Origin of the sequence: Streptomyces sp. NRRL F-2580 (assembly GCF_000720115.1) — a bacterium.
Classification (GTDB): Bacteria; Actinomycetota; Actinomycetes; order Streptomycetales; family Streptomycetaceae; genus Streptomyces.
In genome coordinates this window covers 345,035-449,572 of sequence record NZ_JOIR01000011.1, presented here as the reverse complement: position 1 = coordinate 449,572, position 104,538 = coordinate 345,035, and the positions used below count along the sequence as shown (strand labels likewise).

Sequence of the window (104,538 nt, the reverse complement as noted above, 5' to 3'; positions counted from 1 at the left end):
GCCACCCAGATCAAGTGGGGCCTGGACTACATGAACGAGCGCTACGGCAGCCCCGTCGGCGCCTGGAACTTCTGGTCCGCCAACCACTGGTACTAAACCGGCAGCACCCAGCAGCACCCAGCAGACACACGAAGGCCCCGGTGGCCGGCCTCCCCAGGTCCGGCCTCCGGGGCCTTCTGCATCCCATCCCACGGGGTTCAGAGGCGCCTGCGTTCAGGCTTCGCGGACGGTCACAGGCGCTGGATGATCGTGCCGGTCGCGAGCGCGCCGCCCGCACACATGGTGATCAGCGCGAATTCCTTGTCCCGGCGCTCCAGCTCGTGCAGGGCGGTGGTGATCAGCCGGGCGCCGGTGGCGCCGACGGGGTGGCCGAGGGCGATGGCCCCGCCGTTGACGTTGACCTTCTCCAGGTCCTGGTCGAAGACCTGGGCCCAGCTGAGGACGACGGAGGCGAAGGCCTCGTTGATCTCGACGAGGTCGATGTCCTTGAGGGACATGCCGGCCTTGCCGAGCACGGCCCGGGTCGCATCGATCGGTCCGTCGAGGTGGTAGTGGGGGTCGGCGCCGACGAGGGTCTGGGCGACGATCCGGGCGCGCGGCTTGAGCTTGAGCGCGCGGGCCATCTTGCGGGAGGCCCACATCACGGCGGCGGCCCCGTCGGATATCTGCGAGGAGTTCCCGGCGGTGTGCACGGCGGTGGGCATGACCGGCTTGAGCCGGGCCAGCCCCTCCATGCTGGTGTCCCGCAGGCCCTCGTCCCGGTCGACCAGGCGCCACATGCCCTGCCCCGCGGCCTGCTCCTCCTCGGTCGTCGGCACCTGCACGGCGAAGGTCTCGCGCTTGAACCGCTCCTCGGCCCAGGCGACCCCGGCGCGCTCCTGGGAGAGCACACCGAGCCGGTCCACGTCCTCGCGGCCGAGGCCCCGGTGGCGGGCGATGCGTTCGGCGGCCTCGAACTGGTTCGGGAGGTCGACGTTCCACTCGTCCGGGAAGGGCTTGCCCGGGCCGTGCTTGGAGCCGGAGCCCAGGGGCACCCGGCTCATGGCCTCGACGCCGCAGGCGATGCCGATGTCCATGACGCCGCCGGAGATCATGTTGGCGACCATGTGGTTGGCCTGCTGCGAACTGCCGCACTGACAGTCCACCGTCGTCGCGGCGGTCTCGTACGGCAGGCCCATGGCGAGCCATGCGTTGCGGGCGGGGTTCATCGACTGCTCGCCGGCGTGGGTGACGGTGCCGCCGACGATCTGCTCGACGCAGTCGGGCTGGATTCCGGTACGGGCCAGCAGCTCCCGGTAGGTCTCGCCGAGCAGGTAGGCGGGATGGAGGTTGGCGAGCGCGCCCCCGCGCTTGCCGATGGGGGTGCGTACGGCTTCGACGATGACGGGTTCCGCGGCCATGAGCTCGTCCTCTCCTGCACAGCGCCAGCGCGGCGGGCCGTCCCGGCGCCCCGCCCGAACTAGTACGCGTTCTAGTTCTCCCCGCAGTCTTATGACCTGGAGCCCCGGCACGCAAGGGTCTTGCACGTGCCCTGCACGGATTCCACACGCAACAGTTGGCGCCGCGACCCTTGTCACTTCTAGAACTCGTTACTACCTTCAAGCCAACTTCTGATGGGCCGTCAGACTTTGGAGTTGCCCCGATGTCCTGTCCCGCGCTGCCCGAAGGCTTCGACGCCACCGACCCCGACCTGCTCCAGAGCCGGGTCCCCCTCCCGGAGTTCGCGCAGCTGCGGCAGACCGCACCCGTGTGGTGGTGCCCACAGCGGCGGGGCGTCACCGGCTTCGACGACGAGGGCTACTGGGTCGTGACCCGGCACGCGGACGTCAAGTACGTCTCCACGCACCCGGAGCTCTTCTCCTCCACCACCAACACGGCGATCATCCGCTTCAACGAACACATCCAGCGTGATGCGATAGATGCCCAGCGACTGATCATGCTGAACATGGATCCGCCGGAACACACCCGCGTACGCCAGATCGTGCAGCGCGGCTTCACCCCGCGGGCCATCCGCGGACTGGAGGACGCGCTCCGGGACCGCGCCCGGAAGATCGCCGAGGAGGCCCTGGCCGTCTCCGCCGACGGCAGCTTCGACTTCGTCACCCAGGTGGCGTGCGAGCTCCCGCTGCAGGCCATCGCCGAACTGATCGGCGTACCGCAGAAGGACCGCGCCAAGATCTTCGACTGGTCGAACAAGATGATCGCGTACGACGACCCGGAGTACGCGATCACCGAGGAGGTCGGCTCGAACGCGGCGATGGAGCTCATCGGCTATGCGATGAACCTCTCGGCCCAGCGCAAGGAGTGCCCGGCCAAGGACATCGTCACCCAGCTCGTCGCGGCGGAGGGCCAGGGCAACCTCGGCTCGGACGAGTTCGGCTTCTTCGTCCTCCTCCTGGCGGTCGCGGGGAACGAGACCACGCGCAACGCCATCAGCCACGGCATGCACGCCTTCCTCACCCACCCCGACCAGTGGGAGCTCTACAAGGCGACCCGGCCGTCCACCGCCGCGGAGGAGATCGTGCGCTGGGCCACCCCGGTGGTGTCCTTCCAGCGCACGGCCACGCAGGACACCGAACTCGGCGGCCAGAAGATCAAGGCGGGCGACCGGGTGGGGATGTTCTACTCCTCCGCCAACCACGACCCCGAGGTCTTCGAGAACCCGGACGCCTTCGACATCACCCGCGACCCGAACCCCCACCTGGGCTTCGGCGGCGGCGGCCCGCACTTCTGCCTCGGCAAGTCCCTCGCGGTCATGGAGATCGACCTGATCTTCAACGCGCTGGCCGACGCCCTGCCGGACCTCCGTCTGACGGGCGAGGACCCGCGCCGCCTGCGCGCGGCCTGGCTCAACGGCATCAAGGAACTCCGGGTCACCCACGGCTGACCCGGCCCCAGGACGGCAGGGCCCCCTCCACCCACGCCCCGGCCCCTGCCGCCCTGGCTTTCCGGCCTCGCCGCACCACATCCAGCCCCGCCGGCGCTTGAGGCGCGGGGTCCGGGGCGGAGCCCCGATCTTTGAGCCGCGCCGGCGTGTGAAGCGCGGAATGCCCGCGCCCGTCCGAGTGGCGGCCCGCCCCGAACCGGGCGATCCTGACAGACAGCGGCGATCCAGCCGAAGGGGCGCCGGGGCCACGCGTGCCCCGGCGCCCCTTCGGCCCCAAACCCGGCCGGGCCAAGCGCACGGGCGATGGCGACTCCCCGGTGCCAGACTGGACACATGGCCATGCTCAGCCAGTCCTTCCGGGGACGGCAGGTGCGGCCCGGAGACCCTTCCTACGACGAGGACCGTCGGATCTGGAACGGCTCCGTCGACCGCTCCCCCGCCCTGATCGCCTACTGCACGGGCGTCGCCGACGTCATCGACGCCGTGCGCTTCGCCGCCGCCTCCGGTCTCTCCCTCGCCGTGCGCTCCGGCGGCCACAGCTTCCCCGGCCAGTCGGTGTGCGACGACGGCATCGTCATCGACCTCTCCCCGATGCGCGGGATCCGGGTGGACCCCGAGGCCCGTACCGTCAGGGCCCAGGCGGGGGTGCTCCTCGGCGAGCTGGACCGCGAGACGCAGGCGTTCGGCCTGGCCGTCCCGGCCGGGATCGTCACGCACACCGGCCTGGCGGGGCTCACGCTCGGCGGCGGGATCGGCTGGCTGATGCGCAAGTACGGGCTCACCATCGACCAGCTGCTGTCCGTGGACCTGGTGACCGCCGACGGAACGTTCCTGAAGGCGAGCGGGGACGAGAACCCCGATCTCTTCTGGGGGATCCGCGGTGGCGGCGGGAACTTCGGGATCGTCACGGAGTTCGAGTTCCGCCTCAATCCGCTGGGGCCGGTGGTGCTGGCCGGGCCCGTCGTCTGGCCGATGGCCGAGTCGGCGCGGCTGCTGCGCTTCTACCGCGAGTGGATCACCGACGTACCGGACGAGCTGACCACGGCGGTCGTCCACCGCAAGGCGCCCTCCGTCGACTACGTGCCGTCCGAGCTGCGGGGGAAGCCCGTCGTGATGGTGGTCTGCTGCTACGCGGGGCCCGTCGAGGAGGGGCAGGAGGTGCTGCGGCCGCTGCGCGAGTCCGGCACCGGCTCCGCGCCCGTTCTGGACCTGTGCGCGCCGAAGCCGTTCACCGAGCACCAGGCGATGTTCGACCCGTCGTTCCCGCACGGCCGCTGGTACTACTTCAAGTCCTGCGACGTCGACCGGCTCACCGACGAGGTCATCGACCGCACGGCCGAGCACGCGGCCCGGATCGTGTCGCCGCTCACCGCGTTCCCGATCTTCCAGCTCGGCGGGGCCATCGCCCGCGTCGGGGAGGACGAGACGGCCTTCGGCGGGCGCGGCGCCGGGCACACGTTCAACATCAACGGGACGACGGAGGGCGCCGACGGCTTCGAGGCCGAACGGACGTGGGCGCGCGGCCTGTGGTCGGCCCTCGCCCCCCACCACACCGGGGTCTACTCGAACTTCCTGATGGAGGAGGGCGAGGAGCGCGTCGAGCAGGCGTACGGCGCGCAGAAGTACCGGCGCCTGCGCGAACTGAAACGGCGCTACGACCCGGGCAACCTCTTCCGCCTCAACCAGAACATCCCGCCGGCACCCTGACCGTCGCGGCGCACCCCGACGGCTGAGGGACCGGCACACGACGTCCGCCTACGCGCTCCGCGCCCCGGCCCCTACCGGCTGTTCCTCGTCGCTCCGACGCTGCCCCGGGAGGCTCACCTGCAGTTTCCGCGGCCCGGACAGTACGTACACGAGCCCGAAGCCGGCGGTCACGACGACCGCGCCGCCCACCGCGTCCAGCACCCAGTGGTTGGCGGTGGCGACGATCGCGCACACCGTGATCAGCGGGTGCAGCGCCCCGAGCAGCTTCTGCCAGCCCTTCGGCGCCAGCACGACGATCACGATCCCGCACCACAGCGACCAGCCGAAGTGCAGCGAGGGCATCGCCGCGTACTGGTTGGAGATCGCGGTCATGGCCCCGTACGAGGGGTTGGCCAGGTCCTGCGGTCCGTGCACGGTGTCGATGAAGTCGAGTCCGGGCATCAGGCGCGGCGGCGCGAGCGGGTACAGCCAGAAGCCGACGAGCGCGAGGACGGTGGCCAGGCCCAGGGAGGCGCGGGCCCACCGGTAGTCGCCGGGGCGCCGCCAGTACAGGACCGCCAGGATCGTCAGCGGGACCACGAAGTGGAAGGAGGTGTAGTAGAAGTTGAAGAACGCCTCCAGCCAGGGCGTGTTCACGACGGCGTGGTTCACGGCGTGCTCGATGTCGATGCCGAGCGCCCGCTCGATGCCGTGGATCTGGCTGCCGTTGCCCTCGGCGAGGGTGCGGCTGGTGGGCGCGGCGGCCCGGATGTGCGAGTAGAGCGAGTACCCGACCCGTATCAGCAGGAGTTCCAGCAGCAGGTTCGGGCGGGACAGCACGCGCCGCCAGAACGGCAGCAGCGGCACCCGCTGCCAGCGGGCGGCGGCCGGCTGCCCGTAGGCGGTCGGTACGGGCTCGCGCCAGTACGGCGACGAGCGCGGCAGGAACGGCACCGCGCAGGCCGCGGCGAGCGCGGCGAGCAGCAGCACGTTGTCCCGTACGGGGGCCAGTGCGGCCAGGTTCGGCAGCAGCACCGAGCTCGGCAGCGTCATGGCGAGGACCACGGCCACCGGCCACACGCGCCGGTCGGCGGCGCGCCGGCCCACCTTGCCGGCGACGGCGAGCAGCACCCACAGCAGCTGGTGGCGCCAGCCGGTCGGGGCCACGGCGACGGCCACGCAGCCGGTGACGGCGACGGCGAGCAGCAGCTGGCCGTCGCGGGCGTAGCGGACCGCGCGGCGCAGACCGAACCAGACGACGGCGCCCGCGAGGGCCACGTAGAGCAGGATCTCGGCGGGGCCGCTCAGACCGAGGCGCAGCAGCGCGCCGTGCAGCGACTGGTTGGAGAGGCTGTCGGGGGCGCCGCCGAGGCCGGTGCCGGCCAGGTGCTCGGCCCAGTACGTCCAGGAGTCGCGCGGCATGGCCGCCCAGGACAGCGCGGTGGCTCCGGCGAAGGTCACGGCGGCGGTGCGGGCGGCGGGCCGGCGCCCGGACAGCCACAGCAGCGGGGCAAAGAGCAGCAGCGCCGGCTGGAGCGCGGCCGCGAGGCCGACGAGGAAGCCCGCGGGCCGGTCTCCGGGCACCCGGAAGACCGCCAGGAGCACCAGCAGCACCGGCAGGACGGCGGTCTGGCCCGGTGAGGCGGCCTCGCGGACGGGCAGCGAGACCATCATCAGGGCCGTCAGCACGGGCGCGGCGAGCAGCGCGGTGCGCCGCGGCACGGGGTCGGGCAGGCCGCGCGCGGCGACGAGCCCGATCGCGGCGACGAACAGCAGCGTCACGCAGGTCCAGGCCACCTCCAGGGAGGGGGCGGCGAAACCGACGAGCGGCTTCAGGACCAGCCCGGCGAAGGGGGTGCCGGCGAACTGGCCGGAGTCGTAGAGCGAGCCGGGGAGGGCCGCGGGAAGGTGCAGGCCGCTGAGCCACTCGCCGGGTGGCACCCGCAGCACCGCGGCCGCCTGTCTGACGGCGAGGGCGCCCGCCAGCGCCCACAGGAGGAGGCGTGCCGCCCCGAGCCTGCCGCTATCGCCTATGACCCCGGCATGTCCGTTCGCACCGCTGTGCTCTGCCGCGTTAGCCACGCCTCGCCGGCCTCCCGCCCTGTTGACCGCAACCCTGACTTCGCCTGGCTGCCGCGCTCCATTACCCGCACGACGATATCTCCCGCGGATACCTAGGATGGCCCCCATGAGCATCGTGAAGATCAACGCACTGACGGTCCCCGCCGAGCAGCGGGAAGTTCTGGAGCGGCGCTTCGCCTCTCGGGCCGGGGCGGTGGAGGGTTCGGACGGGTTCGAATGGTTCGAGCTGCTGCGCCCGGTGGAGGGCACCGACCAGTACCTCGTCTACACGCGCTGGCGTTCGGAGGAGGACTTCCAGGCGTGGATGGAGGGGCCGATGAAGGCCGCTCACCAGGGTGGCGGCGCGGGCGGCGCGGGCGGCGGTGCGGGCTCCGAGGGCGGCGAGGGTGGCGGCGAGCGGCCGAAGCCGGCGGCTTCGGCGTCGACGGTGTGGTCGTTCGAGGTCGTGCAGCAGGCGGCGCCGAAGAAGGCTTGACCCGTAAGGGGTGCGGGGTCCGGGCCCCGCACCCCTTACGGTGCGGGGTCCGGGCCCCGCACCCCGCACCGCTGGCGGACGTGCGGGGGGCGTCAGCTCCAGAAGGTGTCTTCCTCGTCGATGTCCGCGGTGCACTGGTCGATGTCGGTGATCTTGTGGCCGACGATCGTGAAGAAGAGCCCTTGGCGGATCTCGATGCCGCGGTCGCCGCGGTCACCGCGTGCCGTGTGGAAACTCATCACGTGCCCCCGCCCGTCCGCCAGCACCGATTCCAGGTGGACCTGGAAGGTGCCCTTCGACTCCTCGCCGAGCCGGCGGTAGAAGTCGAGCACGTTCTCGCGGCCCTTGTGGTGCCCGGACATGGGGTGGCTGCCGGGCACGTGGTGGATGACGTCGGCCGTCAGCAGCGTGCCAAGCGTCTCCAGGTCGCCCTTGCCGAAGGCCTCGTAGCCGCGGCGGATCAAGGCACAGTCGGGATGCTCTGACATGGCGTTTCACACCCTCCGGGTACGCGCGAAATATCCTTTTCCTATCATCGGCCCGGCATTGTGGATATTCCACGCGGGAGTTCCGCCGCGAACTCCACAATGACTCCATGAACACGATCAACACGCACAGTGAACAGCGCGGCAGGCGCGGCAGGCACGGCAGGCACGGCAGGCACGATGACGAGCTCGGCGGCGAGCACCTCACGGCGACCGCGCCCGCGGCCTCCGCGGCCTCCGCCTCGGCCTCGGCCTCGGCCTCGTGGACCGTCGTCCCCGAACCCGTCACCTCCCCCGACGCCGTCCTTCTGCGCCGCGCGTACTACGCCGAGGTCGCCGGCCGGTACTGGAAACGGCAGGTCACCGAGGCCGAGATCGACCAGGGACTGCTGGACTTCCCCGACGACGGGCTGCTCCCGCCCACGGGCGGGTTCGTCGTGGGGCGGCGCGGCGGCGAGCCCCTCGCCTGCGGCGGTCTGCGCCTGCTCGACCACGCCACCGCCGAGCTCACCAAGGTGTACGTCGACCCGCGCGCCCGCGGTACCGGCGGCGGGGCGGCGCTGCTCGAGGCGCTGGAGGCGCAAGGACGTGCGCTGGGCGCGGAGCGGGTCCGGCTGGACACCCGGTCGGATCTCGTCGAGGCCCGCGCGTTGTACGCGCGTCACGGGTACGCGGAGATACCCGCGTACAAGTCGGGCCCGTATGCGGAGCACTGGTTCGAGAAGCGCCTGGCCTGAGCCCGCACGGTCCCGCACACCCGGCACCGCTCGCCGCGCGGCACCGGTCTAGTGCGCGGCGTGGTCCCGTCGCGGCGCGGCGTCGTAGGGCTCCTCGGCGTCGGATCCGCACAGCTCCGCGTTGATCTCCTGGACCAGCTTGATCAGGTCGGTCGGGCGGTCCGGGCCCCACCAGTCACCGAGCAGTTCGGCGAGGGACTCCTCCCGGGCCTCGGCGAGCTTCTCGGCGGTCGCGCGCCCCTTGTCGGTCAGGATCAGCGCCAGCCCGTCCCGGGTGGCGAGCCCGCGCCCCTCGACCTGCCGGGCGGCGTCCGTGACGGCCTTCAGCGGCACGTGGGTGCGCTCGGCGAGCAGCGCGGGCTCGGTGGAGCCGTACTTCTTGATCCGCAGCAGCAGCCAGCTGGCGGCGGGCAGCAGGTCGTAGCCGGCCTTCGCGGTGATCTTCTCGTAGACGTGGCGGCGGCCCTCGCGGGTGCCGAGGACCGTCAGTGCGCGGGCGACCTCGTCGTGGGAGGAGCGATGGACCGGGTTGGACGCCAGGGTCTCGGTCACATCGGGTGCGGTGACCGAGGTGCGGAGCTTGTCCTCCTTCAGGAAGCAGGCGATCACGAAGGCGACCAGGACGATCGGCACGGCGTAGAGGAACACGTCCGTGATGGCTTCGGCGTAGGCGTCGAGCACGCGGGGACGGATACCGGACGGAAGCGCGGTGATGGCCCGCGGGTCGGCCTCCAGCTGCGCGACGCCCGCCCCGGCGGGCAGCTGTACACCCGCGAGGGAGGCGGCGAGCTTGTTCTCGAGCCCGTTGGTGAAGACCGTGCCGAAGATGGCGACGCCGAAGGAGGCGCCGATGGAGCGGAAGAAGGTGGCACCGGAGGTGGCGACGCCGAGGTCGGCGTAGCTGACGGCGTTCTGCACCACCAGGACGAGTACCTGCATGACCAGGCCGAGACCGGCGCCGAAGACGAAGAAGTAGATGCTCATCTCCCAGGTGGAGCTGGTGCGGTGCAGCTGGTGCAGGAGGAGCAGGCCGATGGCGGTGACGCCGGTGCCGGCGATCGGGAACACCTTCCAGCGGCCGGTGCGGCTGACGATCTGGCCGGAGGCGGTGGAGGAGATCAGCATGCCGAGGACCATCGGCAGCATGTGGACGCCCGACATCGTCGGTGAGACGCCCTGGACGACCTGGAGGAAGGTCGGCAGGTAGACCATCGCGCCGAACATCGCGAAGCCGACGACGAAGCTGATCGCCGAGCAGAGGGTGAAGGTGCGGATGTGGAACAGACCCAGCGGGAGCACGGGTTCGGCGGCCTTGCGTTCCACGAAGACGAAGACGGCGAGCAGCGCGGCGCCGAGGACGGCGAGGCCGATGATCCGGGCCGAGCCCCAGCCCCAGGTGCCGCCGAGGGAGGCGACGAGGACGAGGCAGGTGGCGACGCAGGCGATGAGGAAGGTGCCGACGTAGTCGATGGTGTGCTTGGCGGAGCGTGTCGGGATGTGCAGGACGGCGGCGATGACGACGAGCGCGACGAGACCGATGGGGAGGTTGATGTAGAAGACCCAGCGCCAGGACAGGTGGTCCACGAAGAGGCCGCCCAGCAGCGGGCCCAGCACGCTGGTCGCGCCGAAGACGGCGCCGAAGAGACCCTGGTACTTGCCGCGTTCGCGGGGCGGGACGATGTCGCCGACGATCGCCATCGACAGCACGATCAGTCCGCCGCCGCCCAGGCCCTGCAGGGCACGGAAGCCGATGAGCTGGGGCATGTCCTGGGCGAGCCCGCACAGCGCCGACCCGATCAGGAAGATGACGATGGCGTACTGGAAGAGCTTCTTGCGTCCGTACTGGTCGCCGAGCTTCCCCCACAGGGGGGTGGCCGCGGTGGAGGCGAGCATGTAGGCGGTGACGACCCAGGACAGGTGCGCCATGCCGCCGAGTTCGCTGACGATGGTCGGCAGGGCCGTGGAGACGATGGTCTGGTCGAGCGCGGCGATCAGCAGGCCCAGCAGCAGGGCGCCGATGGAGACGAGGACCTCACGGGAGGTGTGTTCGGAGGCGGGGCCGGACTTCGGCGGGCCGTGACCGGGGCCCACGGCATCCGTGGTCACATCCTGAGCCATCGATTCCTCCTCAGGCCGGATCAACATCTCCATCCTGAGCGGTGTGTCCGGTTATGGCCTCTCGAGCCGATGGGGAGTACTCCGGTGGGTCTGCATAATCGCAGGCAACGGCCAGGGAAGGAGTCCAGTGAGCAGTGAGCACTGTCCAGATTGCGGCGCTGTCGGCGCCGGCTGCGGGTGTGCGCCGGGTGTGGGTTTCAACCCCTTGCGCATCCGTCCGTACGTGACTCTGAGTCGCCGTACCGCAGGATCGGGGCCTGCGAGGGCGGCGGGGCGGACGAGCGGCTCGCGCTGGGCGACGGGCTCGCGGGCGGGGGCCCAGAGAAGCGGAACGGTTCCGGTTCACGCCGCCCGCTGGCGCTGCTCCTCGGGGCCGCGGCAGTGGTCGCCCTCAGCGGGACGGCCGTGGCGGTCTGGGTGCTCCCGAGCGATGAGGGGAGTGAGGTCACCCTGCTCGACGCGAAGGCGCCGTCGCCCGCGGTGAGTGCCGCCCCGGCCGCGCCGTCCACGACTCCGACCCACACCCAGGCCTCGGGCAGCCCGTCCGCCTCGGCCTCACCGTCGCCGTCCGCCTCGAAGTCGGCGTCGCCGTCCCCGTCACCGAGCGCGTCCCGTTCGTCCGCGCCCCCGTCCGCGAGCCCGTCGCCCAGCGCGAGCCGCTCGTCCGCCCCGCCGCCCTCGCAGGCCCCGATCCTGCGGTACGGCGACTCGGGTCCGGAGGTGGAGAAGCTGCAGCGTCTGCTGTCGGCGCAGGGCCTGTACCGGGGCAAGTTCCACGGGAAGTTCGACGGGCGGGTGGAGGACGCGCTGTCGGAGTTCCAGTACTCCCACGGCATCGACGACCAGGAGTGGGGCATCTACGGTCCGGTGACCCGCAAGGCGCTGGAGGGATAGGCGCGCGCTGGGGGATCGGATCCGTCGGCGGATCGGAGCCGTGGGAAACACACCGTATGGACAGGGGTCACACCCCGCCGGTGGCGCGGACGGCCCTTTGTTTTGTATCGTGTAGGAACAAAGTGGTTCCGTCCTCATTCCCTGACCGGTGGACGGAACCACTTGTTCTCTTTTCCCGCCCGTCTGGAGCCCCGCCGATGCCGGCCAGCACCACCACCGCCCCCGTCGTCCTCACCGCCAAGGCCCTGCTCCTGGACATGGACGGCACGATCGTCAACTCCGACGCGGTGGTCGAGCGCTGCTGGCGTGACTGGGCTCTGTCCCACGGTCTGGACCCAGAGGCGGCCCTGAAGGTGGTGCACGGCCGCCAGGGCTACGCCACCATGGCCGTCCTCCTGCCGGACCGTCCGATGGAGATCAACCACGCCGAGAACGCCGTGATGCTGGCCCGCGAGACCGCCGACACCGACGGCGTGGTCCCGGTCGCGGGCGCCCCGGCGTTCATGGCGGCGATCACCGCCCTGCCGCATGCCCTCGTCACCTCCGCGGACGCCGCCCTGGCCACGGCCCGGATGACGGCCGCCGCCCTGCCGATGCCCGCGATACGGGTCACGGCCGAGTCCGTTCAGGCCAGCAAGCCCGATCCCGAGGGCTTCCTCAAGGGTGCCGCCGCACTGGGCGTGGACCCGGCCGACTGCATCGTCTTCGAGGACTCGGCCGCAGGCATCGCGGCCGGCCGCGCGGCAGGCATGCGGGTGATCGGCGTCGGCCCCCGAGCAGCCGCCCACGCCCCGACGACCCACGTCCCGGACCTGACGACCCTCACGGTGACGACCGCCAAGGACGGCTCGATCCAGCTCACGGTGGGCGCGGCGGCCTGAGGCTGGGCTTCGGGGGGAGCCGGGTCCCGGCTGGGCGGAATCAGAGAAGGACTGGGGGTTTCCCGTCAGTCTCATCGTCCTTCCGTGTCGGGCCGGCCCCTCAAGGGCGCTCCTTCGTCGCGTCGCTACGCGATGGCCTCCGGCCACCCTTGACCGACCGACCCGCCACGGAAACACGAAGACAGCCGGGAAACCCCCAAAAGAACGGGCCGGGTCCTTCTTTCAGGGACGGCCCCATCACAGATATCCGGGCGAGGTCCCGGTGCGCGCCACATCGCTAAGCCCTCCCCACGTCACAGCGTCTACCAGCCGTCTTGGGCCGGACATAAGCCGCCATCGATCGCTACGCGCTCCCCACGTCACAGCGTCTACCAGCTGTCTTGGGCCGGACATAAGCCGCGATCAATCGCTACGCGCTCCCCACGTCTCAGCGTCTGCGAGCCGTCCCGGGCTGGACATAAGCCGCCATCGATCGCTACGCGCTCCGCACGTCTCAGCGTCTGCGATCCGTCCCGGGCTGGCCATAAGCCGCCATCGATCGCTACGCGCTCCGCACGTCTCAGCCTCTGCGATCCGTCCCGGGCTGGACATAGGCACGATGGCGGCAGCCATCGCGATCTGGCTCGGGACCTGATGAGGGCTAGGGGCCGTCGGGCGCCCACCCGATCAGGCGCTTGTGAGCTGTCTCGAAGGAACTACCCACAGACCGGCTCCGGCCGGGCACCTGACTCGTCCACCGCCCGGACCACAGCGGGCGTCCCGGTCAACAGTCGAAGACCGACCAGCAGATGTCGTTTCGCAACCGCTGGTCATCGAGGACTAGTTCACGAATCGCATCCGGGAGCTGTTCGCGCTGCCAACGGCACTCGAGCCTGCCGGCGTTCTCACCCTCCCCTCTGGGGGCCGCCGCGCGCACAGCCTTGATCGCGTAGGCCGCAGCGCCGAGCTCGTGTGCGGCGACGTGCGCCACCACCGCCGCCTGACCGGCAGCGAATGCGGCGTGCCGAGCGGCTCCGCTCAGTTCTCTTGCCGCAGCCATGGCATGGCCGCCCGCCGCTCGGGACTGAGACATCCTGATCTCGCCGCGCGCCCATGCGCGAATCTGCTCGATCGCCTCGCGGGGCCGTGGGTCCGAGGGTTGCACCGACTCGAAGAGGTGCAGAACGTGCTCCGCGCACGCGGCAGCCCACAAGGCCAGCAGCCGATGGTCGGAGTCCGTAAGAGTCCCCCCACGGCGGATGGTGATGAAGCGGGCATCGCGGTCTTTAGGTAGGATCATGACGTTCCAAAGGGTCGGCTGCGCTCATAAGGCGAGTGCGCCCAACACCCGTGTAAGAAAACAGAGTTGGACACCCTGGCGACCGCACTCTATGTGAGACCGACGCACCTCGCTGATCGCTTGGAATGGATCCTCTAGTCGTCAGTGACGGGGTACATGGAGGCATAGGGATTGGGCTCGCCGGTCTGGGGGTCCAGCCCGGCCAGCTCCCGTCGGCGTTGCTCGCGCCAGCTCACGAAGGTGTCCGTCTGCGTCCAGAGAGACGCATCGCCGAGTGGGCAGGCTTCGAACTGGCCCAGCATCATGCGGGTGATGAACTGGACCATGCCGCAGTCGAACAAAGCCCAAGGCGACTCGCTCCACAAGTGGTGCCGACGCCAGGCCACGACAGGCCACTTGTCCGGGTCGGGGTCGTTCATGAGCCAGGCCATCTCGTTGGCGTTCATCCCAGAACCCCAGGGCAGAACGGCATCTGCACCAAGCGTCACGCCCGGGACTCCTGAGTCGTCATCCCAAAGTCCACGCAGCCCTGCCGTCATGCTTCCGACGTGACACCTCTCGTACCCGCGCACGTCGCTCGGGAGCGGGGGCAGAATGACGAGCTCTCCGATATCACCGACGCCGTACGTGTCCAGTAGAGCCTTGTAGTCACTCGGCAGCTTGGTGCCCAGCGCCGCTTCGGCAGCGTCCCAGTCGATCCGCTCGCCACCGGCGAAGTCTGGCGGCACGAGATCGAGCAATGTGGCCACGTCAGGATGAATGCCCATGGCGGAGTCCCCCCTTGAGTAGATGATCAGCAAGCCTAGACGCTCGGCCTGACACTGCCCCTCGCCATCAGATGGCAGCTGTCAAGCCACGACATTCAGCGACATGACGCAGTCCGCCCGATCGGGCTCAATGGGGACACGGGCTAGCCCGCCCACATCACCATTCACCAGCCGCCCTGCCATTCCTCATCGAGGAGGATCCCCATGGCTCGCGCCCGGCGTCTCGTCCTGTTCACGGCGGTGACCGCGCTGGCCGTGGGCGGCCTCACTATCCTCTGGCGCCTTCACCACCCGCACGATCGCCGTATCCGAAAAGGGGCCGACCAGCAAACCCGGCGATCGCGATGACAGCGCTGGCTTCAGCTTTCTGGAAACAGTGAATCCTTGGCGGAACAGCATGTTCAACGACGTGTCGGAATAGAATTAATCGCCCCAGACGGCCGGCAGTCGCCGAGACCAGCGAAGCGCGTAGCGATTGTTGGCGGCTTATGTCCAGCCCAGGACGGTTGGCAGACGCTGAGACGTCGGGAGCGCGTAGCGATGTGGCGCGCACCGGGACCTCGCCCGGATATCTGTGATGGGGCCGTCCCTGAAAGAAGGACCCGGCCCGTTCTTTTGGGGTTTCCCGGCTGTCTTCGTGTTTCCGTGTCGGGTCGGTCGGTCAAGGGTGGCCGGAGGCCATCGCGTAGCGACGCGACGAAGGAGCGCCCTTGAGGGGCCGGCCCGACACGGAAACACGAAGACAGCCGGGAAACCCCCGACCCTTCTCTGATTCCGCCCCGCTAGGACCCGGCTCTCTCTTTCCTCCCCCGAAGCCCCGCCCTACTGGCCGACTCGCCCGTCGATGCGTTCCCGTAGGAAGTCCGCGTGGCCGTTGTGGCGGGCGTATTCCTCGATCATGTGGACCAGGACCTCGCGGAGCTCCATCGGCTCGTCGCCCGCGTCCCCCGCACCTCCCGCGTCGCCCGTGACATCCAGGCTGGGGGCCTGCGCGACGAGTTGTTCCGCGAAGGTGACTTCGGCTCGCCAGGTCGCCCACGCGTCCGCGACCACGGCCGGGTCGGCCACCGCGCCGGTGAACTCGCCCGCGGGTTCGTCCTCCGAGCGGTAGTGGCGCCGTACGGCCTGGCCCGCCATGACCTGCCGGAACCAGTACTGCTCGACCCCCGCGAGGTGGCGTACGAGACCCAGCAGGGACAGGTTGGACGGTTCCACCGAGCGGCGCGCGAGGGCCTCCGCGTCGAGGCCCGCGCACTTGAGCTCCAGCGTCAGCCGCTGATCGCGCAGGTAGCCGGTAAGCACGGCCCGTTCACCCTGGAACCCTCCGTCGGTGCGGGTGTCCTCGTCGGGGTGGACGAACATGTTGGACCATCCGAACCGACGCTCCGAGGAGGACGCGGGTACACCCTGGGGCGCAGGACGACTGGAAGGGCCCGTGGGGGCGGTGGGGTCGGTCACGCGCACGAGCGTGACCTGTACACGCACTTCCCGCAACGGGATATCCCACCACCACTACCACCTCACCCACCCCGTCAGCCCGCATCAGCCCACGTCAGCCACGTCAGCCCGCGATCGCCTCGTACAGCGAGAAGACGGCCAGCGCCGCCATCACCGCGGCCGCGATCTTGGTGATGAGTCGCAGCGGCACGTACTTCATCAGGGTGCGCCCGCCCAGGATGCCGATGCCCGCGACCGCCCACAGGGCCAGTACGGCGCCGATGCCGACGGAGACGGGGTCGTCGTACCGTGCGGCGAGGTTGGCGGTCATGATCTGGGTCAGGTCACCGAATTCCGCCACCAGGATCAGCATGAACCCGGCCCCCGAGACCTTCCAGAAGGACTGGTCGGCGGGCGGCTTGACCTCCTCCTCCCCGTCGTCCTTCTTCAGGAGCAGCATGGCCGCGCCCAGAAGGAAGAGGATGCCGACGACGGCCTGGACGAGGCGGTGCGGGAGCAGGGTGAGCACGCTGCCGGCGGCGATCGCGAGGGCGACGTGTACGGCGAAGGCGGCGGCGACGCCCGCGAAGACGTAGGAGGCGCGGTAGCGCGTGCCGAGCATCAGGCCGGCGAGGGCCGTCTTGTCGGGGAGTTCGGCAAGGAAGACGACGCCGAAGGCGATCGCCGTGATGCTGAAGCTGAACACGGGGGTGGAACCTCAATCGGTCGGGCAGGACGCCATCGGTACCGAGAGACCTGGGTGTTTCAGGGGTCGCTTCGGCTCGGCGGCGCCCTGGTGTGCGTATGCGCGTACGGAACGCGCCCACGCATGGACAGGACACTGCGGCCGAAGGTCTCGCTGGCCGGCCGCTGTACGTGGCCTGCCTCCGGGCGCCGGCTGGGGTGACCCAGCAGTATGTCGACGGTCCGGCGAAGAGCTACTCCCCTTCTGCTCGAACAGACTACGCGACGCCCGCGGCCGGCCGGAATAGGCCTTTGGTCCCGCCCTGCCCCACTCCGGCGCGCCCCGAGGCGCCCCGCCCACCCTCCACCAGGTGCGGAATCTCAACTTCCATTTAAATCGGGGCCATTGCCGGACTTGATGTGACGTGCTCATGTCGCCACGCTGTCACCTGGCGCCCATCCCCTCGAAACCCGGCGCCGTCAGCATGGCCACGCCCCGCCGGGGCCGCACGGCCACACCCCCCGCACACAGGGAGCCCCTCATGGCACTCATACCCAACGTCTACGCGCGTCGAATTGGCGTGCTCGCGTCAGCGGCAGCCCTCGCCGCGCTCACCTCCCTCCTCAACGCCCCGACCGCCCAGGCCGCCCCGCCCACCCCCATCACCGCCTCGGCCGCCCGCGCGTACCTGGCCACGGTCACGCCGAAGGCCGAAGGGTCCACCAGCGGCTACAGCCGCGACCTCTTCCCGCACTGGAGCACCGTCTCCGGCACCTGCAACACCCGCGAGACCGTCCTCAAGCGGGACGGCGTGAACGTCGTCCAGGACTCGGCCTGCGCCGCGGTGAGCGGAAGCTGGTACTCGGAGTACGACGGAGCCACCTGGACCGCCGCCTCCGACCTCGACATCGACCACGTCGTCCCGCTCGCCGAGGCCTGGCGTTCCGGTGCCAACTCCTGGACCACCAGCACGCGTCAGCAGTTCGCCAACGACCGCACCCGCCCGCAGCTCATCGCGGTCACCGACAACGTCAACCAGGCCAAGGGCGACCTCGACCCCGGCAAGTGGCTGCCCCCGCGGACGGCCTACCGTTGTACGTACGCACGGATGTGGGTCCAGGTGAAGCAGTACTGGGCCCTGAGCATGGACTCCGGTGAGAAGACGGCCCTGGTCAACATCCTCAACGGCTGCTGACCCGAGTCCGCCGATCTCTCCCCCGCCAGGGGGAGGCGTGGCTCCCCCTCCCCGTCGTACCGTGATCGAAGGGGCTACGGAGGAGGGGGAGTTGCATGGCCGGACTGCGTCTGGGGCCGCTGCTGCGTCACGTCGACTGGGACACGGGCGGATCGGCCACCATATGGGTCGAGGCGGACCGCCCGTGCACGGCCGAGGTGCGGTGCGCCGACGGGGCGGGCGGCAGTGCGCGCACCTTCCAGATAGCCGGTCACCACTACGCGCTGGTGCCGGTGACCGGTCTGACCCCGGGCGCGACCACGGCGTATGAGGTGCTGCTCGACGACCGGCCGGTCTGGCCCCTGCCCGACAGCGGCTTCCCGCCGAGCACGATCACCACCCCCGCGGTGGCCGGTCCCGGCCGTGCGGCCCCCGGGCTGCGCGTCACCTTCGGCTCCTGCCGGCAGGCCGCACCGCCCGCCGGCCGGCACGGGCCGCACGGCGCGGACGCCCTCGACACCCTCGCGGCGCGGCTGGCAGCGGACCCGGAGGCGGTGCGTCCGGACGTCCTGCTGCTGCTCGGCGACCAGGTGTACGCGGACGCGCTGTCCAAGGAGACCCGGCAGTGGCTCGCGGCCCGGCGGGATCTGCGGGAGGCGCCCGGCGCCCAGGTCGCGGACTACGAGGAGTACACGCGGCTCTACTACGAGTCGTGGCTCGATCCGGAGATCCGCTGGCTGCTGTCGACCGTGTCGAGCCTGCACATCTTCGACGACCACGACGTGATCGACGACTGGAACACGAGCGCGGCGTGGCTGGCGGAGATGCGGGCGACGCCGTGGTGGCGGGAGCGCGTGCTCAGCGGGCTGATGTCGTACTGGGTGTACCAGCACCTGGGGAATCTCTCGCCGGCCGAGCTGGCGGCGGACGAGCTGTACGGGGCGGTCCGGGACACCCCCGACGGTACGGACGTGCTACGGGCCTTCGTGTCCGCGGCGGACGCCGATCCGGGCACGGCGCGCTGGAGCTACCGGCGCGACTTCGGCCGGACCCGGCTGCTGATGGTGGACACCCGCGCCGCGCGGGTGCTGGCCGAGGACGGGCGGGCGATGCTCGATCCGGTGGAGCAGCAGTGGCTCCGGGAGAACGCCCTGGCCGGGCACGGGGGTTATGACCATCTGCTGATCGGGTCCTCGCTGCCCTGGCTGATGCCGCCGCTGATCCACGATGCCGAGACGTGGAATGCCGCGCTGTGCCGTGGGGATCGGGGGCCGCGGTGGGCCCGCATCGGGGAGGATCTGCGTCGGCGCAGCGATCTGGAGCACTGGGCGGCGTTCCCGGCCTCGTTCGCAGCGCTGACCGACCTGATCGAGGAGGTGGGCACGGGGCCGCGGGCCCCGGCGACGGTGTGCGTGCTCTCGGGGGACGTTCATCACGCGTATGTGGCCGAGCCTCGAATACCGAGTACCGCGCGGGTGTTCCAGCTGACGTGCTCGCCGGTTCACAATTCCATCCATACGGCGGTGAAGTGGGGATTCCGGCTGGGCTGGTCGCGGACGGGCCGGTGGCTGGGGCGCGGCTTCTCGCTGCACGGGCGGACGGGACGGCCGCCGCTGAACTGGCGGCGTACGGGTGGGCCGTGGTTCGGGAACCAGCTGATGACGCTGGCGCTGTCGGGGCGGTCGGCGCGGCTGCGGCTGGACCAGGCGCGGAAGAAGCGCGAGGGGGCCCGGCTGGTGACGGTGCTGGACCGGGACCTCACGGCGGCGGAGTAGCCGGAGCACCGGAGTAGCCGAGTACCAGTGCAGCCGGGGTGGGGGCTGCTCGGGCAGCGGGCCACGGTGGTGGCGGAGTTGACGTGGCGACGGTGTGGCTACCGCCCCGGGCTCCCGGGGGACGGGGGCCGGGCGTACGCTGTATGGCTGTCAAGCCGCTCCTGCCGCTCCCCCGCGACGTCGCGGCGCTTCATGCCGCAGCACGTCAACCGGACTGGGGAGTCCCGTTTTGCTTGAGACGCTGGGGTCGCTGACCGCGAGCCCATGGATCTACGCCCTGGTGGCGGTGTCCGTCGTGCTCGACGTCTTCCTTCCGGTGCTGCCGAGCGGGGTGCTGGTGATCACCGCGGCGGCGGCCGCAGCGGCCGCAGGTGCGGCGGGACCGGTGCCGGTACCCGCGCAGGTGCCGGACATCCTGCTGCTGCTGGTCATCGCGACGACGGCCTCGGTGCTGGGTGACATGGCCGCGTACCGGCTGGGCCGGCGCGGCGGAGCCCGCCTGGACCGGGCCATCGCCCGCTCCCGCCGACTGACCCGGGCCCACGAGCGCCTCGGCACGGCCCTGGCACGTGGCGGCGGCGCCTTGGTGGTGATCGCGCGGTTCGCGCCGGCCGGGCGTTCCGTGGTGTCCCTGGGCGCGGGCAAGACGCAGCGCAAGGTGGTGGAGTTCCTGCCCTGGTCGGTGCTGGCGGGCATGGCCTGGGCCGGCTACAGCGTCGCCCTCGGCTACTTCGGCACCCAGTGGCTGGGCACCCAGTGGCTCGGCACCGCGCTCTCGCTCGTCGCCCTTTTCGCCGCGGGCGCCCTGGCGGCCTTCCTCGTCCGCCGCCCGCCCACGACGGCGGCTCCCGCGGCGTAGGCGCAGTCCTCGGGCCGGCCCGCCGACGGAGGCGACGTCCGCGAGACCCGATGTCCGCGGGCAGGGGGCCGGCGGACAGCACATCAGCGGACACGCCCTCCGGGGGCGCGACGTCCGCACGCGACACCCGGCAGACCGGCGTTCCGCGGCCACGACACCCCCGAGCGGGACGTCCGCGGGCAGGACGATTGCCGGCTCTCCCAGGCGTCTGTCGGCTCCCTCGGACGTCTGTCGGCTCCCCTCGGGCGTCTGTCGGCTCCCTCGGGTGGAGCAGTGGCTCACCCGTTCACCCGGCCCCGATCGCCGCCCCAGGCCCGGGCTCCTAGCGTCCACAGCACGGTGCGCAACCGAATCCGCGTCACACCCGTGCCCTGGCCGCGCCGTTTCGAGGAGCCGAGGAGTTCTCTCCATGCCCGCCAAGCCGCCCGCCACGTCATCCGTCACGTCCCGAGGCCTCGTGGCCATCGCGGCCGCGACCCTCATCGTCGCCGCCGCCGCTCCCGCCACGTTCGCGTACGCCGCCCCCTCCGCCGGCGTCTCCCCCACCACCGTCGCCCCCGGCGGCCGCGTCGCCCTCAACCTCGACGGCTGCGGGACCCGGACCGGCCGGGCCACGTCGACCGCGTTCAGCGAGGTCCGGCTGACCCCCCGCAATTCGGAGGCCACGTACCTCTTCGGCAGCGCCACCGTCTTCCGCGACGCCAACCCGGGCACGCACCGCGTCACCTTCGAGTGCGGCGGCCCCGGTGGCGAGCGCGTCACCGTCTCGCTGCAGGTCGCCTCGGGCGCGGCCCGCGGTGGTACGGGCGGCAGCATCGGCTCGATGAGCCCGGGGCAGGTCGCTGTCGGCGGCGCGCTCGCCGCGGGCGCGCTCGGCGCCGGGATCTGGGTGCTGCGTCGCCGCGCCGCGGGGACCGGGGCGGCGTAGGCGGCGCAGGCCGGGAGGGAAGGCTGGGGTCGGCGTTACGCCGGGGCGGCGGCCTGTCCCCGTACGTGCACACCGTCGAGCAGCGCCGCGGTGGCCTCGGCGACGGCGTCCACGGCCGCCTCGAACACCTCGCGGTTGTGCGCGGCCGGCACCCGGAAGCCGGACACCTTCCGTACGTACTGCAGGGCGGCGGCCCGAATCTCCTCCTCCGTGGCCTTCTCGGGGATGGCGGGCTGGCGCAGGGTCTTAATGGAACGGCACATACCCCCACTATCCCGCTGTCGGGGCGGCTCGACCCCGTATGGGGCAGAGCTGATGCGGAGGTACGGGGCCGAATCTAGACTGACGACGTCATGAAAAGTCACCAATTGAGGGAGACTCGCACCATGGCCAAACGAGGCAACAAGCGTCGGGCCCGCAAGAAGAAGAAGGCCAATCACGGCAAGCGCCCCAACGCCTGAAACCGCTCGAACGAAAGACCCCCGACCAGCACCGGCCGGGGGTCTTCGCACGTACGGGCCCCTGCTGCGCACCCCGCGCCCCGCGCCCGCTCATGTCTGGGTATCGGCCTGTTCCAAAAGGTCGAGGGATCTTGCCAGTCGTGCGCGCCACGTAGAGGCCGCGGGGGGGCCAGTGGGGTCTGTCAAGCCCCGAAATGGGGTGACATGACGCGCCAGGTACTCAGCGGGCTTACTGAATCTTCCCGCTCGACCTTTCTCACAGAAGGAGAACTCTTGTGATCCGCACTTCCCGGAAGCGCCGTCTCACCATGCTCGCCGTTTCGGCCGCGCTGGTCGGAGGAGGCGCACTGCTGCCCACCAGCGCATTCGCCGCCCCGGCAGCGCACACCACCGATGTGACCAGCGCGGCGGCCGGCCATGTCGACCACGCAAAGGCCGACCACGGGGGCAAGGGCAAGAACGACAAACGAGGGAAAAAGAAGAACAAGGGCAACAGGGTCCGCGACGTGGAGAACATGCCGGGCTGCAAGTTCTTCCAGAACAAGGTGTACTGCGAGCACAAGCCCGAGCCCAACCCGGCCCCGGAACCTCACCCGGCCCCGGGCACCCCGCCGGCTCCCGGCAAGGAGACTCCGCCTGCGACGGACACCCCGCCCGCCACGGACGCGGGCATGGGAGCGGCCGAGGTCCTGCACTAGGGACTGTGTGATGTCGTGATCAGTCGGCGGGTTTGAGGAGGTCGTCGATCCAGATCATTGCGGCGCGGAGGTGGAGGCCCGCGAGGTAGCTTTCGGGTGTCTTGTCGTAGCGGGTGGCGATGCCGCGCCAGGCCTTCAGCTTGTTGATCAGTCGTTCGACGGTGTTCCGTTCCTTGTAGAGATCGGTGTCGTGGCTGACGGGCCGGCCGCCTCTCGCCCCTTTCCTCTTCCGGGTGGCGCCCTGGTCCTTCTTCTCCGGGATGACCGCTTTGATGCCGCGTTTGCGCAGGTAGGCGCGGTTGCCGCGGGATGAGTAAGCCTTGTCCGCAGCAACCGCGCCGGGCTTCGTGCGGGGACGGCCGACCGGCAGACGGACCCGCACCCGGCCCAGCACAGGGATGAATTGCGGGCTGTCCGCGGCCTGTCCGGCGGTCAGGATGAACGCGAGCGGACGGCATTTGCGGTCCGAGGCGAGGTGAATCTTGCTGGTGAGTCCGCCCCGGGACCTGCCGAGCAGGGCTTCCTTCAGGCGGAGCTTGCGTCGGCGCCGGACTCGTCGGCGCTCGTCCTGTCCGTTCTGTTCCTGCGGGCCGCCCCTTTTTTCCGGGCCTCTTCCTGCTCCCGCGCAGCCTCCTCCAGGGCTCCCATGAGGCCCTTGCCGACGCGCATCCCGGCAGCGTCGTGGTGGGCGCGGACTGTTGTGGAATCCACGCTGACCAGCGACAAGTCGGTTCTCCCCGCGCGAGCTGCCCCGGCGACCATGCCTTCCAGCAGTGCGGAGAAGACACCGGCGTCCCGCCAGATGCGGAAGCGGCCGTAGACGGTGGGCCAGGGACCGAACTCGGCAGGCATCTCCCGCCACTGGCCGCTGGAGCGGAACCGCCAGATCACCCCCTCGAACTGCTCCCGCAACCGCTCCGGGTACGGGCCGTATCTGCCGATCGGCAGGTACGGCTCGATGAACTTCCACTGAGCATGGGTGAGTTGCCTACGCGTCACAAGCAAAGTCCTACCGGGTCCCACCTCACGAAGAAGGCAGAACCCAGCAACTGATCACGACAACACACAGTCCCTAGTACCGGCTTCCCAGGCGAAGGCCCCCGACCGCTCATGGTCGGGGGCCTTCCCATGTGATGGGCTCGGTCACGACCGTGACCACAACCATCGCCGTCGACCACCGGCATCCAGCAGCCAGCATTCGACAGGACACGACGAGAGCCCCCGACCGCGAAAGCGGTGGGGGCTCCGCACACGTGAGCGCGAACGGCTATCCGCTGCCGGCCGGCTCCACGACTCCTGCCACGGGCTCACTTCCTCCCATGTCCAACCGGAACGGCGGGTACTTGTCGGTCATCAGGTACACGTACACCAGCACGCGCAGCGTCCAGCGCACCAGGCCCATCAGGAGGTCGAACAGACCTCTCGGATAGCGCCCGGTGCACGTCAGGATCCCCATCGCGACCAGGGTGAGCAGGCCGATGAGACCGGAGGAGAACGGACTGTAGTCGTCGACGTACCGGTACGCCTTCCAGCCGCTGGTGAGCAGCAGGACCACCACCAGCAGCTGCGGTACGACCAGCAGCCACTTGACCAGGACCAGTCCGCGGGAGAGTTTCTCGGGATAGGCGATGTCGACGCGGATCGGGTAGCCGGGCGCGTCCTTGAGGGTGAACGGCGGGTACTGGTCGGTCCCCATCACCGCGTTGGCGTAGTAGTTGACGCGCGTACTCCACCGCATGACGCCGACATTGAAATCAAAGAGTGGTCGAGGATAGCGGCCGGTGATGAGGATGTTGAAGAACACGACGATGCTCAGCAGCAGGGACGCGACCTGCAGGAAGAACAGAACGATGTAGTGCGGTATGGCGAGGATCCATTTGACCAGCCACTTCCATCGGGTGAGCCGGGGATCCAGCGTGGCTTCGACACACAGAGGGTGGGCGGGAGCGGGAATCATGCTGCCACGGCCTTTCTTGCCTGGGGAGTGGGATACGTGTCCCGTACATCGCATCGCCAGGGCTGTTCCGGACGGCGCACACGGGCCACTGGCTCTGCCTGAGCCATATCGCCATTAGCCCCCGACGCCCGAATCCCGTCATGCCCCGAAACCCCGTGGCAGGAGAACCCGTGACTTGACACATGGCAGCCACCGGCACGTGTGCTGGAGGTTCTCGTGGGCTACCGTGCCGGCCCGTTGGCCAGGCGGGCTCGGGCCGCTTCCGCGATCACCGGCCAGGGGTCGTCGACGAGCCGCTCGACTGCGGACCGCGGCGAACGCGAGTGGGTGGCCACGGTGTTGCGGACCGCGTCATGGGGATCGTCCGCCAACTGCTCCAGGAGCTCCGGCGGGCAGGAGCGCCTGCCCAGAACACGCTCCCGCACCCGCCAGTCGTCGTCCTTGACCAGCTCAGCCAGGACCTCCGGCGGACAAGTCCGGTTGTGGGCCGCCCAGAACCGCATCTCCGGATGTTCCCGCACCAGTTGCCACCACACGCTCAGCGGCATGCTCGCCCACGCCGAGCGTTCGCACTCCGCGGGATCCTCGCTCAGGCGCAGACGTACGAACTCCTCGACGGAGGTGATCTCGGGATAGCGGGCCGCCATGCCGGGACGGTAACCCACGCCACCAAGCCCCCTGCACCCGGCCGTCCCACAGAGGCCCGTTGCCGTCGGGTGGACATGCGAAAGGCCCCCGACCGTGACCGGTCGGGGGCCTTTTCGCTGGTGGGCGCGGACGGTTTCGAACCGCCGACATCTGCTTTGTAAGAGCAGCGCTCTACCCCTGAGCTACGCACCCGTGGATGAGTGGACAGCCTACATGGCGTGCATGCCCCCCACGCAAACCCGTTGCCGTGGGGGAGAATGGATCAGGGCATGGCGGACACGGTACGGGAGAGGGATTGTGACGACGGCATCCCGGCGGTGGTTCGGTGGGCGGGACGAGAGTCGGCGGGCGGATGCGCAGGCGGCGAAGGATGCCGCCGCAGCCGCGTTCTACGAGCTGGATACGGCACAGCGGGATCTGCGGATCTCGATCGAGACGATCGCCGCGGCGGACGGGTCGCCCGCCGCGCGGCAGGCGACCGAGGGTTTCGCCGCGCTCGGGCAGCGGATCGACGAGGTCAGCCATGTCTACATCGAGGCCGTCGACGCGCATGATCTGGACCGGCCCGAGCTGGAGGGTTCCGTGGCGACGCGGGCCCGGGAGCAGCTGACGCGGGCGCGGGACGAGCTGGTGCGGGTCAAGGGCGAGCTGGACCGGTTCGCGCAGGGGTTGCAGCCGCTGCTGGACAAGGCCGAGACGCAGCTCGCACGGGTCGCACCGGCCCGGGAGCGGGCACGGGCCGCGCTGATCGGGGCGAGCGACGCGCTGGACGCCGTACGGGCCAAAGGCATGCGGGCCGATGATCTGGCGGCGCGGCTGGCGGCGCTCGGTCCGGAGCTGACCAAGCTGAACCAGGGCGCGGCGCAGCACGGCGTGCAGGAGACGGTGCAGCGCGCGGACCGGATCCTGCGTGACGCGGAGGCGATACGGGCCGAGGTGGCGCGGTTGCCGGAGCGGGCGGCGGAGATCGACCGGCGGCTGGTGAGCCTGCGGACGCGGGCGCAGGCCCTGCGCAACCGGGCGGACCGGGTGGATCCGGTGCTGAGCGAGTTGCGCCGGCGGTTCAGTGCCGCGTGCTGGCAGGACCTGCAGCACGTGCCGGATCAGGCGGTACGGGACGTCGCGGAGGCGGAGGACCGGCTGAGGGAGGCCGGCCGGGCGCGGGACGAGCAGCGCTGGGCGGACGTGGGGGCGCTGATCGAGGCGGTCCGGGGTTCGCTGGACGCGACGGACGAGGCGGTGTCGGCGGCGCAGGACCGGCTGACGCGGTTGGAGGCGGTGGCGCGGGATCCGCAGGCGGAGGTTGACCGGACGCGGTTCGCGATCCGGGACGCGCAGCGGCTGGCGATGGCGGGCCGCAGTGTGCCGGATCCCCGGCATGCGGGGCCGCTGGACGATGCGGTGGCGCGGGTGGGCCGGGCGGTGGAGGGGCTGGAGGGCCGGCACCCCGACTACTGGGCGTTCCTCCATGAGATGGAGGACGTGCGGGCCGCAGTGAACCGGGTGGTGAGCGGGATCCGGGCCGAGCGCGGGCACGGATAGGCCGAGCGCCGGCACGGACAGGCCGAACGCCGGCACGGACAGGCCGAGCGCCGGCACGGACGGGCCGAACGCGGGCACGGACAGGCCGTCTCGTTCGGATCCGGGCTGCCGGAGGTCCGCGGTCTCCGGGGCCGTCGTGGCTCGCCAGGCTCCTACGGAAAGGTCCGGATTCGGCCCCGTTTGTTTCGTGGCGTTCGGCGACGGATGCTGGGATGTGCCGGGAACGGACCAGAGGAGGGCACCATGGCTGCCCGCACCTTTCACAAGCCTCCTGCGACGAACGAGGAGCCAGGACCGTACGTGGCCCACGCGGCGTACGGGTGCACCGAGCCGCATGAGCACTACGCGCCCTACGTGGCCCACGAGCCCGATCCTGATGCCCCCGCGCCACCGCGCTTCGCCGACACGGTGTCCCGGCGCATGGGGCGCGCGCTGCATCCGGTCAACGCGCGGCTCGACGACCATCTGCCGACGGACCACAAGCTGAGCCGGGTGTACCGGGTCGGGGCGGGGCTGACGGGGCTGCTCCTCGTGGCGTTCGGGATCCTGGGGCTGATCGATCAGATCGGGTTCTTCGACACCGGCGGGGACACGGTGCTCGCGCTCAACACCAACGGGGCGCTGAGCGTCCTGTCGATCTGCATCGGTGCGCTGCTGTTCTTCGGGATGGTGGTGGGCGGCACCTTCGCCTCGAGCCTGAACATCGTGCTGGGCGTGCTGTTCATCGCGAGCGGGTTCGTGAATCTGGCGCTGCTGGACACGGGGCTGAACTTCCTGGCCTTCCGGATCCAGAACGTGCTGTTCAGCTTCGTCGTCGGCGTGATGCTGATGTGGTTCGGGATGTACGGGCGGGTGGGCAGCGCGCTGCCGCACGACAATCCGTACTGGCGTGCCCGCCACCCCGAGCGGGCCGCGCGGGAGGACCGGGCGCGGCGCGTTCAGGGGCGTCCCCCCGTCATGCACGGCCGCTGCCCGTAGCAGCGCTCGTAGCGGTACCTGTCTGTACCCGTAGCCGTACCCGTAGCGGCGCCGTACGCGGCCGTGCCGTACGCGGCCGTGCCGTACGCGGCCGTGCCGTACGCGGCCGTGCCGTACGTAGCGCCCGGACGCCGGGCGCGCTTAGCCTGTGCGCATGCCTCGATACGAATACCGCTGCCGGACCTGCGACGACACCTTTGAGGTCAGCCGGCCCATGGCGGAGTCCTCCGCGCCCGCCGACTGCCCCGCCGGACACGCGGACACCGTCAAGCTGCTGTCCGCCGTGGCCGTGGGCGGGACGAGCAGTGCCCCCGCGCCCGCGATGGGCGGCGGCGGGGGCGGCTGCTGCGGTGGTGGCGGCTGCGGCTGAGCCCGCACAAGGGGGGAAGGTCAGCGCTTGCGCGAGAGGGTGAGTCCGTCCGAGATCGCCAGCAGGACGGACTCCATGCGCGGGTCGGCCGCGACGTGCTCGTTGTAGGCGCGGACGCCCGCGGCCGCGCCGGTGGCCGACTCGTCGAGGACGGCGCCGTGGTAAAGCGTGTTGTCCGTGATGATCAGGCCGCCCGGACGCAGCCGCGGCACCAGCTCCTCCCAGTAGTCGATCTGGCTCTCCTTGTCGGCGTCCACGTAGGCCATGTCGATGTGGGGTTCGGCCGGCATGGCCCGCAGGGTCTCCAGTGCGGGTGCGATCCGCAGCTCGATGCGGTCCGCGACGCCCGCCCGCTCCCAGGCCTCCCTGCCGTACGCCGTCCACTCCTCGGAGACGTCACAGGCGATGAGGCGGCCGTCGGCGGGCAGTGCCTGCGCCATCGACAGGGCCGAGAAGCCGGTGAAGGTGCCGACCTCGACGATGTGGCGGGCGCCCGTCAGCCGGACCAGGAAGGCCAGCAGCGGCCCCTGCTCCTCCGCCGACTGCATTCCGGCGACGTCGGGGAACTTCGCGTAGGTCGTCGCCACCAGTCCCCGCTGGACCGCGTCCAGCGGAGGGTTGTGGCCGAGCACGTACTGGTAGAGCTCGTCCGTGATCTTGGTGCTGTTGCCCTTGGTCATGCGCCCAGTCTGCCGAGCCGGCCCGCCTCACGCGTGAACGCGCGGAGTATTTCCTCCCCGGCCAGGACGCCCGCCGTGGTCAGGGCCGTCACCGACGGCGCCGTCCAGGCCGCGTCGGCCAGTTCGCCGTGGCCCGGCCGCCAGGCGGCGTCCGCCGCCAGCAGCAGGTCCGCGTCGAGCAGCGAGTCGCCGGCGGCGAGGGACGTGGTCGCTCCCGTACGGCGGGCGACCTCGTGCATCGCGGCGCTCTTGGTGAGCGGGCGCGGGACGGCGTAGATCTTCCGGCCCTGGAGCGAGACCGTCCAGCCGCGGCTCTCGGCCCACTCCGTGAGGGCCTTGAGCCATTCGTCGGGGACCAGGGCCCGCTCGACGACGAGGTACGCGAAGAGGTCCTCCGCCACGCGCGTCTTGCGCAGCCACACCGGGTCGGCCGCGGACAGCAAGTGCTGGTGGACCTCCTCCAGCGGGGCGCACTCGCGCGCCAGGCGCGCCGCGACCTGTCGGCGCCAGTCCCGGTCCGGCACCCCGTCGACGAGCAGCTGCCCGCCGTTGGCGCAGATCGCGTAGGCGGCCGGGCGGCCGGGGAAGCGGATGCGCTGGTACTGCTTGCGGGTGCGGGTGGTCGTCGGCACGAAGACCACCGAAGGGTCGGCCGTCAGCTCCGCCAGCAGCCCCGCCGCCGTCTCGGTCATGTACGACAGCGGCTTGCTCTCGTGGACCTCGACGCACAGCAGCCGCGGGGCCACCGGGTCGGGCATGGTCAGGCCGAGGGCGGCCGTGGAGTAGATGAGCGTACGGTCGAGATCACTGGCTACGAGGACAGTCACTTCGAGGCCACAGCCTTTCCGTCGGCGCCGGTGGCGCCGCGCGTGAATCGGGGGTGGATGAGTCCCACGCACGTGTAGGGGAGCCCGTCGACCTCTTCCACCGGGACCCCGCGCTGCTCGGCGAGCAGCCGTACGTGGTCCAGGTCGGGCCCGGCGCCGCGCTGCGCCAGGATCTTCCACGGCACCCGGCGCAGGAGCACGCGGGTGGTCTCGCCGACGCCGGGCTTGACGAGGTTCACGTCGTGGATGCCGTGCTCCTCGCTGATCCGCTCGACCGCCGCCCAGCCTTCCCAGGTGGGGGTGCGGTCGGCCGCGAGCAGCTCCTTGACCTCCTCGTCGACGGCGTCGGCCACCTCGTCGAAGTGGGCGGCGACGGTGTCGACGAAGGCGACGGAGACGTCGGCTCCGGCGAGCTCCCGGTAGAACTTCGCGCCGTGGAAGTCCGCGGGACCGACCAGGTCGGACCTCAGAACCGTACGCGATATGAGACCTGAGACGGTGGAATTGAGACAGGCGGAGGGGATCAGGAAGTCCTCGCGGGTGCCGTACGTGTCCACGCACGAGCCCGGGTCGGCGAGCACGACGATCTCCGGGTTGAAGCCCTCGAACTCGGCGAGGGCGTCGCGCAGCTCGCGGGTGATGGCGCCCTTGCCCGTCCAGCCGTCCACGAAGACGACGTCGGCGGGGTCGTGGTGGGCGGCGAGCCAGCGCAGGGCGTTGGCGTCGATGCCGCGGCCGCGCACGATGGAGACGGCGTAGTGCGGCAGGTCGAGGCCGTACCGGGTCTGGGCCCAGCGGCGCATCAGTACGCCCACGGGCGTGCCGGCGCGGGCCAGGGAGACCAGGACCGGGGAGGGGGAGCGCTCGGCGAGGACGGTCTCGGTGACGGTCCCGACGGCGCGGGCGATGCGGGCGGCGGAGGCCGTGAGGGCGCTCTGGTAGAGCTCCTGGTACTGGGGGGACGGCTGGTACTCGACGGGCAGGGATTCGGCGTAGTGGGCGCCGCCGGCCTGGATGGCCTCCTCGCGCTCCTCGGTCGGGGCCTCCAGCTCGACGTCTGAGAAGTCCTGGAGCAGCCAGCCGACGTCCTCGGGGGCGTACGAGGAGAAGGCGGGGCCGCGCAGGGGCTCGGGCATGATCGGCTCCTGCCGGTCGGGTGTGGCGGGTGGGTCGGGCACGTACGAGGGGACCACGGCCAGCACGACGCGTCCGGTGTGCGGGGCGAGGGCCGTGAGCAGCCCGGCGTGCAGTTCGGGGGTGTCGCCGGCCGAGTCGACGACGGCGATGACGGCGTCGAAGCCGGCGCCCGCGACGTTGTAGGCGTAGCGGTCGCCGGGGCCGTCGGCGGGGGCGTCGTGGGCCGGGAAGACCAGCCGGGTGCGGATGGCGTAGCCGGGGTCGTCCACGGCGAGCACCGGCGAGCGGGTGGTGGTGGAGAAGCGGACCTCGCGGGCCGCGCCCGCCTCTTCCAGGGCTTTGGCGAGGCGCAGCGGGGCGTACATCAGCTCTTCGTTGCCGAGGACGAGGATCCGGCCGGGGCCGGGCTCGGTGCCGGGGCCGGGCTCGGTGCCGGGGCCGGTGCCGAGCGCGGCGGTGAGCCGGTCGGCGAGTTCCGGCAGGGCCGCCTCCAGGCGGGCGCGGTGGGCGGGGGTGAAGCCGTGGCGGCCGCCGTCGGGGACGCCGGAGGGCCAGTTCAGCTCGACGCGCGTGACCGGCTGCGGGCCGTCCGCCGGGGCTCCGCCCCGGACCCCGCTCCTCAAACGCCGGAGCGGCTGATTTTGCCCGGCTGCGCTGATGTCTTGAGCCGGAGCCACGGGCTCCGATTCAGCCCAGGGTGCGGGCTGGATTTGCCCGGCTGCGGTGACGTCTTCGGCCGGAGCCACGGCCCGCGATTCGGCCCAGGGTGCGGCCTGATTTTGTCCGGCTGCGGTGACGCCTTCGGCCGGAGCCACGGCCCCCGATTCGGCCCAGGGTGCGGGCTGGATCTGCCCGGCCGGAGCCACGGGCCCCGCTTCCGCCGGGGACGCGGGCTCCGCATCGGCCGGGGGTGCGGGCTGGATTTGCGCGGCGGCGGGGAGGGCCTCGGTCAGAGCCTCGTGTTCCTCCACCAGGGCCTGGCCCTTGGTCAGGACGTCGTCCGGGAGGGAGACCGTGCCCGAGGCGAGGGCGATGAGGTCCACCCGCGCGCCCAGCTCGGCGGCGAAGGCGGTGAGCCGGTCGCGGTCGGCCGGGGAGCGCATGTCGACGAGGGCGACGACCACGTAGTGCGGGCGGGGATGGCGGGCGTGCAGGTCGCGGATGGTGTTCAGGACCGTGTTGCCGGTGGAGAACTCGTCGTCGACGAGGACGAGCGGACCGCTGCCCGCCAGCAGCTGCGGGTCCTCGGGCAGCAGCAGGTGCGAGGTGGCGTGCGAGTGCGCCTCCTCGAAGCCGCCCGCGGGCTCCACGCCCGGGACGGGCCGGCGGGTGGAGTGCAGGTAGGGGGCGCTGCCCAGGCCGTCGGCCACGCAGTGGCCGAGACCTGTGGCGGTCTCGGCGTAGCCGAGGACCACGGCCGCGGCGGCCCCGTCCTCGCCGAGCAGGGCCCGGACGCGTTCGCCGAGCCCGTACCCGGCGGCGTACACCGTCCGCGGGGACTGCGGGACGTGCTTGCCCAGCACCTGCGAGACCAGCAGGTGCGCCCGCTTGGGGTTGCGGCGCAGGGCCAGTCCGAGCAGCTCCGTCAGCCGCGGACCGCCTTCGGAGTCCTCCAGGCTGACGCCCAGCCGCTCCGCGACCCAGGTACCCGACCACACTGCTTCGATCGTCTTGCCTTTCCTCGTCGTCCGCACGTCCGTCGGCGGCCGCGCGTCCCGCTCCCGGGGCCTGCTCACACCTGGAGTCCGGCCGTGAGGAGGTCGACGAAGCCGACCTCCTCCTTCGCCACGCCGAAGACCTCGGCGCGGAGCATGGTGCGCTCGGCCCAGGCCCGGTGGGGCTTCACCTCGTTCATCTTGTTCGTGTAGGCGGAACGCATGACTCCGCCGCCGCCGCGCTCCGGGCGCAGGATGTCCTGGGCGTCGCAGAACTCCTCGTGCGAGACCACCGACAGCGCGTGCACGGGGGTGACGTGGGCGGGGTGGATGCAGGTCTTGCCGAGCAGTCCGTTGGCCCGGTCGAGTTCGATCTCGCGCAGCAGCCCGTCCAGGTCGTGCTCGATGAGGGCGGTGCGCAGTTCCTCCACGCCCTCCTCCAGGAAGGGGCTGCGGCGCAGCTGGGGCTTGAAGAGGCGCTGCTGGCTGCGGAAGTACTCCCAGACGGGGCCGGTGACGGTGAAGCCGGTGCCGTCGGCTCGGCTGAGGACGTTCACGACGTCCGCGATCACGCCGGCCACGATCTGGACGTCGTAGGCGGTCATGTCGGGGGTGCGGCGCAGGCCGTAGGCGGAGCAGAAGTCGGTCACGCCGAGCCGCAGCGCCAGGACCCGCTCGCGGTGGCTGTTGACCGTGCGGGAGATGCCGGCGAGGGCTTCGACGCGGGTTTCCAGGTGCAGGAGGTCGGGGGTCTCCAGGACGGGCATGGCATACAGGCGGTGCTGTCCGCCGGCGGCCTCCGCCTGGGCGACGGCTTCGAGGAAGGCGACGCCCCGGCTCTCGTTGAATTTGGGGAGTACGAATCCGGCCAAACGCTGTACGGAGCCGCCCAGGCGGCGCACCAGGTCGGGTATCTGCTCGGGCGTGCGGACGCGGATGAAGAGGAGCGGGAGCTCCGCTTCGTCGGCGTCGAGATCGGCGAACTGTCGTACGAGGTTGTCCTCGGCTCCGCAGACGTCGGTGTCGCTGATGGAATCCTCCAGGCAGAGGACCATGGAGACGACTCCGCGGCCGGCCTGCTTGCGGATGTCCGCGGCGAGTGCGGGGCGGGTGGCCGGGCTGTAGAGCGTGGCTCCGAGCGCGGCGGCGAGGACACGGGAGGGCGAGGCTCCGGTGAATTCCGCCGGTTCCTGGTGGAAGAGGTCCTTACGGACGGTGGGCGATATGTGCCCAAAGTGACGCATGTGCTTCCCCCGTACTGCCTCGGCGGCCCAACTGGCATGGCCGGTAATAGTACGTACGAACGTGAGTCAAGAGTTCCTCAAGCACATGAAGTTCAGGTAACCCTCTTGCACCATGCCCAGGTTCTCGCGTTCGAGACAAGGCCCTACGGGGGGCCGCATTGTCCCGCTCCACCCCGGGAGGGCAGGATGACGTGCATGACGCACGCGATGCAGAAGGGCTCGAACATCCCGGTGGCCGCCGTGGCGGTCCGGGCGGTGCTGCGCTGGACCAGCGGCCCCGAGGTGCCGGACGTGGACGCCTCCGCGCTGCTCGTGGGCCCGGACGGCCGGGTGCGTTCGGACGAGGACTTCGTCTTCTACAACCAGCCCCGGCACCCGTCGGGGGCCGTGTGGCGGCTGGGCAAGAAGCAGCTCGGCGACGCGATCACCGACGCCGTCCAGGCGGACCTGCGGACGGTGACGCCGACGGTGGACCGGATCCTGGTGGTCGCCTCCGCCGAGGACGTCCCCTTCGAGCGGGTCCACGACCTGCGGATCCTCCTCTACGACGCCACCGCGACCGGCGGCTCCGAACCGCTGGCCTACTTCGACGTACGGCCCGAGACCGGCGCCGAGACGGCGCTGATCTGCGGGGAGCTGTACCGCCGGGGCGAGGGGTGGAAGTTCCGCGCCCTGGGCGAGGGCTACTCCGACGGACTGGTGGGCCTGGCCACCGACCACGGGATCTCGGTCGACGAGAACGCCGCCGAGCCCGCCGCGAGCCCGACGGCGGGCCCCACCTCCGAGCAGACGACGGCGATGGCCCCGCCGGCCCCGCTCACGCAGGCCCCGCCGGCCGCCCAGCCCGCCTACGGGTACCCGCAGCCGGTGTCCCCGGTGCCGGTGCCGGGCGGCGACCCGTCCTTCCGGCTGCCGGTGCAGGGTCCGCAGTTCATCCGCCGCTGAGCCAGCGCCCCGGCGGTGACGCCGCCGGGGCTCCGGTCAGCTCTTGGTGCTCTTGTAGCCCCGCCCCCACTGGAGCCCCCAGCCGTAGAGCCGGTCCAGCTCGGCCTGGAACCCGTACACGAACTTCACCTCGCGCCGCACGACCAGCTCGCCCTTGACCTTCTCCAGGGAGACCACCGCGCAGGAGCGGGCCTGCGGGTGCCGCTCGTCCAGCGGGATCTCGATCCGCGGCCCCGTCACGGGGAAGAGCGTCACCATCGCGTGCGTCCGGTCGAAGGCCGGGGTCTGGTCGTAGATGTAGACGAAGACCAGCAGCCGCTTGATCTCGTCGGCGTGGTCGAGGTTGACGTAGAGGGTCTCCCCCGAGGCCGAACCGAACCGGTCGTCCCCGCTGAGCTTGACGAACGGCGGGTCGTTGAGGTCGCCCAGCAGGTTCCCCAGCGGCTGTACGGCGCCGCGGGTGCCGTCGGTCAGCTCGTACAGGCAGCCCATGTCGAGGTCGACGTTGACCATGCCCTGGGTGTGCGCCTGCACCATGTCCGGCTTGAACAGCTTGAACGGGTGCCGGAAGAGCTGGCCGCTCTGGCCCGAGCGGCCGCCGATGTCCGAGGTGCGCATGCGCCAGGACAGATTGACGCGCAGGTTGCCGTGGACGGCCCCCTGTTTGGTGAGCGACACCGTCGAGTGCCGCTTGGTCAGCTCGATCGCGTTCGACGAGGCGCTGCCCGACTGGAACTGCACGGCGCGGCTGCCCAAGATGCCGTCGAAGAAGCCCATCCCCTACCCCCCTGATCCCCTGGTCCCCTGGTTGCTGTGGAGCCTACGGAAGCGGGGCGGCCCGCCGGGTCCGTGGACCCGGTGGACCGCCCCGCAGTTGAGCGTTCCGCATTACCGCCGCCGTCATGCCTCGGCGGTGGAACCCTCCAGTTCCAGGCGCTTGTTGCGGCGCACCGAGGACCAGAAGGACCATCCGATGAGCAGCACGCCGACGAGACCGGTGATGATCTCGTTGATCTCGTACTGGATGGTGACGAGCAGGATCACGGCGAGGGCGCCGATGGCGTAGTGCGCGCCGTGCTCCAGGTAGACGTAGTCGTCGAGGGTGCCCTGGCGGACCAGGTAGACCGTCAGCGAACGGACGTACATGGCACCGATGCCGAGGCCGAGGGCCATGAGCACGATGTCGTTGGTGATGGCGAAGGCGCCGATGACCCCGTCGAAGGAGAACGAGGCGTCGAGGACTTCGAGGTAGAGGAACATGAAGAAGGCGGCCTTGCCGGCCATGGCGACGGCCGTGACGGGCTTGCCGGTCCGCTTGGCCTCTTCCTCCGCCTCGTGTTCGGCCTCCTCCTCTTCCTCCAGTTTGTTCTCGAAGTAGCCGGAGAGGCCGCCGACGACCATGTAGGTGATGAGGCCGAGGATGCCGGAGATCAGGACGGTCTGCGCCTTGTCCACGTGGACGCCACCGTGCTGGTGGGCGTGGGCCCCGACGGTCATCGAGGCGATGAGCAGGACGATCAGCGCGATGCAGGCGGACAGCATGTCGACCTTGCCGAGCTTGGCGAGGGGACGCTCCAGCCAGGCGAGCCACTTGATGTCACGGTCCTCGAAGATGAAGTCGAGGAAGATCATCAGCAGGAACATGCCACCGAACGCGGCGATGGACGGGTGAGCGTCCGTGACGAGCTGCTCGTACATCTCCTTGTCGTTGAGGGCCAGTTGCACGGCCTCAATGGGCCCGATCTTGGCGCTGATCGCGACGATCACAACGGGGAAGACCAGTCGCATACCGAAGACCGCGATGAGTACGCCGACGGTGAGGAAGATCTTCTGCCAGAAGGCATTCATCTTCTTCAGGATTCCGGCGTTGACCACCGCGTTGTCGAAAGACAGCGAGATCTCGAGGACCGACAGGATCGCCACGATCCCGAAGGCTTGCCACCCCCCGTAGAACACCGCTGCGACCAGACCGAGCGCAGTGATTGCGAACGACCAGCCGAAGGTTTTGAGAAGCACTGGCACCCCATCGTCTTGTACGGCTTTACGAAACGTTGACCCCGAAGTCTAGAGCGATGCCCCTGAGCCCTGACGCGTACCCCTGCCCCACCGCACGGAACTTCCATTCGCCCCCGTACCGATAGACCTCGCCGAAGATCATCGCGGTCTCGCTGGAGGCGTCCTCGGAGAGGTCGTAGCGGGCCAGTTCCTGGCCGTCGGCCTGGTTCACCACGCGGATGAAGGCGTTGCTCACCTGGCCGAAGCTCTGCCGGCGGCTGTCCGCCTCGTGGATGGAGACCGGGAAGACGATCTTGTCCACCTGGGCCGGCACCTTGGTGAGGTCGATGAGGATCGACTCGTCGTCGCCTTCACCCTCGCCGGTGAGGTTGTCGCCCGTGTGTTCGACGGAGCCGTCGGGGCTCTTCAGGTTGTTGTAGAAGACGAAGTACTCGTCCCCCAGCACCCGGCCGCTGTTGCACAGCAGCGCGCTGGCGTCGAGGTCGAAGTCGGCTCCCGTGGTCGAGCGCGCGTCCCATCCGAGACCGATCAGCACCCTGGTGAGGTTCGGTGCGGCCTTGGACAGGGAGACATTGCCCCCCTTGGCGAGTGTGACGCCCATGTTGTGGTCCTCCCCGGACGACGGTGTGGCGGTGTTCCGGTGTGGCGAAGCGGCGGTGAAGCCGCCGTGCGCTGCGGCGGTGGAGCGGTGGTGCGCTGCGGCGGTGAAGCGGCCGTGCGATGCGGCTGAAGCGCTGGTGCGGGTGGTGCGGTGAACCGCGTCCGGCGCCGTACACACAGTGCACGGCGCCGGACGGATGGACTGCTCGGGCTCAGACGTTGACGCCGAAGTCCTGCGCGATGCCGCGCAGGCCGGAGGCGTAGCCCTGGCCGATGGCGCGGAACTTCCACTCCGCACCGTTGCGGTAGAGCTCGCCGAAGACCATGGCGGTCTCGGTCGAGGCGTCCTCGGAGAGGTCGTAGCGGGCGAGCTCGCTGTTGTCGGCCTGGTTCACGACGCGGATGTAGGCGTTGCGGACCTGGCCGAAGCTCTGCTGGCGGCTCTCGGCCTCGTAGATCGAGACCGGGAAGACGATCTTGGCCACATCGGCCGGGACGCCGGCGAGGTTGACCTTGATCGCCTCGTCGTCGCCCTCGCCCTCACCGGTGGTGTTGTCACCGGTGTGCTCCACCGAGCCGTCGGGGCTCTTCAGGTTGTTGAAGAACACGAAGTTCGCGTCGCTGGCGACCTTGCCCTGGTCGTTGGTCAGGATCGCGCTGGCGTCGAGGTCGAAGTCGACACCGGTGGTGGTGCGAGCATCCCAGCCCAGACCGACGATGACCGCCGTCAGGTTAGGCGCGGCCTTGGTCAGCGAGACGTTGCCGCCCTTGCTGAGGCTGACTCCCACGGGTCCTCCATAGGGTTCTGTGTGGGGCGGTGCCCCGTCTTGCGGTTGCTACCGGATCAACGTTTCGATCCTAGTGACGGGTTCCCGCCCGTAAGCGGTTTTCGCAGGGAACTGCGCATACGGCCCGTGCAGACTCGCTCAGAGGCTGTCGAGCGCCTTGATGTACTCGTTCAGGTCACGTGCGTCGGGCAGTCCGTTGATCACGCTCCAGCGCACCACGCCGTCCTTGTCGATGACGAAGGTGCCGCGGACCGCGCAGCCCTTCGCCTCGTCGAAGACGCCGTACGCGCGGGAGGTCTCCCCGTGCGGCCAGAAGTCCGACAGCAGCGGGTACTCCAGGCTCTCCTGCTCCCCGAAGACCCGCAGGGTCGGCACGGAGTCGTTGGAGACGGCGAGGAGCTGGACGTCGTCGTTCTGGAAGCGCGGCAGCTGGTCGCGCAGCTCGCAGAGTTCGCCGGTGCAGACGCCGGTGAAGGCGAACGGGTAGAAGAGCAGCACCACGGCCTTCTCCCCGCGGAAGTCGGAGAGCCGCACGGTGGCGCCGTGGTTGTCCTTGAGCTCGAAGTCCGGGGCCTTGTCGCCGACCTCGATCGCCATCTGTCGCATCCCTTCGTTCCCGCATCCCTGCGTTGGGCTGTTCGGGTGAGGCAAAGCCTAGGGCCTCCGGTGGCCCCGGGCCGTGAACGCACACACCCCGCCGACCGGGGTCACCTGGCAGGCGGGGTGTGGAAGCGTGTCCGCTCGGCAGCGGGCGCGGCTCAGCGCTTGGACTTGGCGGCGGTCTTGGGCGTCACCAGCTTGGTGGCGGCCCACTCCTTGCCGACACTGATGCTCCTGGTCTGCGAAAGGCCGGCGGTCTCGGCGGCCTCGCTGATGTCGCTGGCCTCGACGTAGCCGGGGCGGCCCGTCTTGGGGGTCAGCAGCAGGATCAGTGCGCCGTCCTCGACCAGCTCTGTGGCGTCGACCAGCGTGTCAGTCAGATCGCCGTCTTCCTCCCGGAACCACAGCAGCACCGCATCGGCAACGTCGTCGTACTCCTCGTCGACGAGGTCGTTGCTGATGTGGTCCTGAATGGACTCACGGAATTCCTGATCGACGTCGTCGTCGTAGCCGATCTCCTGGACCACCTGTTCGGACTGGAAACCCAGCCGGGCGGCCAGGCTCTCCGCGTGGTCCGCGGTCGCGCTCACGGGGTGCCTCCTGCTCATGTTCGGTGAATGTCTTGGCGGCGCGCGTACGCGCAGCATTGGGCGTAGTCCACACGGGCGCGGCGGATCGCGCAAGTACCCGGCCGCCGAGACCGTCGAAACGGTGACGATTGCGGCCGTCTCGCCGCAACTTTCAGCCTTCCCGTGCGGGCCTCTGGTGACTCATCCCACACCATTCCAGCTCATTCGGCATCATCGGCGACCCTCGACGTCTTTCCTACCTGATTGAGCGACGAACGGCCGCCCGAAGCGAGTGCCCGGCTCGGGCGTAAGATCGCGGTCTGTCCGGACGCGCCACCGATCTTCCGGCCATTACCCGGTGGTAAAGATGACGATTTCGGTCGAGCGTAAGAGCATGGGAGGCGGCGCCCCCCAGATACGGCTTCAGCACGACTCCCCCCGACAGCGAAGGAACAGCGTGGCTTCCGCATCCGATCGCAATCCGATCATCATTGGCGGCCTGCCGAGTCAGGTCCCGGACTTCGATCCGGAGGAGACGCAGGAGTGGCTCGACTCCCTGGACGCAGCGGTCGACGAGCGGGGCCGTGAGCGCGCCCGCTACCTGATGCTGCGGCTGATCGAGCGGGCCCGCGAGAAGCGCGTGGCCGTGCCCGAGATGCGCAGCACGGACTACGTCAACACGATCGCCACCAAGGACGAGCCGTTCTTCCCCGGCAACGAGGAGATCGAGCGCAAGGTCCTCAACGCCACCCGGTGGAACGCGGCCGTGATGGTCTCGCGCGCCCAGCGTCCCGGGATCGGCGTGGGCGGCCACATCGCGACCTTCGCCTCCTCCGCCTCCCTCTACGACGTGGGCTTCAACCACTTCTTCCGGGGCAAGGACGAGGGTGACGGCGGCGACCAGATCTTCTTCCAGGGGCACGCCTCCCCCGGCATCTACGCCCGTGCCTACCTCCTGGACCGGCTCTCCGAGCAGCAGCTCGACGCGTTCCGCCAGGAGAAGTCGAAGGCCCCGTACGGCCTGTCCAGCTACCCGCACCCGCGGCTGATGCCGGACTTCTGGGAGTTCCCGACCGTCTCGATGGGCCTCGGCCCGCTCGGTGCGATCTACCAGGCGCGGATGAACCGGTACATGGAGGCGCGCGGGATCGCGGACACCTCCAAGTCCCACGTTTGGGCGTATCTCGGTGACGGCGAGATGGACGAGCCGGAGTCGCTCGGCCAGCTGTCGATCGCCGCCCGCGAGGGCCTGGACAACCTGACCTTCGTCGTCAACTGCAACCTGCAGCGGCTCGACGGCCCGGTGCGCGGCAACGGCAAGATCATCCAGGAGCTGGAGTCGCAGTTCCGCGGGGCCGGCTGGAACGTCATCAAGCTGATCTGGGACCGGTCCTGGGACCCGCTGCTGGCCCAGGACCGCGACGGCATCCTGGTCAACAAGATGAACTCGACGCCGGACGGGCAGTTCCAGACGTACGCCACCGAGTCGGGCGCGTACATCCGCGAGCACTTCTTCGGCGGCGACCAGCGGCTGCGCGCGATGGTCGAGAACATGACCGACTACCAGATCCAGCACCTGGGCCGCGGCGGGCACGACCACAAGAAGGTGTACGCGGCGTACGCGGCGGCCAAGGCGCACAAGGGCCAGCCGACGGTGATCCTGGCGCAGACGGTCAAGGGCTGGACGCTGGGTCCGAACTTCGAGGGCCGCAACGCGACGCACCAGATGAAGAAGCTGACGGTCGACGACCTCAAGCGCTTCCGCGACCGCCTGCGCATCCCGATCACCGACCAGCAGCTGGAGGGCGGGGCGCCGCCGTACTACCACCCGGGCCGCAACTCCCCCGAGATCCAGTACATGCACGACCAGCGCAGCTCGCTGGGCGGTTACGTGCCGACCCGTGTGGTGCGCGCCAAGCCGCTGCAGCTGCCGGGCGACGCGGCGTACGCGGCCGCCAAGAAGGGCTCGGGCCAGCAGTCGATCGCCACCACGATGGCCTTCGTCCGCATCCTGAAGGACCTGATGCGGGACAAGGAGATCGGCAAGCGGTTCGTGCTGATCGCGCCCGACGAGTACCGCACCTTCGGCATGGACGCCTTCTTCCCGAGCGCCAAGATCTACAACCCGCTGGGCCAGCAGTACGAGGCGGTCGACCGCGACCTGCTGCTCGCGTACAAGGAGTCGCCGACCGGGCAGATGCTGCACGACGGCATCTCGGAGGCGGGCTGCACGGCCTCGCTGATCGCCGCGGGTTCGGCGTACGCGACGCACGGCGAGCCGCTGATCCCGGTCTACGTCTTCTACTCGATGTTCGGTTTCCAGCGCACGGGTGACCAGTTCTGGCAGATGGCCGACCAGCTGGCGCGCGGTTTCGTCCTCGGCGCGACCGCCGGGCGGACCACCCTGACGGGTGAGGGCCTCCAGCACGCCGACGGCCACTCCCAGCTGCTGGCCTCGACGAACCCGGGCTGCGTGGCGTACGACCCGGCCTACGGCTACGAGATCGCGCACATCGTCAAGGACGGTCTGCGGCGCATGTACGGGCCGGAGGCGGAGGACGTCTTCTATTACCTGACCGTCTACAACGAGCCGATCCAGCACCCGGCCGAGCCGGCGGACGTCGACGTGGACGGCATCCTCAAGGGCATCCACCGGGTGTCCCGGGGAACCTCGGGCACCGTCGGGGCGCAGCTCATGGCCTCGGGCGTGGCGGTGCCGTGGGCGCTGGAGGCGCAGCGGATCCTGGCCGCGGAGTGGAACGTCCGGGCGGACGTCTGGTCGGCGACCTCCTGGAACGAGCTGCGCCGCGAGGCCGTCGAGGTGGAGGAGCACAACCTGCTCCACCCGGAGGAGGAGCAGCGCGTTCCGTACGTGACGCGGAAGCTGTCGGGGGCGGAGGGGCCGTTCGTGGCGGTCTCGGACTGGATGCGGGCGGTCCCGGACCAGATCTCGCGGTGGGTGCCCGGCCCGTACACCTCGCTGGGCGCGGACGGCTTCGGCTTCGCGGACACGCGCGGTGCGGCGCGGCGCTTCTTCCACATCGACGCGCAGTCGGTGGTCCTGGCGACGCTCACCGAGCTCGCGAAGACCGGTCAGGTCGACCGTTCGGTGCTGAAGCAGGCCGTGGACCGGTACCAGCTGCTGGACGTGGCGGCGGCCGACCCGGGCGCGGCGGGCGGGGACGCCTAGCCGTCAGGCCGTCACTCTTCCGTGGGGGCGCTGGGACACCTGTCCCAGCGCCCCTTACGCGTTCTTTACGATGCTCCGTATGAAGGAACCCTCCCGTCAGCAGGTGTGGGAGCGGCGGAGCCAGACCCCGCTGCTCGTGCTCGCCCTGGCCTTCGCCGTGGCGTACGCCGTGCCAATCGTGGCCCCCGACGCGACCGCGGACGTGCACCGGGCCTGCACCCACGTGGAGTGGCTGGTGTGGGGTGCGTTCGCCGTCGACTACGTGGTGCGGCTGGGCCTCTCGGCGGACCGCCGGCACTTCGTCCGGACCCACTGGCTGGACCTGGCCGCCGTGGTGCTGCCGCTGGTGCAGCCGCTGCGGCTGCTGCGGCTGGTCGCCACGTTGATGCTGGTGGGGCGGCGGGCCCGGATGGCCCCGCAGATCCAGCTGACGACGTACGTGGCCGGGGCGGTGGTGGGGCTGCTGATGTTCGGCTCGCTCGCGGTGCTGAGCGTGGAGCGGGACGCCCCCGACGGGAACATCAAGAACCTGGGCGACGCCGTGTGGTGGTCCTTCACCACGATGACGACGGTCGGGTACGGGGACCACTCGCCGACCACCGGCCTCGGCCGGGTCCTGGCCGTGGGCCTGATGCTGTCGGGGATCGCCCTGCTTGGTGTGGTGACCGCCAACATCGCCGCCTGGTTCATCTCCCGTTTCGAGCGCGACGACCAGGCGGAGCGGCTGCAGCTGGCGGCCCTGCGGGAACTGCGGGAGGAGGTGCGGGCGCTGCGCGGCGAGGTCGCCCGGCTGGGCGGCGCGGCGGCCACGGGCGGGGACCCGGCCGGAAACACGGCCCCGCCCGCGCACGCGGCCGCACCCGGGGACGCGGCCACGCCCGCAGCCGAGGGCGCGGCCGCCGCCGCACCGGAGGGCGCGGCCACGCCCGCAGCCGGCCGGCCGAACGCCCCGGCGCGGCGGGAAGCTACCTCTCCCACACCTTGAACGCCCGCACCTGGTAGGGCGACTGGGGCAGCCAGACCCCGTCGCCCGGATAGGTCTGGAACTCGCCGGTCTCCGCGCACTCCGCCGACTGGTACGTGGTCACCGGCCGCCCGGTGCGGTTGGAGAGCGACTGGGCGCTGGTCCCGGCCGGCAGCGCGGTGCAGCTGTCGACGTCCAGGGTGCTCAGCTCGTGGGTCCGCTTGGTGCCCTTGAACTCCGGTTTCGCCCACAGGCACAGCTGCCCCGGCGCGCAGACCGCGAGGGCCGGCGGGCCGGCGGCCTGGGCCGTGGTGGCCGTACTCGGGATGAGGGCGGTGAGGGCCAGGACGGTCGCGGCGAGGACGGTGGTGACGCGCGTGGTTCCACACGTACGCATGACGGGTCAACTCCTTGTGGACGGCGGGCGCCCGGACCGATTCCGGGGCCTCACTGACACCACGCTGACCTGCGGTGACGGGCGGACGGAAGGGGCCGCGGGCGGGTCCACCCGGATAGGCGACGGCCCCGCCGGAACCGTCCGGCAGGGCCGTCGTACGTACGGAGTTGACGCCTCCGGGGGCCGTCGGCGCGGGCCCGCGCCCGCCCCGGCGGGGTCGGGCACCCCGGCTGTGGCCGACCCGAACGTGTCATGCGCGGCCGCTCGCGCACCCCGGCCCGGGAGGGCGGGGGGGCCTTCGCAAACGGCTTAACGCGACCGCCGCCGCCCCGCCCGTCACCGGTACTCTGACCGCCCACTCGGCGTCGGAAGGGAGCCCCGGAGAGATGATCGACGAGCGGTCGGCGCCGGCCGCGCCGGTGCCCGGACTGCGCGAGCGCAAGAAGCGCCGCACCCGGGACGCGCTGCTGCGCGCCGCGCTCCTGCTCTTCCTCTCCCAGGGGTACGAGCGCACCACCGTCGACGAGATCACCGACGCCGTGAACGTGTCCCAGCGCACCTTCTTCCGCTACTTCGCCAACAAGGAAGAGGTCGTCTTCGCCGTCCAGGACCTGACCGAGGCGCACTTCGTCGCCTCCCTGCGCGCCCGGCCGGCCGCCGAGGGACCCCTCGAGGCGATGCGGGGCGCGGTGCTCGCCGCATGGGACACCGTCGAGGAGGCCCTCGCCGACGTGGTCCCCGTCGACCTCTACATGCGCAGCTACCGGCTGATCGAGTGCACCCCGGCCCTGCTCGCCGTTCACCTGCGGCGCTCCACCGAGCTGGAGGAACGGATCTCCCGGCTGATCGCCGCCCGCGAGGGCCTGGACGTGGACGCCGATCCGCGGCCAAGGGTGGCCGTCGCCGCGTTCTGTGGTGTGATGCGGCTCACCGGGCGGCTCTGGGGGCAGGGCGGGGACACCAGCGTGGACGCGATCCGGCGGCTGACGGAGACCTACCTCGACCGCATCGGACCGTCCCTGGCCGCGAGCTGGCGCATGCGGGCGGCGGGAGCCTGATCGGCAGGACACTCCGGGGAGTTGTAGCGGATCACCCGCGTTCCGTAAGGGGTCCCACGCTTGGCCGTGAGTCCTGTCACCCGGGGCGCCGCGGCCGGTGGAGGTCTCCTACGCTGGTCCCAGTGAATCTGTCCGGCCTCGCCCACTCCCCCGTTCCCGGCGCCGACCCGCGCCCTGCCGCCCTGCGCGCCCTGCTCGCGCTGGCGGTGGTCTTCATCATGCTGGCGACCACCGGCTGGACGGCCGTGCACCGGCCGGAGGGGGGCACCCCGCTGCGGGCCGCCGCGCTCCAGGCCTGGGCCAAGGCCCGGATCGACGGCCGTCCCGTGCCGCCCGCCGACGCCCCCGTGCGGACGGTGGCGCGCTTCTTCGCGGGCCTGGACGGGGCCCAGCGGGCCCGGCTCGCCGACGGCTACCCCTTCGTCGTCGGCAATCTCGACGGGGTCCCCGCCGCCACCCGCTACCGGGCCAACCTGCACGGCCTGGAGCAGGCGCGCCGGGTCGAGGAGGCCCGCAGCCTCGATGTGGCCCTGACCCCGGCCGACCGGGCGGAGGCCGGCCGGCGCTCCCACCGCTTCGCCTCGCTCGCCGACCCCGGCCGGCAGATCCTGACCTTCGATCCCAGCGGCGGCGGCCGCGTCGCCGAGGTCTTCGGTGACCTCGACAGGGCCCGCCGGGTCTCGGTGATCGTGCCCGGTGTGGACACCGACGCCCTCACCTTCGAGCGCACCCAGCGCCGCCTGACCTCCCCCGTCGGCATGGCGGAGTCCTTGTACGAGAGCCAGCGCGCGACCGCGCCGGGCGGCCGGACGGCGGTCATCGCCTGGGCCGGCTACACCGCGCCCACCGGGGTCGGCGTGGACGCCGCCACGGGCCGCATGGCCATCGACGGCGCGGTCCGGTTGAAGGCGCTGACCACCTCCCTGCCCGGGAACTCGGGCGTGGCGCTGTTCTGCCACAGCTACGGCTCGGTGGTGTGCGGGGTCGCCGCGCACGAGCTGCCGGAGCGGGTGACGGACGTGGTGGTGGCGGGCAGCCCCGGGATGCGCACGGAGAACGTCGAGGGCCTGCACACCTCGGCGCGGGTCTGGGCGACGCGGGACGAGGGCGACTGGATCGCGGACGTGCCGCACCTGGAGGTGGGCGGGCTGGGCCACGGCGCCGATCCGGTGTCGCCGGAGTTCGGGGCGCGGCTGCTGTCCTCGGCCCGGGCCAGGACCCACACCGGCTATTTCGCGCCAGGAACGGACTCGGTGGAGAACTTCGCGAAGATCGGAACCGGCGCGTTCGGTTCCGTTGTGTGCGCGAGCGGGGACGACGCCTGTCGGCGTGGAATTTCCGGTACAGAGGCGGACTGACGCGCGTAGAGGGGCGGAAAACGGGCTCCGCACCGAGGGGGGACGCGCGGGGGCGCCGCCCTTTACGATGTGCCGCATGGGTGACGTACTGGCCGGAAATCATGCCGTCTGGGAGTTCGACTCGGACTCGGTGCTCATCCGCTTCTCACGGGGGATCAGAACGCCGAGGGTGCCGAGACTCCTGCACGCCCTCGGCTCGCGCCGGATCCCCCTCGAAGCGGTCTCCGAGGTGACCGTGAGCGCCGGGAAGCGGGACACGGTGGTGCTGCGTGCCGTGCCGCGGCCGGGCGCGGATCCGCTGATGGAGGCCGCCGCCGGGCAGCTCAAGGAGAGCTGCGACCCGTACCGGCTGGTGCTGCCGGGTGACCGGGCGCCGCACGCGGCCGCGTTCGCGGACGCCCTGCGCTCCCGGCTGGGGCCGGACGCCGGGGAGCCGGCCGACCACTTCCTGGTCGACGTACCACCGCCGCCGGTCCACCTGAAGGCGTACGACGCCCGGGTGGGCTTCGACGGCTCGGCGGTCACCTTCCACTGGTCCCGCACCGGCGCCACGAGCACCAAGTGGAAGGCGGGCGACCAGCACGTCCCGCTGGCCTCCCTCACCGGTGTCGAGTGGTGCTCCCCGGCGGGCCCGGGCGGCCACCTGCGGCTCCTCGTACGGGACACGCCCGCCGATCCGCGCCCGGACCACGACCTGGCGGCGGCCGTCTTCGGCGTGGGCTACGGGGCGGTGCACGAGTCGCTGCCGTTCGCGGCCGCGGTCCTGGCCGCGGTGCGCGGCCGCGCCCGGGTCGCCGCCGTGAGCTCCGTCCCGGCGGCGCGCACCGGCGGCGAGCGCCTGCGGCACCTGGACGAGCTGCACAGCGCCGGACTCCTCACGGACGCCGAGTACGTGGCCCTGCTGGACCGCTTCCGGGCGTAGGAGACGACCGACCGCTCCACCAGGGGGGGGCAGCTGGGGCCGTTGACATGATCCGTCGCGTGCAGCACCCTTTCACTACTTAACTAGTGAAAGGGTGCTGCACGTGCTGGAGTACCGCATCGACCGGCGCAGCGGCATGGCCACCTATCTGCAGATCGTCCACCAGACGAAGCAGGCCCTCCGCCTGGGACTGCTCGAACCCGGCGACCAGCTGCCCACCGCACGGGAGGTCGTCGAGGCGACGGCCATCAACCCGAATACGGTGCTCAAGGCCTACCGGGAGCTGGAGCGCGAGGGCCTCGTGGAGGCGCGGCGGGGCATGGGCACCTTCGTACGGAGGTCCCTGGGCGGCGCACCGGCCGACTCGCCCCTCCGGGTGGAACTCGCCGACTGGACGCGGCGCGCGCACGCCGCCGGGCTGGAACGGGACGACGTGGCCGCGCTCTTCACATCCGTACTGGACCAACACTTCAAGGGGGAAGACGCGTGACGGACGATCCGGTGATCGAGGCCTCGGGACTCGGCGTGCGCTACGGACGGCGGCGCGGGTGGGCCCTGCGCGACTGCTCCTTCCGGTTACCCGCCCGGCGGGTCTGCGCGCTCGTCGGCCCCAACGGGGCGGGCAAGTCCACCCTGCTGGCGCTCGCGGCGGGACTGCTGCGGCCGACCGAGGGAACCATCGACGCGCCGCCGCGCGAGGAGACGGCCTACGTGGGCCAGGACAAACCCCTCTACCCGCAGCTGACCGTCGACGAGACCCTGCGCATGGGCCGCGAGCTCAACCCGGGGCGCTGGGACGCGCGGTGCGCGGAGCGGATCGTAGGGGAGGGCGGAATCGATCGCTCCGCCAAGGTGCGCACCCTCTCGGGCGGCCAGCGCACCCGGCTCGCCCTGGCCCTCGCCCTCGGCAAGCGCCCCGGGCTGCTCCTGCTGGACGAGCCGATGGCCGATCTCGACCCGCTCGCCCGGCACCGGCTCATGGGGACGCTGATGGCCGACGCCGCCGAGAACGGCACCACCGTGGTGATGTCCTCGCACATCCTGACCGAACTGGACGGCGCCTGCGACCACCTGCTGCTCGTCGACGGCGGCCGGATCCGCCTCTCCGGCCCGGCGGACGAGATCGTCGCGGCCCACCGCCTGCTCACGGGGCCCGCCACGGCCCTCACCGGCCTCGCCGAGCACACCGTCGTCGAGTCCCGCACGGCGGGCCGCCAGCTCACCGCGCTCGCTAGGCCCCGCGGTCCGATCGACACGGACACCTGGCAGACGGCCCGCCCGTCCCTGGAGGAGGTCCTGCTCGCCCACCTGCGCTCCCCCGACGCCCCGGACCTCACCGTCGGACCCTTCGCGACCGAGGGGGCGCCGGCATGAGCGTCCTGACCCTGAAGGGCCCGCGCTGGGTCACGGTCCGCCAGCACCGGCGCGCCCTGTGGGCGCTGCCCGCCGCCGTCGCCGCGAGCCTCGCCGTCGTCCTCGCGCTGCGCTGGTGGGCGAGCAGCCCGTCCGGGCTGCGCTCGGCCAACCCGGACGGCGCGCTGCGCTCGGCGATGGACCACGCCGGCACAGGGCTGCTGTTGCTGCCCCTGCTGCTGGGGGCCTTCGTCGCCGGCCCGATGATCGCCCGCGAACTGGAGAGCGGCACCTACCGCCTCGCCCTGACCCAGTCGTCGACACCCCGGGCCTGGCTCTCGGCGAAGATCACGCTGGCCGCCGCGGCCGCGGTGGCCTCCTCGGCCGCCCTGGCCGGGGTCTACCGCGTCGGCCGGCTCCCGCTGGCCGGCACGCACCAGTTCTCCTGGGCGGACCGGGGGCCGTACGAAGCGCTCGGCACCGTACTCGTCGCGTACTGCCTCCTGGGTGTGGCCGTCGGAGCCCTCGTCGGCCAGCTCGTACGGCGCACGCTCGCCGCCATGGCGGTCACCGGGCTCGTCACCGGCCTGGTGATGGCGGTGCTGGGCGCGGTGCGGTGGTCCTTCCTGCCCGTACGCACCCTCACCACGTCGGTGGTCGAGCGCGGGGTGCCGATGCCTTCGGGGGACTTCCTCATGATGGACACCGGACTCGTCACTGCCTCGGGCGAGCGCCTGCCCGAGTGGACCTGCTTCGCACGCTCCGGCCGCCTCGGCGTGTGTCCCGAAGACCTGGACGTGACCGGGTGGTACCTCGACTACCACCCGGCCGCGCACTACTGGCCGACCCAGTCCATCGAGACGGCGGTGGTCCTGGCCCTGGCCGCCCTCGCCCTCCGGGCGGCCTTCGCGGTCCTGCGCACCCGGCACCGCTGAGGGGGGGCCGCCTCGGGCGTGTTTGAGAAGGTCCCGCCCGGCCTGCGGGCGCCCGGCGCTACTTTTCGAACACGCCCCGGCCCTCGCGGGCTTCCGAGGTCGTGCTCATGTCGGGGTAGCGGTCGCCCGCGACCTGGGCGGCGATGGGCTCCAGACGGGTCAGCTGCGCCGGCGTGAGCGTGATCCGGGTCGCGGCGGTGTTCTCGCGCAGGCGGCCCGGCTTGCGGGTCCCCGGGATGGGGACCACGGTCAGCCCGTGCACCGCCGCGCGCTGCTGCACCCAGGCCAGGGCGATCTGCGCCGGGGTCGCCCCCAGCTCCTCGGCGATCTCCCGGACCGGGGTCAGCAGCGCCGCGTTCGTCTTCGCGTTCTCGCCGCTGAACCGCGGCTGGTGGCGGCGGAAGTCGTCCTGCGACAGCTCCGCGGCGGCGTCCGCGAAGGACCCGGTCAGGAAGCCCCGGCCCAGCGGGGAGTACGGCACCAGCGCCACGCCCAGCTCCGCCGCCGCGCCCACCGCGCTGTGCTCCACGTTCCGGCTGAAGAGCGACCACTCCGACTGGAGCGCCGTGATGGGGTGCACGGCGTGCGCCTCGCGCAGTTCGGGGCCGGTGACCTCGCTGAGCCCGAGGTGGCGCACCTTCCCCTCCTGCACCAGCTCCGCCATGGCGCCGACCGACTCGGCGAACGGCACGGCGGGGTCGCGCCGGTGCATGTAGTAGAGGTCGATGACGTCCACGCCGAGGCGGCGCAGGCTGTCCTCGACGGCCCGGCGGAGGTAGGGGCGGTCGTTGCGCACGCCCCGGTAGGCGGGGTCGTCGGTGCGCTCTATGGCGAACTTCGTGGCCAGGGTGATCTCGTCGCGGTGCGCGGCCACGAAGGGGGCGAGGAACTCCTCGTTCTTCCCCCGCCCGTAGACGTCCGCGGTGTCGAAGAGGGTGACCCCGGCGGCAAGCGCCGCGTCCAGGGTCTCGCGGGCGGCCCCCTCGTCGGTGTCCCCGTAGAACTCGCTCATGCCCATGCAGCCGAGGCCCTGGACGCCGACCAGCGGGCCGCCCTTGCCGAGCTCGACCTGGTCGATCTTCGTGGCTTCCGTCATGGCTGTGCCTTCCCCGAGTAGATGCCGATCTTGTAGTCCAGTACGCCCAGCGCGTCCGTGAGCTCCGAGATGCGTTCCCGCACCTCGTGCCGCGTCCGCTCCAGCAGTTCGCGGCGCTCCCCGACGGTGTGTCCGCCCTCGCGGACCAGTTCGGCGTACCGGACCATGTCCGCCACCGACATCCCCGTGGTGCGCAGCTTGCCCACGAAGGCCAGCCAGTCGAGGTCCTTGTCGGTGAAGCGCCGCTGTCCCGAGTGGGAGCGGTCCACGTGCGGCATCAGGCCGATCCGCTCGTACCAGCGCAGGGTGTGCTGGGTCAGACCGGTCCGGGCCTCGACCTCGCTGATCGTGTACCGCGTCTGCGTCAGGCTCTGGCTCATGGCTCCACGCTAAAACCCTGGAGTGCACTCCAAGCAAGTAGGCTCGGTCGCATGGAGAGCATGGAGGCCGTCAACGGCATGGAAAGCCTGCGGATCATCGACACCTGGCCGGTGGACACGGCCGCGGCGGCCGTCGTACGCGCCGACGGGAGCATCGCCGGCGCCCACGGGCCCGTCGACCACCGTTTCGCGCTGGCCTCCGTGACCAAGCCGCTCGCCGCGTACGCCGCCCTCGTCGCGTACGAGGAAGGGGCGATCGAGCTGGACGAGCCGGCCGGGCCCGAGGGGTCGACGGTCCGTCACCTCCTCGCGCACACCAGCGGCCTGGCCTTCGACGAGCACCGGGTGTCGGCCCCGCCCGGGGAGCGCCGGCTGTACTCCAACGCCGGTTTCGAGGTGCTCGGCGACCACATCGCCAAGGCCACCGGCATCCCCTTCGCGGAGTACGTGCACCAGGCGGTCTTCGAGCCGCTGGGCATGGCGCGGACCACCCTGGAGGGCTCGCCCGCCAAGGACGGCGTCTCCACCGTGTCCGACCTGGTGCGCTTCGCCGCCGAGCTGCAGGCGCCCCGGCTGCTCGACGTCCGTACGGTCGCCGCGGCCACCTCCGTCGTGCACCCCGGGCTCAAGGGCGTCCTGCCGGGGTACGGGCACCAGTCCCCCAACGACTGGGGCCTGGGCATGGAGATCCGCGACGGCAAGTCCCCGCACTGGACGGGGCTGTCCTCCTCGCCCCGCACGTTCGGCCACTTCGGCCAGGCCGGCACCTTCCTGTGGGTGGACCCGGACGCGCGCGCCGCGTGCGTGGCGCTGGCGGACCGCGCCTTCGGCCCGTGGGCCGTGGCCGCCTGGACCCCGTTCACGGACGCGGTCCTGGCCGAACTGCGCCCTTAGGGCAGTTCCCAGATCAGCAGTTCCCCCGGGGACCCGGCGGTGATCTCCAGGTCCCGCTCCGCGGTGATCCGCACCGAGTCCCCGGGGCCCAGCTCCTCGCCGTCCAGGCGCAGGTCGCCGCGCACGACGTGCAGGTACACCCGCTCCGCCGCCGGCACGGCCACCCGCTCGCCCGCGCCGGGCCGTCGCACGTGCAGTACGGCGCCGGCCGCGGGGACCTCGTAGGGCGTTCCGTCGGCGATGCCCCGGACCACCTCGTACGAGGGTTCGCCGCCCGCGGCGAGGGGGGCGAGCCACATCTGCACGAAGCGCAGCCGCCCGTCGCCGTCGTTGCGCTCCACGTGCCGCGCGCCGGATCCGGCGCTCAGCCGCTGTACGTCCCCGGCCCGGACCAGGCCCTTCTCGCCGGTGCTGTCCTGGTGGGTGAGCTCGCCCTCGACGACCCAGGTCACGATCTCGGTGTGACTGTGCGGGTGCTCGTCGAATCCGGCGCCCGCGGCGAGGACCTCCTCGTTGCAGGCCAGGACGGGGCCGAAGCGCAGGTTGTCCGGGTCGTAGAAGGACCCGAAGGAGAAGGCGTGCCGGGTGGTGATCCCGGCGGCCGGGTCCCCGCCCTCGTGCCGGTCGGAGCCGCGGCGTACATCAATCATGGGGGCCACGGTAGACCCGATCACGGGACGGGGGCGCGGTCACGGGGCGGGACCGGACTCGGCGCAGCCGTCCCGATAAGGCAGTCTTGTCACGTGCCTCAACCCGAACGTGAGCATTCGCCCGCCACACACCCCGCGCATCCCGCTCCCGCCCATCCGCACACCGCGACGCTGCGGCGACTGGAGAAGTCCTCCGGCCGGCTCGCCGCCAATGCGATCGCGCGCATGGACGAGACCCTGCCGTGGTACCGGGCGATGCCACCCGAGAACCGGTCCTGGATCGGCCTGGTGGCGCAGGCCGGCATCGCCGCGTTCACCGAGTGGTTCCGGCACCCGGAGACCCCGCAGGCGATCTCGACCGACGTGTTCGGGACGGCTCCGCGCGAGCTGACCCGGGCGATCACCCTGCGCCAGACCGTCGAGATGGTCCGCACCACGATCGAGGTCATGGAGACCGCGATCGAGGAGGTGGCGGCGCCGGGCGACGAGCAGATCCTGCGCGAGGCGCTGCTCGTGTACGCCCGGGAGATCGCCTTCGCGACGGCCCAGGTGTACGCGCAGGCCGCCGAGGCGCGCGGGGCGTGGGACGCCCGGCTGGAGTCCCTGGTCGTCAACGCGGTGCTGTCCGGCGAGGCCGACGAGGGGGCGCTGTCCCGGGCGGCGGCGCTGGGCTGGAACTCCCCCGAGCACGTGTGCGTGGTGCTCGGCACCGCGCCGGAGGGGGACAGCGAGCTGACGGTGGAGGCGATCCGCCGCGCGGCCCGCCACCACAAGCTGCAGGTCCTCACCGGGGTGCTCGGTGACCGGCTGGTCGTCATCGCGGGCGGCAGCGACAACCCGATGCAGGTGGCGAAGTCGCTGATCGGGCCGTTCGCGGCCGGGCCGGTGGTGGCGGGCCCGGTAGTGTCCGACCTGCTGAACGCGACGAAGTCGGCGCAGGCCGCGGCGGCCGGGCTGAAGGCCTGTACGGCGTGGCAGGATGCCCCACGGCCGGTCCTGGCGGATGATCTCCTGCCGGAACGCGCGATCGCCTCCGATCCCGCTGCCAGGGAACAGCTGGTGGAGGAGATCTACAGACCGCTGGAAGAGGCCGGGTCGGCGCTGCTGGAGACACTGAGCGTGTACCTGGAGCAGGCGAGCAGCCTCGAAGGGGCGGCGCGGATGCTGTTCGTGCACCCCAACACGGTGCGCTACCGGCTGCGACGTGTGACCGACGTCACCGGATGGTCGCCTTCGGATGTCCGCTCGGCGTTCACCCTGCGAATCGCCCTGATTCTGGGGCGTCTGGCCGACGGCGATCTCCAGTCCTAGACTTTTGTCGGACATCAACAATTACCCCGACGGTTCTTCGTCCCTGTCCCCACGGGCGGCGGGGACCATCCACAAGAGAGAGTGTGAGGGTGCTCGTACTCGTCGCTCCCGGCCAAGGCGCTCAGACGCCCGGCTTCCTGACCCCCTGGCTCGACCTCCCCGGTGCCGCTGACCGCGTCGCCGCCTGGTCGGACGCCATCGGGCTGGACCTTGCCCACTACGGCACGAACGCAGACGCCGAAGAGATCCGCGACACGGCCGTGGCCCAGCCCCTGCTGGTCGCCGCGGGCCTGCTGTCCGCCTCGGCGCTGCCCGCTTCCCTGACCTTCGGTGCCGTCGCGGGCCACAGCGTCGGTGAGATCACCGCCGCCGCCTACGCCGGCGTCCTGTCCGAGGCCGACGCGCTGTCGTTCGTCCGGACCCGCGGTCTCGGCATGGCCGAGGCCGCCGCCGTCACCGAGACCGGCATGGCCGCGGTGCTCGGGGGCGACCAGGCCGTTGTCGTCGCCCACCTGGAGAAGCTGGGGCTGACCCCGGCCAACATCAACGGCGCGGGCCAGATCGTGGCCGCCGGCACGATGGAGCAGATCGAAGCCCTGCAGGCCGATAAGCCCGAAGGCTCCATGAAGGTCGTCGCCCTCAAGGTCGCGGGCGCCTTCCACACGCACCACATGGCCCCCGCGGTGGCCACGCTGGCGAAGGCCGCCGAGGCCCTCTCCCCGGCGGACCCGGTGCTGAAGTACGTCTCGAACAAGGACGGCCTTGTCATCACCACGGGCGCCGACGTCGTCGCCCGCCTGGTCGGCCAGGTCGCGAACCCGGTCCGCTGGGACCTGTGCATGGAGACGTTCGCCGAACTGGGCGTCACGGGGATCATCGAGCTCTGCCCCGGTGGCACCCTGACGGGTCTGGCCAAGCGCGCGCTGAAGGGCGTACCGAGCGTGGCGCTGAAGACCCCGGACGATCTCGACAAGGCCGCGGCGCTCGTCGCCGAACTGACGGCCTGAGAGAAGGAGCCCACACAGCATGTCCAAGATCAAGCCGGCCAAGGGCTCCCCGTACGCCCGCATCCTCGGTGTCGGCGGCTACCGCCCGATCCGCGTGGTGCCCAACGAGGTCATCCTCGAGACCATCGACTCGTCCGACGAGTGGATCCGCTCCCGCTCGGGCATCGCGACCCGCCACTGGGCCTCGCCCGAGGAGACGGTCGCCGCGATGTCGGTGGAGGCCTCGGGGAAGGCGCTGGCCGACGCCGGTGTCGCCCCCGAGCAGATCGGTGCCGTGATCGTCTCGACGGTCTCGCACTTCAAGCAGACTCCGGCCGTGGCGACCGAGATCGCGCACCGGATCGGCGCGGTCAAGCCCGCCGCCTTCGACATCTCCGCGGGCTGTGCCGGTTTCGGCTACGGTCTGACCCTGGCCAAGGGCATGGTGGTCGAGGGGTCCGCGGAGTACGTCCTCGTCATCGGCGTGGAGCGGCTCTCGGACCTGACGGACCTTGAGGACCGCGCGACGGCCTTCCTGTTCGGCGACGGCGCCGGCGCCGTGGTCGTCGGCCCCTCGGCCGAGCCGGCCATCGGCCCCACGGTGTGGGGTTCGGAGGGCGACAAGTCCGACACGATCAAGCAGACCGTGCCGTGGGACGAGTTCCGCACCAAGGACACCGCCGAGAAGTTCCCGGCCATCACGCAGGAGGGTCAGGCGGTCTTCCGCTGGGCCGTCTTCGAGATGGCCAAGGTGGCCCAGCAGGCGCTCGACGCCGCCGGGATCACCGCGGACGACCTGGACGTCTTCATTCCGCACCAGGCGAACATGCGGATCATCGACTCGATGGTGAAGACTCTGAAGCTGCCGGAGCACGTCACGGTCGCCCGTGACGTGGAGACCACCGGCAACACCTCGGCCGCCTCGATCCCGCTCGCTATGGAGCGGCTCCTGGCGACCGGAGCGGCGAAGAGCGGCGACACCGCGCTCGTCATCGGCTTCGGGGCGGGACTCGTCTACGCCGCGACGGTCGTTACCCTCCCCTAGGGCCGGGATCCACATCCCGGTCCGTTCTACCCAGTTACCCAGAGAAGGAGCGCCACATGGCCGCCACGCAGGAAGAGATCGTCGCGGGTCTCGCGGAGATCGTCAACGAGATCGCGGGCATCCCGGTCGAGGACGTCGAGGTCGACAAGTCCTTCACCGACGACCTGGACGTCGACTCGCTGTCCATGGTCGAGGTCGTCGTCGCCGCCGAAGAGCGCTTCGACGTCAAGATCCCGGACGAGGACGTCAAGAACCTCAAGACGGTCGGCGACGCCGCGGAGTACATCGCGAAGCACCAGGCCTGAGCCTGACGAGCGTTTGTCGCCACCTGGCGGTGGCGCCGTGACAATTCAGCACCCCCTGAGACGTGGAGAAAGAATTCCTGTGAGCCCGACCAATCGCACCGTGGTCGTCACCGGTATCGGCGCAACCACTCCGCTGGGTGGCGACAGCGCTTCGACCTGGGAAGGTCTGCTTGCCGGCCGTTCCGGCGTGACGCCCCTGGAGGGCGAGCGCTTCGCCGAACTCCCGGTACGCATCGCCGCCCGTGCCGCCGTGGACCCGAGCGAGGTCCTGCCCCGGCCGCTGGCCCGCAAGCTCGACCGCTCGGCGCAGTTCGCCGTCATCGCGGCGCGCGAGGCGTGGGCCGACGCCGGCTACACCGCCCCGGCCGGCGAGGACGCGCAGATCGCGCCCGAGCGCCTGGGCACGGTGATCGCCTCCGGTATCGGCGGTGTCACCACGCTGCTCGACCAGTACGACGTACTGAAGGAAAAGGGTGTGCGCCGGGTCTCCCCGCACACCGTCCCCATGCTCATGCCGAACGGCCCGTCGGCCAACGTCGGCCTGGAGGTCAACGCCCAGGCGGGCGTGCACACTCCGGTCAGCGCCTGCGCCTCCGGGGCCGAGGCCATCGGCTACGCCGTCGAGATGATCCGTACCGGCCGTGCCGACGTGGTCCTCGCGGGCGGCACCGAGGCGGCGATCCACCCGCTGCCCATCGCCGCGTTCGCCAACATGATGGCGATGTCCAAGAACAACGAGAACCCCGAGCAGGCCTCCCGTCCGTACGACAAGGCCCGTGACGGCTTCGTACTGGGCGAGGGCGCCGGCGTCGTCATCCTGGAGTCCGCCGAGCACGCCGCCGCGCGCGGCGCCCGGGTCTACTGCGAGGTGCTGGGCCAGGGTCTGTCCGCGGACAGCCACCACATCGCGCAGCCGGAGCCGACCGGCCGCGGCGTCGCGGCCGCGGTGCAGAACCTGCTCGACAACACGGGTCTCGACCCGGCCGAGCTGGTCCACCTGAACGCGCACGCCACGTCGACCCCGCAGGGTGACACGGCCGAGCTGAAGGCCCTGCGCAAGGTGCTGGGCGACGACCTCGACCACATCGCGATCTCCGCGACCAAGTCGATGACCGGTCACCTGCTGGGCGGCGCGGGCGGTATCGAGACCGTCGCGACCGTGCTGGCGCTCTACAACCGGCTGGCGCCGCCGACGATCAACGTCGACGACCTCGACGAGGACATCGACGCGGACATCGTGCGCGGCGAGCCCCGCAAGCTGCCGGCCGACGGCCCGATCTCCGCGATCAACAACTCCTTCGGCTTCGGCGGCCACAACGTGACGCTCGCGTTCCGCACTGTCTGATCCCCGCTCCGCGCGGAAGGCCCACCCGGCGATCCGGGTGGGCCTTCGGCGTATCGGTTGCGGTGTCCGAACCCACGAACACCGCAACCATCAATTGAGGAACCCCGACGGCGAGCAACCAGCTCCGCGAGAGCGGCGCCGGCTCAGGCGCAAAAAGGGGCTCAGACCACCTGGTGGAGCCAGCGGACGGGTGCGCCCTCGCCCGCGTAGCGGAAGGGCTCCAGTTCGTCGTCCCAGGGCTTGCCGAGCAGTTTGGAGATCTCCGCCTCCAGGTCGGTCTCGCCGCGCGCGGAGCGGGCGAGGGCGGCGCGCAGCCGGTCCTCCGGGATCAGGATGTCGCCGTGGATGCCGGTGACGGCGTGGAAGATGCCGAGTTCCGGGGTGGAGCTGTAGCGCTCGCCCTCGGCGTTCGGACAGGGCTCCGCGGTCACCTCGAAGCGCAGCAGGTGCCAGCCGCGCAGCGCGGAGGCGAGTTTCGAGGCGGTGCCCGCTTCGGCCTGCCAGGAGAACTCGGCTCTCCAGGTGCCCGGGGAGGCGGGCTGCCTGATCCAGTCGAGGTTCACCCGCACCCCGAGCACGCCCGCAACAGCCCATTCCACATGCGGGCAGAGCGCGCGCGGTGCGGAATGCACGTACAGAACTCCACGTGTCGTCACCGGGACCTCCAGTGGTGGACGAGGTCGGGAATAAACTCCAGAAAACGGACAGTATGTGACGTGATGTAATGTAACGGAAATTATTTGACATTGCGCAACGGGACCTGCGGCCGAAACGCCACGGGAAAAAGCTACCGTGCGCCAGGGGTCATGGTGTGACGTACGGTCGCTCCGAGGCCCGTAAACACAGAGCTTTCACTCAGCAGGACCCCCCGAACGATGAGGGGGTGACAAGGAGGAGCCCTTCCCATGCGCCCCACCGCTCCGCGCCCCCGCGCGCGCCGGGTCCTCGCGGCAGCGGGCGCGGCGGCCGTGCTGCTGGCCGGCGCGACGACGGGGTGCAGCTCGGGCGGGTCGGGCGACGGGGGCGAGCGGGCGCGGGCCGCTCCGCGCTGGAACACGGCGCCCGCCTCGGTCGCGGCCGTGGGCGACTCCATCACACGTGGTTTCGACGCCTGTTCCGTGCTGGCCGACTGCCCGGAGGTCTCCTGGGCCACCGGGAACGACCCGGCGGTCCGCTCCCTCGCCGCCCGGCTGCTCGGGGACGCCCAGGTGCCCACCCGCAGCTGGAACTACGCGGTGACCGGCGCCCGGATGGCGGACCTGCCGGGGCAGCTGGCGGGGGCCGCCGCGCACAAGCCCGACCTGGTCACGGTCATGGTGGGCTCGAACGACGCCTGCCGGCCCACGGCTTCGTCGATGACGCCGGTGGCGGAGTTCCGGGACGGATTCGAGAAGGCCCTCGCCGGGCTCCGGGCCGCGTCCCCCACCTCCCAGGTGTACGTCTCCAGCGTGCCGGACCTCCAACGGCTGTGGGAGCAGGGCAAGGACCTCCCGATGGTGCGGCAGGTCTGGAAGCTGGGGATCTGTCAGTCGATGCTCGCCGATCCGCTGTCGGCGGCGACGGGGGCGACCGCCCGGCGTGAGCAGGTCCGGGCGCGGGTGGTCGAGTACAACGAGGTGCTGCGCGAGGTCTGCGCGAAGGACGAGCTGTGCCGCTACGACGGCGGGGCCGTGTTCCAGTACCCCTTCGCGGCGGACCAGTTGAGCCGCTGGGACTGGTTCCACCCGGGCAAGGACGGGCAGGCACGGCTGGCGGAACTGGCGCACCGCCAGGTGACGGCCGCCGAACCGCCGCGTTGACGCCGGTGTGCACGGAGGGTCCGGGGGCGAGCGTCAGGTCTCGCCCCCGGACCGGCTTTCAGGGGTGTTTCAGGGGTGATTTCCGGCCATTTCCGATGGTTACGGTGTGTTACGCGATGTCGAGCGTGGCCGTCAGCCGCGTGTCACCGTGCGAGTGGCTCGCGCGGACCTCGTAGGCGCCGCCGATCCGCTGCCAGCCGGAGGCCTCCTGGTCCCAGATCTCGAAGGCCCGGGCGGGCAGGGCGATCACGGCCTCGACGGTCTCGCCGGGGCCCGCCGAGACGCCGGCGAAGGCCGCCAGCCAGCTCGCCGGGCGCTCCACGGTGTCCTCGCCGACGGGGGCGAGGTAGACCTGGACGACCTCGCGGCCGGGCCGGCCACCGGTGTTGGTGAGGCGGACCCGGACCGTGTCGGCGGTGGCCTCCAGGGACTCGTACGCCCAGTCGGTGTAGCCGAGGCCGTGCCCGAAGGGGAAGGCGGGGGCCACGCCGTGCTTCTCGTAGGCCCGGTAGCCGATGAAGAGCCCCTCGCCGTACTCCAGGCGCCCCTCGGTGGGGACGACCTCGGTGACGGGCGCGTCCGCGAACCGCGCGGGCCACGTGGTGGGCAGCCGCCCGCCGGGCTCCGCGTCGCCGAGGAGCACGTCGGCCAGAGCGGCCCCGCCCTCCTGCCCGGGGAACCAGGCCAGCAGCACGGCGGCGACCTCCTCGCGCCACGGGAGCTCCACCGGGGAGCCGGCGTTGACGACGACCACGGTGTTCGGGTTGACGGCGGCGACGGCGCGCACCAGGTCGTCCTGACGGCCGGGAAGGGCGAGGTCCCGCCGGTCGAAGCCCTCCGACTCCACGCGCTCGGTGGTGGCGACGACCACGACGGCGGTGTCGGCGGCGCGGGCCGCGGCCACGGCCTCGGCGATCAGCTCATCGGCGTCGCGCCGCGGGCCGAGGTGGAGCAGCGAGAACATGATCGCCTTGAGCGGCAGCGCGGTCACGTCGGGGACCTGGTAGGTCAGCGACACCTCGACGGGCTCGCCCGCGGTGACGGTGACACGGGCGCGCTCGCTGGGGGCGCCGAAGAAGGCCTCGAAGGGGTCGGCCTCGTTGCCCATCTCCTGGACGCCCTCCCAGAGGGTGCGCCCGTCGACCGCGAGGCTGAAGGCGCCCAGTCCCCGGGTGCCGAAGGCGTGCTCGCCGCTCTCGCGCGGGAGGAACGTACCGCGGACCTCGATGCTCGCCATGGTCTCGTACGTGGCGCCGGCGGGCAGGTCGTCGCCGATCCACTGGACCTGGCCGGTCGGCAGGGTGCCCTCGCCGATGACGGCGCCGCAGGCGTCGCGGCAGACGGCGCGGAGCTCGAAGCCCTTGTCGGCGGGGACCAGTTCGTCGGAGGGGTCGGCGCCGACGGTGAAGGTCAGGGCCCCCTCCGGGAGGGCGGCGGTGAGGCCGTCGAGCGGGGAGACGATCCGCTCGGGGAAGACGGTGGCGCTGCCGCCGCCGAGGACGCGGGCGTCGCGGGCGGCGGCGCCGGAGAGGGCGACGGTGCGGCCGGCGGAGGCGTCGAGGGGCAGGGCCGCCCTGCCATCGGGCGCGGCCTCGTTGCGCACGAGGACGAAGCCGCGGGCGGCGACCTCGCGGGCCAGCGCCTGGCCGTCGACGGGGGCCGGGGCGGTCTCGACGACGGCGGGCGCGCCCTCCAGGGCGCCGACGCGGGCGGCGAGGCGCAGGACGTTGCGCACGGCGTCGTCCACGGCGGCCTCGGGGACCTCCCCGGCGCGGACGGCCTCGGTGAGGGCGGGCCCGTAGACGGTGGTGGGGCCGGGCATGGCCACGTCCATGCCGCCCTCGATGCCGCCGGTGGTGGAGCGGGCGGCCATCCAGTCGGAGACGTTGCAGCCGTCGAAGCCCCACTCGCCGCGCAGGACCTCGTTCACGAGGTACCGGTGCTCGGTCATCGTCGTGCCGTTGACCTGGTTGTAGGCGGTCATGATGCCCCACGGGCGGGCGCCCTCGACGATGGCCTCGAAGGGCGCCAGGTACAGCTCGCGCAGCGGGCGCGGGGCGATGACGGAGTCGACGGTGAACCGCTCGGTCTCGGCGTCGTTGCCGACGAAGTGCTTGACGGTGGTGCCGACCCCGCCGTCCTGGACGCCGTTCACGTAGCCGCTGCCGATGACGCCGGTGAGGTACGGGTCCTCGGAGTAGCACTCGAAGTGCCGGCCGCCGAGCGGGGAGCGGTGCAGGTTGACGGTGGGCGCGAGCAGGACGTGGACGCCCTTGCGGCGGGCCTCCTGGGCGAGGAGCCGACCGGCGCGGCGGGCGAGCTCGGGGTCCCAGGCGGCGGCGAGCGCGGTCGGGGAGGGCAGGGCGATGGACGGGTCGTCGGCGGTCCAGCGCACGCCGCGGACCCCGATGGGGCCGTCGGACATGACCAGGGACTGCAGCCCGATCTCGGGGATCGCGGGCAGCGACCACATGTCCTGCCCGGCCAGCAGCCGGGCCTTAGTGTCGAGATCGAGCTTCCCGAGCGCCACCTCGACGACGCTGGTGCGGACCTGCTCGGCATCGGTCACGGCCGTGCCTCCTCAGTGAGTGCGGTGCGGTGCGGTGCGGTGCGGTGCCCCCATCGTGGACCTGTTGCCTGTTGAACGGTAGGGTTCGTAACCTGTTCGTAATCTCGTGGATGCCGTACGGTCCTGCTGGCAGGAATCGGACGGGAAGGGGTGCCGGGGCGATGGTCAGGGCGAGGAGCGAGGAGCGCCGCGGGGAGATCGTCCGCGCGGCCGTCGAGGTGATCGCGGAGCGCGGCTACCGGGGGGCGTCCCTGGGCGCGGTCGCCGAACGCGTGGGCCTGACCCAGCAGGGGCTGCTGCACTACTTCCCGACCAAGGAGGCGCTGCTGGTCGCGGTGCTGGAGGAGCGCGACCGCTGGGACACCGGCGGCGGCTCGCGCGCCTCGGCCGACACCTGGCGCCTGGACCTGCTGGCCTCGCTGGTGGAGTACAACGCGATGCGCCCGGGCATCGTGCAGACCTTCTCGGCGCTGCTGGGCGAGAGCGTCACCGACGGGCACCCCGCGCGGGAGTTCTTCACCGAGCGCTACGCCCAGGTCCGCGCGGAGATGGCGGCGGTGCTCCGCGCCGAGTTCGGCGACCGCCTGCCCTCGGGCCTCACCCCGGAACAGGCCGCCCCCCTGCTGACGGCCGTCATGGACGGCCTTCAGTACCAGTGGCTGCTCGCCCCCGAGTCGGTGGACATGCCCGCCGCCTTCCGCTCCTTCCTGATCCTGCTGCGGGGCCCCGCCGACGCCTAGGGGCGCCGAGCAGCGGGTCGTGCGCCGGGCACGAGGGCCGGCGGCGCGCCACCCGGTAGTACGCCCTGTCGCGGAGCCGGCCCGTCCAGGGCCGCGCGGTGGGCGGCCGCCTGACGAGGAGGTGGCGGCTCCTGCCCGCCCGCAGGTGCCTGCGGTACCAGGCCAGCGGGTCAACCGCCCCGAGGGAGCCCCGTATCTGATCCTCCACCAGGCAGAACGGGCAGGGTCGACCCCCCCGGATGCCCCGGACTCCACCCGGTCCGGCATCCTCGGACACGTGAAGATCGCCGCAGCCCAGATGACCTGCGTCCCCGCCGACGTCCACGCCAACGCCGCGCGGGCCGCCGCGCTCGCCGCCGCGGCCCGCGCACAGGGCGCCGAGCTGGTGGTGTTCCCCGAGTTCACGCTCACCGGATACGAACCGGACGCGCTGGCGGCCGATCCCGGCCTGTGGACCGCCGCCGACGACCCGCGCCTGGACCCGCTGCGCTCCGCCGGGATCGCCACCGCCGTCAACGTCGCGCTGCCCACCGCCGGGCCGCGCCCCGCCATCGCGACGCTGGTCCACGACGCGGACGGCGCGCACGTGACGACGTACGCGAAGCAGCACCTCTTCCGGCACGAGCGGGACCTCTTCGCGCCCGGCACGGCCGACGGGCGCTTCGAACTCGGCGGGATCCGCTTCTCCCTGGGCGTCTGCTACGACAACCACTTCCCCGAACTGCCCGGCCGGGGCGCCGCCGACGGCTGCCGGGTGCACCTGGCGAGCTCCCTGTACGGGACGGGCGACGGCATCGGCGAGCGCGCCACCGTATACCCGGGCATCGCGAGGGACCACGGCCTGTACGTCGTCCTCGCCAACCACGTCGGCCCGGCAGGCCCGTGGACCGGCTGCGGCCGGGCGGCCGTGTGGGCCCCGGGCGGCGCCCTGCTCGCCGAGGCGGACGACCGTACGCCGTCGGTGGTGACCGCCGAGATCGGCCCGGCCGTCTGACGGGGTGCGTCGGGCGGGGCGCGTCGGGCGGGGGTGTGTCAGGCGGGCTCGGGCACGCGCGCGGGGCGGTCCGACCGCGGGGTGTCGAGGTCCGGGCGCCGCGGCGCGGCGGCCTTGCGGTCCGAGACCAGGGCGGGCACCACGATGGCGAGGGCCGCCACCGCGTACACGCCGGTCCAGAAGACCCAGCCGCCGGGCGGGGCCCAGTGCGCCGAGGTCGGCACCCACGGGGCCTTGTTGCCGACGGCGAACCGGCGCAGCGTCCAGTAGAAGGCCGCGACGTCGGCCAGCGCGAAGCCGCCGGCGGAGAGACCGACGAGCCGTCGCAGGGGGAACCCGCCCTCGGGGACCCGGGTGGCGCAGATCAGTACGGCCATGAGTGGCAGGCCGACGGCGAAGGGCAGCAGGTAGCGGCCCTGCCACACCATGCCGATCCGCTCGGCCTCCGAGGCCTGCGCGGCCACCGGCACCATCACGACGGCCACCAGCATGCCGAGCACCGCCACCAGGTCGCGCTTGTGGCCGTAGACCAGCGCCAGCACGACGAGCGTCGCGAGCACCCCCATCCACACCAGGTACAGCAGGGCCGGGCCCGGGGTGTCCAGCCAGCCGAAGAAGCCGACCATCTGCTTGATGTACCAGTCGGTGTTGCCGAGGGTGCGCTTGGCGGCCACGCCCGCGGTGAGCGAGTCGGGGATGTCTATCCTCGAACGGTCCGGGTGCCTCGCCGCCCAGAGCAGCGCGCCGGCCGTCGCCAGGCCCAGCAGGGCCGTCCAGAGCCACAGGGCCTTGCGGCGCAGCACCGGTCCCAGCACTCCGCGCCGCTGCGTCAGCAGCAGGCAGAAGACCACCGCGCCGCCGAACCAGATCAGTCCGAGCGGCCGGATGTTGATCAGTACCAGGCCGCCGACGCCCAGTCGGGCCAGCCGGCGGTTGAGCAGGACCGGGTCGGGTGACAGGACGATCGACAGCAGGGCCGTCCACACCAGGATCCCGGCGGCGATCTCGCCGCCGCTGGGGTTGACCATGCCGGACATGTAGAGCGTCATCGGCGTGGCCGCGGCGAGCACGCCGAGCACCGCGAGCGAGCGCCGCCGCCACTCGGCGGCCGTGACCACCGCGCTCGCCAGCAGGGCCGAGCAGAGCAGCGCCGACACGAAGCGCATGAGGTACAGCCCCTTGGGGCCGTCGACCAGCAGGCTCGGCCAGCCGGTCGCCAGGTAGTAGGCCGGGTGGTAGCGGCCGGCCGCCGTGGGGACCTGGACGATCTTCTCGGAGTCGCCGAGCGAGGGCGCGCAGGACGCGGGCTGGGACTGGCGCCAGGCGTAGCACTCGTGCACCGTGGCCAGGTTCCCGTACCACTCCGGGAGCCGCATCCCGGCCTCGGCGAACTGTCCGTCGATCCCCGCCACCCGGTGCGGGACCATCACCAGGGGTCCGCTGATCTGGCCCCGGGCGGCGGCCGCGGCGCGGACGAAGTGGGCGTGTTCGTCGGGAGAGCCGCCGATGGGGCTGGCGGCGGACCAGGAGCCCGCGAGCGCGAAGAACAGCGCGAACGAGATCAGCCAGAGCCGCCTGGGTGTGCCGGCGGACCAGTCGGCCAGCCGCGTCAGTGCGGAGATCATCGGTTCCCCCGGGTCATCGGATGAAGCTCAGCCAGCTCTGGTCGCCGTCTTTGGAACAGGTACCGCCGGGCGCGTACTCCGGGCAGCTGCCGTCCTGCTGCGTGATGGTGTGCGAGACCCACGGCAGGATCCGGTAGGTGTTCTCCTTGGCCGGCATGTAGCGGTCGGCCATCGAGGAGGAGACGGTGCCGAGGAGCAGCAGCAGGGCGCACAGGGTTCCGATCACCGCGCCTTCGCGGCCGGGGAATCCGCTGCCCGCCGTGCCGCTCGCGGACTCGGCCCGGCGCGCGCCCATCCGCTGCGAGACCAGGTGGACGACCAGCGCGCACAGCAGCAGCCCGCAGTAGAGGAGCTGGTTGTTGGTGCGGGTGTAGAGCTGGACGGTCTGCGTCTCGTACATGTGCGAGGCGATGTACATGCGCATCACCCACGCGCTGATGAACATCGCGGCGACGGTGACCACCATCGGCCTGCGGAGGCCCAGCCAGATCGCGGCGCCGAGGCAGACGAAGGTGACGAGGGCGAACAGGCCGACCCCGCCGTACTCCCCGGGCGGCGGCCACTCGCCGACCTTGCCGGGCATGTCCGTGCGCCACATGAGGTAGTACGCCGGGTCGGTGAAGTTGTCGAACCGGAAGTTGTAGTCCTTCGTGGTCTGCCCTTCGGTCAGCATGACCACGAGGTAGCGCCCGGCGACCACGAGGAAGGCCCCCAGGGACGCGCCGAGGAAGGCCGCGCCCTTGAGCCGGCCGAGCCGGCCGGTCCGCCACGGGAAGTACAGCAGCGCGGCGAACAGCACCCCCGCCGCGCTCCACAGGAACCAGCCCGAGTAGGTGAGGAACAGCACGCCGAGCAGCGCGCCGAATCCGGCGCCCTTGAGCAGGAGCGGCCGCCAGCCCTGGGTGCCGGTGCGGCTGAGCGACACCACCATCGCCACCAGGACCGGGACGAGCACGACGAGCACGGTCTGGCTGTACGGCTTGTACGCGTCGATCAGCGCGAAGGCCGGGGCCACGCCGAAGGCGAGGGCACGGACCGGGCCGAGCAGCATGCGCCAGCAGAGGTAGACCAGCGGTCCGAAGGCGGCGGCGCCGAGGATCTGCAGGTCCTTGAACGCGTAGGCGGTGTTGCCGCCGCGGAACCACTCGGCGTAGTAGCCGAGGGTGTAGAGGGGGGCCGGCGGGTAGACCGGCGAGCCCGAGGGGCGGCCGTTGGCCACCGCGTGGGCCCACTCGACGATGCGGCCGCTGTCGCCGTTGAGGCCGAACATCGGCCAGGGCGTCCCGTGGAGGGCGACGACCGCGCCGGCGGCGACGAAGCCGCTGGCCAGGCCGGCGAGGGCGGCGGCGGCGATCCGGGCGGCCAGGTCGAAGTGCCGGCCTCCCCGCAGCCGCATGGCCAGCGCCACCGCGCCGATGAAGAGCAGACCGACCAGCGCGAACCGCAGCTGGATCGCGGCGAGGCCGCTGACCTGCGCGATCCGGTCCAGCGGGTCGAGCTTGAAGCGGACGGCCAGCAGCGGGAGCACGAGCGCCGCGCCGAACGCGACGACGGCTTCGAGGAGCAGGAGCGTGCCGCGCGAACCGAGACCGCGACGGACGGCGGGTATCGGGCGGGCGGGCGCGTCCGGTCCGCCCGGGGGCAGCACGGCGACCGTGCCCTCGGTACTGACTGTCACTGCTGTGTCCCTACTGCTGGTCGGTCCTCGGCCCGGCGGCCGGTCGTGGCTCGGCAAGCCGCTGCCCGGCTCCGGGGTTCTCCCGGAGCCCCGGCCAGGGCGGACTCAAAGGCAGTGAGAGACGGCCTCGGCACTTGCTGCCGCCATGCATACTACGGGCCCACCGGGGGGTGCCGGAGGCCGTCGGCCGATCACGAGTGGGCTACGCGGAGTCCGGAAGCAGATGTTTTGCACCCCTCTCCCCCAGGGACTCCGGGGCGTCGTTCAGTCCCTGTCCCAGCGGGGTCAGGGAGTACTCGACGCGCGCCGGGACCTCCTCGTGGACCTCGCGGTGGACGATGCCGTCCTTGCTCCGGCTCGCGCAGCTGCGCGGCGAGCACCTGTGCGCCGGCCGGCCGCGGACCCGGCCGCCCACGCCGGGGACACGGGCGGGGCCCTCCTGCCGCTGAAGCGGTAGCCGGGCGGGCGGCGCGGTTACGAGTAGGCGGGCGGCGGCGGACCGAAGCCGGCCGGGGCGGAGGGGTCCCGCGGTGCGGCCGGGCCACCCGGCGCCGCCTCGGTGGACGGGGACTCGTCGACGGACATGAGGTCGCGCGCCATCAGCGTGGCCCCGGCCACCGCGCCCGGCATCAGGAACACCGCGACCAGCGGGACCACGAACGCCAGCACGAGCGGCACCCCGAAGCCGAGCACCAGCATGCGCCGCGAGCGCAGCAGTGCCAGCCGGTCGGCCAGGTCCACCTTGCGCCGCTGCAGGGCCACGGCGGTGAGCTCCTGGGTCAGGAAGTACCCGGAGACGCAGAACCCGAGCGCGGGGACCACGGTCTGCCCGATCACCGGGACGAAGCCGAGGACGAAGAGCAGGATCCCGTACAGCAGTACCCGTCCGAGCACCTTCACGCTGTCGCGGGCCGAGATCCACAGCTCCCGCCAGAGCGGGAGCCCGGACCGCGGGACCTCGCCGCCCTCGCTGCGGTCGACCTGCTCCGAGAGGGACTCGTAGAAGGGCTGGCCGATCAGCAGGGTCACGGCGGTGAAGGTGATCACCGCGAGGAAGAGCCCGAGGCCGAAGACCAGCGCGGTCAGGAAGCCGCGCAGGAGCCCGGTCCACGGCGCGGACCAGTCGTCGGCGAAGGGGGTGGCCCAGGCGGTCAGGTCGTCGGCCCCGTAGCCGAGGCCGATCAGCGCGCCGGCGTAGAGGACCAGCGAGACGAGCCCGGGCAGCAGCCCGAAGCCCAGCCACCGGCCGTGCCGGAACACCCATCGCTGACCGGCCAGCAGATACCGGAAACCCCCCGCAAGATCACGCATGGGGCCAGTTTAGGCGGCCGTACACGGCGAAGGCCGCCCCCCGGACCGGGGGGCGGCCTTCGCTGAGCGGTGCCGGATCAGACGGCGAGCTCGACGGTGATGTTGCCGCGGGTCGCCTTGGAGTACGGGCAGACCTCGTGGGCCTTCTCGATGAGGTCCTTGGCGGTGGCGGCGTCCACGTTCGGGATCACGGCGGAGATCTTGACGATCAGACCGAAGCCCTCGTCGTTCTTGCCGATGCCGACCTCGGCGGTGACCGTGGAGCCGGAGATGTCGGCGTTCACGTTCTTGGCGACGACACCCAGGGCGCCCTGGAAGCAGGCGCTGTAGCCGGCGGCGAACAGCTGCTCCGGGTTGGTGCCGGCGCCGCTGCCGCCGAGCTCCTTCGGCGGGTTCACGACGACGTCGAGCTGGCCGTCGTTGGTGGCGACGCGACCGTCACGGCCGTTCTCGGCGGTGGCTATGGCGGTGTACGCGACGTCGGACTGCTGGATGGACATGTAAGGAAATCCTCCTGGTAATCGCCGCGACTCGCGCCCACGGTCACGACGGTGTGCAGTGAGCCTAACCGGTGAAGGAAACGATCATCTTTCCGGTGTTCTCGCCGCGCAGCATGCCGAGGAAGGCGGACGCCGCGTTCTCGACGCCCTCGACGACCGTCTCGTCGTACCGGAGCTCACCGGAACGCAGCCATCCGGCGACGTCCTGGACGAACTGCTGCTGCAGTCCGGCGTGGTCGTTGACGAGGATGCCCTGCAGGCGCAGGCGCTTGCCGATGACCTGCATGAGGTTGCGCGGGCCGGGGGCGGCCTCGGTGTCGTTGTAGCCGGCGATCGCGCCGCACAGGGTGGCGCGGCCGTTCACCTTCATCGAGGAGATGGCGGCCTCCAGGTGGTCGCCGCCGACGTTGTCGAAGTAGACGTCGATGCCCTCGGGGGCCGCGGCCGGCAGCTGCTCGGCGACGGGGCCGTTCTTGTAGTTGAAGGCGGCGTCGAAGCCGTACTTCTCCGTGAGCAGCGTCACCTTGTCGTCCGAGCCGGCGGAGCCGATGACCCGGGAGGCGCCCTTGATCTTGGCGAACTGGCCCACGAGGCTGCCGACGGCACCGGCCGCGCCGGAGACGAAGACGGCGTCGCCCTCCTTGAAGGAGGCGACCTCGAAGAGGCCGGCGTAGGCGGTCAGGCCCGGCATGCCGAGGACGCCGAGGTAGGCGGAGAGCGGGGCGAGCGCGGCGTCCACCTTGGTGGCGAACTTCGCGTCGAGCTCGGCGTACTCGCGCCAGCCCAGGTGGTGCAGCACGTGGTCACCGACGGCGAAGCCCTCGGCGGCGGAGGCGACGACCTCGCCCACGGCGCCGCCCTGCATCGGCTCGTCCAGCTGGAACGGCGGGACGTAGGACTTCACGTCGTTCATCCGGCCGCGCATGTAGGGGTCCACGGACATGTGGAGGTTGCGCACGAGGATCCGGCCGGCGGCGGGCTCGGCGGACACGGGGGCCTCGCGCAGGGCGAAGTCCTCGGCTACGGGCCAGCCCTGCGGGCGACGGACGAGGTGCCACTCGCGGCTCACGGCGGGGATCTCAGACATGGGGCGCTCCTGGTAAGAACGAATTGGTTCACTAGGTGAAACAACCATGCGCCTGGATATTTCATGTTGTCAAGTAAATGGGTAAGCTGGATCCATGCCCAGTCGTCGCGTAGACCCAGTGACCGTCGAGGTCGTCGAACTCATCGGCGACGTCGTGGCCCGCTATCACATGGAGTACGAGCACGCGGCCGCCAGCCACCAGCTGACCGGTGCGCAGGCCCGGGTGCTCAACATGCTCTCCCTGGAGCCGACGCCGATGCGCCGCATCGCGCAGAAGCTGCGGTGCGAGCCCTCGAACGTGACCGGGATCGTCGACCGGCTGGAGACCCGCGGGCTGGTCGAGCGGCGTCCGGACCCGGCCGACCGCCGGGTCAAGCTGGCCGCCCCCACCGAGGAGGGGCTGCAGACCGCGGAGCGGCTGCGCGAGTCGCTGGACTTCGCCCGCGAACCGCTGGCCGGGCTGTCCCCGGCGGAGCGGGCGGTGCTGCGGGACCTGCTCAAGCGGATGCTCGGCGGGTAGGCAGGGGGCAGGGCGCCCCCTGGTCAGTCGCCCCAGCAGAGCATGCCGAGGAAGCCGCAGTCCTTGGACGGCGTGGGCGTGGGCGTGGGCTTCGGCGGGACCGGGGGCGGCGGCGTCTGCGCGGTGCCGGTGACGCTCTGGGAGGGCCTGCCCGACGTACTGGGCTGTACGGATCCCCCGGGGCCGGGGGTTCCGGACGCCGGCCCCGACGTCGCGGGGGCGGGGGCGGACGGGCTCGGCCCCGGCGGGGTGACGTCCCCGGAGGGCGCCCCGGACCCGGACTTCTTCGTGCTCGCGGGGGCGGCCTTCGTGGTGGCCTTCCCGGGCCCCGTGGGCGCCCCGGCCGTCGGCCCGTCCGGGAGCGGCGCGGGCTGCTGCGGGCCGTCGTCGGTCAGCACCACGGTGGCGGCCCGGTCGGTGCGCTCCCCGTCGGTGGCCATGCGGGCCACCGCCAGCGAGCCCCCGAGCGCGATCGCCAGGCCGAGCCCGATGGTCAGCACGGTCCGGCGGCGTCTGCGGTGCGTGGCCCGGCGGCGCGCGCCGGGCCTGCGCTCGTTCGGGGCGGACAGTACGACCAGCGAGTCCGCGAACACGTCGGCCAGGACCGGCGGCGGCTCCGGGGCCGGCGCCTCGGGGGCGGGCACGGCTACGGGCGCGGCGGGTACCAGGTACTCGGCGGGGGTTCCGCATCCGGCGCACGCCAGTGCGCCGTTGAGGTGCCTCCGGCATGCGTGGCAGTAGTTCATGGCGCCCGCAGGCTACGCGGTCACCGGCAACATCCGTATTCCGAGAACGTAAGGATCCTGTGTGGAATCGTTCCTTCCATGACTTCCTTCGGTCCCACCGCCTTCCAATTGGTGCTGTTGCGGCGGATGTCGGATTTCCAGCCGGAACTCGCCGACGAGGCCCGCCGCCGCCTCGGCGCCTCGCTCGCGGACCAGCGGGAGGCCAACAAGCACTGGCAGGCGATGGTCAGGTCGCCCCGCTCCCGCGGCGCCCTGGCCCGGTACCGCTCGGTGCTGGGCCCGTCGGAGTCCGCCGAGCACCGCACGATCGGCGACCTGGAGTGCGAGGCCCTGCTGTGGCCGCTGCCGCTCTGGCCCGACCTGCGCTTCGAGGTGCTGGCCGCGCCGGACGGGGCCGTGTGGAACGAGTGGCTGGTGCGCGCCCCGGGCGCGCGGGGGCCCGTACTGGAATCGCCGGACGACCTGCTGCCCTGGTCGGCCACGGTGGACGAGGTGGCACGGGCCTTCGCCCCGGTCCGGCCGATGGAGGGCACCGCTCCGACCCGCTGGCGCCTCGCCTTCGCCGCGCGGGGCAGGCCGTGCGTGGCGGAGTTCACGTACGGCCTGCTCCAGCGGGTCGCGGTGGACAGCCCCTGAGCCTGGACGGGGACTAGGAGGCGAGGAAGGCGCGGACGCCCGCCGAGGTGCCGTCGTCGCCGAGCAGGTCGTTGTGCTTGAGGCAGCCGACGGGCGTGTTGGCGGCCCCGGTGAGCGGGACACTGTCGTCCGGGTTGACCACTTCGTCGCAGTTGGACCAGAAGGTCGCGTACTTCACCGCGCCCGGGGTCTCGTCGCCGCCGTTCAGGTTCTTCACCACGTACGACCCGGGGGTCATGTCCCGGCAGCCCTGGTCCCACAGGGCGCAGGCCCACGCGGTGGAGGTGCCCCGGTTGGGGCCGGCCAGCGAGACCCAGTGGTCCACGGTGGCGGTGCCCCCGCCGAACTTCACGTACCAGCGGCTCACGAGTGAGCCGAAGGAGTGCGCGACGATGTCGACGCGGGCGGCCCCGGTGTCCCGGCGGACCTGGTCGACATACGCGCCGAGCCGCCCGGCGAGGACCTCGTTGACGGACTGGTGGGTGTCGTAGCCCCAGGAGAAGAGCTCGGAGTCGGCGTACCCGGCGGCGCGCAGGTCCCCGCGCAGGGCTCCCCAGACGCCCGGATCGGCGTTGTAGCCGTGCACGAAGATCACCGGATTGCGCGATGACGCCCGGTCAGGGGCGGGGGCCGGGACCCGGTCGGCGGCATGGGCCGGAAAGGGCGCCAGCAGCGCCAGGCAGAGGGTCAGGAGTGCCGGCAGTCTCTGTCGGGTCGTCAGCATCGAGTCCCCTTTACCTTGTTACGCGTGAGTAGCGCGTGCGGTGCGGGCATGGTGCTGCCTGTCGGTACAGAAATCCACCCCCATGCAGGCGCGGCGCACCCCCGGCCGGAGCAGCCCAACGGGCGGTTAGACCCATATGTCCGAGATGATGTGAAAAGCGACCGGCATTTCCGCCGGTCCTCTTGCGTCAGCGCTCTCGGGAGGATCTGCCGTGACCGTCAGTCTTGAGCAGTTGCGCCGTTGCCACGTCGCCGTCGACCTGGGGGCGGCAAGGACCCGGGTGTACGTCAAGGGCGCCGGCCTCGTGGTCGACGAACCCAGCGTCGCCGCCGTCAACACGCGCACCGGCGCACTCATCGCCGTCGGAACGTTCGCCGAACGGATGACCGGCCGCACGCCCGACTACATCCGGGTCGTACGCCCCGTCTCCGGCGGCACCGTCGTCGACATCGAGATGGCCCAGCGGATGCTGCGTCACCTCCTCGGCGAGAAGCTGCGGCGCGCCCTGCGCCGCAAGCCCCGGCTGCGGGCCGCCGCCTGCACCCCGCACGACGCGGACCCGCTGGCCCAGCGGGCCACCGTGGAGACCCTCGTCGGGCTCGGCGCCCGCCGCGTCGAACTGGTGGACACCCTGATCGCCGCGGCCGTCGGCTGCGGACTGCCCGTGGAGCAGCCGACCGCCACGATGATCATGGTGTGCGGGGCCGCGGCGACCCAGGTCGCCGTCCTCTCCCTCGGTTCGATCGTGACCGCCGAACGGATCCCGGTCGGCGGCGAGGCCATCGACCACGCGGTCGTCCAGCACCTGCGGCACGCGCACGAGCTGATGCTGCCCAGCCAGGCCGTCCGGCCGCTCCAACTGGCCCTGCACGGGAACGGCATCACCGCCGAGGGGCCGGCCTCCACCCTGATCCACGGCCGCGACGTGGCCACCGGACTGGCCCGCTCCGTCCACGTGGACACGGCCGCCGTACGGGACGCCATCCACACGCCGCTGACCGCCGTCCTCGACGGCATCGGCAAGGTGCTGCGGGACTGCCCGCCGGACCTGGTCGCGGACCTGACGGACCGCGGGATCATGATGGTGGGCGGCAGCGCCCTGCTGCCGGGCCTGGACCAGATGCTGCGGGACGCCACCGGAATGCCCGTCGCCATCGCGGAACGGCCGGACGTGTGCGCCGTACTCGGTCTCGGCGCGATGCTCGAAGGGAAGATCGCCCCGATGGTCCTCAACCCGCTGGCCGAATGACGCGCTCCGGGCAGGAGCCCGAGGAAGGTCCCGGCGGGAGGCCGGGCGAGGAACCCCGCGCGGAACCCCACGCGGCATCCCACAAGAAGCCCGACGAGCAGCCCGACGAGGAAGGGGCGAGCCTCCCGGTGCTGCTGGAGGCCGTCCTCAGCGTCGGCTCCGAACCGGAGCTGCACGCCACCCTCCAGCACATCGTGGACTCGGCCGCCGAGCTGTGCTCGGCGCGGTACGGCGCGCTCGGGGTCGTCGACCCCGAGCGCGCCCGGCTGACCGGGCTGTTCACGGCCGGGCTGACCGAGGCGGAGCGGGCCGCGATCCCCCGCCTCCCGGACGAGAGCTCCGGGCTGCTCGGCGTGCTCATCAGCGACCCGCGCCCGCTCGTACTGGACGACCTCACCCAGGACCCGCGGGCCGCCGGATTCCCGCCGGGCCACCCTCCCCCAGACTTCGTCCGGGGGGACCCCCACATGCGCAGCTTCCTGGGCGTCCCGATCCGGGTGCACACGGAGGTCTTCGGCAACCTCTGCCTCACCGAGAAGCGCGGCGGCGGCCCGTTCACCGACGAGGATCTCGCCCTGGTGCGCGTACTGGCCTCGCAGGCGGGCATAGCGATCGGCAACGCCCGGCTGTACGAGACCGCGCGCCGCCGGGAGCGCTGGATCGACGGCGCCGCCGCCGTGACCACGACCCTGCTGGCCGGCCGCCCGGCGGCCGACGCCCTGATGTGCGTGGCCGAACGGGCCCGGCTGCTCGCGGACGCCGCGGCCGGCGTGGTGCTCCAGCCGACCCCCGAGGGCGGCATGGAGATCGTCGCCGCCTCCACCCACGGGGACCCCGGCGACCTGGTCGGCACCGCGATCGCCCCCGGCAGCCCGGTCCTCACCCAACTCCTCGGCGGCGAGCCGGTCTTCATAGAGGACTCCGCGACGGACCCGCGGATGACCACGCACGTACGGGAACGATTCGGCCCGAGCATGATGCTCCCCCTCCAGAGCGGGGGCCAGCTGATCGGCACCCTGGCCCTGCCACGCGCCCGGGGCGGCCCCCCGTACGACGCGGTGGACCGGCTGCTCGCCTCGCAGTTCGCCTCCCAGGCCGCGCTGGCCCTCGTCCTCGCGGACGCCCAGCACGACCGGGAGCAGCTCGCCGTGTACGAGGACCGCGACCGGATCGCGCGGGACCTGCACGACCTGGTGGTCCAGCGGCTCTTCGCCACCGAGATGATGCTGGAGAGCACCCGGCGGCGCGCCGCGAACTCCCCCTCCGGAGACACGGTCGGCGACGAACTCAGCCGCGCCGTCGACGAACTGGACTCCACCATCCAGGAGGTCCGCACCGCCATCTTCGCCCTCCAGCAGCCGCCGACCGACGCCCCGACGGCCTTCCGGGGACGGGTCCTGCGCGAGACGGGCGGGGCGGCCGTCCTGCTCGGCTTCCAGCCGTCGGTGCACTTCACGGGCGCGGTGGACGCCCTGCTGCCGGACCCCGTCGCGGGCGAGCTGCTGGCCGCCCTGCGCACCGCCCTGGCCGCGGCGCACCGGCGCAGCGGGGTCACCTCCATCGCGGTCAAGGTCGACGCGACCCCGTCCCGCGTCCGCCTGACGGTGGCGGACGACGGCCGCACGGAGTCGGGCGCGCGGGGCACGTCGGCGACGTGGGAATCGGCGCTGTAGGAGGCCGGGCGGGGCCGAGCGGCACCGCGTCGGGCACAAGGCGTAGAAGGAACCTGCTCCTGCCCGCCTCAGGCCGGGCGGTTGGCGGCGCGGAGGGCGAGCCGGGTGTTGGACTGGGCGACGCCCGCCTCCCGTTTCAGCCGGCGGAGCAGCCCGTCGAGGGCGGCGGGGTCGGCGGCCCGGGCACGCAAGAGGTAGTCGTGCTCGCCGGTCACGTGCACGGCCTCGGTGATCCCGGGGAGCTTGGCGACCTTCCGCTCGAACTCCTCGTTGGTGGTGTCCTGGCGCAGGGTGACGTCGATGAAGACGACGAGCCCGCCGGAGGTGTCGGCGGCCGGATCCACCACGACGGTGAACCCGCGGATCACCCCCTCCCGGCGCATCCTCCGCACCCGGTCCGCGGTGGCGTTGGCGCTGAGGCCGACGCGGACACCGAGGTCCCGGTACGAGATCCGCGCATCCTCCTGGAGGATGCCGAGGATTTCCCTGTCCAGTCGGTCCATACCGCGATTCTCGCAGTCGGGGCCGGTATTCGCGCTCATCCCTCGGGTGCCGGGGCCGACCCTCGCCGTATGAGCGAACTGATGACACCGGCCCTGGCGGGCGCGGTCGCGGGCCTGGGCGTGGCGATGCCGATGGGGGCGATGAGCGTACTGCTGCTCCAGGAGGCCATGCGGCACCGCCGGACGGCGATGGCCGCGGCCGCGGGCATCGCGGTGGTCGACCTCGGCTACGCGGCCCTGGCCACGGCCGTCGGCCCCTGGGTGGCCTCCCACGTCTCCCCGGTCGAAGCCTGGGTCCGCCTGGCCTCCGCCGCCGTCCTCCTGACCATCGCGGCCCACGGCCTCACCCGCTCGGCCCGCCCGCTGCCCACCCCCACCCCGCCACACGATCCAACCCCGCCGGCGTTTGAGGCGCGGGGCCCGGGGCGGAGCCCAGGCGACGGCGCCGCACCCGGCCCGGTAACCCGCACCGGTACGCGCCCCGCGGCAACGGCCTTCGCCCGCTACATCGGCCTCACCGCCCTCAACCCCACCACCGCCCTCTACTTCGCCGCCCTCACCACCGCCCAGGGCGCCACCCTCGACACCGGCCCGGCCGGAGCCGCCTTCCTCCTCGGTGTCGGCGCCGCCTCGCTCCTCTGGCAGCAGACCCTCGTCGTGCTCGGTGCGCTCGCCGGCACCCGGATCTCCGCCACCGCCCGCGTCTGGACCTTCCGCCTCGGCTACGGCCTGGTCGCCGCCTACGCCCTGAAGATCGCCTTCCCCCTCCCGTCCCTCGGGTGAGGCGGTCAGGGAACACCGAGGGACGCCTCGGGGTGCCCTCGGGGTGATGCCGGATACGGCCCGGCACCCCGCCGAACATGATCGGCGCATGACCAATCCAGCGCAGGGACACCGCCGTACGACCGTCACACGAGCCGCCTTCATCGCCGCACCCCTGTGCATGCTGGCCTACGGGCTCATCAGGCTCAGCGACCCCGACCGCGGCCCCGGCCCCGCCTGGACCGCGGGCCACATCGCACTGCTCGCCGGCGTGTCGCTGTTCGCCGTGGTCCTCCCGGCCCTGCGCCGGATGGCCGGGCCCACCACCCGGCCGGGCCGGCTGAGCGCGGCCGCCGCCACCCTGCTCGGCCTCACCGGCACGCTGGCGGTCGTCGTCCAGGCCGCCATCGACCTCGTCGTCGGCTTCCGCGCCGCCGACCGGCCGGGCATGGAACGGCTCTTCGAGGAGGTCCAGAGCCACCCGGGGGTGCAGCCCGCCGTCTACACCGTCGGCCCGATGCTCTTCTACGTCGGCCTCGTCTGGCTCCTGGTCCAGCTCGCCGTCCGGCGCCGCGTCAGCCCCTGGCGCCCCGTCATGGTGGTGCTGGGCACGGTCACCGCGGCCGTGAGCCTCGACCTGCTGCCGCTCGCCGCCCTCCTCTTCGCCGCGGCGCTCGTCCCCCCGGCCCGCCCCCTGGACGCCCCCCTTCCCCTCCACACCGCCCCGGCCCCCCACGGAGACACCCCCTAGGGTGACCCCGTGACGACGACCCGGCTCTCGGCCCGCGCGGCCATCGCCTCCGTGACCGATCCCGGCACCTTCGCCGAACTCCCCGTCCCCCGACGGGAGTCCCCCTCCGACGGGCCCCTGACCTGGACCGGCTACGACGAGTCCCGCGCCCGCGCCGCCGACCGTACGGGCGAGCACGAGTCCGTCGTCGTCGGCACCGCCCGCGTCGGCGGCCGCGAAGCCACCGTCATCTCCTTCGAGTTCGGCTTCCTCGGCGGGTCCCTCGGCCAACGCACCGGGGACCGGCTCGAAGCCGCGTACGCCCACGCCCGCGAGCACCGCCTCCCCCTCGTCTCGCTCATCGCCACCGGCGGCTCCCGCATGCAGGAAGGCATGCTCGCGTTGACCCAGCTCCAGCGCGTCGCCCGCCAGAGCGTCCTGACCCGGGCGGCAGGCCTCCCCCAGCTGGCCGTCCTGCGCGATCCGACCACCGGCGGCGGCTGGGCCACGCTCGGGGCCGGGGCCGACGTGGTCCTCGCGCTGCCCAGTGCGCAGGTCGGCTTCGCCGGCTCCCGGGTGCGCCCGGCGGACGCGGATCCGGCGGCCTACTGCGCCGAGGGGCAGTACGCCGCCGGCCACGTGGACGCCGTGGTGCCCGCCGCCGAGCTGCCCGGCGCCCTCGCCGACTGGCTGCGCGTGCTGGCCGCGCCCCGCCCGACAGGCCCCGTGGAGCCGCCGGCCGCACTGGCCGACACGGCGCCGCCGGCCACCGGCTGGGACGCCGTCCGCCAGGCCCGTCACCCGGACCGCCCGCACGCGCCGGCGTACCTGGACGCGTACTTCGAACTCCGCCTGCCCCTCTCCGGGGACCGGGCCGGCGGCACCGACCCCGGCATGCTGTGCGGACTCGGGCTGCGGGAGGGCCGGGCCGTGGCCTACGCCGCCCAGTGCGGCACCGCCACCCGCCCGGCGGGCTACCGTACGGCGGCCCGTGTCATCCGCCTCGCGGACCGGCTCGGCATCCCCGTGCTCACCCTGGTGGACACCCCGGGCGCGGCCAACGACGCCGCCGCCGAACACGCGGGCGCGGGCGCGGCCATCGCCGACACCTTCGCCGCGCTGGCGGGCGCCTCGGTCCCGGTCACCACCCTGCTGATCGGCGAGGGCGGCTCGGGCGGCGCCCTCGCGCTGGCCGCGCCGGGCAACACCTGGGTCACCCCGGACAGCTACTTCTCGGTCATCGCCCCGGAACTGGCGGCGGCCATCCTCAAGCGCCCCCCGTCAGCCGCCCCGGCCACCGCGGACCAGCTCCGCATCCGCCCCCAGGACCTGGTGGCCCTGGGGGTCGCCCGCGGCATCGTCGGCAGAGAACCGGGCTAAGTCGCCTGCCCGGCCTGTCCGGGCGGCTGCGCCGTACGGATTGGCTGCGCCGCCGGTCGGCTGCGCCGCGGGTTGGCTGTGCCGCCGGTTGGCTGCGCCGCGCGGGCGGGGTCGGGTTGTGGGGGCCGGTTGTGCCGGGGGCGGGCGCGCGCCGGGGCGTCTCCTCGGGCGCCGAACGTGTCGGGGGGTCGGAGAGCTGGGGCACCTTGCGTTCGACGCCCTGCGGGGATCACCCCGACACACACCCACCCCCGTCCCAACCGGCCGGTTCGACCTCGCCGCACCAATCCAGCCCCTCCGGCGTTTGGGGGGCGGGTGCGGGGCGGAGCCCCGGTGCAACCAGGGCTAGGCGTCGATCGGGGCGCGGGTGCGGGCGCCGCCGGCGGTGCCGGTGTTGGTGGTGCCCGTCGGTTCGAACAGCAGGATCGCCGTCTCCTCGTCCGCCGCCGGGCAGTGCTCCACCCCGCGCGGGACGACGTACATCTCGCCCGGCCCCAGCACCACGTCCCCGTCGCGCAGGCGGATCGTCAGGGTGCCGCTGATCACGAGGAAGAGCTCGTCGGTGTCCTCGTGGCTGTGCCACACGAACTCGCCCTGGAGTTTCGCGGCCTTGACCTCGTAGTCGTTGACGCGGGCGATGCGGTGCGGAGCCCACTGCTCGGTGAACCCGGCCAGCTTCTCGGCGATGTTGACCTTGTGTGTCGTCATGCGGACAGCCTCGCGGAGCGGGCGCGGGCGGTCTTGTACGTTCCTGACATGGCCGCGATACGTCCGCGCAGCACGGTCTCCGCCTGGCAGCCGCCGGTCCCGGGGATCGCCGAGGTCTTCCACGCCCGGTTCACCGACCACGCCTACCCGGCGCACATGCACGACACCTGGACGCTGATGATCCTGGACGGCGGGCGGGTCGACTTCGCGCTGGACCGCGAGCGGCACGGCGCCGGGGTCCGGGACTCCGTGATCCTGCTGCCGCCGGGGGTGGTCCACGACGGGCGGACCGTCACCGAGGCCGGCTTCCGCAAGCGCAACCTGTACCTCGACGCCTCCGTCCTGCCCGAGAGCCTCACCGGGGCCGCCGTCGACGCCCCGCTGCTGCTCGACCCGGTGCTGCGGGAGCGCGTCCACGGGCTGCACCGGGCGCTCGGCACGCGGGAGCTGCCGGCCGGGGCCGTCGAGCGGCTGGAGGCGGAGTCGCGGCTGGCCTTCGTACGGGAGCGGCTGCACCGGTGGCTCGCGGGTCGTGCCCCGGCGGCGTACGGGGCGCCGGGCGCGGGGCTCGCCGTACGGCTGCGCGAGCTGATCGACGCGCGGGTGACCGAGGGGATCGGCCTGGAGGAGGCCTCGGCGGAGCTGGGCCACGTCCACCCCACCCACCTGATCCGGAGCTTCCGGACGGCGTACGGGCTGCCGCCGCACGCGTACCTGACGGGGCGGCGGGTGGCGCTGGCGCGGCGGCTGCTGCTGGCGGGCACGGGGCCGGCCGAGGCGGCGACGGCCGCGGGCTTCTACGACCAGGCGCACCTGACCCGGCACTTCGTGCGGCACGTGGGGATCAGCCCGGCGCGGTTCGCCCGATCCGGCCGCGTGTGAAGGGGCGCCTTCGTACGCTCGCCACCACCGCGGCCGCGGCCGCCGCGCTCTCCGGGCCGCCGGCCGGGGACGGCAAGGACGCGCAGGGACGCGCCCGCCAGCGGATCCAGACCTGGGAGCGGGGCCGGAACGGCGAGTTCCGGCTGGCGCGCCAGTACGCCTGCCCGGTCGACGCGGGGCACGGCCCCGTCGAGCTCGCGCCGACCCGCGACGGCCGGCTGATCGTCCTGAAGCGGGGCTTCAAGCAGCAGTTCAAGATCACCGCACGGTTGCACCTCGCCGCCCCGCTGGGCGCGAAGGACACCTCCCGGCGTACGGCTGCTGCTGGTCAGCGACGACAACGAGCTGGCGCAGCAGGTCACGCGGCTCTCCCGGATGGACGTCGGGCTCCCGGCGCGCCGCGCCCGCTAGGCGTACGTCCGCCGGTTGGGACGGGGGCGGGTGTGTGCCGGGGTGATCCCCGCAGGGCGCCGAACACACTTCCGCCCAGCTCGCCGACCCCCCGACACGTTCGGCGCCCGAGAAGACGCCCCGGCGCGCGCCCGCCCCCGGCACAACCGGCCCCCACCGACCCCGCACGAGCGGCGCAGCCAACCCGCACAACCGGCCCCCACCCGACCCCGCCCGAGCGGCGCAGCCAAGCGCGGCGCAGCCAACCCGCCCGCAAGGCGCAGCCAACCCGCACGGCCCAGCGGTCCCAGCGACTAGGCCTCGGGCGACCTCGCGTCGTACCGGGCGAAGTTCCGCCACCGCAGCGCGAGCAGCCCCAGTACGAGCACGCACGCCAGCCCCCCGCCCGTCACGGCGAGGGCCGGGGAGGTCAGGTCGGCGGTGCTGCCGGCGATGAAGTCACCGAGCCGGGGCCCGCCGGCGACGACCACGATGAAGACGCCCTGGAGGCGGCCCCGCATCTCGTCGGGCGTGGCGGCCTGGAGCATCGTGCTGCGGAACACCATCGAGACGGTGTCCGCGGCCCCGGCGAGGGCCAGGAAGAACAGCCCGAGCCACAGGTTCCGGGTGAGTCCGAACGCGGCGATGGCCAGTCCCCAGCCTGCGACGGAGAGCAGGATCGCCAGCCCGTGCCGGCGGATACGGCCCTGCCAGCCGGAGAACAGCCCGCCCAGCAGCACCCCGGCGGCGATCGCGGCCACCATCAGGCCGACCGTCTTCGCGTCGCCGCCGTACCAGAGCACGGCGGCGGCCGGGAACAGCGCCTTCGGCTGCGCCAGCACCATGGCGGACAGGTCGGTGAAGAAGGTCATCCGGATGTTGGGCCGGGTCCCGAGGAAGCGCAGTCCGTCGACCACGGAGGCCCGGCCCCGGGCCTCCTTGGCCCGGTCGGGCTTCATCGACGGCAGCCGCCACATCGCGTAGAGCGCGGCGGTGAAGGTCACGGCGTCGATCAGGTACGCCGTCTCGTAGCCGCCGGCAGCGACGATCAGCCCGCCCAGCGCGGGCCCGACCATCGTTCCGAAGGTCATGGTCACGGAGTTCAGGGCATTGGCGGCGGGCAGCTGCTCGGCCGGCAGCAGCCGCGGGATCATCGCGGACCGCGCCGGTCCGGTGAGCGCGCCGCACACCGCCTGGAGGGCGACGACCCCGTACAGGAACCAGACCCGGTGGTAGTCGAGCAGCGCGGCCCCGGCGAGGGCGACCGACAGGGCGGCGGCGCCGAGGGAGCTGTAGAGGCCGAGCTTGCGCCGGTCCACGGTGTCGGCGATGGCGCCGCCGTAGAGCCCGAAGACGACGAGCGGGACGAGCGAGAAGAGCCCGACGAGCCCGACGGAGAAGCTGGACCGGGTGATGTCGTAGACCTGGAGCGAGATCGCGAGGGCCGTCATGGCCTGGCCGACCCAGGAGATCGTGCCGCCGACCCACAGCCGTCGGTAGTCCGCGGACGTGCGCAGCGGGGTGAGGTCGGCGAATATGCGCCGCCGGGGGCGGGTGGGAGCGGTCGTCGGGAGCACAGGGGATCCTAACCGGCGGCCGTTCGGCGCCCCGAGGGGTTATCGCGTGGCTCACACACCGGCAACAGTCGCCCCATCCGGCCCCGCGGTCCCGCCGCGGATGGCGTCTTGCCGGTAACTCGCCACTATCACCGGACATTTGACTGAATCGACGTGCGCTCCCCACCTCGTGTTCAGCTCATGATGAAAAGACTCGTATGTCCAGGGAGGCGTAGTGATCGAACCTGGCAACAGCACCACGAGCACCGGCACGACGCAGAAAACGGTGCGCCCCGCCGTCCCCCTCACCGTCGGCGTCGAGGAGGAGTTCCTGCTCGTCGACGCCCGTACCTTCCGGGTGGTCCCCGCCGCCCCGCTGGTCCTCGCGACGGCCGACGGGCTGCCGGGCGAGCTGCACCCCGAGGGCACCCGCTACCAGGTGGAGATCTCCACCCCGATAGCCCATTCCGCGGCCGCGCTGCGCACCGAACTGGCCGCCCTGCGGCGCACCCTCGGCCGGGCGGCCCGCGCCCACGGCTGCCGGCTGCTGGCCGCTCCCTCGCCGGTGGTTGCCGTGGAGGGGCCGCTGCACCTGACCGACGACGAGCCGCGCCAGCGCGAGCAGCACCGCCGCTTCGGCGCGCTCACCGACACCCTGGTCAGCTGCGGCCGGCACATCCACATCGGCACGCTCGACGTGGACACCGCCGTGGCGGTGTCCAACCGGATCAGACCGTGGCTGCCCACGCTGATCGCCCTGGCGGCCAACTCGCCGTTCTGGGGCGGCCGTGACACGGGGCATGCCAGCTGGCGGGCGATGGCCTGGTCCGGCTGGCCCTCGGCGGGGCTGCCGCCGCACTTCACGTCGGCCGCCCACTTCCGGCGTTCGGTGCAGACGCTGCTCGACTCCGGGGCGGCCCTGGACACCAAGATGGTCTATTGGGACCTCCGCCCGTCCGGGCACTGGCCGACGCTGGAGATCCGGGCGCCCGACATGTCCCCGGACATCGACTCGGCGATCCTCCAGGCCGAACTGGCCCGCGCGCTGGTCTCCACGGCCCTGCGCGAGATCGAGGAGCGGCGCCCCGAACCGGCCGTACGGGACGACGTACTGCGCCTCGCCCGCTGGCGGGCGGCGCATGACGGACTGGAGGGCTTCGGGCTCGACCCGTACACGGGTACGGAACTCCCCGCGGCCGACCTCGCGGAGGCACTGCTGGACCTGGTCGCACCGGACCTGGCCGCCGCCGGCGACCTCGACCACGCGGCCAAGACCCTGGCGGGCCTCCTGCGCGACGGCTCGGGCGCCCACCGCCAACGCGTGGCCTTCGCCCGCCGCCAGGACCTGACGGACGTACTGCGCCACCTCGCGGACGAAACGGAGGACTTCTAGCCCGGACCCGCCCGGGAGGGCCCGCCCAGGCCCGCAGGAATCCCGAAGTGACCCACAACACGCCGAAGCCGCAGGTGCGATCGTTTCTGCACCTGCGGCTCGCAGTGGGGCGGGTGGGACTCGAACCCATTTCAGTGACGCGTCTCACCTGCGAAGATGCCGAAGGATCGGACATATCTATCCGTTTCCGTCCGGCTACATCCTCCTCGATCCTGCTCCATCGAGGGTCGTTAGGCGTTCGCCACACCGACTTCCCGGCGTCCCGCACTTCTACCGCGCCCGCGAAGCTCACGACGGCTCTTCCGGCTAGCTAGCATCCCCGAAGCACCGCACGAGTTGCTACGGTTCCCCACGCCTTGGCACAAGGCCGCCTCGCGCACCGTCACTTTGCGTAACGCCGTCCGTGGCCGAGGACAGCCTCAGATTGACGGTGAGAACGCCCTGGCCCCGCTGCCGGCCGCAGCCCCCGGTACTTCCGTCCGGTTTGCCTAGTTCCGTGACCGCATAGGTTCACGGTTCTAGGTCAGGCTGCGGGTGCGCGGCCAACCGATTCGGCGGGATCTGCGTCACAGTCAACAGGATCAGCTAGAGCGACGGAACCCTCTGCCCCAGCAGTCGCTCCCCACCCATCTCCGCCAGACCACGGCACGCGGAAGCGCCGCCCAGCGGTGGCCCGAGAAACGAAACTGCCACTACCCAACCGATAGGCTGAATTCAGCCATGTCGCTGTCTTTTCGGCCGTGCCGGATGCCGCACGTACGCCCCTGTCACTGTGCCCACCATCGAGCACCCTGTTTCCGTCAAAGCCCTTCTTCTCGTGTCGAGGTGGTCTGGACGCGGCCGTCGTACGGTGCCCCAGTCAGTCGACGTCTGCCGTCCATGCAGTAGGGGAGGCTCGACGGGGCGAAACTGCGGTGGCGCCGGCCGGGCCGCTGAGCGTCGTCCGGCACGGACGCCACCCGCCCTGATCACGCTATGCGGTGATCTCCCTCCGGCGGCGCACTCACCCGAAGGCAGAATGGCCCCGTGAGTGGTATCTGTCTGATCTGGGCGAGGGCGGCATGGACTCTTTCGACGTAGGGCGACTGACGGACCATGACTTTGAGGTGGTCTGCCGCGACCTGTTCGGCGACATGCTTGGCGTGCCGCTCGAGATCTTCCCGCGCGGCCGCGATCACGGAATCGACCTGCGGCACGTTGCCAACGATGGAACGACGACCATCGTGCAGTGCAAGCACTGGCCTCGTGGCAGCCAGGCTCAGTTGACACGACACCTGATCAAGCACGAACTGCCCAAGGTCATCGAGCTGAAACCGGACCGGTATGTCATCGCCACCAGCGTGGGACTCACTGTGGACGGCAAGGAAAAGTTGCGGGCAGCCTTCCACCCCTACATTCGAGGCGCTGGCGACATTCACGGCCTGGAGAGCATCGTTGCGGAGCTTGGGAGTCGCCCGGAGCTGGTCCGGCGCCATTTTCGACTCTGGTTGAGCAGCACGGCAATCCTGAGGACTGTGCTGCACCAAGGTAAGCATCTCCAGTCCTCCTGGCTACGCCGACGCCTAATCAGAAGCGCCGAGAGCTTCGTCCCCCATGAGGGCTTCGAACGTGCCAAGGAGGTCCTGAGCGAGCAACGCGTCTGTGTCATCGCGGGGGTACCTGGCGTGGGGAAGACGACGAACGCCCTCATGCTGGCTTGCTGGCTGATGGACCAGGGCTACGAGCTGCATGAAGTATCCAGCGACATCAAGGAGATCACTGACCTGTGGGACGAGACAGTACCGCAGGTCTTTCTCTACGACGATTTCCTTGGCCAGACCACCCTGGAGTCCTCACTCAACAAGAACGAGGACTCCAGGATCCTTTCGGTCATCGACGAAATCCAGCGCTCGCCCCTTAAGGCTCTGATCATGACGACCCGCGACTACATCCTCGAACACGCCCGCCTCAGACACGACCGACTCACGTATCCCGAGATATCAAGTGCCCTCACAGTCGTCTGCCTCAATGATCTGAGTCTCGGGGTGCGCGGCGAGATTCTCTACAACCACGTCCGCCGGTCCTCTTTGTCACCCGATCAGAAGGCCAGATTCGCCGACCCGGCGGCCTGGAGACCGATCGTCCAGCACAACAACTTCAATCCACGCCTGATTGAAGAGACTCTGCGACTCGCGCCCCGCGCAAAGGGCGGTGGCGATGCGATCACCACGATGATGGAGAACCTTACGGATCCCCGGCGCGTGTGGGAACGCATAGTTGAAAACGAGGTTCCGGACGAAGGGATTCATCTACTGGAAGTCCTCTTTACGTTTCAGTCCGCAGAGCTGAACACCCTGGAGGAGTCGTGGTCGCGCTATCGTCGCGCCCTCGGCGCGACAGCTGACGGTCGGACCTTCCGCAAGGCGCTACAACTACTGGAGGGGACCATGCTGCGCCTTGATGACGGTGCGGTATATCCTCATAACCCGTCAATCAACGACTATATGCGCTACCACCTCCACGCCGATCGAGTGCGGATCCGGGAGCTGTTGGCTGCATGCGTCGAGCCGAGGCAGGTCCACAGCCTTGTCGCCGCAGCGGAGATGGCCGATGGCATCGGAATCCTTGCCCAGCTCAAGGCGCACCCGCAGTGCCTGGTTGATGCAGTCCGCAACACGATCGACTGCGTGGACACGTCTCTCTCGGAGGAGGATGAATCCCGGGCCAGCCATCTGGAATGGGCTCTTGAGACGGCTGAGACGCTGGGTTCCATCCCGCTCGCAACTTTTACATTGGAGGCCACAGAATATTACCTAACGCCCTACGAACATCATTCGCACATGGTGAGTCTTTCGCATGCGCTGAGTGGAAGTACTTTGGTATCCGGGGACCGAGTCAAACAGTTCCGCGACCGCGTGTCCGAGGGAATCCGAACCGACCTAATGCATCCCGAAGAGGACGCGGATGCTTTTATGCTGGTTGAGCTGCATGGCTTCTTGGAAGAACTATCCGCCGGGCTTCCCACGGGCGATGCGCGGGAACAGCTGATGCGTGGCGCACTCGAAGATCTCCGCAATCTCGTCACGCATGACGAAAGCGGCGACAACCCGTACTATATCGACAGGATGCGTGAGCTTCTCCGATTTATTGGTGACGAAGAATCCGAGCGGCCCGAAATTGCCGCTGCGTCGATCGCGGTGGCAAGGTTCGACGATGCCCGGCGTGCTGCAGAGCAACCCGCGGCGCCTCCCCTTGAAGTAGACATCCGCTGGTTGCTGCAGCCCGGATTCGGTCGTGACGACGCCCTAGTCACCGAGTTGTTGGGGAGACTTGGCTCCCCTGAGGAGCCGGACGCCTAATGGGGAGCCCTCCCGGTCGGACTCACCCACAGCACGTAGGTTCGTGAGCAGAACGCGGTGTAATCGGCTCGTGATGGTGGCCTCGGCACTTATGTGCCCGTACCCGAGGCACTCTGTACATCACCTAGCCGAACGAATGAGCCGCACAGGATAGCCCTGCGGCGGCTTCAATGAACCAGCTTCCTCGCAGCCCAGTGTGCCGTACGGCCGTCTAGCGCATCCTGACTTCATGGCTGACATCGTTCCCTACGGGGTCGCGATCCGGGGCGCGGCCGAAGTGATGGTGAAGGCGGCGGTTCTCCGCGACTTTCTGCCCTCTCGCCTGGCTGCTGAGCATGCCCACTCCCCCGGTGGACGCTCCGTTGAAGAGCTGGAGGCCCTGATCAATCAACTCCGCGAAGTGAGTATCGCCGCCCGGATGTGTATGGCACAGGCCGACCACGGGTTCTTCTCGGGTGCTCGGGGCGTCTCGGTCGCCGGTTCAGTCGACCGGGCCAGCGAGCAGATCCTTCGCGAGCGCGCGCACGACCACGCGTCAAAGCCCGCAGCCAAGAATCTCGGTACTCGAGCCGCGCGGAAGGACGCCGCATGGGATCAGCTCGACGAGCCGCTCCCAGAACTCGCCTTCATGACGATCCGCCAAGTCGCGCGAGCGGTAAGCAGCGAAGGTTTCGGCCTCACCAGCCTTGCCGAAACAGAAGAAATGATCCGCGCCGAGCATGCAGCCCGGATGGCTGAGTACCGCGGCAGACCCCCTCAGGTGTGCGTGGTAACCGGGCGCGAGTGTCATCCCTTCACACGTGACGCCCAGTGCCGCTCACGACCATGAGACCCAGCCATCACGCCCCCTTGAAGCCGACCTTCTCCAGATTCACCCATACCTGCTCGGTCACCTTGCGGGTCTGAGCAAGGAGGTCCTGCTTCCGACACCACGTGATCCGGCGAATACCTCCCTCAACGGCACGGGAGCCCCGTCCGTTGCACGCCCCAACCCACTCCGTCGGCGTCACTCGATCAATGGCCCCAGTGAAAAGGCCCAGTGACGGGCCCTCGTACCTCTGCGGGTCAGACGGTGCGGCCCCGCCTGCGGGCGCTGCTCTCGTACGCGCCGGCCTCGCACTCCTCATCCAACTCCTGCTCGCCCTCGATCGGCAGCCACTCGGGCCGGAAGTCGGGGTGGTCGGCATACGCCGCAACGAGTTCGTAGATCACCGGGCTACGAAGGCTCAGCGAAGTTCTGGCGACCACCCTCTCCAAGAAGGCGGAGCCCTTGTCCTCCGCCTTCCGCGGATACTCCTCCACCCAGTGCATGAGCCGGCGCTTGGCGGCGACGTCGGCGAGGACCCGGGCCTGCAACCTTGCCGTGCCCTCATCCTTGCCGGGCTTCACTGCGCGAGCAGCAGTTTCATCCTCACGCAGACGGGCCCGGAAGAACTCCATCATGACCGGAAAGTCGCCTCGTCTCATCGCCGTTACCCCCTCGTCGGCAAGCGCTAAGGGGTCATCATCCACCACGCCCGGGAGGAAGACCCCGACATCCTGCCGTGGCGGTGACGGGCTCCCTGTGGGGGAATCTCGGGATCGGCCGGTCGCGGAGAGGCCGAGACGGGCCTTCATCGCGGCCAGCGCCTCGGGCTTGGGCTGCCAGATCCGCAGGCGGTCCACTTCCGCCCTCCGAGAGGATGGAGGGGCTGGCCGGCTGGCTCAGCGTGGGCTTCTGGGCCTTCCGCGACTCCTGGTGAGCGGACGACCTTCTCCTCCTGCGGGGGCCGCCAAGAGGCGCTCCAGGCCCTCCACAGTGGCCGGGACGGGGGCCTCCTCCTTGGCCTTGTCCACCAGGTAGACGTGGCAGGCCAGTTCGTCGCTGGCCTCCACCAGGGCACGCCACTCGGGGTCGGCGTTCGCGGGCCTCGCCCAGGCGCGAGAGCCTGTCGAACGCGGCAGCGGTCGGTGTCCTGGCTGACGGAAGGCCACATTCCTCAACCGGGCGCGCCAACTCAGCCGCGTTCACGAGAGAATGCTTGTCCGTCGCCCAACACGGCGCAGCAGGTCCTGGCATGCTTTGACCCGCAAGCCTTGCGGATGGAGGAACCGCCAGTGGTGCTGATGCAAGCGCATCTGAAGGGAGTCTCATCTCCGTGGCTTTGAGGAACCTCCGGTATCAGGAAGACTACAGATCCGGATACAACAACCTCGTCGAGGAGTTCTTTCGCCCGGCCCTGCGCGAGGCGAGCACCTACTGGCGGGCAGTCGGCTACTTCTCGAGCACTGCTCTGGAGTCCTTCGGGTCCCCTCTAGGTGAGTTCGTCCTCAATGACGGCAAGATCCGCCTGGTCACGAGTGTCGAGCTCACTGAAGCCGATCTCAACGCGATAGCCAACGGTACGTCCAAGGAAACGATCTGCGCCGAGCGACTGGAGCAGATCGTCTCTGAAGAGTTCGCAGACGGTGTCGGCGACGGCGTCGCACGGCTCAGCCGCCTACTTGAATTGGAACGACTGGAGATTCGGATCGCGGTTCCAAAGCACGGGTCCGGCATCTACCACGAAAAGATCGGGGTCTTCGAGGACACGGACGGCGAGTATGTTGCGTTCAGCGGGTCATCGAACGAGTCACGGAACGCGTTCGAGAACAACCGCGAGTGCATAGACGTCTACCCAGCATGGGAGTCACCTGTGCGGGCAGCACGCAAGCGGCAACATTTCGACCAGGTATGGACCGGCACCGACATCGGCGTCGAGGTGTACTCGTTCCCCGAGGCAGCCAAGCAGCGGCTCCTGCAGACCTACCGAGCTAACACGCGCACGCAGCAGCCACGAAGCAATAAGTGGCGCCACCAGGATGAGGCGCTCAAAGCCTTCCTCACAGCGGAGCGCGGCGTCCTCAATATGGCGACGGGGACGGGCAAGACTCGAACGGCCTTGAAGATCATGAAGGCGCTGTTCGCAATGGGCCGGATCGACAACGTCATCATAGCCATGCAAGGAACCGACCTACTCAAACAGTGGCATACAGAACTCCTGCAAGCCCAGCGGGACCTTCCCCGCCAGGTCCGACTGTATAGAGACTTCGGATCACATAAGGATCTACAGGCTTACTCCCTCGAAACGAAGGACCGCATCCTGCTGGTCTCTCGCGACAAAGGACCGACGCGCGATCCGCTGGCAGCGGCTCTTCGCAAGCTCTCCTCACAGCGTGCCCAACGAACCCTGCTGGTACATGACGAGGTTCATGGGCTAGGCAGTGCCGGCACAACGCAACGCCTCGCCGGATTGTCCGATCCAATCAGGTACCGGCTGGGATTGAGCGCCACGCCAGACCGGGAATACGATGACGCTGGCAACGCCTTCATTGAGGAACACGTAGGCCCCGTACTCATGGAGTTCGGCCTAGACAAGGCAATTCAGCGCGGGATCCTTGCTCCCTTCAATTACTTCCCGTTGCCTTACGAACTCACACAGCATGACCGAAAGCGCCTGCGGGATGTTCACGCCAAGAAGGCTGCGCGGGCAGCGGCAGGCGATCCGATGAGCGAAAAAGATGTTGCAATTGAACTGGCCAATGTATACAAAACTTCCCAGGCCAAACTTCCTGAGTTCGATAACTTCATAGCAGTACACCCTGAACTCCTGGAGAGATGCGTCGTCTTCACGGAGACACAAGAGTACGGGCAACAAGTCCTCGACCTCATTCATAAATACAGGCCAGACTTTCACAGCTACTTCACTAACGAACAGTCGAGCACCCTAGACCGGTTCGCGCAGGGTGATCTTCAGTGTTTGGTCACCTGCCATCGCTTGTCCGAGGGTATCGACATCCGCTCCCTCAACACCGTAGTGCTGTTTTCATCAGCACGCGCCCACCTGGAAACCATCCAGCGAATCGGAAGGTCGCTGCGAACCGATCCTGCGAACCTTAAAAAGGTCGCAAACATCGTTGACTTCGTACGCGCCTCGGAAAACGACACGCCGAACTCTGACATGGAAAGACAAACGTGGCTGACGGATCTGTCGGGCATCCGTCATCAGGAGAATGGTAAATGAGCCTAGATTCGAAGGTAACCGAAGGCATCCGAGATGCCGTAGCCGAGGCTGGACAAGATCCGAAGCTGGCACAGCGGCTTGTCGCCTGGATGACCGCTGTCACATCGGGCAACGAAGACGTCAACGACTCCGATGCAGCCGAGCGCAGACTCGATGTTCTATACGAGAGCACGACCACCAGCCGCCGCGACGCCGAGGAGCTTTTCTGATGCCGGCAGTCATGCAGATTCTCGGTTGGACGGCCACCGGGCTCCGGTGCCCCGATCACCATGTGGACTTCCGAAGCCAAGCCGGGGGGCTCCACAGTACCTCTCTAGTCCAGATGCCCAACGGCACTGGCAAAACCACGACAATCGACTTGCTGCGGGCAACCTTGTCTGGCTCAGCGACCGACGGCAGCTGGGACCGGGACATGGTCAGAGGACTCCAGAAGCGGGAGGGTCGACCCAGTCATGGCTCTTTCGAAGTGAGGCTGCAACTTAACGAGCAGCTTGTCACTATCATCTTGAACCTGGATTTTGAAAACGGAAGGGCCTCCTACAAGACTACACACGGAAAAGGCCAGGTCGACGGCTTTCACCCCCCTCGCGATTTCCAAAGGTTCCTTACCGAAACATTTGTAAAATTCTTTGTGTTTGATGGGGAGCTCGCTAAGGACCTACTCAACCCACAGCAAGTCCGAGCTGAGACAGTTGTCGAAAATCTTTTTCAAATCAACTCACTCCCTGCCATCAAAAGGAAGGTATCCGAATACTGGGATCGCCGCACCAGCAAAGTGACGGCGACTGAGGAAAAAGGATTCAGCCAGCGCCGTAACAGGCTCGGCAGACTCCGCGATCGCAGAACCTTCCTTGTATCACAGCGGAAGCAGCTCAAGGATGAACGCGACAAGCTCGCTGCGGAACTTTCCGATCGTGTGGACCTCTACGACCGGGCGACAAAGAAGGGTGAAGCGCACGGTCAGCAAGTAGCCAGGCTGGAATCACGCTGCACTCATCTTTCCCAAAAGGCCCGCGAGGAAGCCACAGACCTGCTGGAGGCCATGCGCAACCCGCACGCATTGTCACCATTCTTCGCTCAGAAGCTCTACGACCTCAAGACCGGCCTCGATCGCGTAAAGCTACCTGAAAGCGCGGCCCGAGAATTCTTCGAAGAGCTGGCGGCTGAACCTGAGTGCATTTGTGGACGGCCTATAGATGACGAGGTACGTAGCGTAATTCAGCAACGTGCACACCAATACCTCGGATCGGACGATGTTTCACTACTCAACTCGATGAAGTCATCGATTCATGAAGCTGTCGGAGAGTCTCGCACCACCCCAGAGGAGGAGCTCCTCGAAAGTATCGCAGCGCTCGAAGTCTCCGTCGGCAAGGAACGCGATGCCCAGAATGAACTCGATCAACTGCGGCTAGAGGTCGAGCAAGCGGACCCAGCCGTAAAAGAAGCAAAAGAACAGATCGAGCGTCTTCGCGCACGGATATCAGTAATCGATCAAGAGCTAGAGAAATTCAAGAACAAGTCTGAGGACGAGAAGGACGAGCGAACCTTCGGGATCAAGGTCATCGAGGGGCGCATCAGCGAGGCAGAGCTGCGCCTTGCAGAGATTACAGAAACCCGCGACCTGCGAGAGAAGCGTGACATCCTCCACGGCATCATCGAGGGTGCATACAGCAAGGCACGGAAAGGCATCCTCACAGAAGTGCGGGATGATGCAAATCAACGTATCCACGAACTTCTGCCCAACAACGACATCACCATTGCCGAAATCGACAGATGCCTTAAGCTTAAGGATCAAGAAGCAGGCAGCATGGGCGAGACGCTATCCGTAGCCTATGCATTCCTTGCAACCCTTTTTGATCGATCCGAGCATCAGCTTCCTTTTGTGGTGGACAGCCCTGCCGGCGCGATCGATTTGGATGTACGCCGGCGAATCGGCGAGCTCATTCCCACGCTCACGAGTCAGTTCATCACCTTCATCATCTCCACCGAGCGTCCCGGCTTCGTATCCTCCCTGAAGAAGTCAAGCAGCGACGAGATTCAGTTCCTGACCATCTTCCGCAAAGGCCCCAGAACCAAAAGATACGAAGACGAGGCGCGAAAGCTTGATGGCACCATGGAAAGCTCCGATGGATTCGTGATCGCGGATGAGGCCTTCTTCGATGACTTCCAGATGGAAAGCGAGGAGGTGTAGCTATGACGAGTGAACCGACACGGGCGCCACAGCCATTCCGACTTCGCGACGACGCCAAGGAATGGTTTAAGGCGCTATACGAGAAGGATTTTCGCATCGGTTTTGACGCCTTCTACTTCTGCTTCATGGCAGGGATCGCCACCGGAAAGAAGGTATCAACACCCAACAGCGCGGCGCCTGAGCTCATTTCGTACTTCCCAGAAAGATACGCACCGCGGAAGCAAGTCCTCGTTGCCCTATTCCTGACTCAGGAGCTGGAGGACCTTGGAATCAAAATGAGCGAGAAGAAGGACGTTCACGCGAAGATCAAGAAGCTCCTAGAGCCCAATTCCTCCGGACACCACCTCAGCGAAGAGGGAGTCAAGGAGTTCAACAAGTACGCGCACGGAGGGTTTGAAGTGCTTCGTGACGAGTGGTTCGACGATAGGCCACGGTCTCTGGAGACGTTCCTGCGGATCTTCAAGCAGGAACTCGACGAAGCAATCGCCAAGCGAAAGCTCGCGGAAGTAGTCGCTTCAAAGCCGTAGGGGCGTTGAGTTCCAGCAGCAGCTTTGGGGCCCGTTATTAGGCAAAGCTAGCCCGGTAGTCTTCGATGAAGGGCATTCAGGTGTCCATCATCCGGCACGGGCTGATCCTGAGCTGAGGGGTGCGCCGGCGTTGCCCCAGTTCGACACCCCGGCGCAGCCCATCTTGTCGTCTGCGATCGTAGCCGGGGACGGGAAGGCCAGCCTCCATGTAACGGGTGGAAGGTCCTCAGGAACGTTTGTTGAGTTTCTTGGCTTCGATAAGGATGCGGCCTCGATCCATGAATCCGACGCCGCGATCTCTAAGGATCTTGTCGACGTGATGCCGCTTGCCGCCGGTACGGAGTAGACGTGCGGCCTCAGCCACCAAGCCATCCTGCTGGGTTGTGGAGGCCGCTGTGGCGCGGTCGTGCGTGGGGCGTGGCATACGAGTCCTGCCCACCGTTGTCGCTGGGCTCGTTTCTGGCCGGGAAGCGACGCCCGCCCGGAAGGGCCGGATCTGGAGGGAGATGCGGATGCCGAACCGTGCGGCTATCAGAAACGTACCGAGCGACCAGCACACCAGGAGGATGCCGATGAGCTCCAGGATGTCCAGGACGAGCGGGCCGGTGTAGGTCTTCTCGTCTCCGATCGAGCCCAACGGTGCCATGAGGAGACAAACACCCACGACCACACGCCAGTTCCGCCGCCAGAATGTCTGTTCTCCGACCGTTTCGGGGTTCCGAGCTGTTATTGGCACGGTGGATGCGGAGGAGCGGTGGACGCGGCGGGCCGTGTTGTTGACCGGCGTCATCGCGCCGTCCAGGCGGTACCTGAAGAGCGCAATGTTCCACTCCTGGGCGTAGGCCACGGCGGTGGGCGCGTAATCGCTGCCGGTGAAGAAGATCAGCTGTGCGGTCGACCCGTAGGGGCGCGATCCCACGAAACGTTGCAGTTCCGGACGCCCGACCTGGGCGGCCTGGTACTTGACCTGTCCCAGTGCGCCGGTAGCGCGGACATCGATGCCTGAGTCCGGGCCTCCGGGGCGTGCGGTGGCATCGGTATAGCCCCAGTGGCGCATCCAGCGGGCTGCGTTGAGCTCGGCCTGCTGCCACGACGAAATCTGCATCGGCTGCGGCGGCACAGTCCTTGGCGGCATCTCGGCCACGTTCCCCCTCATGTCCTCGCTCCCGGCTCGGCAGATCACTGCGCAAGGCAGAGCAGAACGCACACCTGGCGGAGGTATAGCAGGCCGGCGCCGAGCTGTCCCATGGTATGCGGTGTCGTGGTGACCGCAGGAGTGGGAAGCGGGCAAAGCCAGCAGTGCGAGGGTCGGCGGGGCGCCTCAGCCACCGCTACATGCCACGATGACGCGTCACATGAGGAGACGGGGGCGACGTTAGCCATGAGGTACGACCAGAGCCGGGCGGACAAGCTCGATGAGACGATGCTCGAACTGCTGCTGCCGGAAAGCGCAGTGGAGTCGCTGGGGCAGTGGCTAGCCGACCCTGAGCGCGGCCAGCGGTACGCGAACGGAAGCGGCGCTCACACCATCGCGTACGCGCCATCCACGTGGATGGCCGTAGCGCCCTGGCCCAAGACCTTCGCCGACCGGGCGGCGGCCGATTCGGCCTCGGTGAGTCGAGCTGAGGTCGTGGCCGCAGTCCAGGCCGCGGAGCAGTCCGAGAGCTGGGCACAGGCATTCGTGGCCACGCAGGTGTGGGGCTACGGTGTTACGGGCTACGGCCCGTACCGCACTCGTCAGGTGCTCGCCCAGCCCAGCGCTGAGGCCGTCATCACCGAGGCGGTGTCCCTGCTCGTCGATGAGGGCGCGGTCGCCGCCTACGAGGTGCTGAATACTCTCCATGGCCTCGGGCCGGCGTTCCTGACCAAATTCCTCTACTTCGCGGGCCTCGCGCTGCCAGAGGTGAAGGGTCCGCGCCCCCTGATCCTCGACAGCGTGCTGGCCGGGGTCCTGCGCCGGCACGCTATGAGGGCTGGACGTGCGGTTGGCTACGAGTGGTCCGAGGCGATCGCCAAGCGGATCTGGCGCGACAGTGGCTGGAGTTCCCACCGTTACGACGTCTACCTCCGGTGGATGTACGCCGCCAACGATCGACTCGCGGCCGCGGCGATCGACTGGCCCGCAGCCCCAGACGTGCTCGAGCTGGCCCTCTTCAGCGCTGTCTGGGACCCGGAATAACCGTATCGCCGGGGGTTCACCTTCGGGTGCCCGCTTGGTTCAGGTGCTTGCCCAACGGCCGCAGCCAAGTCCCGAGGTCGATGGCGTCCCGCGCCAAGGCGCTTGATCCCATACACCACGTCGCGGGAACCGACCCCGGGCTCGACCTGTGCGAGAAACCGCACGGTGCCATCAGAACTGAAGAAGCGGCACGTTGCCCGCTGAAATCCTTGCAATTTCAGGCTGCGCCGCAGGGGCGTTGCCGATCCTCTCGTGGCGGCACGGGACTCCGTGAGGAGGTGCCCCCAGCACGTAGCTGGAGACACCTGGTGTGCCAAAGCAGCGGCCGACCATCGGGCGCTTGGTCCGCGGTCTACTCTGCTTCAGTCAAAGCATCGTCGAGTACCGGCTCGCCAGTCTTGCGCTGCCGCGGGACGGGGCGGCTAAGCCACTCTGCGAAGTCTTCCTCATCTACTTGGAACCAGTTCTTCAGCGCGCTCCGGAGCGCCCCGGTCGCCTGCTTCTCCGCATCATGCTTAAGGTCCTTATCGTCCGCGGTCGGGCGGTTCGTCTTCAGAGCCTTGAACTGCTGCTTGATGCACAGCTCCAGGTACGTTCGTCGTGCCTGGTCTAGCGTGTGGTCGAAGGCATCCCGGTCTGGCAACCAAGTAGCCACGTGAGACCAGGCATCAGGCACCGCGAGCGCCTGCATCCAGAAGTATCGGAAATAGATAGCCTGCGGGGATTCCATGTTCACGATCTGGTTGATCGGATATGAGATGCCCACCTTGTTGAAGGCAAGTTTCCGGTCGCGCGCCTTTCCGCTCTCGATCTGGAAGAAGGAATTCCATCCACCGACGAGGGCCTCGGCGAAGGCCGGCAGATCATTGAGGTCCACATCCCCCGGCTGTACCTTGCGCAACTCCCAGAGCGACCCCAAGGTCATGACGAGGCCAAGCTGGCAGGCGTGGGTATTCAGCACGGAATACGCTTCCCTGCACCGTTTGACCCGTTCAGGCCGCCTCGACCCCAAGTATTCCAATGCCCGGTACTCGTCGAAGTCGCCTTCCTTGCCCTTGAGGGCCTCCCAGGCGCGAATGACATCCGACTTGGGCTGCCGGCTGCTACCAATGTCCCGGTGGTCCTTGTAGTGCTCGTAGCTGTCGCGGAGGGTCCAAAAGACGCCCACCCCGCCAAACAGCGCATCATGAGCGAGGGCCGCGAAGGTGTCCGCGGTGAGCCAGTCGTTCTTGAGGTTGGTCAAGGCCGAGGCGTGTGCAGCGTAGGGGGCCGTGCTGGACAAGAGCGTCAAGATTGCCTTGCCCCAGGTCTCCCTGAACCTGTCACTCAGCGCGTCCAACTTCCCGAGCGGGAATTGCTTGTCACCGACGGTGTCTCGGTCGAAGGTCCGGCCACCATCTTCGAAGTACTTCGGCAGGAGCGAGGGAAGGTCGAGCTGGGCGCGCATGAACTTGTCACGCGCCTCATCACCTTCCCTGCCGGAGATTTGCTGCGCGACGTTGGTGAGGTACTTCTGCGGGCCGAATACGCACCGGTTGACGGCCATCTTCAGCAAGTTGATGTTGGTGAGCACCGACCAGCGGGCCGGCCGATAGCTGTTGACCTCGGGGTTGTCGTACTCCACCGCGTACAGAGGGAGGTAGGAGTCCTCGCTGCGACTGCGCAGCTCGCTGAGCATGCTTCGTGTGAGGACGTTGGACAGCTCGGCGTCCGAAAGGAGGATGATGCGAGACTCGCTCGGCGGACGAGCTTCCTTGTTGACGTCGACAAACAACTTCCGCGCGGCTTCGTGGGGGCGAGCGCCTTCACCAGTCTGGTCGGGGAACCAGCACACGGTCACAGGGACCTCGACCTTCGACAGGTCAGGCTCGCCGGCACCGTACTCCTCGAGCGCACGAAGAACCTGGTGCTCATAGAACGAACGGAATTTGACGGCGGACGACTCCTGCCATGACTTGGTCAGCGTCCGCTCGATGGCGAGCAGGGCCATGGCTCGGTGCTGGCCGTCCAGCACGACCAGGCGCGCTTCGGTGTTGTTCCACCACAGCTTGCCGACGTTCGCTCCGTGGGGCTTGCCGTCGGCGCCGAGCAGGCGCTGCGTCTGGAACGCGTTTCCGGCCTGCTGCTGTTCCCACTCGGCTTCGTCCGCGGCGACCGCTGTGCCCTCTCCGAGTACGGGGAAGAACGTCGGCTGCTTGTTCCGAAACGGCAGGAGTACTGCGACGATGGGGGGAAAGAATGCCGGACCAGTTGCTTGGGGTTTGAGTAGATAGGGGATCAGTTTGACCGCCACTCGGTGGTCATCGAGATCGCGCTGCAAGAGCTGGTTGAAGTCCAGGTCGCCAGCGTCCATAACCTCACGTACTGGGGCCAGACTTTTCGTCAGCTGACGTTCAGGCGTGTCGGCATCCCCGCCAAGGCGGGCCTTGGTCATGATGTAGTCGACCCGTCCCGCGGGGGTATCGAAGCTCCCCCAGGTGCCTTGCGCATAGTCGCGGAACGTGAGCCTGCCGCCCGAGCCGAACATCCTTCACTGCCTTCCCACTGTGATCTGTACCTGGTGTCGACGGCCGTTGGACGACCGCATCGCTGGTGACTTTTGAGTTCGCCCCTTACGGCATCCTGCAGGTCACAACGCATCCGCGGAGCCCGATGCCTGAAACAAGGGGTTCCGGCTGCAGGAATCAGCCAAGCCTGGCTGGAGCGTGATGCCGGCGCCGGCAGGGGCGAGCCGGGCCGGGCACACAGTCACTCGTCCTTGAGCTCTTCCTTCAGCATGGCCTCGGTGAACATGCCCCAATGCGTGCGCAGTTGGCTGTAGTCCTCTTCTGCGTTCGGGGACATGGATTCCGCGCGTGCGTAGCCCATGAACAGGAGATCGATCGCTGCCTCGGCACGACGGGCGAGGTCGAGCATGTCCTCTGGCGTGAGGCCGTCCGTGCCTTGGTCAGCGAGCTTTTTCAACGGCACGTAGACCTCACGGAAGAACGTGTGTCGAAGATTGAACTTCACGACGGCCTTGCCGTTGAGGTGCTGAACCACGATGAACTCTTTACCAGGCCAGCTCGCATCGAAGAGAGTAATGGGCTTGGTCAGGATCTGTTCGCGTAGTGCATCGACCTTTACAGCATCGACTACTGGGTCAAGCCCCATATCTTCTGCCGCGTCCAGAACGATTTGTTCCTCCTGCTCCGGAGTCACAGTCCGTCCCGCAATACCCTGCGGAAGGTTGCGGTTAGCCCGCTCTGCGGTAGCCATGCTTCCGTCATGCGGACCGCTCTCAAGACGCTTTCGCGTATCGACTTCGGTCCAGTATTCGCGGATCTGGCTGCGAGCTTGCCGCATGGGTCGTTTCAGCCACTCCTTCAGTTGATTCCGGAGCTTCGTCACGGGCTCAGCTCCGCGCTTGACGTTGCGCACCTGGAAGTACTCGTCCAACTCCGCAGGGAAGGAGACCTCGATGGCCACGTACCGGATGGCCTTATCTGTCCGTGTCGCCTCCAGGAGACGAGGGATGCCGTCGTAAAAGATCTCTCGGCCGTTACGCAGGATGCTGATCTTTGCGGCATTCTCCGGGTTGATTTGGAACTCCGTGATGTCATGGCCTTGGTGGTCCACATGTCCACCTGCCATGGCGTAGGGGCGGAATTCAACGGGTACTAGACCGACCTTTACGTGGACCTTGTGGCCGTCGATCTCGATGTCGCCTTCCTCGACGAGAACGCCGCGGGGGTCGAGCTTCTGCGACTTGTACCGTGCGATGATGCGAGGGTTGTCCCTCAGGAAGAGGGGGTCGTGAAGTGTGACCGGCTTGCCTTCAAGTTCGATGGTGCGGCCCGTGTCGATGTAGGTCCGAAATGCGCGCGCGATGAACTTGCGGAGATCGGCGATCTTCTCATCCAGGGACGTACCGTAGGTGCCGCCGGTAGACAGCCGGTCAATCTTGCTGAAGATCACTACGGTTCCAGAGGCGAGTGGGCGGCCGTCCCTGCCCACCATCTGCTTTGCGGCTTCCTCAGGCCACTCCTGGACCTCGTCGGTGCTGATGTACTCCTGCTTGCCGTCCCTGACTTCTTCAAGGTCGACGTAACTGTGGTGGATCTTCGGGCTGTTGGCGCGCTTGCTGTAGATGTCGATGCGCTCGCCAATGCTCAGTCCGGCGAGCTTCAGTCCCATCCCATAACGGCCCAGGCCGTCGCGCTCGTTGTAGCGTGCGCTGTAGCCCATGGACAGCACGTTGTGCATGATCGCAGGGTCGATGCCGACGCCGTTGTCCGAGATGATGAACTTCTCGATGGTCTTCTTGCGAGCTCCGTACACCGGGAGGACTCGCATCAAGGTGGCCTCGGCCTGGATGGAGTTGTCCAGAGGCTCGCCAATGGCGGCCGTCAGGTCGAAGCCGGCGTCACGCATTGATTCCAGGGCGCGGTCGATCTGGATGATGCTGGCGCGCTGGTCGCCGGGGGCCTGGAACAGAGGGGCTGTCGTCATCAGTGGTCCTCACTCGAACTGGTAGCGGGATCGATCTTGAAGGCCTGGGGTGCGAGGCGAAGTCTCCGCACAGTGCGTTGTACGGCCCGGCAGTACACGCAGATGGCCTTTTGGTAGGCGGGATGGTCCGGGTGTATGCGGTTAGTGACCCCGGGCGTGAGCGTGTGGAACAGTGCGCACTCGACCTCGTAGGCGTTCAGCGGACTGTTGTGGACGTCGTACGTGAAGTACGCGCCTCGCCGGTTCGTGCAGTGTCGGAGAAGCCGTCGCCGGAGGTCTGTGTCGCTGCGGCCGACGTAACTCGGGACGCCTGTCGACGTGTAGAGCACGTAAGTTCCGATGTACTGCGGTGGGATGAGTGCTCGTACGAGCCACGGGCGAAGTCGGAGGAGTCTCGGATTCATGCAGCCGGCACCGATGCCTTCCAGCTCTCGCGGGCTGCCCTCCGGGCGCGGCTGATGCGTTCTCGCACTCGGGCTACGGGTAGGCCCTCACGATGCGCGAGACTGGCTGCATCCTCACCACGTGCGAGCGCCTGGAGCAGGGATCGCTGCTCCTGCGAGATTCCGGGTTCACAGCGCAGCCATTCGTTGATCTCAACCAGCGGATAGTCCCGGTCGCTCTCACCCTGCTCGGTGTGCTCTGCACCGAGGTGGACGAGAGGGGCGATGGTCTTGCGGCGTTCGAGTACCTCATAGGCGTGCCCCATGGCTGACCGGACGCGGTGCTCCGCCGGCGTCGACTCGTCAGAAGGGTTTCGCAGAAGCTCGTCGAGGGCTCGATCGATCCTGTCGAGCTGGTAGGTGTCGAAAGTGGCGCGCGCGCTCTGTTGCAGCGCGACAATAGCCCCCTCGACGGGGTGGCTGATCATGATCGCTCCAGGAGGTCTGGTGGCGAACCCCATACGGTGGCTCGCGTCCGGGTTGAAGCGGTGCTCATTCAGTTGTCTTGCGAGGGTACTGGATGCCACAGACAGGCGTTGGCGGATCGATGTGATCTGCACGGCGCCTGACTATGCCTCACTTACAGAGGTCGGGCAACTGCCCCTGTTGTTGCAGCCGTTGCTGAGGAGATCCGCTAGCAGCATCCAGCGGCGGCATTCGCCAGGCCAGCATGCAGAAGCCCGCCCCACCGATCGGTGGGGCGGGCCGACATCATCCATCCGCTGGGAGCTATCCCGTGGCGGTGGAGACGAGCTGCTCGACGGACCGAAGGTCGGGCCGGCCGTGCAAGTAGCCGATGCCGCGGTGCAGGTGCACCGTCAGCGTCCGGGCGATGGCCTCGTCCGAGAGCTCCTCGCCGTCCATGAGGCACCGCTGCTTGAGCAGAGCCAGGTAGATGTCTCCGTACGGGCTGGTGAAGGTCTTCCACGACATCTCGACGTTGGAGTCGGTCACGACCTCCTTCACCAGTGGCGTGGATGAGTCTCGGAGCGACAGCGCCAGGGCCCACCTGCAAAGTTCATTCCACTGGGTCAGACCGGTGTTGCGCTTCAACCAGATGAGTTGATCCTTCGCCGTCTGCGAGAGGCGAACTGTCTCAAGCGACATGCGGGGCTCCTGCGGTCCACCAGTAGCCAGTCTCGACGGTTGTGGTGAACGACGTGTCGTCGTGGACAAGGGTGTAGGTGTGTGCGAGGGAGGGCTTCAATCGGCTGAGGAGGTTCTCGTCGATCTCCTCATCCGTGGACAGCAGAAGCACCTGCCGACCGGCGTTCGGAAAGTACCGGTCGACCAGGTGTTGGCGGTGCCTACTGTCGAGGCGCCCCAGAGGCGTGTCGATCACGCTTGGCAGCCTGTTTCCGGCAACCTTGGCCAGGCCCCAGAGCAGCGAGATGGCAAGCAGCTGCCGTTCGCCCGCGCTGAGCCGTCCGGGATCGATAGGTTCACCTTCGGAGTCCGCAAGAATGAGATTGGACTTGACAGTGTCGATCCGCAGATCGTGAATGAGGCCGCTCTTACGCATCAAGGCCTTGAAACTCTGAAGGACAGCGACTTCCAGCCGGCTGATGTGGCGCCGCAGCAGAGCCTCGCCAAACCTCTCCAGCGTGTCTCGTGCCTTACCTGCGAACGTGACGACTCGCTCGAGCTCCTCGATCTCGATGAGCGTCTTGACTCGCTTCTGCTGCGCTCGTTCCAGATCGGCGCCGATGCGGTCCCGCCGACTCTTGACCTCCTCCAACTGCTGTTCGCCACGCCTGAGTTCATCATTCGCGACGGCGAGCTCGTCGATCGCCTCGTTCCGCTTCTCAATAAGATCCTTGATCAGCTTCTTGTCCGGCACACCAGCAAGGAGACGATCGGCGTCATCGAGACGGTCGGAGGTCTCCGCGGACTCCTTGAGGAGCTCGCGAGCTCGAGAGGCATCCCGAGAGAGCGCTTCATCTAGAGCCGAGAGTTGCTCAAGCGCGTCAAGCGGCAGGTCGAGGCTCTGCTTGAGTTCTGCTGCGCTCTCGCGCCGCTCGCGATCCGCTGCCAGCTTTTTCTTCAAAGCCGTACGCGCGGCAGCTGGCACCGACGCAGAAAGCTGGTCAAGAAGCCACGCATCGCGATCCTCCAGGACGCCGACGACTCGTGTGGCGTCGTCAGCGTCCTTCTCCCGCCTGGCCTGTTCGCGGAGCCTGGCCAACTGCTGCGGGAGCATCAGAAGAGGCAACGGCCCTGCAGCAAGAGACCGTAGGGAAGCACGCTGGGCCGCCAGAAGCTCACTAATGGTCTTGTGGTTGCTCTCGAGTTCCTTCTGACGTTCAAAGAGCTTTCCGCCGGCCCGCTCGAATTCCTTCTCCACTTTGTCGAGTTTTACCTGCAGCCGGTCACATCTCGATCGGACACTGCTCAAGGTCTGCGTCCGGTCCGCGATTTCCTGCCTTGCCGATTCGTGCTCGGCTTCCTGGGCGCGGATCTGGTCGAGGACGGCCTGGTCCTCGTTGGAGAGTCTCTGTCGTCGTACTAGCGCGACAAGATCAGTACGGAGCTGCTCCACCGTGCTCACGCCGAGGAGCGAGTGGACCGCGGACTCGATGACGTTGGCTGCCCGCTCGGGGTCTGCGAGCGACTCGATCTTTTCGCCGTCGAAGAAGAAGAGCGAGGCTACTTCGAGCGGAAGGATGTCCTCTACGTGGTCGGCCCAGCCATCACTGAGGATCCGGTCAAACTGGCCATCGACGATCACGTTCAGGAATTCCTTGAGCTGCTTGCCGCTGGTGTGCCAGCTCCGGGTAACCCGGTAGTGCCGCTCTTGGTCATCTACAACGACTGAGAACTCCAGGGCAATCTCCGCACCCTCGGCCGAGTTGGCCTTGCGGTTGATGCTCTCGCGCAGGTAGGACTCGTAGGGGCGGTTGATACACCGTGCCCGACGGCCGTAGAGCACCAGCTGGATGGCATCCAACAGGGTTGTCTTGCCGCATCCGTTCAGACCGCCGATGAGGATAATCGGCCTCCCGGGCTTAACGCTCAAGTCAAGGGACTGCTTACCGCGATAGGCGCCAAAGTCATGAAGTGAAATGTTATGAAGGAGCATCGGAGTTCTCTTCGTTCAGCGTCACGTAGGTCGGGGCAGATTCGCGGATCTCCTGCTTACGCTTCGCGAACTGAAGGGCGTCGTCTTCGTTTTCGTAGAATCCCTTCTTGATCGTCTTTTCCAGCTCCTTGAAGAGGCCAGAACGCCGCGTCATGGTCCGGTGCTGCCGCTCGACTGCGAGGAGTTCACGCGTCATCGTGAAGTGGATGTCATCGCCGTCGCATACTTCCTTGAGGAGGTCGATCTCCTCGGCACCGAGCACCAGCTGCTCGTCAAGAGGTCGTCCGGGGAACCTCTCGGTCGTCGCCGACTCGTAGATAGCCGGCAGCGTGTCTTCGACTTCGTGCTTGTCGAACACCCAGATACGGCGGATCTCGTGCAGCTCTGCCTCCGAGATCAGCTCGATGCCCCGGACGCTCTCCGGTGCGGTCTGCCTCACGAGGGTCTGTGCCTCCAGGAGCTTTGTCAGCCACTTCTGACGTGCTTCCTGCGTGTACGGGCCGTGGATCACGCCATCATGGAAGAGTTGAACGTTGCCGTTCATCCGCCGGAAGTCTCGGTCCTCTTTCTCCGTCGACACGTCATCGAGCAGATTGCGGAGTTCCAGGAGGGGGCGCATCCACTCCTTCTCGTCATCGTTGCGGATCATGGCAGTCATCGACTTGTCCTTGTCCACAAGGGTGCAAGTCCAGCATCCGAAGCGACTGTCACCACAGGAAGGCGTGGTGTCGTCCACCACCAAGGGGCACTCTGAGTCCTCGGAGGCACCCTGGTACATGGTCAGCAGGTCCTTGTTCCGATGCCCCCACGCGTTGGAGTACTGCATCAGGAACATCCAGACCTCTTCTGTGCCCCAGGCTTCGATGGGGCTGTAGACGAGGGAGTTCGGCAGATTGCCGTTGGGAGAGAGACGGTCTCGCACGCGACGCTTCTCGTGCTTCGCCATGGCGCGGGCACGCGCCTGGCTCTCGGTCTTTCGAATGCCGAGGACGAGGATCGCCTCACCGTGTCGGCGCACGACACGGCGAATGAACGCGTT

At 69.8% G+C, this 104,538-nt stretch carries 95 protein-coding genes, 1 tRNA gene and 3 pseudogenes (1 of these 99 running past the window's edge); 51 read left to right on the top strand and 48 right to left on the bottom strand.

Annotated features, from left to right (window positions below; all coding sequences use genetic code 11):
• Positions 1 to 96, top strand: a pseudogene (locus IF88_RS46505) (lytic transglycosylase domain-containing protein); the annotation flags it as partial.
• Between the two features lie 134 nt (positions 97 to 230).
• Here the strand turns inward: IF88_RS46505 and IF88_RS0115515 are convergent.
• Entirely contained in the window at positions 231 to 1,400 is a 1,170-nt protein-coding gene (locus IF88_RS0115515; RefSeq protein WP_030711405.1) for a steroid 3-ketoacyl-CoA thiolase, read from the bottom strand.
• 242 nt (positions 1,401 to 1,642) lie between these two features.
• On the opposite strand from IF88_RS0115515, the gene IF88_RS0115510 reads away from it, so the two are divergent.
• Positions 1,643 to 2,887 carry a cytochrome P450 gene (locus IF88_RS0115510; RefSeq protein ID WP_030711404.1) on the top strand — a complete coding sequence of 415 codons (1,245 nt, stop codon included), beginning with the start codon at positions 1,643 to 1,645 and terminating at the stop codon, positions 2,885 to 2,887.
• A 333-nt stretch (positions 2,888 to 3,220) separates the two neighbouring features.
• On the top strand, positions 3,221 to 4,594 hold the full coding sequence (locus IF88_RS0115505) for an FAD-binding oxidoreductase (protein WP_234323543.1): 1,374 nt from the start codon (positions 3,221 to 3,223) through the stop codon (positions 4,592 to 4,594).
• Between the two features lie 48 nt (positions 4,595 to 4,642).
• Here IF88_RS0115505 and IF88_RS0115500 read toward each other — a convergent pair whose 3' ends face one another.
• On the bottom strand, positions 4,643 to 6,655 hold the full coding sequence (locus IF88_RS0115500) for a bifunctional glycosyltransferase 87/phosphatase PAP2 family protein (protein ID WP_051836904.1): 2,013 nt from the start codon (positions 6,653 to 6,655) through the stop codon (positions 4,643 to 4,645).
• Between the two features lie 106 nt (positions 6,656 to 6,761).
• Here IF88_RS0115500 and IF88_RS0115495 point away from each other — a divergent pair, with 106 nt between their 5' ends.
• Positions 6,762 to 7,130, top strand: a complete 369-nt coding sequence (locus tag IF88_RS0115495) for an antibiotic biosynthesis monooxygenase family protein (protein WP_030711400.1) — start codon at positions 6,762 to 6,764, stop codon at positions 7,128 to 7,130.
• Positions 7,131 to 7,222: 92 nt separating this feature from the next.
• Here IF88_RS0115495 and IF88_RS0115490 read toward each other — a convergent pair whose 3' ends face one another.
• Positions 7,223 to 7,618: a nuclear transport factor 2 family protein gene (locus tag IF88_RS0115490; RefSeq protein WP_030711398.1), complete on the bottom strand. Its 396-nt coding sequence runs from the start codon at positions 7,616 to 7,618 to the stop codon at positions 7,223 to 7,225.
• Between the two features lie 305 nt (positions 7,619 to 7,923).
• Between IF88_RS0115490 and IF88_RS0115485 the strand changes: the two genes are divergently transcribed.
• Positions 7,924 to 8,352, top strand: a complete 429-nt coding sequence (locus IF88_RS0115485; RefSeq protein ID WP_051836924.1) for a GNAT family N-acetyltransferase — start codon at positions 7,924 to 7,926, stop codon at positions 8,350 to 8,352.
• Between the two features lie 48 nt (positions 8,353 to 8,400).
• Here IF88_RS0115485 and IF88_RS0115480 read toward each other — a convergent pair whose 3' ends face one another.
• Positions 8,401 to 10,470, bottom strand: coding sequence for an MFS transporter (locus IF88_RS0115480; RefSeq protein ID WP_030711394.1), 2,070 nt, complete (start codon positions 10,468 to 10,470; stop codon positions 8,401 to 8,403).
• 381 nt (positions 10,471 to 10,851) lie between these two features.
• Here IF88_RS0115480 and IF88_RS0115475 point away from each other — a divergent pair, with 381 nt between their 5' ends.
• Both IF88_RS0115475 and IF88_RS0115470 read left to right on the top strand, forming a co-directional pair.
• Complete coding sequence (locus IF88_RS0115475) at positions 10,852 to 11,364, top strand: peptidoglycan-binding domain-containing protein (protein ID WP_051836902.1); 513 nt, start codon at positions 10,852 to 10,854, stop codon at positions 11,362 to 11,364.
• 197 nt (positions 11,365 to 11,561) lie between these two features.
• Positions 11,562 to 12,245 carry an HAD-IA family hydrolase gene (locus IF88_RS0115470; protein WP_030711390.1) on the top strand — a complete coding sequence of 228 codons (684 nt, stop codon included), beginning with the start codon at positions 11,562 to 11,564 and terminating at the stop codon, positions 12,243 to 12,245.
• A gap of 763 nt (positions 12,246 to 13,008) precedes the next feature.
• Here the strand turns inward: IF88_RS0115470 and IF88_RS0115465 are convergent.
• The 4 genes from IF88_RS0115465 to IF88_RS0115450 form a co-directional block, all read right to left on the bottom strand.
• The gene (locus IF88_RS0115465; RefSeq protein ID WP_030711388.1) at positions 13,009 to 13,524 is read right to left on the bottom strand and encodes a putative immunity protein; all 516 of its coding nucleotides are present in this window, start codon (positions 13,522 to 13,524) and stop codon (positions 13,009 to 13,011) included.
• A gap of 134 nt (positions 13,525 to 13,658) precedes the next feature.
• The gene (locus IF88_RS0115460) at positions 13,659 to 14,324 is read right to left on the bottom strand and encodes an SMI1/KNR4 family protein (RefSeq protein WP_234323542.1); all 666 of its coding nucleotides are present in this window, start codon (positions 14,322 to 14,324) and stop codon (positions 13,659 to 13,661) included.
• A gap of 789 nt (positions 14,325 to 15,113) precedes the next feature.
• Positions 15,114 to 15,653 (bottom strand): DinB family protein, encoded by a 540-nt coding sequence (locus tag IF88_RS0115455; protein WP_030711385.1) that lies wholly within the window; start codon positions 15,651 to 15,653, stop codon positions 15,114 to 15,116.
• Between the two features lie 199 nt (positions 15,654 to 15,852).
• Positions 15,853 to 16,434: a TMEM165/GDT1 family protein gene (locus tag IF88_RS0115450; RefSeq protein ID WP_030711384.1), complete on the bottom strand. Its 582-nt coding sequence runs from the start codon at positions 16,432 to 16,434 to the stop codon at positions 15,853 to 15,855.
• 529 nt (positions 16,435 to 16,963) lie between these two features.
• Between IF88_RS0115450 and IF88_RS0115445 the strand changes: the two genes are divergently transcribed.
• The 4 genes from IF88_RS0115445 to IF88_RS45415 all read left to right on the top strand — a co-directional run bounded on the left by IF88_RS0115445 (position 16,964) and on the right by IF88_RS45415 (position 21,149).
• On the top strand, positions 16,964 to 17,608 hold the full coding sequence (locus IF88_RS0115445) for an HNH endonuclease family protein (protein ID WP_107050547.1): 645 nt from the start codon (positions 16,964 to 16,966) through the stop codon (positions 17,606 to 17,608).
• A gap of 95 nt (positions 17,609 to 17,703) precedes the next feature.
• Complete coding sequence (locus IF88_RS0115440) at positions 17,704 to 19,362, top strand: alkaline phosphatase D family protein (RefSeq protein ID WP_030711382.1); 1,659 nt, start codon at positions 17,704 to 17,706, stop codon at positions 19,360 to 19,362.
• 229 nt (positions 19,363 to 19,591) lie between these two features.
• Positions 19,592 to 20,221 carry a DedA family protein gene (locus tag IF88_RS0115435; RefSeq protein WP_030711381.1) on the top strand — a complete coding sequence of 210 codons (630 nt, stop codon included), beginning with the start codon at positions 19,592 to 19,594 and terminating at the stop codon, positions 20,219 to 20,221.
• Between the two features lie 409 nt (positions 20,222 to 20,630).
• Positions 20,631 to 21,149 carry a hypothetical protein gene (locus IF88_RS45415; RefSeq protein ID WP_051836900.1) on the top strand — a complete coding sequence of 173 codons (519 nt, stop codon included), beginning with the start codon at positions 20,631 to 20,633 and terminating at the stop codon, positions 21,147 to 21,149.
• A 35-nt stretch (positions 21,150 to 21,184) separates the two neighbouring features.
• Here IF88_RS45415 and IF88_RS0115425 read toward each other — a convergent pair whose 3' ends face one another.
• Positions 21,185 to 21,412, bottom strand: coding sequence for a DUF2277 domain-containing protein (locus tag IF88_RS0115425; RefSeq protein WP_030711379.1), 228 nt, complete (start codon positions 21,410 to 21,412; stop codon positions 21,185 to 21,187).
• 123 nt (positions 21,413 to 21,535) lie between these two features.
• Here IF88_RS0115425 and IF88_RS49590 point away from each other — a divergent pair, with 123 nt between their 5' ends.
• Both IF88_RS49590 and IF88_RS0115420 read left to right on the top strand, forming a co-directional pair.
• Positions 21,536 to 21,610: a 50S ribosomal protein bL37 gene (locus tag IF88_RS49590; RefSeq protein WP_100661309.1), complete on the top strand. Its 75-nt coding sequence runs from the start codon at positions 21,536 to 21,538 to the stop codon at positions 21,608 to 21,610.
• Positions 21,611 to 21,885: 275 nt separating this feature from the next.
• A complete protein-coding gene (locus tag IF88_RS0115420; protein ID WP_030711378.1) occupies positions 21,886 to 22,308 on the top strand; it encodes a hypothetical protein in 423 nt (140 codons plus the stop codon).
• Positions 22,309 to 22,327: 19 nt separating this feature from the next.
• Here the strand turns inward: IF88_RS0115420 and IF88_RS43535 are convergent.
• The 4 genes and pseudogenes from IF88_RS43535 to IF88_RS0115395 all read right to left on the bottom strand — a co-directional run bounded on the left by IF88_RS43535 (position 22,328) and on the right by IF88_RS0115395 (position 25,105).
• A pseudogene (locus IF88_RS43535) lies at positions 22,328 to 23,307 on the bottom strand (IS5 family transposase).
• Positions 23,308 to 23,575: 268 nt separating this feature from the next.
• Complete coding sequence (locus IF88_RS0115405) at positions 23,576 to 24,265, bottom strand: DUF4389 domain-containing protein (protein WP_030711374.1); 690 nt, start codon at positions 24,263 to 24,265, stop codon at positions 23,576 to 23,578.
• Positions 24,266 to 24,486: 221 nt separating this feature from the next.
• Entirely contained in the window at positions 24,487 to 24,912 is a 426-nt protein-coding gene (locus IF88_RS0115400; RefSeq protein ID WP_030711369.1) for a HEAT repeat domain-containing protein, read from the bottom strand.
• 118 nt (positions 24,913 to 25,030) lie between these two features.
• Positions 25,031 to 25,105 (bottom strand) — tRNA-Val (locus IF88_RS0115395).
• 105 nt (positions 25,106 to 25,210) lie between these two features.
• Between IF88_RS0115395 and IF88_RS0115390 the strand changes: the two genes are divergently transcribed.
• From IF88_RS0115390 to IF88_RS0115380, 3 genes are all read left to right on the top strand, one after another.
• Complete coding sequence (locus IF88_RS0115390) at positions 25,211 to 26,455, top strand: hypothetical protein (protein WP_234323541.1); 1,245 nt, start codon at positions 25,211 to 25,213, stop codon at positions 26,453 to 26,455.
• A gap of 243 nt (positions 26,456 to 26,698) precedes the next feature.
• A complete protein-coding gene (locus tag IF88_RS0115385) occupies positions 26,699 to 27,433 on the top strand; it encodes a DUF4383 domain-containing protein (RefSeq protein WP_420710968.1) in 735 nt (244 codons plus the stop codon).
• A gap of 154 nt (positions 27,434 to 27,587) precedes the next feature.
• The gene (locus IF88_RS0115380; protein ID WP_030711366.1) at positions 27,588 to 27,803 is read left to right on the top strand and encodes an FmdB family zinc ribbon protein; all 216 of its coding nucleotides are present in this window, start codon (positions 27,588 to 27,590) and stop codon (positions 27,801 to 27,803) included.
• Between the two features lie 20 nt (positions 27,804 to 27,823).
• Here IF88_RS0115380 and IF88_RS0115375 read toward each other — a convergent pair whose 3' ends face one another.
• From IF88_RS0115375 to IF88_RS0115360, 4 genes are all read right to left on the bottom strand, one after another.
• Positions 27,824 to 28,483 carry an O-methyltransferase gene (locus IF88_RS0115375; RefSeq protein ID WP_030711364.1) on the bottom strand — a complete coding sequence of 220 codons (660 nt, stop codon included), beginning with the start codon at positions 28,481 to 28,483 and terminating at the stop codon, positions 27,824 to 27,826.
• Positions 28,480 to 29,310: a hypothetical protein gene (locus tag IF88_RS0115370; protein ID WP_030711362.1), complete on the bottom strand. Its 831-nt coding sequence runs from the start codon at positions 29,308 to 29,310 to the stop codon at positions 28,480 to 28,482. Before IF88_RS0115370 ends, IF88_RS0115375 begins: the two co-directional genes overlap by 4 nt.
• On the bottom strand, positions 29,307 to 32,105 hold the full coding sequence (locus tag IF88_RS0115365; RefSeq protein WP_063754801.1) for a phosphoribosyltransferase: 2,799 nt from the start codon (positions 32,103 to 32,105) through the stop codon (positions 29,307 to 29,309). The genes IF88_RS0115370 and IF88_RS0115365 overlap by 4 nt, the downstream gene beginning before the upstream one ends.
• A 74-nt stretch (positions 32,106 to 32,179) precedes the next feature.
• The gene (locus tag IF88_RS0115360) at positions 32,180 to 33,346 is read right to left on the bottom strand and encodes an HpcH/HpaI aldolase/citrate lyase family protein (protein ID WP_030711358.1); all 1,167 of its coding nucleotides are present in this window, start codon (positions 33,344 to 33,346) and stop codon (positions 32,180 to 32,182) included.
• A 195-nt stretch (positions 33,347 to 33,541) separates the two neighbouring features.
• Here IF88_RS0115360 and IF88_RS0115355 point away from each other — a divergent pair, with 195 nt between their 5' ends.
• Positions 33,542 to 34,291 (top strand): TerD family protein, encoded by a 750-nt coding sequence (locus IF88_RS0115355; protein ID WP_030711356.1) that lies wholly within the window; start codon positions 33,542 to 33,544, stop codon positions 34,289 to 34,291.
• 36 nt (positions 34,292 to 34,327) lie between these two features.
• On the opposite strand, the gene IF88_RS0115350 is transcribed toward IF88_RS0115355, so the two are convergent.
• From IF88_RS0115350 to IF88_RS0115325, 6 genes are all read right to left on the bottom strand, one after another.
• Positions 34,328 to 35,068, bottom strand: a complete 741-nt coding sequence (locus IF88_RS0115350) for a TerD family protein (protein WP_030711354.1) — start codon at positions 35,066 to 35,068, stop codon at positions 34,328 to 34,330.
• Between the two features lie 123 nt (positions 35,069 to 35,191).
• Positions 35,192 to 36,307 carry a DUF475 domain-containing protein gene (locus IF88_RS0115345; RefSeq protein WP_030711352.1) on the bottom strand — a complete coding sequence of 372 codons (1,116 nt, stop codon included), beginning with the start codon at positions 36,305 to 36,307 and terminating at the stop codon, positions 35,192 to 35,194.
• A gap of 25 nt (positions 36,308 to 36,332) precedes the next feature.
• Entirely contained in the window at positions 36,333 to 36,908 is a 576-nt protein-coding gene (locus tag IF88_RS0115340) for a TerD family protein (RefSeq protein WP_030711350.1), read from the bottom strand.
• Between the two features lie 211 nt (positions 36,909 to 37,119).
• Positions 37,120 to 37,695, bottom strand: a complete 576-nt coding sequence (locus tag IF88_RS0115335) for a TerD family protein (RefSeq protein ID WP_030711348.1) — start codon at positions 37,693 to 37,695, stop codon at positions 37,120 to 37,122.
• A 138-nt stretch (positions 37,696 to 37,833) separates the two neighbouring features.
• Positions 37,834 to 38,292: a peroxiredoxin gene (locus IF88_RS0115330; protein WP_030711346.1), complete on the bottom strand. Its 459-nt coding sequence runs from the start codon at positions 38,290 to 38,292 to the stop codon at positions 37,834 to 37,836.
• Positions 38,293 to 38,453: 161 nt separating this feature from the next.
• The gene (locus IF88_RS0115325; RefSeq protein WP_030711344.1) at positions 38,454 to 38,885 is read right to left on the bottom strand and encodes a DUF3052 domain-containing protein; all 432 of its coding nucleotides are present in this window, start codon (positions 38,883 to 38,885) and stop codon (positions 38,454 to 38,456) included.
• A 436-nt stretch (positions 38,886 to 39,321) separates the two neighbouring features.
• Here IF88_RS0115325 and aceE point away from each other — a divergent pair, with 436 nt between their 5' ends.
• The gene (gene aceE, locus IF88_RS0115320) at positions 39,322 to 42,054 is read left to right on the top strand and encodes a pyruvate dehydrogenase (acetyl-transferring), homodimeric type (protein ID WP_030711343.1); all 2,733 of its coding nucleotides are present in this window, start codon (positions 39,322 to 39,324) and stop codon (positions 42,052 to 42,054) included.
• A 79-nt stretch (positions 42,055 to 42,133) separates the two neighbouring features.
• Entirely contained in the window at positions 42,134 to 43,039 is a 906-nt protein-coding gene (locus IF88_RS0115315; RefSeq protein ID WP_078892901.1) for a potassium channel family protein, read from the top strand.
• On the opposite strand, the gene IF88_RS0115310 is transcribed toward IF88_RS0115315, so the two are convergent.
• The gene (locus tag IF88_RS0115310; RefSeq protein ID WP_030711339.1) at positions 43,020 to 43,415 is read right to left on the bottom strand and encodes a peptidase inhibitor family I36 protein; all 396 of its coding nucleotides are present in this window, start codon (positions 43,413 to 43,415) and stop codon (positions 43,020 to 43,022) included. The genes IF88_RS0115315 and IF88_RS0115310 overlap by 20 nt on opposite strands.
• 386 nt (positions 43,416 to 43,801) lie before the next feature.
• Between IF88_RS0115310 and IF88_RS0115305 the strand changes: the two genes are divergently transcribed.
• From IF88_RS0115305 to IF88_RS0115280, 6 genes are all read left to right on the top strand, one after another.
• Complete coding sequence (locus IF88_RS0115305; RefSeq protein WP_030711337.1) at positions 43,802 to 44,473, top strand: TetR/AcrR family transcriptional regulator; 672 nt, start codon at positions 43,802 to 43,804, stop codon at positions 44,471 to 44,473.
• Positions 44,474 to 44,691: 218 nt separating this feature from the next.
• Entirely contained in the window at positions 44,692 to 45,831 is a 1,140-nt protein-coding gene (locus tag IF88_RS0115300) for an alpha/beta hydrolase (protein ID WP_199808081.1), read from the top strand.
• A 76-nt stretch (positions 45,832 to 45,907) separates the two neighbouring features.
• On the top strand, positions 45,908 to 46,753 hold the full coding sequence (locus tag IF88_RS0115295) for a DUF4429 domain-containing protein (RefSeq protein ID WP_030711333.1): 846 nt from the start codon (positions 45,908 to 45,910) through the stop codon (positions 46,751 to 46,753).
• A 103-nt stretch (positions 46,754 to 46,856) separates the two neighbouring features.
• Positions 46,857 to 47,243 carry a GntR family transcriptional regulator gene (locus IF88_RS0115290; protein WP_030711331.1) on the top strand — a complete coding sequence of 129 codons (387 nt, stop codon included), beginning with the start codon at positions 46,857 to 46,859 and terminating at the stop codon, positions 47,241 to 47,243.
• On the top strand, positions 47,240 to 48,127 hold the full coding sequence (locus tag IF88_RS0115285; protein ID WP_234323540.1) for an ATP-binding cassette domain-containing protein: 888 nt from the start codon (positions 47,240 to 47,242) through the stop codon (positions 48,125 to 48,127). The genes IF88_RS0115290 and IF88_RS0115285 overlap by 4 nt, the downstream gene beginning before the upstream one ends.
• Positions 48,124 to 49,041, top strand: a complete 918-nt coding sequence (locus IF88_RS0115280; protein WP_030711326.1) for an ABC transporter permease — start codon at positions 48,124 to 48,126, stop codon at positions 49,039 to 49,041. Before IF88_RS0115285 ends, IF88_RS0115280 begins: the two co-directional genes overlap by 4 nt.
• 58 nt (positions 49,042 to 49,099) lie before the next feature.
• On the opposite strand, the gene IF88_RS0115275 is transcribed toward IF88_RS0115280, so the two are convergent.
• Complete coding sequence (locus IF88_RS0115275; protein ID WP_030711325.1) at positions 49,100 to 50,137, bottom strand: aldo/keto reductase; 1,038 nt, start codon at positions 50,135 to 50,137, stop codon at positions 49,100 to 49,102.
• On the bottom strand, positions 50,134 to 50,517 hold the full coding sequence (locus IF88_RS0115270; protein WP_030711323.1) for a MerR family transcriptional regulator: 384 nt from the start codon (positions 50,515 to 50,517) through the stop codon (positions 50,134 to 50,136). The genes IF88_RS0115275 and IF88_RS0115270 overlap by 4 nt, the downstream gene beginning before the upstream one ends.
• Before the next feature lie 78 nt (positions 50,518 to 50,595).
• On the opposite strand from IF88_RS0115270, the gene IF88_RS0115265 reads away from it, so the two are divergent.
• Positions 50,596 to 51,411, top strand: coding sequence for a serine hydrolase domain-containing protein (locus IF88_RS0115265; protein WP_030711321.1), 816 nt, complete (start codon positions 50,596 to 50,598; stop codon positions 51,409 to 51,411).
• Here IF88_RS0115265 and IF88_RS0115260 read toward each other — a convergent pair.
• Positions 51,408 to 52,061 carry a pirin family protein gene (locus IF88_RS0115260; protein ID WP_030711320.1) on the bottom strand — a complete coding sequence of 218 codons (654 nt, stop codon included), beginning with the start codon at positions 52,059 to 52,061 and terminating at the stop codon, positions 51,408 to 51,410. The genes IF88_RS0115265 and IF88_RS0115260 overlap by 4 nt on opposite strands.
• Before the next feature lie 93 nt (positions 52,062 to 52,154).
• Here IF88_RS0115260 and IF88_RS0115255 point away from each other — a divergent pair, with 93 nt between their 5' ends.
• From IF88_RS0115255 to fabF, 5 genes are all read left to right on the top strand, one after another.
• The gene (locus IF88_RS0115255) at positions 52,155 to 53,372 is read left to right on the top strand and encodes a PucR family transcriptional regulator (RefSeq protein ID WP_030711314.1); all 1,218 of its coding nucleotides are present in this window, start codon (positions 52,155 to 52,157) and stop codon (positions 53,370 to 53,372) included.
• Positions 53,373 to 53,461: 89 nt separating this feature from the next.
• Entirely contained in the window at positions 53,462 to 54,379 is a 918-nt protein-coding gene (locus IF88_RS0115250) for an ACP S-malonyltransferase (RefSeq protein ID WP_030711312.1), read from the top strand.
• A 19-nt stretch (positions 54,380 to 54,398) separates the two neighbouring features.
• The gene (locus IF88_RS0115245) at positions 54,399 to 55,403 is read left to right on the top strand and encodes a ketoacyl-ACP synthase III (RefSeq protein ID WP_030711310.1); all 1,005 of its coding nucleotides are present in this window, start codon (positions 54,399 to 54,401) and stop codon (positions 55,401 to 55,403) included.
• 56 nt (positions 55,404 to 55,459) lie between these two features.
• A complete protein-coding gene (locus IF88_RS0115240) occupies positions 55,460 to 55,708 on the top strand; it encodes an acyl carrier protein (RefSeq protein ID WP_030711308.1) in 249 nt (82 codons plus the stop codon).
• A gap of 79 nt (positions 55,709 to 55,787) precedes the next feature.
• Complete coding sequence (gene fabF / locus IF88_RS0115235) at positions 55,788 to 57,053, top strand: beta-ketoacyl-ACP synthase II (RefSeq protein WP_030711306.1); 1,266 nt, start codon at positions 55,788 to 55,790, stop codon at positions 57,051 to 57,053.
• 161 nt (positions 57,054 to 57,214) lie between these two features.
• Here fabF and IF88_RS0115230 read toward each other — a convergent pair whose 3' ends face one another.
• Positions 57,215 to 57,709, bottom strand: coding sequence for a DUF3145 domain-containing protein (locus IF88_RS0115230; protein ID WP_030711304.1), 495 nt, complete (start codon positions 57,707 to 57,709; stop codon positions 57,215 to 57,217).
• Positions 57,710 to 57,958: 249 nt separating this feature from the next.
• On the opposite strand from IF88_RS0115230, the gene IF88_RS0115225 reads away from it, so the two are divergent.
• Entirely contained in the window at positions 57,959 to 58,852 is an 894-nt protein-coding gene (locus IF88_RS0115225; protein WP_030711302.1) for an SGNH/GDSL hydrolase family protein, read from the top strand.
• A gap of 109 nt (positions 58,853 to 58,961) precedes the next feature.
• Here the strand turns inward: IF88_RS0115225 and IF88_RS0115220 are convergent, their stop codons facing one another.
• On the bottom strand, positions 58,962 to 61,421 hold the full coding sequence (locus tag IF88_RS0115220; RefSeq protein ID WP_030711300.1) for a beta-glucosidase family protein: 2,460 nt from the start codon (positions 61,419 to 61,421) through the stop codon (positions 58,962 to 58,964).
• Positions 61,422 to 61,582: 161 nt separating this feature from the next.
• Here IF88_RS0115220 and IF88_RS0115215 point away from each other — a divergent pair, with 161 nt between their 5' ends.
• The gene (locus tag IF88_RS0115215) at positions 61,583 to 62,161 is read left to right on the top strand and encodes a TetR/AcrR family transcriptional regulator (RefSeq protein ID WP_030711298.1); all 579 of its coding nucleotides are present in this window, start codon (positions 61,583 to 61,585) and stop codon (positions 62,159 to 62,161) included.
• Positions 62,162 to 62,438: 277 nt separating this feature from the next.
• Positions 62,439 to 63,155, top strand: coding sequence for a carbon-nitrogen hydrolase family protein (locus IF88_RS0115210; protein WP_030711296.1), 717 nt, complete (start codon positions 62,439 to 62,441; stop codon positions 63,153 to 63,155).
• A gap of 38 nt (positions 63,156 to 63,193) precedes the next feature.
• On the opposite strand, the gene IF88_RS0115205 is transcribed toward IF88_RS0115210, so the two are convergent.
• The 6 genes from IF88_RS0115205 to IF88_RS0115180 form a co-directional block, all read right to left on the bottom strand.
• Positions 63,194 to 64,780: a DUF2142 domain-containing protein gene (locus tag IF88_RS0115205; RefSeq protein WP_030711294.1), complete on the bottom strand. Its 1,587-nt coding sequence runs from the start codon at positions 64,778 to 64,780 to the stop codon at positions 63,194 to 63,196.
• 13 nt (positions 64,781 to 64,793) lie between these two features.
• The gene (locus IF88_RS0115200; protein ID WP_030711292.1) at positions 64,794 to 66,458 is read right to left on the bottom strand and encodes a hypothetical protein; all 1,665 of its coding nucleotides are present in this window, start codon (positions 66,456 to 66,458) and stop codon (positions 64,794 to 64,796) included.
• 202 nt (positions 66,459 to 66,660) lie between these two features.
• A complete protein-coding gene (locus IF88_RS45405; protein WP_078892899.1) occupies positions 66,661 to 66,873 on the bottom strand; it encodes a winged helix-turn-helix transcriptional regulator in 213 nt (70 codons plus the stop codon).
• Between the two features lie 59 nt (positions 66,874 to 66,932).
• Entirely contained in the window at positions 66,933 to 67,769 is an 837-nt protein-coding gene (locus tag IF88_RS0115190) for an EI24 domain-containing protein (RefSeq protein WP_030711291.1), read from the bottom strand.
• A gap of 77 nt (positions 67,770 to 67,846) precedes the next feature.
• Positions 67,847 to 68,269 carry an organic hydroperoxide resistance protein gene (locus IF88_RS0115185; protein ID WP_030711289.1) on the bottom strand — a complete coding sequence of 141 codons (423 nt, stop codon included), beginning with the start codon at positions 68,267 to 68,269 and terminating at the stop codon, positions 67,847 to 67,849.
• A gap of 64 nt (positions 68,270 to 68,333) precedes the next feature.
• Positions 68,334 to 69,356, bottom strand: a complete 1,023-nt coding sequence (locus IF88_RS0115180) for an NADP-dependent oxidoreductase (protein WP_030711287.1) — start codon at positions 69,354 to 69,356, stop codon at positions 68,334 to 68,336.
• Positions 69,357 to 69,450: 94 nt separating this feature from the next.
• On the opposite strand from IF88_RS0115180, the gene IF88_RS0115175 reads away from it, so the two are divergent.
• The gene (locus tag IF88_RS0115175; protein ID WP_030711285.1) at positions 69,451 to 69,876 is read left to right on the top strand and encodes a MarR family winged helix-turn-helix transcriptional regulator; all 426 of its coding nucleotides are present in this window, start codon (positions 69,451 to 69,453) and stop codon (positions 69,874 to 69,876) included.
• Positions 69,877 to 69,899: 23 nt separating this feature from the next.
• Here the strand turns inward: IF88_RS0115175 and IF88_RS42055 are convergent, their stop codons facing one another.
• Entirely contained in the window at positions 69,900 to 70,622 is a 723-nt protein-coding gene (locus IF88_RS42055) for an SCO2400 family protein (RefSeq protein WP_051836897.1), read from the bottom strand.
• 78 nt (positions 70,623 to 70,700) lie between these two features.
• Here IF88_RS42055 and IF88_RS0115165 point away from each other — a divergent pair, with 78 nt between their 5' ends.
• Positions 70,701 to 71,258 (top strand): hypothetical protein, encoded by a 558-nt coding sequence (locus IF88_RS0115165; protein WP_030711278.1) that lies wholly within the window; start codon positions 70,701 to 70,703, stop codon positions 71,256 to 71,258.
• A 13-nt stretch (positions 71,259 to 71,271) separates the two neighbouring features.
• Here the strand turns inward: IF88_RS0115165 and IF88_RS0115160 are convergent, their stop codons facing one another.
• Positions 71,272 to 71,982: an esterase/lipase family protein gene (locus IF88_RS0115160; RefSeq protein WP_030711276.1), complete on the bottom strand. Its 711-nt coding sequence runs from the start codon at positions 71,980 to 71,982 to the stop codon at positions 71,272 to 71,274.
• A gap of 211 nt (positions 71,983 to 72,193) precedes the next feature.
• Between IF88_RS0115160 and IF88_RS0115155 the strand changes: the two genes are divergently transcribed.
• Positions 72,194 to 73,231: a rod shape-determining protein gene (locus IF88_RS0115155; RefSeq protein ID WP_030711274.1), complete on the top strand. Its 1,038-nt coding sequence runs from the start codon at positions 72,194 to 72,196 to the stop codon at positions 73,229 to 73,231.
• Positions 73,228 to 74,904, top strand: a complete 1,677-nt coding sequence (locus IF88_RS0115150; protein WP_030711272.1) for a GAF domain-containing protein — start codon at positions 73,228 to 73,230, stop codon at positions 74,902 to 74,904. The genes IF88_RS0115155 and IF88_RS0115150 overlap by 4 nt, the downstream gene beginning before the upstream one ends.
• 68 nt (positions 74,905 to 74,972) lie before the next feature.
• Here IF88_RS0115150 and IF88_RS0115145 read toward each other — a convergent pair whose 3' ends face one another.
• Complete coding sequence (locus IF88_RS0115145; protein ID WP_030711270.1) at positions 74,973 to 75,407, bottom strand: Lrp/AsnC family transcriptional regulator; 435 nt, start codon at positions 75,405 to 75,407, stop codon at positions 74,973 to 74,975.
• Positions 75,408 to 75,476: 69 nt separating this feature from the next.
• On the opposite strand from IF88_RS0115145, the gene IF88_RS0115140 reads away from it, so the two are divergent.
• The 3 genes from IF88_RS0115140 to IF88_RS0115130 all read left to right on the top strand — a co-directional run bounded on the left by IF88_RS0115140 (position 75,477) and on the right by IF88_RS0115130 (position 78,279).
• Positions 75,477 to 76,190, top strand: coding sequence for a LysE family transporter (locus IF88_RS0115140; RefSeq protein ID WP_051836896.1), 714 nt, complete (start codon positions 75,477 to 75,479; stop codon positions 76,188 to 76,190).
• Positions 76,191 to 76,278: 88 nt separating this feature from the next.
• Entirely contained in the window at positions 76,279 to 76,920 is a 642-nt protein-coding gene (locus tag IF88_RS0115135) for a hypothetical protein (protein ID WP_051836895.1), read from the top strand.
• Positions 76,921 to 76,929: 9 nt separating this feature from the next.
• Complete coding sequence (locus tag IF88_RS0115130; RefSeq protein WP_030711265.1) at positions 76,930 to 78,279, top strand: carboxyl transferase domain-containing protein; 1,350 nt, start codon at positions 76,930 to 76,932, stop codon at positions 78,277 to 78,279.
• 345 nt (positions 78,280 to 78,624) lie between these two features.
• Here IF88_RS0115130 and IF88_RS0115125 read toward each other — a convergent pair whose 3' ends face one another.
• Entirely contained in the window at positions 78,625 to 78,987 is a 363-nt protein-coding gene (locus IF88_RS0115125; protein ID WP_030711263.1) for a cupin domain-containing protein, read from the bottom strand.
• 48 nt (positions 78,988 to 79,035) lie between these two features.
• Between IF88_RS0115125 and IF88_RS0115120 the strand changes: the two genes are divergently transcribed.
• Positions 79,036 to 79,869 (top strand): helix-turn-helix domain-containing protein, encoded by an 834-nt coding sequence (locus IF88_RS0115120; RefSeq protein ID WP_030711261.1) that lies wholly within the window; start codon positions 79,036 to 79,038, stop codon positions 79,867 to 79,869.
• A pseudogene (locus IF88_RS49585) lies at positions 79,866 to 80,183 on the top strand (esterase-like activity of phytase family protein); the annotation flags it as partial. The gene IF88_RS0115120 and the pseudogene IF88_RS49585, both read left to right, overlap by 4 nt.
• 390 nt (positions 80,184 to 80,573) lie before the next feature.
• Here the strand turns inward: IF88_RS49585 and IF88_RS0115115 are convergent.
• Positions 80,574 to 81,836, bottom strand: coding sequence for an MFS transporter (locus IF88_RS0115115; RefSeq protein WP_030711256.1), 1,263 nt, complete (start codon positions 81,834 to 81,836; stop codon positions 80,574 to 80,576).
• Positions 81,837 to 82,050: 214 nt separating this feature from the next.
• On the opposite strand from IF88_RS0115115, the gene IF88_RS0115110 reads away from it, so the two are divergent.
• The 3 genes from IF88_RS0115110 to IF88_RS0115100 all read left to right on the top strand — a co-directional run bounded on the left by IF88_RS0115110 (position 82,051) and on the right by IF88_RS0115100 (position 87,375).
• Complete coding sequence (locus IF88_RS0115110; RefSeq protein WP_051836894.1) at positions 82,051 to 83,208, top strand: carboxylate-amine ligase; 1,158 nt, start codon at positions 82,051 to 82,053, stop codon at positions 83,206 to 83,208.
• 1,061 nt (positions 83,209 to 84,269) lie between these two features.
• Entirely contained in the window at positions 84,270 to 86,546 is a 2,277-nt protein-coding gene (locus IF88_RS0115105; RefSeq protein ID WP_051836893.1) for a restriction endonuclease, read from the top strand.
• 229 nt (positions 86,547 to 86,775) lie between these two features.
• The gene (locus IF88_RS0115100; RefSeq protein ID WP_158754387.1) at positions 86,776 to 87,375 is read left to right on the top strand and encodes a hypothetical protein; all 600 of its coding nucleotides are present in this window, start codon (positions 86,776 to 86,778) and stop codon (positions 87,373 to 87,375) included.
• 236 nt (positions 87,376 to 87,611) lie between these two features.
• On the opposite strand, the gene IF88_RS47240 is transcribed toward IF88_RS0115100, so the two are convergent.
• Positions 87,612 to 88,211 (bottom strand): DUF6221 family protein, encoded by a 600-nt coding sequence (locus IF88_RS47240; RefSeq protein ID WP_063754800.1) that lies wholly within the window; start codon positions 88,209 to 88,211, stop codon positions 87,612 to 87,614.
• A 473-nt stretch (positions 88,212 to 88,684) separates the two neighbouring features.
• On the opposite strand from IF88_RS47240, the gene IF88_RS0115090 reads away from it, so the two are divergent.
• The 4 genes from IF88_RS0115090 (at position 88,685) to IF88_RS0115075 (ending at position 93,307) form a co-directional block, all read left to right on the top strand.
• Positions 88,685 to 90,589, top strand: a complete 1,905-nt coding sequence (locus tag IF88_RS0115090) for a DEAD/DEAH box helicase family protein (protein WP_030711250.1) — start codon at positions 88,685 to 88,687, stop codon at positions 90,587 to 90,589.
• Positions 90,586 to 90,798 carry a CxC ATPase DNA modification system associated small protein gene (locus IF88_RS40335; RefSeq protein WP_037805927.1) on the top strand — a complete coding sequence of 71 codons (213 nt, stop codon included), beginning with the start codon at positions 90,586 to 90,588 and terminating at the stop codon, positions 90,796 to 90,798. The genes IF88_RS0115090 and IF88_RS40335 overlap by 4 nt, the downstream gene beginning before the upstream one ends.
• Before the next feature lie 113 nt (positions 90,799 to 90,911).
• On the top strand, positions 90,912 to 92,780 hold the full coding sequence (locus IF88_RS0115080; RefSeq protein ID WP_199808076.1) for a hypothetical protein: 1,869 nt from the start codon (positions 90,912 to 90,914) through the stop codon (positions 92,778 to 92,780).
• A 2-nt stretch (positions 92,781 to 92,782) separates the two neighbouring features.
• Positions 92,783 to 93,307 (top strand): hypothetical protein, encoded by a 525-nt coding sequence (locus IF88_RS0115075; protein WP_051836892.1) that lies wholly within the window; start codon positions 92,783 to 92,785, stop codon positions 93,305 to 93,307.
• Between the two features lie 226 nt (positions 93,308 to 93,533).
• Here IF88_RS0115075 and IF88_RS42050 read toward each other — a convergent pair whose 3' ends face one another.
• Entirely contained in the window at positions 93,534 to 94,442 is a 909-nt protein-coding gene (locus tag IF88_RS42050) for a restriction endonuclease (protein WP_234323545.1), read from the bottom strand.
• A gap of 246 nt (positions 94,443 to 94,688) precedes the next feature.
• Here IF88_RS42050 and IF88_RS0115065 point away from each other — a divergent pair, with 246 nt between their 5' ends.
• Positions 94,689 to 95,486 (top strand): hypothetical protein, encoded by a 798-nt coding sequence (locus IF88_RS0115065; protein ID WP_030711241.1) that lies wholly within the window; start codon positions 94,689 to 94,691, stop codon positions 95,484 to 95,486.
• Between the two features lie 352 nt (positions 95,487 to 95,838).
• Here the strand turns inward: IF88_RS0115065 and IF88_RS0115060 are convergent, their stop codons facing one another.
• The 6 genes from IF88_RS0115060 to dndC all read right to left on the bottom strand — a co-directional run.
• Positions 95,839 to 98,013, bottom strand: coding sequence for a DNA sulfur modification protein DndB (locus IF88_RS0115060; RefSeq protein WP_030711239.1), 2,175 nt, complete (start codon positions 98,011 to 98,013; stop codon positions 95,839 to 95,841).
• A gap of 221 nt (positions 98,014 to 98,234) precedes the next feature.
• Positions 98,235 to 99,977, bottom strand: a complete 1,743-nt coding sequence (locus IF88_RS0115055; protein WP_030711237.1) for an ATP-binding protein — start codon at positions 99,975 to 99,977, stop codon at positions 98,235 to 98,237.
• Positions 99,978 to 100,377: 400 nt separating this feature from the next.
• Positions 100,378 to 100,980 carry a hypothetical protein gene (locus IF88_RS43515; protein WP_234323539.1) on the bottom strand — a complete coding sequence of 201 codons (603 nt, stop codon included), beginning with the start codon at positions 100,978 to 100,980 and terminating at the stop codon, positions 100,378 to 100,380.
• 169 nt (positions 100,981 to 101,149) lie between these two features.
• On the bottom strand, positions 101,150 to 101,527 hold the full coding sequence (gene dndE / locus IF88_RS0115045; protein ID WP_030711233.1) for a DNA sulfur modification protein DndE: 378 nt from the start codon (positions 101,525 to 101,527) through the stop codon (positions 101,150 to 101,152).
• On the bottom strand, positions 101,517 to 103,499 hold the full coding sequence (gene dndD / locus IF88_RS0115040; RefSeq protein ID WP_030711231.1) for a DNA sulfur modification protein DndD: 1,983 nt from the start codon (positions 103,497 to 103,499) through the stop codon (positions 101,517 to 101,519). The genes dndE and dndD overlap by 11 nt, the downstream gene beginning before the upstream one ends.
• Positions 103,486 to 104,538 carry the 3' portion of a DNA phosphorothioation system sulfurtransferase DndC gene (dndC, locus tag IF88_RS0115035; protein ID WP_030711229.1) on the bottom strand. 441 nt of this gene lie beyond the right edge of the window, so the window shows 1,053 of its 1,494 coding nt (coding positions 442–1,494); the start codon falls outside the window, past its right edge — the gene reads right to left on this strand; the stop codon is at positions 103,486 to 103,488. Before dndC ends, dndD begins: the two co-directional genes overlap by 14 nt.

What these genes read in the sequence shown, in the direction of transcription:
- IF88_RS0115515 (WP_030711405.1), bottom strand. Translation starts at nt 1,400, where the DNA reads ATGGCCGCGGAACCCGTCATCGTCGAAGCCGTACGCACCCCCATCGGC.
- IF88_RS0115510 (WP_030711404.1), top strand. Translation starts at nt 1,643, where the DNA reads ATGTCCTGTCCCGCGCTGCCCGAAGGCTTCGACGCCACCGACCCCGAC.
- IF88_RS0115505 (WP_234323543.1), top strand. Translation starts at nt 3,221, where the DNA reads ATGGCCATGCTCAGCCAGTCCTTCCGGGGACGGCAGGTGCGGCCCGGA.
- IF88_RS0115495 (WP_030711400.1), top strand. Translation starts at nt 6,762, where the DNA reads ATGAGCATCGTGAAGATCAACGCACTGACGGTCCCCGCCGAGCAGCGG.
- IF88_RS0115490 (WP_030711398.1), bottom strand. Translation starts at nt 7,618, where the DNA reads ATGTCAGAGCATCCCGACTGTGCCTTGATCCGCCGCGGCTACGAGGCC.
- IF88_RS0115480 (WP_030711394.1), bottom strand. Translation starts at nt 10,470, where the DNA reads ATGGCTCAGGATGTGACCACGGATGCCGTGGGCCCCGGTCACGGCCCG.
- IF88_RS0115470 (WP_030711390.1), top strand. Translation starts at nt 11,562, where the DNA reads ATGCCGGCCAGCACCACCACCGCCCCCGTCGTCCTCACCGCCAAGGCC.
- IF88_RS0115465 (WP_030711388.1), bottom strand. Translation starts at nt 13,524, where the DNA reads ATGATCCTACCTAAAGACCGCGATGCCCGCTTCATCACCATCCGCCGT.
- IF88_RS0115455 (WP_030711385.1), bottom strand. Translation starts at nt 15,653, where the DNA reads ATGTTCGTCCACCCCGACGAGGACACCCGCACCGACGGAGGGTTCCAG.
- IF88_RS0115440 (WP_030711382.1), top strand. Translation starts at nt 17,704, where the DNA reads ATGGCCGGACTGCGTCTGGGGCCGCTGCTGCGTCACGTCGACTGGGAC.
- IF88_RS45415 (WP_051836900.1), top strand. Translation starts at nt 20,631, where the DNA reads ATGCCCGCCAAGCCGCCCGCCACGTCATCCGTCACGTCCCGAGGCCTC.
- IF88_RS0115425 (WP_030711379.1), bottom strand. Translation starts at nt 21,412, where the DNA reads ATGTGCCGTTCCATTAAGACCCTGCGCCAGCCCGCCATCCCCGAGAAG.
- IF88_RS0115405 (WP_030711374.1), bottom strand. Translation starts at nt 24,265, where the DNA reads ATGATTCCCGCTCCCGCCCACCCTCTGTGTGTCGAAGCCACGCTGGAT.
- IF88_RS0115400 (WP_030711369.1), bottom strand. Translation starts at nt 24,912, where the DNA reads ATGGCGGCCCGCTATCCCGAGATCACCTCCGTCGAGGAGTTCGTACGT.
- IF88_RS0115385 (WP_420710968.1), top strand. Translation starts at nt 26,699, where the DNA reads ATGGCTGCCCGCACCTTTCACAAGCCTCCTGCGACGAACGAGGAGCCA.
- IF88_RS0115380 (WP_030711366.1), top strand. Translation starts at nt 27,588, where the DNA reads ATGCCTCGATACGAATACCGCTGCCGGACCTGCGACGACACCTTTGAG.
- IF88_RS0115375 (WP_030711364.1), bottom strand. Translation starts at nt 28,483, where the DNA reads ATGACCAAGGGCAACAGCACCAAGATCACGGACGAGCTCTACCAGTAC.
- IF88_RS0115360 (WP_030711358.1), bottom strand. Translation starts at nt 33,346, where the DNA reads ATGCGTCACTTTGGGCACATATCGCCCACCGTCCGTAAGGACCTCTTC.
- IF88_RS0115355 (WP_030711356.1), top strand. Translation starts at nt 33,542, where the DNA reads ATGACGCACGCGATGCAGAAGGGCTCGAACATCCCGGTGGCCGCCGTG.
- IF88_RS0115350 (WP_030711354.1), bottom strand. Translation starts at nt 35,068, where the DNA reads ATGGGCTTCTTCGACGGCATCTTGGGCAGCCGCGCCGTGCAGTTCCAG.
- IF88_RS0115340 (WP_030711350.1), bottom strand. Translation starts at nt 36,908, where the DNA reads ATGGGCGTCACACTCGCCAAGGGGGGCAATGTCTCCCTGTCCAAGGCC.
- IF88_RS0115330 (WP_030711346.1), bottom strand. Translation starts at nt 38,292, where the DNA reads ATGGCGATCGAGGTCGGCGACAAGGCCCCGGACTTCGAGCTCAAGGAC.
- IF88_RS0115315 (WP_078892901.1), top strand. Translation starts at nt 42,134, where the DNA reads ATGAAGGAACCCTCCCGTCAGCAGGTGTGGGAGCGGCGGAGCCAGACC.
- IF88_RS0115310 (WP_030711339.1), bottom strand. Translation starts at nt 43,415, where the DNA reads ATGCGTACGTGTGGAACCACGCGCGTCACCACCGTCCTCGCCGCGACC.
- IF88_RS0115305 (WP_030711337.1), top strand. Translation starts at nt 43,802, where the DNA reads ATGATCGACGAGCGGTCGGCGCCGGCCGCGCCGGTGCCCGGACTGCGC.
- IF88_RS0115300 (WP_199808081.1), top strand. Translation starts at nt 44,692, where the DNA reads ATGCTGGCGACCACCGGCTGGACGGCCGTGCACCGGCCGGAGGGGGGC.
- IF88_RS0115295 (WP_030711333.1), top strand. Translation starts at nt 45,908, where the DNA reads ATGGGTGACGTACTGGCCGGAAATCATGCCGTCTGGGAGTTCGACTCG.
- IF88_RS0115280 (WP_030711326.1), top strand. Translation starts at nt 48,124, where the DNA reads ATGAGCGTCCTGACCCTGAAGGGCCCGCGCTGGGTCACGGTCCGCCAG.
- IF88_RS0115275 (WP_030711325.1), bottom strand. Translation starts at nt 50,137, where the DNA reads ATGACGGAAGCCACGAAGATCGACCAGGTCGAGCTCGGCAAGGGCGGC.
- IF88_RS0115270 (WP_030711323.1), bottom strand. Translation starts at nt 50,517, where the DNA reads ATGAGCCAGAGCCTGACGCAGACGCGGTACACGATCAGCGAGGTCGAG.
- IF88_RS0115265 (WP_030711321.1), top strand. Translation starts at nt 50,596, where the DNA reads ATGGAAAGCCTGCGGATCATCGACACCTGGCCGGTGGACACGGCCGCG.
- IF88_RS0115260 (WP_030711320.1), bottom strand. Translation starts at nt 52,061, where the DNA reads ATGATTGATGTACGCCGCGGCTCCGACCGGCACGAGGGCGGGGACCCG.
- IF88_RS0115245 (WP_030711310.1), top strand. Translation starts at nt 54,399, where the DNA reads ATGTCCAAGATCAAGCCGGCCAAGGGCTCCCCGTACGCCCGCATCCTC.
- IF88_RS0115240 (WP_030711308.1), top strand. Translation starts at nt 55,460, where the DNA reads ATGGCCGCCACGCAGGAAGAGATCGTCGCGGGTCTCGCGGAGATCGTC.
- IF88_RS0115225 (WP_030711302.1), top strand. Translation starts at nt 57,959, where the DNA reads ATGCGCCCCACCGCTCCGCGCCCCCGCGCGCGCCGGGTCCTCGCGGCA.
- IF88_RS0115215 (WP_030711298.1), top strand. Translation starts at nt 61,583, where the DNA reads ATGGTCAGGGCGAGGAGCGAGGAGCGCCGCGGGGAGATCGTCCGCGCG.
- IF88_RS0115205 (WP_030711294.1), bottom strand. Translation starts at nt 64,780, where the DNA reads ATGATCTCCGCACTGACGCGGCTGGCCGACTGGTCCGCCGGCACACCC.
- IF88_RS0115190 (WP_030711291.1), bottom strand. Translation starts at nt 67,769, where the DNA reads ATGCGTGATCTTGCGGGGGGTTTCCGGTATCTGCTGGCCGGTCAGCGA.
- IF88_RS0115185 (WP_030711289.1), bottom strand. Translation starts at nt 68,269, where the DNA reads ATGTCCATCCAGCAGTCCGACGTCGCGTACACCGCCATAGCCACCGCC.
- IF88_RS0115180 (WP_030711287.1), bottom strand. Translation starts at nt 69,356, where the DNA reads ATGTCTGAGATCCCCGCCGTGAGCCGCGAGTGGCACCTCGTCCGTCGC.
- IF88_RS0115175 (WP_030711285.1), top strand. Translation starts at nt 69,451, where the DNA reads ATGCCCAGTCGTCGCGTAGACCCAGTGACCGTCGAGGTCGTCGAACTC.
- IF88_RS42055 (WP_051836897.1), bottom strand. Translation starts at nt 70,622, where the DNA reads ATGAACTACTGCCACGCATGCCGGAGGCACCTCAACGGCGCACTGGCG.
- IF88_RS0115165 (WP_030711278.1), top strand. Translation starts at nt 70,701, where the DNA reads ATGACTTCCTTCGGTCCCACCGCCTTCCAATTGGTGCTGTTGCGGCGG.
- IF88_RS0115160 (WP_030711276.1), bottom strand. Translation starts at nt 71,982, where the DNA reads ATGCTGACGACCCGACAGAGACTGCCGGCACTCCTGACCCTCTGCCTG.
- IF88_RS0115150 (WP_030711272.1), top strand. Translation starts at nt 73,228, where the DNA reads ATGACGCGCTCCGGGCAGGAGCCCGAGGAAGGTCCCGGCGGGAGGCCG.
- IF88_RS0115145 (WP_030711270.1), bottom strand. Translation starts at nt 75,407, where the DNA reads ATGGACCGACTGGACAGGGAAATCCTCGGCATCCTCCAGGAGGATGCG.
- IF88_RS0115140 (WP_051836896.1), top strand. Translation starts at nt 75,477, where the DNA reads ATGAGCGAACTGATGACACCGGCCCTGGCGGGCGCGGTCGCGGGCCTG.
- IF88_RS0115135 (WP_051836895.1), top strand. Translation starts at nt 76,279, where the DNA reads ATGACCAATCCAGCGCAGGGACACCGCCGTACGACCGTCACACGAGCC.
- IF88_RS0115125 (WP_030711263.1), bottom strand. Translation starts at nt 78,987, where the DNA reads ATGACGACACACAAGGTCAACATCGCCGAGAAGCTGGCCGGGTTCACC.
- IF88_RS0115120 (WP_030711261.1), top strand. Translation starts at nt 79,036, where the DNA reads ATGGCCGCGATACGTCCGCGCAGCACGGTCTCCGCCTGGCAGCCGCCG.
- IF88_RS0115105 (WP_051836893.1), top strand. Translation starts at nt 84,270, where the DNA reads ATGGACTCTTTCGACGTAGGGCGACTGACGGACCATGACTTTGAGGTG.
- IF88_RS0115100 (WP_158754387.1), top strand. Translation starts at nt 86,776, where the DNA reads ATGGCTGACATCGTTCCCTACGGGGTCGCGATCCGGGGCGCGGCCGAA.
- IF88_RS40335 (WP_037805927.1), top strand. Translation starts at nt 90,586, where the DNA reads ATGAGCCTAGATTCGAAGGTAACCGAAGGCATCCGAGATGCCGTAGCC.
- IF88_RS0115080 (WP_199808076.1), top strand. Translation starts at nt 90,912, where the DNA reads ATGCCCAACGGCACTGGCAAAACCACGACAATCGACTTGCTGCGGGCA.
- IF88_RS0115075 (WP_051836892.1), top strand. Translation starts at nt 92,783, where the DNA reads ATGACGAGTGAACCGACACGGGCGCCACAGCCATTCCGACTTCGCGAC.
- IF88_RS42050 (WP_234323545.1), bottom strand. Translation starts at nt 94,442, where the DNA reads ATGCCGCCAAGGACTGTGCCGCCGCAGCCGATGCAGATTTCGTCGTGG.
- IF88_RS0115065 (WP_030711241.1), top strand. Translation starts at nt 94,689, where the DNA reads ATGAGGTACGACCAGAGCCGGGCGGACAAGCTCGATGAGACGATGCTC.
- IF88_RS0115060 (WP_030711239.1), bottom strand. Translation starts at nt 98,013, where the DNA reads ATGTTCGGCTCGGGCGGCAGGCTCACGTTCCGCGACTATGCGCAAGGC.
- IF88_RS0115055 (WP_030711237.1), bottom strand. Translation starts at nt 99,977, where the DNA reads ATGACGACAGCCCCTCTGTTCCAGGCCCCCGGCGACCAGCGCGCCAGC.
- dndE (WP_030711233.1), bottom strand. Translation starts at nt 101,527, where the DNA reads ATGTCGCTTGAGACAGTTCGCCTCTCGCAGACGGCGAAGGATCAACTC.
- dndD (WP_030711231.1), bottom strand. Translation starts at nt 103,499, where the DNA reads ATGCTCCTTCATAACATTTCACTTCATGACTTTGGCGCCTATCGCGGT.